Source organism: Gryllotalpicola koreensis (assembly GCF_039538185.1).
GTDB classification, from domain to species: Bacteria; Actinomycetota; Actinomycetes; order Actinomycetales; family Microbacteriaceae; genus Gryllotalpicola; species Gryllotalpicola koreensis.
In genome coordinates this window covers 1-114568 of the sequence record NZ_BAABBW010000003.1, presented here as the reverse complement: position 1 = coordinate 114568, position 114568 = coordinate 1, and the positions used below count along the sequence as shown (strand labels likewise).

Genomic DNA, 114568 nt, shown 5'->3' with positions numbered 1-114568 from the left:
CGGCGCGGCGGACACCGACTTCCCCGTGCCGCTCAACCAGCTGGTGCAGCGCCAGAAGCACGTCGTCGGATCGCTCTACGGCTCGAGCAACCCGCAGCTCGACCTGCCGCGGATCTTCGCACTGTACCTGGCGGGTCGCCTGCCCCTCGACCGCTTGTTGGGCGAACGGATGCCGCTCGCCGAGGTCGCCGCGGCCTACGGCCGCCTCCTCGCGGGCGCCCCGGGCCGCGGCATCCTCATCCCGTGATTCTCCCCGCGTGCGTCGCCGGTTTCGGGCCTATAACCGCCATTTTGGGCCCGAAAGCGGCGACGCGATGAAGATAGGACTACCGACAGAAAGGGCGCGACGATGCGCAGTCAGGACTGGTACGGCGGCACGGGGCGCGACCCCTTCATCCACCGGGCGTGGATGCGGCGCGGGGTGCCTGACCACGCCTTCGACGGCCGCCCGCAGATCGCGATCGCGAACACCGCGAGCGACCTCACGCCGTGCAACGCGCACCTGAACGAGGTCGCCGAGTTCGTGAAGCAGGGCGTATGGGAGGCGGGCGGCGTTCCCGTGAACCTGCCCGTGACCTCGCTCGGCGAGACGCTCGTGAAGCCCACCGCGATGCTCTGGCGCAACATGGCCGCGATGACCATCGAGGAGATGCTGCGCGCGAACCCGATCGACGCGGCCGTGCTGCTCGGGGGGTGCGACAAGACCATTCCGGCGCTGCTGATGGGTGCGGCATCCGTCGACATCCCCGCTCTCGTCGTGCCGGGCGGCCCCATGCTGAACGGCTACTTCCGCGGCGAGCGGAGCGGCTGCGGAACGGGTGTATGGGCGCTCTCCGAAGAGGTGCGCGCCGGCAACCTCTCCGAGCAGGAGTTCGAGCGCTTCGACAAGCAGATGGTGCGCTCGAAGGGCCACTGCAACACGATGGGCACCGCCTCGACGATGGGCATCATGGCCGAGGCGCTCGGCATGACCATTCCGGGCGTCGCCGGCACCCCGGCCCCCGACAGCCGCCTGCTCGAGGCGGCGCATGCCTCTGGACGCCTCGCCGTGGAGATGGCGCTCGAGGGCCGCACCATCTCGCAGGTCATCACGAAGGAGTCCTTCCACAACGCGATCGTCACCCTCGCCGCGATCGGCGGCTCGACCAACGCGGTCGTGCATCTTCTGGCGATCGCCGGGCGCTTGGGCATCGACCTGAGCCTCGACGACTTCGACCGCATCGGCGGGAAGGTGCCCCTGCTCGTCAACCTGCAGCCGTCGGGCTCGTACCTCATGGAGGACCTGTTCCGCGCGGGCGGCGTGCTCGCCGTGCTCGACCAGGTGCAGGACCTGCTCGACCCGGCCGCGCTCACCGTGCTCGGCACGCCGCTCACCTCGTTCCTCGGCGACCACCCCATCTGGGACCGCGAGGTGATCTCGCTGCGCGAGGACCCCCTGCAGGACGAGGCGGGCATCGCCGTGCTGCGCGGCAACCTCGCCCCCCGCGGCGCCGTCATCAAGCCGTCGGCGGCGACGCCCGAACTGCTCACCCACACGGGCCGCGCCGTGGTCTTCGACTCGATCGAGGACTTCCACGCCCGCATCGACGACCCGGAGCTCGACGTCGACGCCGACTCGGTGCTCGTGCTGCGCGGCTGCGGCCCGAAGGGCTACCCCGGCATGCCCGAGGTGGCGAACACTCCGCTGCCGCCCAAGCTGCTGCGCGCCGGCGTGCGCGACATGGTGCGTATCTCGGACGGACGCATGTCGGGAACGGCATACGGCACCGTCGTGCTGCACGTCTCGCCCGAGGCGGCCTCACCCGGCAGTGTGCTCGGCCTCGTGCAGGACGGCGACCTCATCTCGCTCGACGTGCCGAACCGGAAGATCGAGCTGCTGGTGCCGGCGGAAGAGCTTGAGGCACGCAAGCCCGCATATCGCGAGGTCTCGAGCTTCGCCAAAGCCGATCGTGGGTGGCAGAAGCTGTACATCGAGCATGTCCAGGGTGCCGACACCGGCGCCGACCTCGACTTCCTGGTGGGGTCGAGCGGATCGAAAGTGACGAGGGAGTCCCATTGATGACAGATCAGACGACGGATGCCGCACCCGCCCGACCCGAGCTGGCACTCGCTCGGGTCGAGCTCGACGGGGACATCTTTTGGGTGGTGCGATCTGGGGACGAATATGCGCCACTCGGCATGAGTTTGTCGGAGTTGCTGCGGCTGTCCTCTTCTGAAGCGCGCTCCGCGATCGAAGCTGCGGCCTCGCGGGCACAGCCCGCTCGGGAGCCAGCGCGCGAGAGCCCACTGGGCTCTCGCCCCCGAGCGCTGGCTCCGATCGACCCCCAACAGGAGGTCTGGGCTGCAGGGGTGACCTACCTGCGCAGCCGCGACGGCCGCATCGAGGAGGCGAGCGACGGCGGCCCGTACGACCGCGTGTACGTGGCCGAGCGCCCTGAGCTGTTCTTCAAGTCGACGGGCGTGCGGGTGGTCGGTGACGGCGAGCCGGTCGGCAAGCGCGCGGACTCGACGTGGGACGTGCCGGAGTCCGAGCTCGGCATCGTCGTCAACTCGGCCGGCGAGATCTTCGGCTACGTGCCGGGGAACGACTCGTCGAGCCGCTCGATCGAGGGTGAGAACCTGCTCTATCTGCCGCAGGCCAAGGTCTTCACGGCCGGGTGCGCGCTCGGCCCCGAGATCGTGCCCGCCTGGGCGGCGACGCCGCCGTTCGGCATCCGTCTGCTCATCGAGCGCGACGGCGCTGCCGTCTTCGACGAGCGGACCTCGACCGACCAGCTCGCCCGCCGGCTCGACGACCTCGCCGATTGGCTGTTCCGCGGCCTCGATTTCCCCGACGGCGTCGTCGTACTGACCGGCACCGGCGTGGTGCCGCCGGCCGAGTTCACCCTGCATGACGGCGACGAGGTCACGATCGAGATCGACGGCGTCGGTCGCCTCACGAACCCGGTGGTGACGGTCGGCCGCTGACCCGTCGCCTTCCCCACGCCCTCCCCACCGATGGTCGAGTAGCCGCGCGAAGCGCGGCGTATCGAGACGCCTCCCCGCGAAGAAGGGTCTCGATACGCGCCTACGGCGCTACTCGACCGCCGGGGGCGGAAGCGCGTCACCCGGCGAAGGCGGGCAGCGCGACGCCGCGCACGCCCGGCTGCACCGCGAACACCGCGCCGGCCGCAGGCTCGGCATCCTCGGCGAGGTGCTGGCGCGAGGTCGTGATGTAGAGCGTGTCGAGGGATGCCCCGCCGAAGGCCGCCGCGCTCGTGTTCGTGGCCCCCGGCACCGAGACCTCCGCGGTGACCTCGCCCGACACGGGGTCGAGGCGGCGCACTGCTCCCCCGCCCCAGAACGCGACCCACAGGCCGCCCTCGGCGTCGATCGTCATGCCGTCGGGCGCGCCCTCGAAGTCAGACACGTCGGCGAGCGTCCTCCGTTCCGAGAATGTTCCGTCAGCGACCGAATAATCGAACACGTCGACCCGGTGCGTCGGGGTGTCGATGTAGTACGCCCGTGTGCCGTCGAGACTCCACTGCAGCCCGTTCGAGATCGTCGCGCCCTCGACGGCGACCGACGCGGTTCCATCGGGCTCGACCCGGTACAACGCAGCAGCCCTCGGCGTCTCGTCGTACGCCATCGAGCCGCAGAAGAACCGCCCGGCCGGGTCGCAGCCGCCCTCATTCAGACGTATGCCGGGGTCGTCGAGCACCGCAGCCAGCTGCCGCGCCGGCCGGAAGCCCGCGTCGAACAGCGAGAAGCCGTGCTCGGTCGCGACGATGAAGCCCCCGCTCGCCCGAGGCCGCACCACGGCCGCCACGGGCGAGCCGACCGAATAGCGGGCGGGCGACGTCAGCGTCGACAGGTCGACGACGCTGCCGGCAAGCATGTCGACCACCAGCATCCGTTCACCCGCTGCGTCCCAGCAGGGGCCCTCGCCATGCCAGGTCACGGGCGCGGTGAGCTGCTCAGCCTTCACATCCAGCCTCCGTCCACGACCCAGCTCTGCGCCGTGCAGAGCCGGGAGTCGTCCGCGGCGAGCCACAGCATGAGGCGCGCCACGTCAGCAGGGTAGAGCAGCTCGGGCAGGCACTGCGCCGCCATGATCTTGGCCCGCTCGGCATCCCCCACCCAATTCTCGAGCTGCCGGGGCGTCATCACCCACCCCGGGATGATGCAGTTCACCCGCACGCCGTCCGGCCCGAACTCGCGCGCCAGGGTGCGCGTCAGGCCTTCGACCCCGGCCTTCGCCGTGATGTAGACCGGCAGCTCGACGAGGTCGATGTGCGCGCTGATCGACCCGAGGTTGATGATCGAGCCGCCGCCCGCCGCGCGCATCTGGGCCCGCACCGCCTGCGCCGCGAAGAACTGGTGGCGCACGTTGACCGCGATCCCTGCATCCCACGCGGCCACGTCGATCTCATCCACGGGCCGACGCGTGTCGTTCGCGGCGTTGTTGACCAGCACCCGGATGGGACCGAGGCGATCGGATGCCTGCCCGATGGCAGCCCGCAGCGCGCGCACGTCGGTGACATCGGCCGGAAGGAACAGGGCGCCCGTCTCGGCGGCGAGCGCCGCGCCGGCATCCGTGTCGACGTCGACGAACGCCACCCGCGCCCCCTGCGCCGCGAGCTGCGCGACGAACTCGCGGCCCAGCCCCGTCGCTCCGCCGCTCACGAAGGCCGTGCGGCCGACGAGCGAGGGGTAGCGCGCGAAGGCGGATGCCTGCTCCGTCATGTTTTCGGTCATCGTCATTGCTAACCTCATGTGCACAAAGTTTCTCTGCCGGAGAGAAAGCTATCGTCGAGAGTATCGTCATGAGCACACCCGCACACCCCAGGCGCGCAACCCTCTCAGAGGTCGCCGCACTCGCCAGCGTCTCGATCGCGACCGTCTCGAAGGTGCTCAACGGCCGCTCCGGCGTCTCCGACGAGACCCGCAGCCGCGTCGAGTCGCTGCTCGACGAACGCAACTACAACCGGCGCAACACCTCGCAGAGCGCGGCGCCGCTCGTCGACGTGCTGTGCTTCGAGATCGACAGCCCCTTCGGCGGCGCGGCGATCTCGGGCATCGAGCGCGTCGCCCGCGAGCAGGGCATCGGCATGGTCGTCACCGGCACCGAAGTCACGCACCAGCCGGGCGCGGCCTGGGTCGAGGGGGTGCTGCGCAGACAGCCGATCGGCATCATCCTCGTCGCCGCAGCGCTCAGCGAGAAGGTGAAAGCGCGGCTGCGCAGCCGGAACATCCCGGTCGTGATGATCGACCCCTACGGCGCACCGGCAACGGATGCCCCGTCGATCGGCTCCGCCGACTGGAACGGCGGCTATCTCGCGACCCGCCACCTGATCGAGCTCGGCCACACGAGGATCGCGATCGTCACCGGCCCCGATGACATGCTCGCCTCGACGGCGCGCCTCTCGGGCTACCGGGCGGCGCTCGACTCCGCCGGCATCCGGCCGCGTCGCGACTGGATCAGGCCCGGCAAGTTCCACCATGACGACGGGCTGAGCCAGGGCATCGAGCTGTTGCGGGCCGACCCCGACGAGCGGCCGACGGCGATCTTCGCCTCCAGCGATCTGCAGGCCCTCGGGGTGTACGACGCGGCGCGCTCGCTCGGCCTCGACGTGCCGGGCGATGTCTCGGTCGTGGGCTACGACGATCTCGCGATCGCGAAGTGGGCCGGCCCCGCGATGACGACCATCCGCGTGCCGCTCGCCGAGATGGCCGAGCAGGCGATGCGCCTCGTCACGCGCTTGCGCAGCGAGCCCGAGCTCGCCTTCCGCCGCGTCGACATGGCGACGACGCTCGTCGTGCGCGGCAGCACCGCCCCACCCCGCGCGTAGCACCGACCAGCACCGCCCCGCCTGGCACCGCCTCGCTTCGCCCGTGCGCTGCTCGGATCCGCAGTGCGCTGCCCGGATCCGAGGCGCGCACGGCGGATCGCAGCAGCGCACCCGCGCGCCCCGCCCGCCGCGCGCGACGGCGTCCGGCCGCGCCCGGTTGCGCACAGATAACGAAAGTTTCCTATTTCCTAGGAAATCTTGACGCAGATTTTCGTCCTCGTTACCTTCGTGCCGAGTGACAACGCAGTCACCCATGACCAATGAGGAAGAACATGCGATTCCCATTCCGATCGAAGAACGCCCTCCGATCGCTCGCCGTCGTCGCGGCAACCGGCCTCGCGGCCGTCGCACTCGCCGCGTGCAGCAGCGGCAGCGCAAGCCAGGGGTCGGCCGGCTCCGCCACGAAGGGCACGATCAACTGGTGGGGCTGGACCCCGACCAACACCGACGAGGCGAAGGGCTTCATCGCCGCGTTCAACAAGCAGTACCCGAACATCAAGGTCAACTTCAAACTGATCGGCATCAGCGACTACCAGGCCGCGATGCGCCCGGCACTGGCATCCAACAGCGGTCCTGATGTCTACGATCTGCAGCCCGGCGCCTACGTGCAGCAGTTCGGCAGCTACGCAGAGGACCTGACCCCGGTCGCCGAGAAGGCGCTCGGCAGCGACTGGAAGTCGAAGATCGCGAAAATCGCGGTCGACGGCCTCAGCGCGAAGGGCAAGCTCACCGCGCTGCCGATCGGCTCGACCTTCGCCGGCTCGCTCTGGTACAACGCGGACCTCTTCGCGAAGTACAAGCTCCAGCCGCCGAAGACGCTCGACGAGTGGAAGCAGGTCTGCGCGACGTTCAAGGCGAACGGGGTCGGATGCTTCGCCCAGGGCGCCTCGCAGGAGGGCTTCGACCAGGACACCCTGCAGGCCATCGCGAACTCGGTCGACCCCGGCTGGTGGACCAAGGCCTCGAAGGGCGACGCCAAGTGGGACTCCCCGCAGGGCGTCGAGACCCTCACCATCTGGAAGGAGCTCTTCACCGACGGGATCATGCAGGAGGGCGCGCTCGGCGCCCAGCAGTACCCCGACGTGAACAACGCGTTCCTCACCGGCAAGTACGCGATGGTGATGATGGGCAGCTGGTACACGCAGTACGCGACGGCGGATGCCATGACGCAGGCCATCTCCTCCGCAGGTGTCGCCGGCGCGAAGCCGTTCCCGATCCTGCCCATCACGTTCCCCGACGTGGCGGGCAAGGGCAACACGAGCGAGATGTTCGGCGATGCCGACTACGGCCTCGCCGTGGCGAGCAAGTCGAAGAACCGCGCGGCGGCCGAGACGTTCGTGAAGTGGATGGCCACCAGCAAGGAGGGCCAGCAGCAGATCGCGAACCGCCTCGACACCACCCCGGTGCTCTCCGGCATCGCGCCGGACTTCAACACCATCAAGTTCGTCGACCCGTCGCTGCAGAGCGGCCCCGTGAACGAGTACCTCAAGAACACGGCATCCATCGACGAGCCGCGCTTCGCCCTGCTGAACGCCGACATCGAGAATGCGTTCCTCGCGGCGGCCCAGTCGGTCGCGAGCGGCAGCGCCTCCCCGCAGAAGGCGGCGAGCACCCTGCAGCAGGCCGCCGTCGCGGCGAAGGCAGCCAACGGATGACGGTCTCGACCGAACGGTTGACCAGCAGCGGGGTCGGCTCGTCGAGCCGGCCTCGCGCCCGCCGACGCCTGCAGGCGCCCGGCCTGCCGTGGATCCTGCCGGCCCTCGTCCTCAGCGTCGGCCTGATCTACTACTGCATCGCCTACACCGGCTACATCTCGACGCTGAACTGGGACGGCGCGAGCCCCGAGAAGATCTCGGTCGGATTCCAGAACTACGCCAACATCGCCCGCGACCCCATCTTCTGGCGCGCGATCTGGCACACCGTCGCCTTCTTCGTCGTCACCTTCGTGGTGCAGACGGTGCTGGGCGTCGTGTTCGCGGTGATCATGCACTCGCGCATCCGTCTCGCCGTGATCTACAAGGTCATCGTGTTCGTGCCCGTCGTGCTCGCCCCGGCGATCATGGCGCCGGTCTTCCGCCAGATCTTCGCCGCGGACGGCCAGTTCAACTGGGTGCTCGAGCATGTGGGACTCGGATTCCTCCAGCAGCCGTGGATCGGCCAGGAATCCACCGCCCTCCCTGTCATCATGGTGATCACGATCTGGCAGTGGACCGGCCTCACCTTCGTGCTCTACTACGCCGCGATGAGCCAGATCGACCAGTCGCTGCTCGAGGCGGCGCGCATCGACGGCGCCGGCAACCTGCGCACCCTGGTCAGCATCATCTGGCCGAGCCTGCGCGGCACGACGGTCGCGCTCGCGATCCTCGGGGCGATCGGCGCACTCAAGACCTTCGACGTGCCGTGGCTCGTCACGATCGCCGGGCCCAACAACGCGACGCAGTTCCTCGGCACGTACATCTATCAGATGACGATCCAGCTGGCACACGTCGGCTATGGAGCCGCACTCTCGATCGTGCTGCTCGTGATCGCGCTCGTGATGGCGATCATCCTGCAGCTCGTCGGCCGGGAAGACACCCGCCCCGAGGGCCGGAACACGCGCAGCAAGGGAGCCCGCTGATGTTCGAGGTCCGCAGATGGTGGAGCAAGGGCATCCTGCAGCTCGTCGCCACCCTGCTCGTGCTGCCGTACCTCTTCCCGCTCATCGCGATGGTGCAGGGGTCCTTCCAGGGCGACGGCTGGGGCAACTACCGCGACGTGCTGCAGGTGCCCGGGTTCTTCCGCTTCTTCGTGAACAGCGCCGTGATCGCGGCCGGCGTGATCGTGATCGTCTACGTCGTGACGATGCTCGCGTCGTACGGATTCGCCAAGCTGCACATCCGCGCCCGCGAGGTGTACTTCTGGCTGCTGCTCGCGTGCCTCACCCTGCCCGAGGTCGTGCTGCTGACCCCGCTGTTCACCACGACACAGGCGGTCGGCCTGTTCAACACCTACTGGGCGGTCATCCTGCCGCTCGCCGCGCTGCAGGTGCCGTTCGCCGTGCTGCTCACCCGCAACTTCATCAACGGCCTGCCCGACGAGATGTTCGAGGCGGCGCGCGTCGACGGGGCGAACTCGCTGCGCGGCTTCGTGTACCTGGTGATCCCGCTCACCCGACCGATCGCCGCCGCTGTGCTGATCTTCACGCTCATCGGGGCGTGGAACGACTACCTCATGCCGCTGGTCTTCCTGCAGTCGCAGGACATGCAGACCATCACCCTCGTCCCGCAGTTCTTCGTCGGGGAGTTCAGCAACGACCAGACGAAGATCCTGGCGTCGGCCGTGCTGACCGCTATTCCGGAGATCGTGGCCTACCTGTGCCTGCAGGGCCTCTTCGAGCGCGGTCTCTCGGCCGGCGCCATCAAGTAACGCAACTGAACAAGGAGTACGAATGCCCCTCATCCAAGTCGACCTCGACGCCGAGCTGTACGCGAGCACGGGCGATGCCATCGGCGAGGCGGTGCACCAGGCGCAGATCGAGGCGCTGGGCGTCCCCGCCGACGACCGCTTCCAGGTGTTCCGCCCGCACGCCGCGGGCGAGCTGAAGTTCGACCCGGGGTACAACGGCGTCGACCGGCGGAACATGGTGCTGATCCAGGTGACGGCCGTGCACATGTACCCGGTCGCGGTGAAGCGGCGGTTCTTCGAGGCGGTCGTCGCGAAGCTCGCGCCGCTCGGCATCCGCAGTGCGGACGTGCACATCGCGCTGAGCGAGAACGGCTTCGAAGACTGGTACGCGGGCAAGTGAGCCCAGAATTTTCAGGAGAGATACGGATGCTTGATCACGACCGTGCCGCACTGACGGTGCTCTTCCTCGGCGGCACAGGGACCATCAGCGCCTCGTGCGTGCGACTCGCGGTGGCCCAGGGGTTCCGCGTGAGTGTGCTCAACCGGGGTGCGAACCGCAGCGGCCGCGAGCTGCCCGCCGACGTCGAATGGCTGACGGGGGACGTGACGGATGACGCCTCCCTCGTCGCGGCGATCGGCGATCGCTCCTTCGACGCGGTCGTCAACTTCCTCTCGTATGACGAGGACGACGTCGGCCGCATGGTGGCGCTGTTCAGCGGCCGCACACGGCAGTACGTGCACATCAGCTCGGGTTCGATCTACGCGAAGCCCGTGCTGATCACCCCGATCACCGAGTCGACTCCGACGGCGCCCAACCCCCCGCTGCCGTACGCGACCGCGAAGTGGCGCGCCGAGCAGGCGCTCGCCCGCGCCCACCGCGAGCAGTGCTTCCCGGTCACCGTGATCCGGCCGTCGCACACCTACGACGACGCGAACCCGCCGCTGCCCGGCGGCTGGTCGGTCGTCGACCGCATCGCCCGCGGCGAAGAGGTCGCGGTGCACGGCGACGGCACCTCGCTGTGGACTCTCACCCATGCCGAGGACTTCGCCCAGGGCCTCGTCGGCCTGCTCGGCAGCGAGCGCGCGATCGGCGAGACGTTCCACATCACGGGCGACGACGTGCTCACCTGGGACCAGATCCACACCCTGTTCGCCCGCGCGCTCGGCGTCGAGCCGCGGATCGTGCACGTGCCGAGCGAGTTCTACCCGGTGGTGGCACCCGAGTGGTTCTGGTCGGGCGAGTTCGTCGGCGACCTCGGCCACTCGGCGGTCTTCGACAACGCGAAGATCCGCCGCTTCGTGCCCGGCTTCGCGCCGAAGCTCACCTTCGAGCGCGCGGTGCTGCGGATGCTGGACTGGCGCGCCGCGCACCCCGAGCTCGCCCGCGGCGACGCCGCGACCGCAGAGGTCCTCGAGCGGGTCGTCGACGCCTATCACGCGGCGCGGCAGGCCTTCGCCGACCGGGCGCCGGGCGCGACCTCGCCGGCTCCCGCCGCCGCGGTAGCTTCGTGAGCATGACGACGATCCCCCGGCATCCGCTCGGCTCCACCGGTCTCGAGGTGACGGCGCTCTGCGTCGGCACCAGCCCGCTCGCGAGCATGAAGCGGCTGTACGGCTACGACGTCTCTGATGAGCGCGCGATCGCGACGGTCGAGGCGGTGTTCGACAGCCCGATCCGGTTCATCGACACCTCGAACGGCTATGGCGACGACGGCTCCTCCGAGCGCCGCATCGGCGCCGCGATCGCCGCGCGCGGCGGTCTTCCCGCCGACGTGGTGCTGGCCACCAAGACCGACCCCGATCCCGAGACGGGGTCGTTCGACGGTGCCCGCATCCGCGCGTCGTTCGAGGAGAGCCTCACGCGCCTCGGCGTCGACCGCGTGCCGCTGCTGTACCTGCACGACCCCGAGCGCATCTCCTTCGCCGACGGCGTCGCCCCCGGCGGCCCGGTCGAGGCGATGGTCGCGCTCAAGGAGGCGGGCGCCGTCGATTTCATCGGCGTCGCCGGCGGCCCGGTCGACCTGCTCGAGCAGTACCTCGACACGGGCGCCTTCGATGTCGTGCTGAGCCACAACCGCTACACGCTGCTCGACCGCTCGGCGCAGCACCTCTTCGAGGGCGCGCGCGAGCGCGGCATCGGCGTGGTGAACGCGGCGCCGTACGGCGGCGGCATGCTCGCGAAGGGCCCGGACACCCAGGCGAAGTACGGCTATGGCGAGCGCGACGGCAGGATCGCGGATGCCGCGCGCGCCATGCAGGCGGCATGTGAGCGCTACGGGGTGCCGCTTCCCGCCGCCGCCCTGCAGTTCTCGCTGCGCGCGCCCTTCGTCGACTCGACCGTCGTCGGCGTCTCATCGCCCGAGCGCGTCGCCGAGACGGTGCGCTTCGCCACCCTCCAGATCCCCGAGGCCCTCTGGCCCGAGCTGGAATCCCTGGTCCCACCCGCCGACCTCTGGCTCAACTGACCCTGCTCGTGACCCTGCTCGCGCTACAGCTGCGGAACCGCGCTGCTGCCCTCCGAGGCGCGCTGTTCCGCAGCTGTAGCGCGCCGCGGACTTATGCGCGCGGCACCGCCGTCGAGCCCCGCACCACGAGCTGCGTCGCGAGATCGATGCGCAGGTGGTCGTGCGTGGCCGCGCCGCGCAGCCGCAGCGCGAGCCGCGTCGCCTGCTCGGCCATGTCGGCGGTCGGCTGGCGCACGGTCGTGAGCGGCGGCCCGACCCAAGCGGCGACGGGCAGATCGTCGAATCCGACCACGGACAGCTCGTCGGGGATCACGACCCCCTTCGCCCGCGCAGCCTCGTAGACGCCGAGCGCCTGCAGGTCGCTCTCGGCGAAGATCGCCGTCGGCGGCTCGGGCAGCGACAGCAGCGCGAGCCCCTCGGCGAGGCCGCTCGCGAGGTCGAAGTCGCCCGAGCGCAGGTATTCGGGCGGCACGGCGACTCCCCCGGCATCCAGCGCCGAACGGAACCCCGAGAGCCGCGCCCGCGACATCAGCATGTCGTCGGGGCCGGCGATCACGGCGACGCGGGTGTGCCCGAGCTCGAGCAGGTGCCGGGCCGCCAGGGTGCCGCCCGACCAGTTCGCGGCGCCGATGGCGGGAACGTCCGGCGGCGGGTCGCCCGCCGGGTCGATGATCACGAAGGGGATGTTGCGCACGCGCAGCTGTCGGCGGGATTCCTCGGGCAGGCCCGACAGCACGAGCACGACGCCGACGGGCCTGCGCTCGAGGGCGCCCTCGATCCAGTCGGCGGCGGGCGCGTGCCGGTCGCCGCTCTCGGTGACGACGACCGACAGCCCGTTCTCCTTCGCGACGCGCTCGACGCCGCGGATGATCTCGAGCGTCCACTCGGTGCCGAGCTGCCCGAACACCACTTCGATCAGCGATGAGGACTGTGCGGTTCCCCGCCGGTTGTAGCCGTGCTCGTGCAGCAGCGCCTCGACGCGCGCCCGGGTCGCCTCGCCGACGCCGGAGCGCCCGTTCAGCACCTTCGACACGGTCGACAGCGACACCTCGGCGTCGTCGGCGATGCGCGACAGCGTCGCGCGCTCGCCCGAATCCGTCATGCTCGCGATCCTAGAGGGGTCCATTCACCCGTCCCATCTGCACGCGCTGCTCGGATCCTCATTGCGCTGCTCGGATCCGTGCCGCGCAGAGCGGATCCGAGCAGCGCACGCCCGCGGCGCATCAGCTCACGGGGTGTCGGCGAGCGGCACGAGCGCCGGGCGGTCGACGGTGCTCGTGAGCTCGACGACCCGCGACTCGGCCGACGCGGTCAGGATCGACTCCATGATGTCGAGCACGTGGAAGGCGAGCTCGCCCGACGCGCGGTGCGGCGTCCCCGCGGCGATCGCGGCGGCCATGTCGGCGAGGCCGTAGCCGCGCCCGGCATCCCGGTATCCCGCCGACTCCGGCATCGGCGCCCACTCGCCCGACGCCGCCGTGAACACCTCGACGGGGTCCGAGAACCGGTTCGGGTCGGGCACCGCGAGGGTGCCCTGCGAGCCGTAGACCTCGAACAGCGGCGAGCGCGTCGCCCACACCTCGAAACTCACGGTCACGCTCGACGCGACCCCCGAGGCGTGCTCGAGCAGCGCCGTGATGTGCGTGTCAACATCCACCGGCAGCACGGTGCCGGCGTTCGGGCCGGTCGCGATCGTGCGCTCCCGCGCCGAGCGCCGAGCGACACCCGAGACGCGCACGACGGGGCCGAGCAGGTGCACGAGGCTCGTCAGATAGTACGGCCCCATGTCGTAGAGCGGGCCACCGCCCGGCTGGTAGTAGAAGGCGGGAGCCGGATGCCAGCGCTCGTGCCCGGGCGCAGACCAGTGCACCGACGCGCCGAGCACCTCGCCGATCACGCCGTCGTCGACGACCTTGCGCGCGGTCTGGATGCCGGTGCCGAGCACCGTGTCGGGCGCGCTGCCGACGCGCAGCCCGTCCTTCTGCGCGTCGATCAACGGCCGGGCCTCGGCGGTCATGAGCCCGAGGGGCTTCTCGGCGAAGACGTGCTTGCCCGCGGCGAGCGCGCGCAGCCCCACCTCGACGTGCGCCGCCGGGATCGTCAGGTTGATGACGGCGTCGATGTCATCGGAGGCGAGCAACTCGTCGACGCTGCGCACGGCGACGCCCTGACCTGCGGCGACCTCGGCGGCGCGCGCCTCGTTGAGGTCGGCGACCGCCACGAGCTTCAGGTTCGGCAGCTTCGGCAGGCTCTCGAAGTACTGCTTCGAGATCACGCCGACGCCGATCACGCCGACGCGCAGCACCTCGCGCGAGGCATCCGTGCCCCCGCTCATGCCGCCACCTCGGAGCCGCGCGCCGCCCACAGCAAGCCGCGCTCGATGATGGTGCGCACGTTCGGGTCGTTCACGACCTCGAGCTTGTGGCCGGGAGCCGAGACGAAGATGCGGCCCTTGCCCCACTGGCGGGTCCAGATCGCGGGCGCGGTGACCGGTCGGTTCCAGGCATCCCACGGCCTGACGCTCTGCGTCGTCGTCGCCAGCACATCGTTGTATGCGTCGGAGAGTACCCAGTACTGCTCGGTGTGCAGCTCGAAGTCGGCGATGCCCTGCGTGATCGGGTGCGACTTTCCGAGTTCGGTGATGTTGACCGTGTAGTCGAGGTAGTTGTCCGACTGCTCGCCCGTGCGCAGCGAGGGCTCGATGCCCGCGTGGTGAGCGAACTGGCCGCCGATCATGTGCAGGTAGTCCGCGTTGTCGCGGTACGAGTCGGCGATGCCGCCGTGCCAGCCGGCGAGCCCCGTGCCGTTCAGCACCGCGCGGCGCAGCCCCGCGAACTCTCCCCGCTCGATGGTGTTCATCGTGTTGATCTGCACGATCAGGTCGACGGTGTCGAGGTAGTCGAGGTCCGTGTAGACCCCGGTTCCCTCCGACACGCGGATGCGGAATCCGTGCTCCTCGAGGAACGGGATGAACGAGTCGGTGGTCTCGACGGGCTCATGGCCGTCCCAGCCGCCGCGGACGAGGAGCGCGTTGCGCTGCGTCATGCTTGCTTCTCTCTTATATATACGTAGGCGTAGCTAGTTCTTGGTGCTGAACGCGGCATCGAAGGCGGTGGCGGATGCCTCGATCGCATGCTCGCGCACGAAAGCCAGCGCTTCGGGCGCGCCTTTCAGGCGGTCCATTCCGGCGTCCTCCCACTCGACCGAGAGCGGACCCTCGTAGCCGATGGCGTTGAGCATGCGGAACGCGTCCTCCCACGGCACGTCGCCGTGGCCGGTGTTGATGAAGTCCCAGCCGCGGCGCGGGTCGGCCCAGGCGAGGTGCGACGACAGCCGGCCGTTGCGCCCGTTGAGCCGCTTCTTCGTGTCCTTGCAGTGCACGTGGTAGATGCGGTCCTGGAAATCCCAGAGGAACCCGACGGGGTCGAGGTCCTGCCACACCATGTGCGACGGGTCCCAGTTCAGGCCGAAGGACTCGCGGTGCCCGATCGCCTCGAGCGTCGCCTTCGTCGTCCAGTAGTCGTAGGCGATCTCGCTCGGGTGCGGCTCGAGCGCGAACTTCACGCCGACCTCGTCGAACACGTCGATGATCGGGTTCCACCGGTCGGCGAAGTCCTGATAGCCGGCGTCCACCATCGCCTGCGAGGCGGGTGGGAACATCGCGACGTACTTCCAGATCGACGAGCCGGTGAACCCGGTGACGACCTTCGCGCCGAGCCGGCCCGCAGCCCGCGCCGTGTTCTTCACCTCTTCGGCGGCGCGCTGCCGCACGCCCTCCGGGTCGCCGTCGCCCCACACGGAGTCGGGCAGGATGTCGCGGTGGCGCTGATCGATCGGGTCGTCGCACACCGCCTGGCCCTTGAGGTGGTTCGACACCGCGTAGACCTTGAGGCCGTTCTTCTCGAGGATCGCCAGCCGGTCGGCGACGTAGTCGTCGTCGACGGCCGCGCGGTTCGGGTCGAGGTGGTCGCCCCACGAGGCGATCTCGAGGCCGTCGTAGCCCCACTCGCCCGCGAGCCGCGCCACCTCCTCGAACGGCAGATCGGCCCATTGGCCGGTGAACAGGGTGACGGGTCGTGCCATGGCTTCTCTCCTTCGATGCCGTGAAAACGGATGCTTCAGGAAACGGGGGTCCAGACGGCGTTCGCCGCAGCGGACCGCTCGACGGCGTCCAGCACCTGCTGCACCTGCAGCCCGTCATCGAACGACGGCGAGGGCGCGCGCCCTTCCGCGATGTCGAAGACCAGGTCGCGCAGCTGGTGCGAGAACGGATGCTCGTAGCCGAGGCCGTGCCCCGTCGGCCACCACACGGCGTACGGGTGCTCCGGCTCGGTGACGAAGATGCGGCGGAAGCCCTGCTCGCCCGCGGCATCCGTGCCGTCGTAGAACTCGAGCTCGTTCATCCTCTCGAGGTCGAAGACGATCGCGCCGCGCGAGCCGAAGATCTCGATCTTGAGGCCGTTCTTGCGGCCCGTGGCGTAGCGCGTCGCCTCGAAGCTCGCCACCGCCCCGCCCGAGAGCTGCCCCGTGAACCAGGCGGCGTCGTCGACCGTGACGATGCCGCGCTCGTCAGAGGCGGTGCCGGACAGCCCGACGCCCTCGCCCAGCAGCGGACGCTCGGTGACGAAGGTGCGCAGGTGGCCCGAGACCTGCTCGACCGTCTGCCCGGTGATGAACTGCACGGAGTCGACCGCGTGCGCACCGATGTCGCCCAGCGAGCCCGAGCCGGCGAGCTTCTTGTCGAGCCGCCAGGTCATGGGGCCGTTCTCGTCGACGAGCCAGTCCTGCAGGTACGCGGCCCGCGCCTGGCGCACCTCTCCGATGCGGCCGGCCTGCACGAGATCGCGCGCGAGGGTGAGGGCGGGCACGCGGCGGTAGGAGAACCCGACCATCGAGCGGATGCCTCGGGCGGCGGCCGCCCGTGCAGCATCCGCCATCGCCCGGGCTTCTTCCACGGTGTTCGCGAGCGGCTTCTCGCACAGCACGTGCTTCCCCGCCTCGAGCGCGGCGATCGCGATCTCGGCGTGGCTGTCGCCCGGGGAGCAGATGTCGACCAGGTCGATGTCGTCCCGCGCGATCACCGCGCGCCAGTCGGTCGAGGCCTCTGCCCAGCCGAGCTTCTCGGCGGCGGCCTGCGTCTTGGCGGCGTCCCGGCCGACGATCACCGTCATCTCGGGCGCGAGCGGCAGGTCGAAGAACCGCGGCGCGACGCGGAACGCCTGGCTGTGGGCGGCGCCCATGAAGCCGGTTCCGATCATGGCGACGCGCAGGGTGGAGGTTGATGTCACGTGGGACTCCTTCGTCTCAGAGAAAGCTATCGCATTCTCGCGCGGAAGTTTCTCTATGCCTTGGCCGGCGGCGCCGTGCTGTCGCGCACCACGAGGCTCGTCGCGAGGTCGACGCGTGCCGCGCGCAGCGTGCCGCGGTGCGCGTCGAGGGCGAGCAGCGCCGCCTGCTCCCCCATCTCGGCGAGCGGCTGGCGCACGGTCGTGAGCGGCGGCCCCGACCAGCGCGCGATCTCGAGATCGTCATAGCCGACGACCGACAGCTCGCGCGGCACCGACAACCCCAGCATCCGCGCCGCCTCGAGCACGCCGAGCGCCATCAGGTCGTTGCCCGCGAAGATCGCGGTCGGGCGGTCGGGAAGCTGCAGCAGCTCGCGGCCGAGAGCGAGGCCGTCTTCGCGCAGGAAGTCGCCCCAGCGCAGAGCGTCGGCGCGGAACGGAACGCCGGCCTCGTCGAGCGCCGCGCGGAAACCGGAGACGCGAGCGCGCGAGCACATCATGTCGTGCGGGCCGCCGATGACCCCGATCGAACGGTGCCCGAGCTCGAGCAGGTGCCGGGCGGCCTGCACGCCTCCCGACCAGTTGGCGCTGCCCACGGAGGGCACATCGGGTGCCGGGTCGCCGGCCGGGTCGAGGATGACGAACGGGATGCCGCGCAGCGCGAGCCGCTCCTTCGACGCCTTCGGCAGATCGCTGAACACCAGCACGACGCCGGACGGCCGGCGCTGCAGCACCTGATCGAGCCACTCCGGCCCCGGGGTGTGCCGGTCGCCGCTCTCGGTCAGCACCACGCTCATGCCCCGCGATACCGCGGCACGCTGCACCCCGCGGATGATCTCGATCGCGAACGCCGACTCGACCCGCTCGAAGACCAGCTCGACGAAGGGCTGGCGATGCCGCTCGGCGGGCGGGCTGTAGCCGTGGGTGCGCAGCGCGCGCTCCACCCGCTCGCGCGTCTCGGCCGAGACGCCCGAACGCCCGTTGAGCACCTTCGACACCGTCGAGGGCGAGACCTCGGCGGTACGCGCGATGTGGGTGAGAGTGGCGGCCGACTTGCTCATGCCGGCCATTCCTCGACGAGGTGCGTCGCGACGCGGAAGGCGTTCGCGACGATCGTGAGCGTCGGGTTCACGCTGCCGTTGGTCGGGTGCAGCGACGAGTCGCACACCACGACGCGCCGAGCGCCCCAGAGCCGCCCGAAGCGGTCGGTCGCGCCCGTGGCGGGGTCGTCGCTCATGCGCGCGGTCCCGCAGCTGTGCTCGCCGGCGGCCGAGGCCGTCGCCGTGCCGAGCAGCCGCCGCACCTCGCGCGCACCCGCCGCCTCGAGCCACGCCGCGCTCTCGCGCGCGAGCCCGGCCTCGACCTCGTGCGAGGCGGCGTGCACGTCCTTGCGGAGGCGCGCGCCCGGCTTCCCCCAGCGATCGAGCACGCCGGCCGCGAGCGACACGCGCGACGACGGCAGCGGGATCTCCTGCCCCATCGCGAACACCCCGAAGGAGTAGGCGCGCCCCTCGCGCATCCACTCCTTGTGCCTCGCTCCCCACGCGGGCACCCCGGGACCGGGCTGCAGCGCGCTGGTCAGCGGCAGCAGGCTCATCAGGTCGACGAGCACCCCGCCGCCCCACGGCACGGAGGGGCCGTGCACGTGGTCGAGCGTCGCGATCGAGTGCCCGGGCCCGATGAAGTTCTTGACCTTCTGCTCCACCGTGCCGAGCACGGTCGAGGTGCGGTGGTCGTGGATGTGCCGGCCGAGCTCGTCGTTGCCGAGTCCGCTCGCGAGCAGCAGCCGCGGTGTCTCGACGGCGCCGGCCGACACGACGACGACATCGGCGCGCACCGTCAGCTCGGTGGGGTGCGCGTTCACGTTCGCCATGATGACGACGGATGCCCCGCCTGCGGCATCCGTCACCTCGATCGCCTCCGCGTCGTAGAGCACCCGGCAGTTGCCGGTCGAGACCGCCCGCGGGATGAAGGTGTTGTGCGCGCCGTTCTTCGCGTTCACCGGGCAGGCGTGGCCCACGCACTGCGCGCAACGCACGCAGGCCGGCCGCCCCTCGTGCGGGACGCTGTTGAGCGCGAGCGGGATCGGCCCCCAGCCCCAGCCGAGCCGGTCCGCGGCCGCGGCGAGCAGCTCGCGCGCGGGCTCGGTGCCGAACGGCGGCATGGGGTAGCCCCTGGTGCGCGGCGTCCGCCGGGTCAGCGCGCCCTCCTCGCCGGCGACGCCGAGCTCCCACTCGGCGCGTGTGTAGAACGGCTCGAGCTCGTCGTACGAGATCGGCCAGTCGGCGAGGCTCGCGCCCTCTGGATTGCCGTAGACCTCGCGCATCCGGAAGTCCTCGGGCATGAACCGCCATGCCATGCCCTGCCAGATGCGGGTGCCGCCGCCGAACGCGTCGGCGTTCAGCCCATAGCGATTGGCATCCCCGGTGCCATCGATGATTTCATCGCCGGCATCGGACTCGTGCACGCGCGGATGCCCCGCACCGGGCCCCACGCGCACGCCGTACACCGCGTTGCGCTTGTCGTGCAGGTGGTCGTTCCGCAGCAGCCGATTCGGCACGGCGGGCATCCGCTCGACGAGCAGCACCGACTTGCCGGCCTGCGCGAGCACCTGCGCGGCGACGCCGCCGCCCGGCCCGCTTCCGATCACGATCGCGTCGTAGTGATCGGCGACGGATGCTGCGTCGAGGCCGTCCGGCAACTCCGGCTCCACGATCTGGGCGCCCTCGGGCACGTGCCGGAAGCCGATCATGCCGAGGCCGACGGGGTCGCCGCGCCGCGCGTCCGCGGCGTAGAAGCCCTCGTAGGCGATGCGCCGGAGCGCCGCGAAGTCCTCGCTGCCCGCGCCGCCCTCGATCTCGTGCAGGATCGCGTCCTGTTCTGCTGGCAAGAGATCACCGAAGCCGGACCCCGGCCGTGCGGCGGCCGCGCTGTCGTCGAGCCGGGCGCTGAGGGATGCGAGGCCGGGAGCCGCCTCCAGCGGCTCCCGCCCCGCGACCCTCAGGTACTCGGCTACTCCCCCGTCCCAGCCGGCAGGCCAGGAATCCGCGGGGATGATGCGGTCGACCGCGGCACGCAGTGCCCGGTCTTCGACGATCCCCTCCCGATCGTCGCTTCCCACGTGATCAACGTCCTGCGAGCGACCCACCGATGCCGCCGACGCTGAAGTACCTGTTCAGCACCGAGAACACGATGATCGGGGGCGCCATCATCACGACCGCGACGGCCATGACGAGACCCCAGTTGGTCTGGTTCTGCTGGAAGAACGTCTGCAGACCGACCGGGAGCGTGAAGTTGATGTCGCTGCGCAGGAAGACGACGGAGATCAGGTAGTCGTTCCAGGCGAGCAGGAAGGTGAAGATCGCCGTCGACAGCACGCCGGGCAGCGAGTTGCGCAGCACCACCCGCACGAATCCGCCCGCGACGGAGCAGCCGTCCATCCAGGCGGCCTCCTCCAGCGAGATCGGGATCGAGTCGTAGTACGCAGCCATCATCCAGATCGCCACCGACATCGACTGGCCGACGAAGATGATCACGACGCCGAGCAGGTTGTCCACCAAGTGCAACTGCGCGAACAGCATGTACAGCGGGATGACAGCGGAGACCACCGGCAGCGATTGCACGACGAACAGCACCAGCGAGTAACTGGACACCAGCCGGTTGCGGCCGCGCGAGAGCACGTAGCCCGCGGGCGCCGCTGCCAGCAGTGAGACGATGACCGTCAGCAGTGCGACGAAGAGGCTGTTCTCGAGCCAGTACACGACGTTCGTCGATTCGAAGACCGTCGCGAAGTTCTGGAACGTCCACCCGGTCTCGTTGCTGCCGAGCGCCGGCTGCAGCGACAAGTAGAGGACGCCCAGCACGGGCAGCAGCAGGATCGCGGTGACGATGAGGATGAGGGTGAAGCGCCACCACTGGCCGCGCGTGCCCTCTGTGTCGATGCGGCCCTTGCCGCCGCTGCGGTGCAGCACCATCGCCCGCGTGCTGTCGGGTTCGACTGCGACGCTCATTCGATGTTGACCTTTCTGATCTGGCGGTAGAGCACGACCGAGACGACGACCAGCACAGCGGTCATCAGGAAGGCGATCGCGGTACCCGAGCCGGTGTCGAAGTTCTGGAAGACGGTGCGGTACGCGGTGACGATCAGCGTCGAGGTCGCGTTGGCCGGCCCGCCGCCGGTCAGCAGGAAGATGGTCGGGAAGTCGTTGACGCACCAGATGGTCATGAGGATCCAGCTGATGAAGGTCGAACGCGAGATGAGCGGCATCGTGATGCTGCGGAAGGTCTGCCACGCCGAGGCGCCGTCCACCTTGGCCGCCTCATAGACGTTGGTGTCGACCGACGCGAGCGCCGAGCCCATCATCATCATCATGAAGGGGAAGCTGATCCACACCTTGAACAGGCAGACGGTGATCTTCGCCAGGGTGGGGTCTGCGAGGAAGTACACGTAGTGCCCGGTCATGGCGAAGATCAGGATCTGCACCGGGCTCTGCGGCGTCGCCATCAGCCAGTTCCAGGCGGTCGCGGACACGACCGTCGGGACGACCCACGGCAGCAGCAGGAGGACCTTGAACGCCGGGCCTGCCGGGATCTTCGTGCGCAGCAGCAGCGCGAACAGCAGGCCGATGACCCAGCTGCCGAACACGCCGACCACCGTGAAGATCAGGGTGAACAGCGCACCGTCCCAGAACCAGCCCGCCGTGAGGACGTTGACGTAGTTCTGGAAGCCGATCCACGGGCCCAGCGCCAGCAGGTTGCCCTGCCGCAGCGACTGCATGCCCGCGTACAGCAGCGGATAGAGGTTGATCAGAAGAAGAAGGATCAGCGACGGCAGCGCGAAGTAGACGAGGGTCGCCGCTCCGCGAGACGGGCCGCGGCGCTTCGCGCCCGGCCCACCCGAGCGGGGGCCGGCGCCTGCGACGCCGACCCCCTTTCGTGCCTGCTCGATCCCGGTTGCGACGGATGTCGACATTCAGGGCTCCTCGTGCAGGTGGTGACTGGTATTCGGGTTGCTTGCGCGGCTCAGCTCTTGAGCTTCGCCAGGCTGTCCTTGATGCCGTTCTGCAGCGTGGTGAGCGCGCTCTTGGCATCCGTCTTGCCACCGTAGATCGACTGGGCGAAGGTGTCCATGATCGGGGTGCCGTCCACCGTGGTGACGCCGAGGAACAGGGAGTCGGAGCCGGGGGCCGCCCAGGTGTGCGAGATCGGCTGGTACTCCTTGATGATCTTGACCTGGTTCGGGTCCGACTGGAACTCGGGGGTCTCGGTGATCGACTTGAGCGGGGGAAGGCCGATGCCCGTCTTCTGGGTCCACAGCGTCTTCATGTTCTGGTAGTAGAACGTGAGGAAGTCGTTGGACGCCTTCTGGCTCGGGGTGTTCGTGTACATCATGATGTTGTTCGGGAAGTAGAGCATGCCCTGCTTGCCCGAGTCGCTCTTCAGCGGCGAGACGATCTTCATCGCGGCGCCGACGTCGCCGCCGATGGCCGCGGCGTTGCCCGCGCCCTCCCAGCCCATGGCGAACTTCTTGTTCTTCCACTGGGTCTGGCCGTTGTCGGAGGTGTACTGCACCGAGCCTGGGTCGACGTAGCCCTTCGAGACCGCCTCGAGCACGAACTCGATCGCCTCGGTGTTCTCGGGCGTGACCACGTTCGGCTCGTGGTTCTCATCGAACAGGCCGCCGCCGTTGTTGATCATCAGGCCGACGAGGATGTGGCCGCCGGTGTAGGCGCCCGCACCGGCCGCGACGCCGAAGCCGTAGTAGCCGGCCTTCTTCAGCACCGCGCAGGTGTTGAGGTAGGACTGCCAGTCGGTGGGCACCTCGGCGCCCGCCTGCTGGAACAGCTGCTCGTTGTACCAGAGCACGCGCATGTCGAGGTTGTAGGGGACCGCCGCGTAGCCCTTGTCCACCTTCATGGTGTCGAGCAGGCCGGGCAGGAAGTCGTCCTTCAGGCCGTTGCTCTCCCACGAGGCGATCGCGTCGTCGGCGTAGGCGATCTTGCCCTGCGACTCGAACAGGAAGGCCTGGGTGCCGCCGCCCGAGCTCACCGCGGGGCCGGTGTTCGAGGCGACCGCCGATGAGAACGTCTGGGTGAAGTTCGCCCAGGGGACGTTCTGGTACGTGACGCTGGTGACGCCGTCCGCGCCCTTCCAGCCCGTCGCGATCTTCTTGTCGGTGGGCGCGAAGGTCGTGCCGCCCCACGGCATGTTCCAGAACTTCAGGGACTTGCCGCCGCCCCCGCCACCACCGCCGGTGGTGCCGCCGCGGCTGCAGGCTGCGAGAAGGGTGCTAGCAGCGACCCCGCCCGCGACTCCGATGAACGTGCGACGCGTGAACGCGGCGCCCGACTGCTGTGCCATCAGTCGTTCCTTCCGTCCCGTCTAAAGCGCGGGACATTTGCTCTTCGTTGAACAAAACATTTCCGAGCAGGCCTCGGCGTCAAGAGTGACGTGGCTATTCCTACCGTGCCCCTGAGGGGATGTCAATCGACGCGCCCGGCACGTCGGAAGCCTCCCCCACGGACGCGTTTCGGACCCGTTCAGCAGCAAATTTGCTGGTCACAGCCAAATTCACGGAAAAACTGGCTAACCGGTTCAGTAATCGCGTTCTGAAATGCCCCCCGGACGGGGGTGCTGACCGTTTCCGGCTCACAGCAAATCGTGACCCAAGCGAAGCTTTCCAGCACGATTCGCGAAAACTATCGCGACGCCTTCGCCGCTCAAGAAACCACACGAGCCGGGCCCGACCCCGTCGGAACCCGGCTCGTGCTGAAGCAGACCGCTCAGGCGATCGTCACGCCCACCAGACGCACATCGGCCACCGTGACGGGGTACGCCTCGCCCGTGATCGCGACGACCGCGCGCGGCGTCGAGGCGCCCCCGAGATCGCGCAGCACGGCCTTCTTCTCACTCGTGATGCCGCCGCCCGTCGCATCGCCTACCGCGTCGTCCGCCGCCGGCGCGATGCCGGCGTGCGCGGCGATCCACAACTCGATGTCGCCCGGCTCGACGATCCTGGTCAGACTGCGATCCGTGAACGCGAATCGCGTCGTGGGAACGGTGAAGGTCACCCGCTTCGACTCCCCCGGCTCGAGCAAGACCCGGGCGTAGCCGACGAGCTGTTCCACGGGCCGCACCACGGTGCCGATGACGTCGTGGCCGTACAGCTGCACGACGTCGGCACCTGGCCGGGTTCCGGTGTTGGTGACGGTGACGGATGCCTCGAGCGTGCCGCCTGCGACGACCGACTCCTGCACCTCGAGCCCGCCGTAGGCGAAGCTCGTGTAGCCGAGCCCGAAGCCGAACGGCCGCAGCGGCGTCGAGTCGGTCGACGTGACGTCGGAGGACCCGCCGAGGATCGGATGCCGGTAGGTGTAGGGCTGAGCGCCCGTCGAACGCGGCAGCGACACGGGCAGCCGGCCGGAGGGGCTGGCGGCGCCCGTGAGCACGTCGGCGATCGCGAGACCGCCGCCCTCGCCGGGGAAGAACGCCTGCAGCACCGCCGCGGGGGCAGTCTCGCCGTCGAAGGCCCACGCGATCGCGTACGGCCGGCCGGTGAGCAGCACGAGCACCGTCGGCGTGCCTGTCGCGACGACGGCCTCGACGAGCTCGCGCTGGACACCCGGCAGGTCGAGCGACTCGGTGTCGTTCCCTTCGCCGACCGTGCCACGGCCGAACAGGCCGGCCTGGTCGCCGACGACCACGATGGCGAGGTCGGCGCCCGCGGCGGCATCCGTCGCCTCGGCGAAGCCGGACGTGTCGTCGCTCTCGTTGTCGCAGCCGACCGCGAACACGAGCTCGGGCACCGCGAGGCCGGCGCCCTCGAAGGCCTGCGGAAGCGCCTCGAAGACCGTCGGGATCTCGAAGCCGAGCGGGAACTCGGGGTGGTGCGCGAGCACATGGTTCGCGAAGGAGTAGCACCCCTGCAGCGCCTCGGCGCGGTGAGCGTTCGGGCCGATCACCGCGACCGTGGCGCGCGGCGCTCCGCTGTTGAGCGGCAGCGTGCCGTCGTTCGACAGGAGCACGACGGATTCCTCGGCGAGCTTGCGCGCGAGGCGCCGGTGCTCGGGCGAGTCGAGGTCGATCTCGGTCGGCGGCTCGTCCTCGTAGGCGTCGGGCTCGAGCAGGCCGAGCTCCTCCTTCTGGCGCAGGACGCGCAGCACCGAGCGGTCGACGTAGGCCTCGTCGAACTCCCCCGCGCGGATGCGCGCGGCGAGCGGCTCGAGGTAGGCGTCGCCGGTGGGCAACTCGACGTCGATGCCCGCCTCGAGGGCGAGCGCCGCGGCCTCGCCGCGATCCTTCGCGACCGCGTGCATGACCTGCAGGAACGCGACCGCGAAGTAGTCCGCGACCACGACGCCGTCGAAGCCGAGGCGGTCGTGCAGCACGTCGGTCAGCAGCGGGGTATTCGCCGCCATCGGAATCCCGTCGACGTCCACGTAGGCGTTCATGACGGACTTGGCGCCGCCGTCGGCGATCGCCATCTCGAACGGCGGCAGGTAGGTGTCCGCGATCTCACGCGGGCCGGCATAGACCGGCGCGTGGTTGCGCCCGGCGCGCGAGTCCGAGTAGCCGACGAAGTGCTTGAGGGTGGCATGGATGCCTGCCGCCTGCAGCCCCTTCACGTATGCCGTGCCGACCGTGCCGACCAGGTACGGGTCCTCGCCGATGCACTCGTCGACGCGGCCCCAGCGGGGGTCGGCGATGACGTCGAGCACGGGGGCGAGGCCCTGGTGCACGCCGAGCTGCTTCATCGAGTCGCCGATGACGCGACCGACCTGCTCGACTAGCTCCGGGTCGAACGACGCGCCCCATGCGAGCGGGGTCGGGAAGGTCGCGGCCTGCCAGGCGGCGAGGCCGGTGAGGCACTCCTCGTGGACGAGCGCCGGGATGCCGAGGCGCGTCTCGCGCTTGAGTCGGCGCTGCTCGTTCCAGAGCCAGGCGGCGCGCTCGGCCGGCTCGACGGGGCGGGTTCCGTACACGCGGGTGTACTGCCCGAGCCCGTTCTTGGTGATCTCGGAGAGCTGCTCGCCGCCCTTCTGGCCGGCCGACATCTCGCTCTGCATGGGGGCGACGACGCCGTTCTGATCGAGCCAGTACCCGACGAGCTGGGCCAGCTTCTCTTCGAGCGTCATCTGCGCGTGCAGTGCGCGCACCCGCTCGGAGACGCGCGGCATCGCGGCGGGAGCTCCGCCTTCTGTGGTGGTCATGCTCTAGCCCTTTACTGCGCCCGTCAGACCCCCGACGATGCGGCGCTGGAAGATCGAGAAGAAGATCAGCGCAGGAAGCATCGAGAGCGACGTGAACGCGAGCACCTTTGCCGTGTCCTGAGAGTACTGCGACGAGAACGCCTGTACACCGAGGGGCAGCGTGAAGTTCGACTGCGAGTTGAGGATGTACAGCGGCAGCACGTAGTTGTTCCATGCGCCGATGAAGGCGAGGATCGCGACCGTCACGACGCCGGGCAGCGACAGCGGGATGACCATGCGGAAGAAGAAGCCGAGGCGGCTGGCGCCGTCGATCGACGCCGCCTCTTCGATCTCCTTCGGGATGGCGCGCAAGAACGGCACCAGGATGATCACGGTCGTCGGCAGGCCGAAGGCGATCTGCGGGATGGCGACGCCCATGAGGTTGTCGACGAGTCCGAGGTCCTTGATGATGATGTACAGCGGCGTGATCGCGATGACCAGGGGGAACATGAGGCCCGCGGCGAACAGCGAGTACATCGCGCCCTTGAACTTGAACTCGTAGCGGGCGAGCACGAAGCTCACCATGACGCCGAGCACGACGACGCCGGCGGTCGTCACGACCGCGACGATCATCGAGTTCCCGAACTCGCCCCAGAAGGTCGTCGAGGTCAGCACGTTGACGTAGTTGCTGAACACCCAGGGGTGCGGCAGCCCGGCGGGGCTCGTGGTGATCTGCGAGTTCGTGCGGAAACCGCCCAGCACGATGTACAGCACCGGCGCGATGCACACCGCGATGAGCAGCAACGCGATGAAGTACGTACCGGGGTTGCCCCACTTGCGAGGCGTGTCGCGGTCGACGGGACCGCTCGCCCTCTTGCTCGCCCTGGCGGGCGCTGCAGCGGTGGCGCTCATCAGTTTGCCCCCTCGGTGACGGCGCCCTGGAGATCGCGGCGCAGGATGAAGCGCTGGTAGAGCAGCGCGATGATCAGCGAGATCAGGAACATCACCACGGCGACGGCGCTGCCGTAGCCGTAGTTGCCCGCCATACGGCCCTGGGCGACCATATACGTCGCCATGGTCGAGGTGCCGGCGGTCGAGGCGATGTACTGGCCCCAGATGATGTAGACCAGGTCGAACAGCTGCAGCGAGCCGATGATCGACAGGAACGCCCAGATGCGGATGGTCGGTCCGAGCAGCGGCAGCGTGATGCGGCGCTGGATCTGCCAGTAGCTCGCACCGTCGATCTGTGCGGCCTCGAACAGCTCCTCAGGGATGGACTGGAGGCCCGCGAGCATCAGGATCACGGCGAAGCCGATGTACTTCCACGAGATGATGCCCATCAGCGACCAGATCGCGATGTTCGGATCGGAGAGCCAGTCCGCCTTCAGGAATCCGAGCCCCACGGCCTGCAGCAGGCCGTTCAGCGCGCCGCTCGACTGCAGCATGAGGCTGAAGCCGGTGCCCACGATGACCTCGGAGATCACGTACGGCACGAAGATCAGCACGCGGATCAGCGCGCGCCCGCGGATCTTCTGGTTCAGCAGCAGCGCCAGCACGATCGCGAGCGGCCCCTGGATCACCAGGGACAGCACCACGATGATCAGGTTGTGCCAGAGGACCTGCTGGAAGGCAGGGTCCGTGAGGATCAGCTTGTAGTTGTTCAGGCCGATGAAGTCGGTGGCGGGCCCGTAGCCGTGCCACCGGAAGAAGCCGTAGTAGGCGGCCAGCGCGACCGGGAAGATCACGAAGCCCACGAAGACGATGACCGCGGGGCCCGACAGGACCGCGATCTCGAGTCGCATACGGCCCCTTCCGGAGCGGCGCTTGGCCGCTCGCGGCGGGGTGGGGGACGCGGCCTGCGCGCCCCCCACCCCTGAGGTGCCCTGCGACTGCCGGCCGATGACGGCCTCAGTGCCCAGGGTGTTGCTCATGTGTTGCTACTCAGCCCTTCGCCGCTGCCGCGTTGGTGTCCTTGACGATGTCCGCCGCGCTGCCCTTGCCCGCGAGCAGATTGACGACCGCGGTGTTCATCGCGTTGCCGACGTTCTGGCCGTAGAGGGTGTCGAGGTACTGCGAGGCGTAGGCCGCCTTGTTGAAGGCCTGCAGAGCCGACACGTTGTACGAGTCGGTCACGACCTCCTGCGCCTCCTTGTTGACGGGGATCGACTGGAACGCCTTGGCGTAGGCCTCCTGCTGGTCCTTCGTCACGAGGAACTCGAGGAACTCGGTCGCCTCCTTGGGGGCGTTCTTCGAGACGGAGTAGCCGTCGATGCCGCCGAGGAGCGCGCTCGGGTCGCCCTTGCCGCCCTCGACCGAGGGGAACGGGAACCAGCCGAGGTCGGGGAGCGGCTTCTGGTCAGGCGTCAGCGACGCGATCACACCCGGGTCCCAACCGCCCATGAGCTCCATGGCCGCCTTGTGGTTGGCGAGCAGACCGGCCGACGAGCCGGCGCCCTGCTGGGCGGCGGTGGTCAGGAAGCCGTCGTTGAACGGGTCGGTCTTGAGGAACGACGCGAGGTCCTGGCCGGCGGTGGTCCAGCACTTGTCGTCGAACTTGAGGTCCTTGGCGGTCTTGTTCAGCACGTCCTGGCTGCACTCGCGGATGGCGAAGTTGTAGTACCAGTGGGCGGCGGGCCAGGCGTCCTTGGCGCCGACGGCGATCGGCGCGACGCCGATGCCCTTCAGCTTGGCGACATCGGCCTCGAGCTCGGCGATCGTGGTCGGGGTCGAGGTGATGCCGGCCTGCTTGAACAGGTCCTTGCTGTAGTAGATACCCTCGGGCAGGAAGTCGAGCGGCACGGCGTAGACCTTGCCGTCGATCGACTCGCCGGCGAGCGCCGCGGCGCCCGCGTTCTTCTTGGCGGCGTCGGAGAGGTCGAGCGCCTGCAGCTGCCCAGCGTCGACCTCCGCCTGCATCTTGCCGCCACCGCGCTGCAGGAAGATGTCGGGCGCCGAGTTGGCGTTGAGCGCGGTCTGGAGCTTGCCGTCCAGGTCCTCGTTCTGGATCGACTGGACCTTGACGGTCACGTTCGGGTGCGCCGCGTGGAACGCCTTTGCCGCGTCCTCGAAGTACTGCGCACCGGGGCCGGTCGTCGAGTTGTCCCAGACGGTCAGGGTGACCTTGCCGCCGTTGGAAGACGAACCGTTGTTCGACGAGCCGCCTGCGCAGCCCGTGGCAGCCAGGGCCACGCCCAGGCCGAGCGCGACGACCGCCGCGCCCGTTGCTTTCCTCATCATCGAAGGAAACTCCTTTGTGTTGTCGTCATTGACGCTGTGGTGATTGAGCGGAATTTGTTGCGACCGCGGCTAAAAGCATCCGTGATCGTGACGCCGTTTGTCAAACGTTGTCGATAACGTTTTATACATCTACTCGCTGTGGCTGGGAGTGACCTTCGGCCTGGAGTACGGTTCTTGTCATGAGCGTGGATGCCGGCGTCCCCCCCGTCCTGGGACGGGTGACGATCACCGACGTCGCGCGCGCCGCAGGCGTCTCCGTCGCCACGGTGTCGAAGGTCATGAACGGCCGCTACGGCGTCGCCCCCGCGACCTACGAGCGCGTGATGGCGGTCGTCACCGAGCTCGGCTACGAGACCTCCCTCATCGCCGCGAGCCTGCGGCGCAGCAAGACCAATGTCATCGGCGTGCTGATCACCGAATTCGAGCCGTACTCGGCCGAGCTGCTCAAGGGCATCGGCTCCGCCGCGCACGGAACGGGCTACGAGCTGCTCGCCTACGCCGGCTGGGCGGAGGACTCGCCGCGCGACGGCTGGGAGCGCCGCTCCCTGTCGCGCCTCGCCGGCACGCTGATCGACGGGGCGATCCTCGTGACGCCGACCGTGCTCATGCCAGAGACCTCCGTTCCGGTGGTCGCGATCGACCCGCACACCGGCCGCGGCGGCCCGGCGACGGTGGACTCCGACAACATCGGCGGCGCCCGCGCCGTCACCGACCACCTGCTCTCGCTCGGGCACACCCGCATCGCCCACCTGCGCGGCCGCACCGACCTCGAGTCGTCCCATCTGCGCGAGCAGGGCTACCGCGCGTCGCTCGAGGCGGCGGGCATCGACTTCGACCCCGACCTCGTGCTCGACGGCGAGTACCGGCGCAAGGAGGGGCGCGAGCGCACGCTCGACCTGCTCGACCGGACAGAGCCCCCGACGGCGATCTTCGCCGCCAACGACCTCTCGGCCCTCGGCGCGATCGCCGCCGCCCAGGAACTCGGGCTGCGCGTGCCCGAGGATGTGTCAATCATCGGCTTCGACGACATCCCCGAAGCCGGCCGCTCGGAGCCGCAGCTCACCACCTTCGCCCAACCGCTGCACGCCATGGGCGCCGAGGCATTCCGGATGCTGATGGAGCAGCTCACCGGCGGTGAGAACGGCCGCCGCCACGAGCACCTGCTCGGCTCTCTCGTCGTGCGCGAGAGCACGGCGCCGCCACTCACGAGGTAACACACATGCAGTTCGCGTCCAACCCTGCCGGCGGGCCCGCCCACCGCGTCGGGGAAGCGGTCGTGACCCTGAGCGACCAGAGCGGGAACCCGCTCGCCGACACCGAGGTCGTCGTCGCACAGACCCGGCATGCGTTCGGGTTCGGGAACATCGGCTTCGACGTTATCCGGGTTGCGAACGGCGAAGGCGTCCCAGGGGATGCCGAGCTCGCCGACCTCTACGCAGAGCTCTTCAACTGGGCGACGCTGCCGTTCTACTGGGGCCGCTTCGAGCCGCGCGAGGGCGAGCCCGACACCGCGCGGCTGCGCGCCGCCGCCGGGTACCTGCGCGCTCGCGGCGTGGCGCTCAAGGGGCATCCGCTCGTCTGGCACACCGTGCAGCCCGACTGGCTGCTCGGCCGCCCGCTCGACGAGGTGGAGCGGCTGCAGCGCGCCCGCATCCGCCGCGAGGTGAGCGACTTCGCCGGCCTGATCGACACGTGGGACGCGATCAACGAGGTCGTCATCATGCCCGTCTTCGACAACGGCGACAACGCGATCACGCCGCTCGCCCGCGCGAAGGGCCGCATCGCGATGATCCGCATGGCATTCGAGGAGGCGCGGGCGGCGAACCCGCATGCGACGCTGCTGCTCAACGACTTCGATCTGTCCAGCGCGTACGAGTGCCTCATCGAAGGGGTGCTCGAGGCAGGCATCCGTATCGATGCCATCGGCCTTCAGACCCACATGCACCAGGGCTACTGGGGCGAGGAGACGATGCTCGCCATGGTCGACCGCTTCGCGCGCTACGGGCTGCCGCTGCACCTCACCGAGACCTCGCTGGTCTCCGGCCACCTGATGCCGCCGGAGATCCGCGACCTCAACGACTATCAGATCCCCTCGTGGCCCTCGACGGAGGAGGGCGAGGCCCGCCAGGCGGACGAGCTCGTGCGGCATTACCGCTCGCTCGTCGGGCATCCCCAGGTCGAGGCGATCACCTATTGGGGCATGACGGATGCCGGGGCCTGGCTCGGCGCGCCCATCGGGCTCCTGCGCGCGGACGGCTCGAAGAAGCCGGGGTACGACGCGCTGCACGCGCTCATCAAGGGCGAGTGGTGGCTGCCCGAGACGACGGTGCGCACCGACGCCGACGGACGTCTCGGCCTGCGCGGATTCGCAGGGGACTACGAGCTGAGCCCCGGTGGAAGTTCGGCTCGATCCGCGATATGTTTATCGCAACAACAAAATCAAACTGTCCACCTCACCATGGAAGTTGAAGGGCACGCATCATGACTCTCACCCCTACCCGCGAGGACAAGTTCTCGTTCGGCCTGTGGACCGTGAACTACAACGGCACCGACCCGTTCGGCGGCCCGACGCGCGGCCACCTGGAGATCGAGCACGTGGTCGAGAAACTCGCCGAGCTCGGCGCCTACGGCCTCACGTTCCACGACGACGACCTCTTCCCGTTCGGCTCGAGCGACGCTGAGCGCGACTCCTACATCGAGCGCCTCAAGAAGGTGCTCGCCGACACCGGCCTCATCGTGCCGATGGTCACGACCAACACCTTCTCGGCCCCCGTGTTCAAGGACGGCGGAGTCACCTCGAACGACCGCGCCGTGCGCCGCTACACGATCCGCAAGATCCTGCGCCAGCTCGAGCTCGGCGTCGAGCTCGGCGCGAAGACCTTCGTCATGTGGGGCGGCCGCGAGGGCGCGGAGTACGACGGCGCCAAGAACATCCAGGCCGCGCTCGCGCGCTACAAGGAGGCCGTGGACTTCCTCGGCGACTACGTGCTCTCGCAGGGCTGGGACATCAAGTTCGCGATCGAGCCGAAGCCGAACGAGCCCCGCGGCGACATCCTGCTGCCGACGCTCGGCCACGCGATCGCGTTCATCGACTCGCTCGAGCACCCCGAGCTCGTCGGCCTCAACCCCGAGGTCGGCCACGAGACCATGGCCGGCCTGAACTTCACCTCGGGAGTCGCCCAGGCGCTGTACCACGGCAAGCTCTTCCACATCGATCTGAACGGCCAGCGCTCGATCAAGTACGACCAGGACCTGGCCTTCGGCCACGGCGACCTGCACAACGCGTTCGCGCTGGTCGACCTGCTCGAGAACGGCGGCGTGGGCGGCGGCCAGGCCTACACCGGCCCCCGCCACTTCGACTACAAGCCGAGCCGCACCGAGGACGAGACCGGCGTGTGGGACTCGGCCAAGGCCAACATGCAGACCTACCTGCTGCTCAAGGAGCGCGCCGCGGCCTTCCGCGCCGACCCCGAGGTGCAGGAGGCGCTCGAGGCCGCCAAGGTCTTCGAGCTCGAGAAGAACACCCTCAACGAGGGCGAGACCATCGAGTCGCTCAAGGCCGACCGCACCGCGTGGGAGGACTTCGACACCGACGCCTACCTCGGCGGCAAGGGCTTCGGCTTCGTCCGCATCCAGCAGCTGGCCACCGAGCACCTGCTCGGCGCGCGCTAAGCACCTCACACCCACGCCGGTCGAGTAGCGCCGCAGGCGCGTATCGAGACCCTTCCCACTGCGAGAAGGCTCTCGATACGCCCGGCGCCGCCGGGCTGCTCGACCAGCGGTGAAGTTCTGAAAGGCTTCCCCCATGACCCTCGTCGCCGGCGTCGACTCGTCGACGCAGTCCTGCAAGGTCGTGATCCGCGACCTCGAGACCGGTGCGCTCGTGCGCAGCGGTCGCGCCGCGCACCCCGACGGCACCGAGGTCGATCCGGCCGCGTGGTGGTCCGCGCTGAACGAGGCGATCGCGGCCGCGGGCGGACTCGGCGACGTCGCCTCGATCTCGATCGCGGGGCAGCAGCACGGCATGGTCGTGCTCGACGCCGACGGCCGCGTCATCCGCGACGCCCTGCTGTGGAACGACACCCGCTCGGCCGGTGCAGCCGCCGCGCTGACCGAGGAGATCGGGGCGGATGCCTACGCCGCGCGCGCCGGCCTCGTGCCGGTCGCCTCGTTCACCGCGACCAAGCTGCGCTGGCTGGCCGACAACGAGCCCGAGAACGCAGCCCGCGTCGCCGCCGTCGCACTGCCGCACGACTGGCTGACCTGGCGCCTGCTCGGCTACGGCCCAGAGAGCGAGTCCGAGCTCGGGCCGCAACTGGACAAGCTCGTGACCGACCGCTCCGACGCCTCAGGCACCGCGTACTGGTCGCCGTTCACCGACGACTACGACCTCGAGCTGCTCGAGCGGGCGCTCGGCCGCCGCGATGTGGTGCTGCCGCGCGTGCTCGGCCCGGGCGAGGCCGCGGGGAAGACTCCGGCGGGCGTGCTCGTGGGCCCCGGCGCCGGCGACAATGCGGGGGCCGCCCTGGGCCTCGGCGCGGCCTCAGGTGACGTCGTCGTCTCGCTCGGCACCTCAGGAACCGTGTTCGCGGTCGCCGACCAGCCGAGCGCCGACCCGAGCGGCACGGTCGCCGGCTTCGCCGACGCCTCCGGGCACTTCCTGCCCATCGTCGTGACCCTGAACGCCGCGCGCGTGCTCGTCTCGACCTCGAAGCTGCTCGGGGTCGACTTCGACGAGCTCGCCGCGCTGGCGCTGGCCGCCGAGCCTGGCAGCGGCGGCGTCGTGCTCGTGCCGTACTTCGAGGGCGAGCGCACCCCCAACCTGCCCGAGGCGAAGGCCTCGCTGCATGGGCTGTCGATCGCGTCGACGACGCGCGAGAACCTCGCGCGCGCCTCGATCGAGGGCATGCTCTCGGGCCTCGGCGCCGGGCTCGACGCGGTGCGCGGCGTCGGTGTCGAGGTCGGTCGCGTGCTGCTCATCGGCGGCGCCGCGCAGAACCCGGCGGTGCAGACGGTCGCGGCGCAGGTGTTCGACGCTCCGGTCGTCATCCCCGAGCCGGGCGAGTACGTCGCCGACGGCGGCGCGGTGCAGGCCGCCTGGGCACTCACCGGCGAGCGCCCCTCGTGGGCGGTCTCGATGGCGGCATCCCCCGCCCCCGATTTCCGGCCGGAGATCGCCGCGCAGTACCACCGCTACGCGGACGAGCTGCTGAAGTAACGGTTTCGTAAACGAGATATCCTCAGGTGTTCCACACCTGGGGATATCTTGCATTAAGCACCCGAACGGGGGTCAGCGGGCGCCGGCGAGCGCTGCGCCCGCGGCGCGCGCCCAGCGGGCGGGCTCGGCGAGCGCGGCATCCGTCGATCCCGCCAGGTCCGTGAGGGAGGCGGAGGCGGAGAACGCGTCGACGGATGCCTGGATCGCGCCCGCCACGAGCGCCGTCGGCACCCCTGCGGCGCGCGCGAGCGCGGCGACCTGCGTCGGGGCCTTGCCCGCCTCGGACTGCCCGTCGAAGCGGCCCTCCCCCGTGATGACGAGGTCGGCGCCGGCGATCGTGTCGGCGAGCTGCAGCGCCTCGGCGACGGCGGGCGCCCCCGGCGACAGGGTCGCGCCCCAGGCGAGCAGGCCGAAGGCGACGCCGCCCGCGGCGCCCGCCCCCGGTGTCTCCGCAAGCCGCGCGCCGTCGGGGACCACGGCGGCGAGCGATGCGAGGTTCCCCTCGAGCGCGCGCACCGCGGCATCCGATGATGCGCCCTTCTGCGGTCCGAACACGGCGGCCGCCCCGCGTGGCCCGAGCAGCGGGTTGTCGACATCGGTGAGCACGACGGCGCCGGCGGCCGGCAGCGGCACGGCCCCGTCGAAGGAGACGCGGGCGACCTTCCCCGCGCCGAGATTGCCGTACGGCACCGGGGCGCCTGCGGCATCCGTCAGCCGCGCCCCCATCGCGGTCAGCGCGCCGACCCCGCCGTCTGTCGACGCACTGCCGCCGACCGCGATCAGCAGCCGCGAGACGCCGAGCGTGAGCGCGGCCCTGATCGCCTGGCCGAGTCCGAAGGTGTGCGCGTCGAAGGGGCGCAGCCCCGAGCGCATCAGGGTGAGCCCGCTCGTCGCGGCGAGCTCGACGACGCCGGTGCCGCCGGGCAGGCCCGGCGTCGGCGGCAGGCGCAGCCAGCGGGCGAGCACGGGCTGATCATCGGGGCCGACGGCCATCACCGGCTCGCGGCGGGCGCCGGGAACGGCGGCCTCGAAGGCGTCGAGGCTGCCCTCGCCGCCGTCGGCCATGGGGGCGAGCGCGATGTCGTCGCCGGGCCGCACCGAGAGCCAGCCGTCGCGGATCGCCTCCGCAGCCTCGCGGGCGGTCAGGGAGCCCTTGAACGAGTCGGGGGCAATGACAAGACGCACGCAACCAGTCTGCCGCGCCCCGGGGCTCAGCCGGACTCAGGTCCGAGCTGAACACACCCGAGGGGTGCGTCGGGGTCGCCTGCGCCGCGAGTGCGCAGCCCGAACGCACCCCTCGGGGGCGCTGCGCGGGCGGCTACCGGAACGTGCCCGCCGCGACCGACCCCTCGAGCGTGCGCTGGAAGATGACGTATACGACGAGCACCGGCACGACCGTCATGACCACCCCGGCGAACAGCGCGCCGAAGTCCACGGCGTAGCCCGCCTGCGAGGCGAACGACGCCATGCCCTGGGTGAGCACGTACCTGCTCTGGTCGGTGTTCAGCGCGACCGGCAGCAGGAACTGGTTCCACAGGCCGAGGAAGTTGAAGATCGCGACGGATGCCAGCCCGGGGCGCGCCATCGGCAGCATCACCTGGAAGAAGGCGCGCCAGTCCCCCGCCCCGTCGATGAGCGCCGCCTCGTAGATGTCGTCGGGCAGCTGCTTGAAGAAGGAGTACAGGAAGAACACCGTGAACGGCAGCGCGAACGCCACATAGGTGAGGATCAGGCCGGGCAGCGTGTTGAGCAGCCCGGAGTTCCGCAGGATGAAGAACAGCGGCACGATCGCGAGGAACACCGGGAAGGTGAGGCCCGCGAGCATCGCGTAGTAGATGACGCGGTTGCCGGGGAACGAGAACCGCGCCAGCACATAGGCGCACATCGCGCCGAGCAGCATCACGATGATGAGGGCGAAGCCGACGACGATGACCGTGTTGAGGAAGAAGCGGCCGATGCCGGCGCTCGTCCAGGCGTTCACGTAGTTCTGGAACTGCCAGTGGGAGGGCAGCGAGAACGGCGACGCCAAGATCTCCTTCGTCGTCTTGAATGACGAGAGGAACACCCACAGGAACGGCACGACGACGATGATCGCCCACACCACGAGCAGGACGTGGGAGACGGATGCCACCGCCGCGTCGCCCCGGTTCGCACGGCGAGTGCTGAGGCGCAGTCGCGTCGTGACGGCGCCTTCGGTGGAGGTGGCGGCGGTCATACTCGTGCTCCGGGGATCGGGCCGCCTGCGGCGGCGGAGGGCGCAGCGGGCGCGGGGGTGGTCCTCGTCGCGCGGCGGGAGTCGTCGCCTCCCCCCGTGAGCCGGTTCACCGTGAACACGAGCGCCGCGAACAGCAGGGTGACGGCGGCGAGCACGACCCCCATCGCGGTCGCGTAACCGAACTGCCCCTTGCGGAAGGCGACGGTGAACAGCTCCTGGCTCATGGTGAGCGTCGAGTTGTTCGGCCCGCCGCCGGAGTTCAGGGCCTGCATGTAGACGAAGGCGTCGAGCGCCGCGATGCCGAGGTAGATATACGCCGTCTGCACGTTGTCGCGGATCATCGGGATGGTGATCGAGATCGCCGTGCGGAAGCGGCCGGCGCCGTCGATGCGGGCGGCCTCGAGCAGCTCGGCGGGCACGCCCTTGATCGCGGCGACGAACAGCACGGTGTAGAAGCCGATGAAGCTCCAGATGATGACCCACATCGAGGCGGGCATCGCCGTCGCGACCTCGCCGAGCCACGCGAAGTTCTCGAACCCGCTCAGGCCGATTCCGGTGAGGAATCCGTTCAGCAATCCGGCGGCGGGGTCGTAGACCTGCGCCCAGATGAGGCCGATCACGATCGCGGGCACGCAGTAGGGGAAGAACGAGATCACGCGGTAGAAGCCGGCGCCGCGGATGCCGCGGATCGTGCCCCTGCTCGGACCGCCGACCGTGACGACGATCGCGATGGCGAGCGCGAGCACGATCGTGACGAAGGGCACGACAAGGGCGAGCAGGGCGTTGTTGCGCAGCGCTTTGAGGAACGTCGTGTCCTGGAACAGCTTCACGAAGTTCGCGAAGCCGACGAAGTTCATGTTGGGCGAGAAGCCGGTCCAGTCGGTCATCGAGTAGTACAGCGCCTGCACGAACGGCGAGACCACGAAGATCACGAAGATCGCCAGAGGCAGGATGAGGAAGACCAGCATGAAGCTGATCCGATTCCAGCTCGGCCGAGGCCGGCGACGTCGGGCGGCCGCGGGTGCGCCGCCCGACGTCGTCGAGGTGCTCGTCATGCTCAGCTCGTCACCTTGAGCTTGGTGACCGAGGAGTCGGCGGCGACCTTGTCGCTGATGTCCTGCATGCCCTTGGTGAGGCCTGCGGTATCGGTCTGGCCGGACAGGAAGGAGTTCCAGACCACGAGCTGGTCCTGGTTCATGCCGTAGTAGTCGAGGAACTGGTAGTTGAAGACGTTGTCGCCTGCCGCATCCAGCATCTTGGTCTGCGACACGAGCGCGGTCGAGCCGAAGCCGTCGTCGGGCACGAGGCCCTTCACGATCGTCGGCGCGAGCCGGGTCTTCGAGAAGTTGGTCGCGGCCTCCTTCGAGAGCATCGCACGCAACAGCTCCTTGCCGCCGGCCGGGCTCTTGCCCTCCTTCGGCACGATGTACGGCTCGCCTGCTGCCGAGCGCAGCGCCTCATAGGGCAGCTTCGAGCTCGACGTGACGGTCGGCGTGGGCGCGCCGGTCATCTTGAAGCCGTCCTTGGTGGCCTTCTTCATCTCGTTCTCGATCCAGCCGCCCGAGGGGTAGAGGATCGCCTGCTCGTCGTTGCTCCACTTGGCCTGCGCCGCCGTGAACTGCGTGCCCGCGCCGCCCGGCACGAAGTAGCCGTTCTTCACCGCAGTCTCGAGCGCCTTGAAGACGCTCTGGATCTCGGGAGCCGACCACGCCTTGGGCTTCAGGTTCTCGAGGTCGAGGCGCACCTGGTCGCCGCCTTCCTTGATCGCCGAGTCGAGCGCCATGGTGAGGTAGTAGGTGGCGGCCTCCTTGCCCCAGACGAACAGGTACTTGCCGGCGGCCTTCGCCTTGGCGCCGAGGTCGAGCGCCTCGTCCCACGTCTTCGGCGGGGTCCAGCCGTTCTCCTCGTAGAGCGACGCCGAGTACCACATGCCGTAGACGGTCATGACGTAGTTGATCGCGACGAACTTGCCCGAGAAGGTGCCGGGCACTTTGACGGCCGGGTAGAGCGTGTCGGCGATCTTCGTGCCCTCGTAGTTGTCCGCCTCGAAGACGTCGTCGAGGGTCGAGAGCTGATCGAGGATCGTGTTGAAGCCGATGTTGCCCGCACCGGAGTTGTCGATCAGGTCCGGCGGGTTGCCGCCGACGAAGCGCGGCTGCAGCTGCTGCGCGATCTGCGTCGACGGGCTCACCTTGAACGTCGCCTTCGGGAACTGCTTCTTGGCCTGCTGCGCGGCGAACGACACGTAGTCGTAGCCGTAGCCGCCGTTGAAGATCACGGCCTCGACCGTGGCCGTGTCGGCGAGGCCGAACGGATTCTTCGCGCTCTTGCTTCCGGACTTGCTGCTGTTGTCACCGCCGCCGCTCGGTGCGGCGCAGGACGCAAGCGCGCCTGCCAGCGGCAGGAACACCGTGGTGGCCAGTGCGCCGCGGACGAAGGTGCGGCGGTTCAGACGGCCTGGTTCTTCAGACATCATTGCCTGCCTTTCACTCGTGATCAGGGGTTGATGGGTGTGCGTGGGTGGTGCGTTGCGTGGTGCGATCTGAGGTCATGCGAGGTGGCCGATCCGGTCGCCGTAGCGGTCCTGCAGGGCGCGGTTGTGCACGTCGCCCTCCGGGATGTTGGCCGAGATGAACAGGGGCGGCACCTCGCCGGCCGCCTGGACGCGCTCGGCGGCGCCGATGGTGAGCAGTTGCGCAATGAACGCAGCGGTGATCGACGACACGGCTCCGACGCCGAGCCCGCCGGGCAGCTCGAGGGTGGTGTCGCCGTAGGGGGCCAGGTTGTCGATGACGACGTCGGCGACCTCGGAGAGACGCTTGCCGCTCGGATGCTTCGGCGTCACGGCGTTCGTGTGCGCGAGGCTTGTCACGGCGATCACGGCGTGCCCCTCGGCCTTCGCCTTGAGCGCGAGCCCCACGATGGAGCCGTTCACCCCAGAGTTCGAGGCGATCAGGAAGACGTCGGCCGGCTGGAAGTCGTAGAGCGACCACAGGTCGTCGACCACGCTGTCGTCGCGCTCCAGCAGCCCGCCGTGCAGCACCTCCAGCGGTCGCTTCCCGAGCAGCACGAGGTCGCGCAGGGCCAGCGAGTGCGTCGGGATCAGGCCGCCCGCGCGCCCTGCGATCTCCATCGCGAAGGCCTGCGAGTGCCCGGTGCCGAAGGCCTGCAGCACTCCCCCGTTCTGCAGTGAGCCGGCGAGCAGCTCGATCGCCGCGTCGAGCGCTCCGGCGCGCGCGGACTCGGTGAGCGCGTCGATGCGCGAGGTCGCCTGCCGCTGGAAGTCGGCGAAGAGGTCGGTGGCGAGATCGGTCATGAAGCAGTGCGTCCTTTCGCTGCGGTGCGTCCGCTGCCGCGCAGCGAGCGCCGGTGAGGTGCCACGGCCGCGGCGGATGCCGCGAGCTTCGCGGTCGTCCGCGAGAAATCCTGCTGGGCGACCAGCAGGTAGAGCAGGTCGATCGCGAGCAGCTGCGCGTGCTTGGCGGACAGGTCGTCCGGCTGCAGGTAGGCGTCGGCGGCGAAGGCGGTCAGGTGATAGTCGGCGACGGATGCCAGGGGCGAATCCGGGTTGCCCGTGATCGCCACCGCGAGAGCCCCGGTCGAGCGGGCGAGCGAGAGCATCTCGAGCGTTTCGCCGGTGCGGCCCGTGTTCGAGATGCCGATCGCCACGGTGCCTGGGCCCTGGATGGCGGCGCTCGTGAGACCCTCGTGCACCTCGCTCCACATGTGGGCGTTGAGCCCGATGCGGTAGAGCCGCGCCTGCAGCTCGGCGGCGAGCACCGCGCTGCCGCCGATGCCGTAGATGTCGACGTGGTCGCTGCGCGCGATGGCGGCCGCCGCCCGCTCGGCGGCCTCGCGGTCGAGCCGCGCCGCGGTCGTCTGGAGCGCCGAGGTGTGCGAGCTGACGAGGGCGTTCAGCACCTCGACCACGCTGTCGGCGGGGTCGAAGGCGCGGCCGATGTCGGACTGCCAGGTCTCGGCGCTGGAGCGCCCCAGGTCGGCGGCCGCGCCGACGCGCAGCGGCGGGTAGCCCGCGTAGCCGATCAGCCGGCAGAAGCGGGTGACGGTGGCGGGCGAGGTGCCGGCCTGCTGGGCGAGCTCGGTGATCGAGAGCTCGAGCGGGGCGGCGGGGTTCTCGAGCAGCAGGGCGCCGATCTTCGCCATGGCGGCAGACATCTCCGGCAGCGCGGCTTGGATTCGGCTGCTCACGCCGAATCCGTCCGTGCTGTGCTTCGATGGTGCCGCGGTCTCGGTCACCGGAGAGTTCCTGTCATTGAAAATCCATGTCAGCTTCGGGATATTGGCATGAAAACTATTCGCAGACGTGTTACGGCGGCAATCACGAAAATGTCACGAGTGGGTAACAGATGACGATCCACCTCGCCGTCGACGCGGGCGGCACGAGCACGCGCTGCGTCGTCGTCGACGAGTCGGGCGGATGCCTCGGCTACGGCCGCGCCGCGAGCGGCAACCCCATCTCGGCCGGCGCCGCGCTGGCCGCCCGCTCGGTGGCCGAGGCAGCCGAGACCGCGCTGCGACAGGCCCACGCGGCGGCGGGGTCGACCGCCGCCGACGTCGGAAGCGTGCTGCTCGCGATGGCGGGCGCCAGCGCGCTGTCGGGCACCGAACTGTTCGCGGCCGGGCTCGCGCCGCTCGGCGTGCGGGCACGGTTCGCGTTCGCGCCCGACCTGCTCGCGACCTTCTGCTCGGGCACCTGGCGGCCCGACGGCTATGCCCTCGTCGCCGGCACCGGCGCGACCGCCGTGCGCGTGGAAGGCGGCGAGGTCGCCCGTACCGCGGATGGGCTCGGCTGGCTGCTCGGCGACGACGGCTCGGGGTTCTGGGTCGGCCATCGCGTCGCGCGGGCCGTCGCGGCCGATCTCGACCGGCGTGGCCCGCGCACCGCGCTGACCGCCGCGCTGCTCGCCGAGCTCGGCCTGCGCGACGACGGCGCCCTGCACCAGGGTCGGCCGGCGGTGCTGCAGAGGCTGATCGAGCTGCTCTACGCCGGGCGCCCCGTCGAGCTGTCCCGCTTCGCGCAGCTCGCGTTCGCCGCCGCGGGCGATGCCGTCGCCGACGGCATCGTGCGGGATGCTGCCGACGCCCTCCTGCACGCCCTCGAGGCCGTCGCCGACCCCGCGGTCATGGGTCCTGTCGTGCTCGGCGGCGGCACACTGGTTCGACACGAGGCTCTTGTGGCGCGCATCGCGGCGCCCGAGGTGCACCGGGTCGAGGACGGGGCGGTCGGCGCCGCGGTGATCGCGCTGCAGCAGGCATCCGTCACCGTCGACGAGTCGGTCTTCGCCCGCATCGTGCGCACGCTCAGCGCCCTGCGCTGACCGGCCACCGGTGGTCGAGTAACCGCGCAGCGGCGTATCGAGACCCTTCCTCGCCGCAAAGGGGTCTCGATACGGCGACTTCGTCGCCTACTCGACCACCGGGGGCGGGGCGGTCAGGGAAGAGACGGCGCCACCGTCGCCTCGAACGCGGCAGCGGCGCGGGCCGCGACCTCGGCGTACGGGGCGTCCCAGATCTCCTGCCGGAAGATCTCGACCTCGATGTCACCGTCGTAGCCGGCATCCGTCACCATCCGCGTGATCGCGGCGAAGTCGATGTGCCCGTCACCCATGTACCCGCGCGACAGCAAGGAGTCGGCTGACAGCGGCGTCATCCAGTCGCACACCTGAAAGCTCGCGATGCGGCCGGATGCCCCGGCCCGCGCGAGCTGCGCGGGCAGCTGCGGGTCCCACCAGACGTGATAGGTGTCGACGACGACGCCGATCTCGGGGCCGACGAGCTCGGCGAGGTCGAGGGCCTGCCCCAGCGTCGAGACGACGCCGCGGTCGGCGGCGAAGATGGGGTGCATCGGCTCGATCGCGAGGGTCACCCCCGCCGCGCGGGCGACGGGCGCGAGCTCGGCGATCGCCTCCGCCGCGCGCGAGCGCGCCCCGACGAGGTCGCGATCGCCCTCCGGCAGGCCGCCGGCGACGAGCACAAGCACCGCGCGCGATCCGGGCGCCCCGGCCGCGGCGAGCGCGGCCGTCTCGTCGATCGCGCGGCGGTTGTCGTCGAGCACGGCCTGGCGCGCGGCTCCGGGCGGCGCCGTGAAGAATCCCGCGCGGCAGAGCGAGGAGAGGCGCAGCCCGGATGCCGTGACGAGCTCCACCGCCCGCGCGAGCCCGACCTCGGCGACGGGCTCCCGCCAGGCGCCGAACGAGGCGTAGCCGGCGGCCCGGGCGACGTCGAGCGCCTCGGCGAGCGAGGCGTACTTGATGGTCGCCTGGTTCAGGCTGAGCCTCTGGTGAGGGGGCCGCGGGTGCGCGCTCACAGCAGCACGACCCTCGGCACCTCGACGCCCGAGACCGAAAGGAACGCGTTCCACCGCGCGGCCGCGAGCTCGGGGTCCTCGAGCGCGCCAGCCGCGTTCGCGAGCCGCACGATCTCGGAGAGGTGCGGCAGCGAGCGCGCCGCGTGCAGGCCGCCGACGAGCTGGAAGCCGGGCTGGTGGCCGTTCAGCCAGGACATGAAGGCGACGCCGGTCTTGTAGTAGAACGTGGGCGCGGCGAACACCTGCCGCGACAGTTCCTCGCTCGGCCCGAGCACCGCGAAGTAGCCGTCGCGGTCGCCCGCGTCGAGCCGCTGGATGGCGGCGGACGCGAGCGGCGCGAGCGGCGCGAAGGCGCCGAGCAGGGCGTCGGAGTACTGCCCCGGCTGCTCGGATCCGTCGCCGCCGATGAGCCCGACGTAGTTGAAGTCGTCGCCCGTGAACATGCGCGCCGTCTTCGGCAGCCGCGCGCGCACCGCGATCTCCGCGCCGGCATCGAGCAGGCTCATCTTGACGCCGGCGACCTTCTCGGGGTTCGCCGCGATGACATCGATGAGAACGGATGCCGCAGCCGAGGCATCCGTGCTCTGCCCACTCCGTCCGGCGAAATACCCCCTCAGCACCGGGTCGAACGCCTCGCCCAGCCAGTGCAGCACGACGGGCGCCTGCGCCCGCTCGAGCACGCGATCATAGACGCGGCGGTAGTCGTCGGCTCTCTGGGCGGCTCGTGCGAGGTGTCGGGAGGCCATCAGCACGACCCCGGCGCCCTGCTCTTCGGCGAACGCGAGCTGCTCGAGGTAGGCGGCCGTGACCTCCTCGAGCGAGATGTGCTCGGCCTCGACGTGGTCGGTGTTGACTCCGACGACGAGCGCGCCGCCCACCGAGCGCGACTCGGCAGCGCTGCGCGCGATCAGCTCGCGCGTCGCGGCGGGGTCGAGGCCCATGTTGCGCTGCGCGGTGTCCATCGCATCGGCGACGCCGAGTCCCCACGACCAGACGTGATGGCGGAAGGCGAGGGTCGCGTCCCAGTCGAGGTCGGCGGGCCGGCCCGGCGTGTTGTCGGCGTGGATCTTGGGCACCACGTGGGCCGCCGCGTAGGCGATGCGGGAGCGCAGCGGCACGGCCGGCTTCGTGAGCGCAGGCGCCGCGCGCAGCTCCTGACGGGTGACGGCGCCATCGGGCGCCAACAGGATCAGATCGCTCATACCGTCACCTCGGGCAGGTCGACGCGGGCGCCCGTGGCCGCGGACTCGAGCCCCTTCTCGGCGAGCAGCACGCCTCGGGCGCCTGCGAGGAAGTCGTAGGGGTTCGGGGCGTCCTCGGCGACGTGGCGCAGGAACTCCTCCCACTGCACCTTGAAGCCGTTCTCGAACTCCTGCGTGATCGGGACTTCGTGCCAGTCGGCGGCATAGTCGTGCTGGTCGGGGACGTCGGGGTTCCAGGTCGGGCGGGGCGTCGCCGAGCGGTGTTGCACCTTGCAGCCGAACAGCCCGGCGACCGCCGATCCTTCGGTGCCGTCGACCTGCAACTCGAGCAGCTCGTCGCGGTTGACCCTCACGTCCCACGAGGAGTTGAACTCGGCGACCACTCCGCCCGCCAGGCCGAAGATCGCGTAGGCCGCGTCGTCGGCGGTGGCGGCATACGGCCGGCCGCGCTCGTCCCAGCGGGTGGGAACGTGCGTCGCGGTCTGGGCGTAGACGGATTCCACGCGGCCGAACAGGTTCTCGAGCACGTAGTTCCAGTGCGGGAACATGTCCAGCACGATGCCGCCGCCGTCCTCGGCGCGGTAGTTCCACGAGGGGCGCTGGGCGGGCACGCCGTCGCCCGGGAACACCCAGTACCCGAACTCGCCGCGCACCGAGAGGATGCGCCCGAAGAATCCGTCGTCGATCAGGCGCTTCAGCTTGCGCAGACCCGGCAGGTAGAGCTTGTCGTGCACGACGCCGTTCTTGACGCCGGCCGCCTTCGCGAGCCGGGCGAGCTCGAGCGCTTCCTCGAAAGTCGCGGCGGTGGGCTTCTCGGTGTAGACCGCCTTGCCCGCGGCGATGGCCTTCGTGATCGCGGGCACGCGAGCCTCGGTGACGAGGAAGTCGGCGTACACGTCCCACCGCGGGTCGGCGAGTGCCTCGTCGAGGTCGGTCGTCCAGTCCGCGATGCCGTGCCGCGCGGCGATGTCGCGCAGCTTGTCCTCATGGCGGCCGACGAGGATCGGCACGAGCTGCACCCGGCGCCCGTCGGAGAGCGTGACGCCGCCCTGCTCCCGGATCGCGAGGATCGACCGCACCAGATGCTGCCGGTACCCCATGCGCCCCGAGACGCCGTTCATGATGATGCCGATCGTCGACTCAGCCGACATGAGATGACCTCCTGGGAAAGCGTTTACCAAAACGCTAGCACCGACTATAGGCTGGCCGTCATGACTGAGTCGACGCCGCCCGTGGTGCTCGCGGCGATGAGCCGCGCAACCTTCGAGAACCAGTACGGCGGGCCGCGCCTCGCCCGGCTGCGCACCCTCGCGTTCCTCGACGATCCGGTCGTCGTCGACGACCTCGACGACCCGGCGCTGACCGAGCGGCTCGCCCGGGTCGAGGTGCTGCTCACCGGCTGGGGCGCGCCCCTTCTGACCGCGGAGCGGCTCGAGCGGATGCCGCGGCTGCGAGCCCTGATCCACAGCGCCGGCAGCATCCGCCCCTTCGTGACGGAGGAGTTCTGGCGCCGCGGCATCCTCGCCTCCACCGTCGCGGACGCCAACGCGATCCCCGTCGCCGAGTTCACCCTCGCGGCCGTCATCATGGCGGGCAAGCGCGCCCCGTTCCTCGCCGCCCAGCTGCGCGCTGATCCCGAGAGCTGGGGCGCCTCAACCCGCTTCGGCGAGCTCGGCAACCGGGGGCGCACGATCGGGGTCGTGGGGTTCTCGCGGATCGGCCGCCGCGTCGTGACAGCGCTGCAGCAGCTCGAGGAGACGACGGTGCTCGTCGCGGACCCCTACGCAGACCCCGCCGAGGTGCAGGCGGCCGGGGGCCGGCTCGTGACCCTCGACGAGCTGCTGCCCGCCGTCGACGTGCTCTCGCTGCACGCGCCGGCGCTGCCGGAGACGGCGAAGATGATCGGCGCCGCGCAGCTCGCCGCCCTGCCGGATCACACGACGGTGATCAACACGGCGCGCGGCAGCCTCGTGGACACGGCGGCGCTCGAGCGCGAGTGCGCGTCGGGGCGGCTGAACGCGATCCTCGACGTCACCGAGCCGGAGCCGCTGCCCGCGGCATCCGTTCTCCACACCCTGCCCAACGTGTTCCTCACCCCGCATGTCGCGGGCTCGCTCGGCAACGAGCTGAGCCGCATGGCCGACGCCGCCCTCGACGAGCTCGAGCGGTACGCGCAGGGCTCGCCGCTCGCCTTCACGGTCTCGAGCGAGGCGTTCGAGGTCAGCGCGTGAGCGGTCGGCTCTGCGCGGCTCAGCGCAGCGCGGGCGTGCTCGCGCGCACGACGACCTCGGCCGGCAGCCGCACGAGCGACGGCGCAGCGGCGCGCCGCACGAGCAGCTCGACGGCGGTCGTACCGCCCTGCTCGAGCGGCAGCCGCACCGTCGTGAGCCCCGGTGACACGTCGCGCAGGGTCTCGATGTCGTCGAAACCCGCGACCGCGACGTCGCGGCCCGGCTCGAGACCGGCGTCGCGCAGCCGCGCCATCGCACCGACCGCCATCACGTCGTTGACGGCGAAGACGAGGTCCGGCCGCTCGCCGTCCTGATCGAGCAGCCGACCCATCGCCTCGTAGCCCCCGTCGCGAGTGAACGCGCTGTGCACGGCCTCGAGGGAGGGCGACGGATGCCCCGCCGCGGCGTATCCCTCGATGAATCCCTGGGTCCGTTCGCGGGAGGTCAGCAGCTCCTCGGGCCCGGCGAGCACGACGGCCCGGCGATAGCCCGCGTCGGCGAGGCGCCGCGCGAGCGCGCCCGCGCCCTCGATGTTGTCGAACGCGATCGTGTCGAAGGGCAGCCCGGCCTGCGAGACCAGCACGACATGTCCGCCCTCTGCCTCGAAGTCGCGCAGCTGGGAGGTGAGCCGCGACGTCAGCTCGGCATCCGCCACCCGGCTGCCGACGAGCACGATGCCGCTCGGCCGCTGCGCCCGCAGCGCGCTGACCAGCCTCACCTCGCGCTCGGGGTCGCGGCCGGACACGCCGATGGTGGCGACCAGGCCCTCGGCATCCGTCGCCGTGATGATGCCACCCGCGATCTGCGAGAAGTAGGGGTCCGTGATGTCGGCCACGATGATGCCGACCGTTGTGGTGCGCCCGCGGGCGACGGCCTGCGCCTGCAGGTTCGGGACGTAGCCCAAAGCTTCGGCCGCGGTGAGCACGCGCGCGCGGTACTCGTCGTTGACCTTGCGCGTGCTGCCGTTCAGCGTGCGGGATGCGGTCGCAAGCGAGACGCCGGCCTCGCGCGCGACGTCATGCAGGGTCGCGGGCGGCCGCCGGGTGTCCTCGCGAGCCATCCTGTCTCCCCTTCCCGCTCTGCAAGAAAGATATCGTCGCGCTGCTGCGCCCTCTGGTAAGCGCTTCCCTGCATCTTCTCGTCCATGACCAGCACTCCCGGCTCACTCGCGGGCGGCATCGCCCGCACCCGGAGCGGGTAGAACACCCCGTTTGTCACCCGTTCGCGGGGGTGCCGGCCGGGCCTTCTCGGTGGCACGATCTCGCACCGAGGGGAAGGGAATCCGGAAGGCTCCCTGCAATGTCGAACACCACCGTGGCGGAACGCGCAGACGCGGCATCCGTCGCCATCAATGTCGCCAACACGCAACTGCTGCTGCGCGCCCTGGGCGAGTCCCAGGCGGGCCTGCTTCAGCTGCTGCTTGCGAAAGGACTGATCAGTGCAACCGACCTGGTGCGGTTCGGGCTGTCGTGACGGTCAGCTGATCTTGGCGCGCTTGGCGATGCCCTGCACGAACGACGCCTGGCCTGCGTGCTGCCAGTCGTCGCCGATGATCGAGACGAGCCGCACGCCGAGGGTCACGGGCGGGTCCCACGACGTGTCGACGACCCGGTCGAGGTCCTCACCGCTCAGCGTCGCGAGGTAGGCGACGGTGGCATCGTGCACCGCGTCGTGATAGCCGAGCAGCAGCTCGGGCGCGGCCACGACCGCCGCGACCTCGGTCGAGGTGTGGCCGTAGCCGGTCGAGTTCCGCGGCAGCGGCAGGTCGAAGCGATCGGCCCATTCGCTGAGCCACAGCTCCTCGGCGCCGGCGACGTCGGCCACCTGCGCGTCCTGCCCGCGGGTGAGGTGCCAGACCAGCCAGGCGATCGTGTTCGCCTCGGGGTCGATGCGGTAGCCGAGCAGCTCGGCGCTCGCCCCTTCCACCACCCGATGGACGATCTGCTGGATCCGGTCGAAGGCATCGATCAACAGCTCGCGTTGCTCCATGCCTCGACGCTACGCGCGCAGGATTCCTCAGGCCAGGGTCTTCGCGAAGAAGTCGGTGACCTTCTGCCACGAGTCGGTCGCGGCCGCCTCGTTGTAGGCGTGCGCGTTGGTGTCGTTGAAGAACGCATGGCCGGTGCCCGGGTAGACGGTCGCCTCGAAGTCGACGCCCGCCTCAGACATCCGCTGCTCCACCTCGGGCAGTCCGGTGATGAGCCGCTCGTCCTGCTCGCCATAGAAGGCGCGCACGGGGCAGGCGAAGCCGTCGTACTCCGTGCCCTGCGGCGGCGCGCCGTAGAACGGCGCCGCGGCGCGCACGCGGTCGTCTGCCGCGGCGAGCGCGAACGAGTAGGTGCCGCCGAAGCAGAAGCCCGTGACCACGACACGACCGGAGACCCCTTGCTGCGCCTCGAGCCAGTCGACGACCTGCTTGAGCGCGCTGACCGCCCACGAGCCGTACTCGGGCTCGTTGACGGGCGCCATCTTCTCGCGCATGAGCGGCTGCATGCGGGTGCGCTCTGCCTCGTCGGGGCTCTCGCGCAGACGCAGCAGCTCATTGCCGACCTCGGGGGTGATGCCCGCATGGCTGAGGATGTCGGGGGCGACCGTGACGTATCCCTGCGCGGCGAAGCGATCGGCGATGTCCTTGATGTGGTCGACGAGGCCCCAGATCTCCTCGATGACGATCACCCCGCCGCGCACCTCGCCGGTCGGCCGCGAGACATAGCCGGTGAATCCGTCGAACTCGATCGCGTTGCCCTTGAGCATGTGCCCTCTTCCCAGTCGCTGACAGGGCTCGAGCCACATCGGCGGCGCCCATGAGGTCACGATACCTGCGCAGATCCCGCGGCCATTGCCCGCGAAGCGCGCCTCAGGGCGAGCTCATAACCGGCCGTCTGTGAGCTCATAGACGATGGCCGACCAGTGGTCCTCGATCTGGTCCCAGGCCCCGACGCCCTGGTACGCCAAGCTGTATCTCTCGTGCAAGAGCGGCCCGAGGACGTCCAGAACGTCGGGGACGAACGGTGTCTCCGGCGGGAATCCGAGCCCGAAGCTGTCGATGATCGAGTCGTCGGCGGCGCGCAGCCACACACCCCACCCGCGCTCGATCGGCATGGCGACGACGCGGAAGACGTGCGCGGGTTCATAACCGTCAGGAAGCAGCTCGTGGTCGCTCATCCCGCCACGGTAGAACAGCTCGTCGAGTCTGAGCAGCCTCGGCTACCCCAGCCGGCCGAGCGCCTCGAGGACGTCCGCGACGAGGTCGTCGACGCTCTCGATGCCGACCGACAGCCGCACGATGTTCTCCGGCACCGCGAGCGGCGTGCCCTTCACCGAGGCGTGGGTCATCTCGCTCGGATAGCCGATGAGCGACTCGACCCCGCCGAGCGACTCGGCGAGCTGGAAGACGCGGGTCGATTCTGCGAAGCGGCGGGCGGATGCCTCACCGCCGGCGAGCGCCACCGAGAGCATCCCGCCGAAGCCCGACATCTGCCGCGCCGCGAGCTCGTGCCCCGGGTGCGAGGCGAGCCCCGGGTAGTACACCCGCTCGACGCGGGCGTGCCCGTCGAGCGCTTCGGCGACGGCCTGCGCGTTGGCGGAGTGCTGTCGCATGCGCAGCTCGAGCGTCTTGATGCCACGGCTCGTGAGGAACGCGTCGAGCGGCGACGAGACCGCCCCGACCGCGAACTGCTGGAAGGCGATCGCCTCGCCCACCTCGTCCTGTCCGGGTGCTACGACGACCGCCCCGCCGATCACATCCGAGTGGCCGCCGAGGTACTTCGTCGTCGAGTGCACCACGATGTCGGCCCCGAGCGCGATCGGCTGCTGCAGCGCGGGGGACGCGAAGGTGTTGTCCACCACGGCGAGCGCGCCGGCCTCGTGTGCGAGCTGGGCGAGCGCCGCGATGTCGCTGATCTTCATGAGCGGGTTGCTCGGCGTCTCGACCCAGAGCAGGCGGGTGTTCTCGGTGGCGAGCGCCTCGCGGGCGGCATCCGTGTCGCTCAGGTCGACGGTCGTGAGCCGCACTCCCCAGGCGCCGAACACGCGGCTGATCAGCCGATGCGTGCCGCCGTACGCGTCATTGCCGAGCACGACGTGGTCGCCGGGCTTCAGCGTCGCGCGCAGCACGGCGTCCTCGGCGGCGAGGCCAGAGGCGAACGACAGCGCCCCCGCGCCGCCCTCGAGCGCGGCGAGCTGCGTCTGCAGCGCATCCCGTGTCGGGTTGCCGCCACGGCCGTACTCGTAGCCGTTCCGCAGGCCGCCGATGCCGTCCTGCACGAACGTCGAGGTGAGGTACACGGGCGGGATGATCGCGCCCGTGGTCGGATCGAACTCCTGCCCCGCGTGAATGGCCCTGGTGGCGAATCCGTCAGTCATCTGTCTCTCTTTCACTTGCTCAGGAACGTCAGCAGATCGGCGCGTGTCAGCACCGTCACCGGAGCCCCGCCATCGGTGATGAGCAGGGCGGATGCCTCGGCCAGCCGCTCTCGGGCCGCCGCCACCGACTCGCTGATGCCGATGAGCGGCAGGGGCGCCGCGACGACCTTCGCGACCTCGTCGCCGAGCGCCGCCGCCCCGGTGAACACCTGCTCGAGCAGGGTGGCCTCGTCGAGCGCCCCGGCGACCTCGCCGATCACGACGGGCGGCTCGGCCGAGAGCACGGGCAGCTGCGAGACGCCGTACTTCTCCATGATCTCGATCGCGTCGTGCACGGTGTCCTGCGGGTGCGCGTGCACGAGCGCGGGCAGCTCCCCCGACTTGCTCGCGATGATGTCGCGGACGGTGTGCTCCGCCGCCGGATCGCTGAAGCCGTATGACCGCAGCCAGCGGTCGTTGAAGATCTTGCCGAGGTAGCCGCGGCCGCCGTCGGGCAGCAGCACCACGACGGTGTCGTCAGGCCCGAGGGTCGCGGCGACCCGCAGCGCGGCCACGACGGCCATGCCGCTCGAGCCGCCGACGAGCAGCGCCTCCTCGCGGGCGAGGCGGCGGGTCATCTCGAACGCCTCGCGGTCGCTGACGGCGATGACCTCGTCGGGAATGCTCGGGTCGTAAGCGGGCGGCCAGATGTCCTCGCCGACACCCTCGACGAGGTACGGCCGGCCGGTGCCGCCGGAGTACACCGACCCGACGGGGTCGGCGCCGACGATGCGCACGCGCCCTTCCGAGACATCCTTGAGGTACCGCCCGGTGCCCGTGATCGTGCCACCCGTGCCCACTCCTGCGACGAAGTGGGTGACGGTTCCGTCGGTGTCGCGCCAGATCTCGGGGCCGGTCGATTCGTAGTGGCTCCTCGGCCCGTTCGGGTTCGCGTACTGATTCGGCTTGAACGCCCCGGGGATCTCGGCGGCGAGCCGGTCGCTGACCGAGTAGTACGAGTCGGGGTCGTCGGCCGCGACCGAGGTCGGGGTCACCACGACCTCGGCGCCATAGGCGGTGAGCACCGCCCGCTTGTCCTCCCCGACCTTGTCGGGCACGACGAACACGCAGCGGTAGCCGCGCTGCTGCGCGACGAGCGCCAACCCGACGCCGGTGTTGCCGCTGGTCGGCTCGACGATAGTGCCGCCGGGCTTCAGGAGCCCATCGCGCTCGGCGGCGTCGATGATCCGCTCCGCGATACGGTCCTTGGCTGAGCCACCCGGATTGAAGTACTCGACCTTGGCGAGCACGGTGGCGGGGATTCCTGCGGTCACCTTTGTGAGGCGGACGAGCGGCGTGTCCCCGATGAGGTCGACGATGTGATTCGCGATACGCACGACCGGCCAGCCTAGGCGGGGTGCCTGGGCGCGGCAATCGGTGTTACGACGCGGCGGTTACACGCTCCCGCCGATTGCCCGCCGCAGCCCCGCGAATCCACCACGGAAGTCCCGCTGATTCACCATCGGGAGACGGCTAATCCACCATCAGAAGTCGGCTAATCCACCACGGCGACGATCTCAGCACGCGCCTCCCTAGACTGACCGCATGCCGCTGTCCGAGCTCTCGAGCACCGCGCAGGATTACCTCAAGGTGATCTGGACGGCCACAGAATGGGCGCCCGGCCCCGTCACCGTGACGCTCCTCGCGGGCCGCATGGGTGTCAGCAAGGCGACCGCGAGCGACACGGTGCGCCGGCTCGTCGAGGCGGGCATGCTCGTGCACGAGCCCTACCGTGGGGTCGAGCTGAGCGAGCTCGGCCGCGAGCACGCCGTCGGCATGGTGCGCCGCCACCGCATCCTCGAGACCTTCCTCGTTGAATCCCTCGGCTACGGCTGGGACGAGGTGCACGACGAGGCCGAGTCCCTCGAGCACGCCGTCTCCGACACGCTCATCGACCGCATCGACGCCATGCTCGGCCACCCGGCCCGCGACCCGCACGGCGACCCGATCCCGACGAGGGACGGCCTGCCGCACCTGCCTCATGCGATTTTGCTGACGGATGCCCCGGCCGGCGTCCCCCTCACGGTCGAGCGCATCTCCGATGCCGACCCGGAGGTGCTCCGCGCGCTCGCGTCGCGCGGCATCCGCCCCGGCACGACGCTCACCCTCCCCCTCGACCTCGCTCCGGAAGAATCCGCCGCCATCCGCGTCTCGGTCACATCGCCCAGCCTCGGAAGTCAATAGGGCCAGTATCTCGGCCGATTCAATCGTCGTCTCACTGGTCTACGTCATCGTCCGTGACACATCGACCGTGGCGACCCAGGTCAGCTTTGACCAGATTCATACTCCAACAAGCCTGCCGCCTCGAGTTCATCGAGAAGTTCAACAATCCATTCGGCAACCTTCTTTCGACTCCGCGTCAACAGCGACCAGACCCGGAGACGAACGCTCCACGAGACCACCACGACGAAGCAATTCAGGGACCACATCATCACGCATTGAAGGCTCCTGGACCGCGGCAACGCGATATACCAATCGCCCGGAACACCGAAGCACGCGATTTATATTGAAGGCCGCGTCCGCCTCTACGACGTCACCAAGCGCTAGATCGCACTTATAGAGAAGCTCATGCGCGAGGTCATCGACACGCTCAGCGCCGGCGTTCCCGCCCAACTGCCCGAGATCCGCACCGTCGGACGCACCCTGAAACAGCGCGCCGCGGACATCCTCGCGTTCTTCGACCGGCCCGGCACATCCAACGGCCCGACAGAGGCGATCAACGGCCGCCTCGAACACCTGCGCGGCTCCGCCCTCGGCTTCCGCAACCTCACCCACTACATCGCCCGATCCCTGCTCGAAACCGGCGGATTCAGACCCCACCTACACGCTCAATTCCGATGAGCCGGTAATGCGCTGCGATCTCTGCGGCTGAACCATCGCGAGTGCTCATGGCAATGGGGTTCTGTTTTGAAAATGGCTCAAGATGGCATTCCCGAATTCGTGTTGCACTGAGTAGCCCTGCCCCGAGAGCCAGCCTGTCACCGTTCCCGAAGCAGAGAAGGGGAAGCCGGGAACTAGTGCTACGCCCTCGCTCAGTGGCAGCTAGATGAGACGACTAACAGCTGGCGGCGTCGGATTCACAAACTCTTGCAGTTCGCCAGCTATATGTTCGAGCGAAAAAACTACCTCGTCCTCGTCACTATCTTGAACGCGATAGACCTGTCCCTCACTATCCGCTATCGCCGCTAGAAGAACTGCCGCCGTTGAGCGGTCTAGAATTAGCTGGATCGCTTTCCGTGGACTAAATGTGGATACGCCAAAGCTAACTCCATGCTCGTTCAGGAGGGCAACAACTTCGTCGGCCTTACTTCGCGATAGCCCGGGAACGGCGACAATCCAAGAAGGATCAGACCAATACGATGGGAGCCCAGCGCCTTGTTCACTACTCATGGCCCTATCCAATTCAATTTGTCATCATACGTGCCCAAACGCTCCGCTTTGCCAAAGCCATCCGGGCTACTAGCCATCTTCCATACGCCACCAGAGTGGCTGTCGACATCGGGCGATATGAAGTTCTTGCCATTTGAGTATATTGGTTGCCCGTGCGAAGTTCCGCGAACCTTTGCATAGCCAAGTTCCTTTGCCGCCGCAGTTGCCTGAGGCGTTGTCATTCGCTGTGGATCGACAGGGCAGTTGTGCACGAGAATCGCTGCAGAGCCAGCGCCGGCCAAGACTTCCGGCGTTAGTTGCACGTAGAAGTCGTGGTCGCCTTGGACGGTGAGGTCCCACATGTCGGCGGTGCCGGGGACGGCGTGGGTGCTTGCAACGGTCGCCGTGGTTCCGTCGTCGGTGCGCAGCCGGTCTCCCGGGGCGAGGTGGTTCGCGAGCGTCCACGCCTTCTTCGTCTGATCCCAGAACAGATGTTTCGCGGTGGCATGGACGGTCGACGCATGCCCCTGCGCGTCTTTGACGTTGACGTCCATGAGGTCGTCGTCGTGGTTGACCCAGATCTTCTGCACGGTTCGCGCGCTGGTTTTCCCGGTCTGCGGATCCGTCGCCTCGACCTTCATCCCCGGAGTGACCTGATCAATCGCGACCACGGCGCCGGAGGCCAGCACCACCTGCGTGTCAGGCGTGAACGACTCCCCGCCACACGCGGCGGCCGCTTCCTCCTCTTCGGCGGCATCCGCCTCGTCCTGGGTCAACGTCTCCTCGGCGGCAGCGAATTCACTGCCCTCCTCGGCGGCTTGCTCCCCCTCAGCTTCAGCGAAATCCGTGCACGTCTCGCTTGTATCTGGGAACATCGCGCATGCGGTGAGAGCCGCGTCCCAGGCCGTCAAACCCGTGGCCGCAAGCCCTGCGGCATAGGCCGCCGCCTGGTCGGCGCGGAGCTTCTGGATCTCCGCAGAACTAAGCGGATGCGGCGGAAGCTCCGGCGTCGGCGTGGGATGAGCCCCGTAGCCACTCGCCGCGGACTTCTTCGTCGGCGCTGGCCCGTCCCAGGACTCGTATCCGTTCGCCTTGACCTGCGCGCTGGCCTGCTTGTAGGTCGCGCTGGGCGCGGTTGCGGAGCCGTGGCTGGTGCCGCAGTTGGTGAGATGGGTGAGAACGCCGCCAGGCTCGAGGCATTCGCCGGAGGGGTCGGTGTCGGTGACGGGGTTGTTGCCGGCGTACGCGTACGCGTTGCGGGACGCGAAGCTGTCCACACTCAGGAGTGGGTCGGCGGTGGTGAACGATCCGGTGGTCGGGTCATACAGGCGGGCGCCGATCTGGGTGAGGCCGGTGAGGGTGGAGGCGGAGTCGTCGAGGTATCCGCGATCCGAGGACCACGCCGCGGTGGTGCCGCGGGGGTTTCCGAACGGGTCCGTGTACCGGTTCGTGACGGCGCCGGTGGCCGCGTTCACTTCCAGGTCCGGCGTGCCGTCCACATCGGATCCGACCCAGTACAGGGTCGACCCGGTCACGCCGGCTGCGGTGTCCCGCTCAGCCAGGACCACCGAGCCCGCCGAATACGTCCGCGACCCCGTCACCGTCGAAGAACCCGGCGCCACATGCAGCTCCGTGTCCCCGAGGAACACCGTCGTGCCCGCTGTCGGGTCGGACTCCAAAAGCAGGGCGCCATCCGCGTCGTAGACCCGGTCCTGCGTCGAGGCGCCCGCCGTCAGGCTGGAGGTCTGCCCCTGCGCGTCATACGCCGCCGTCACACCCCCGAACTGGGTCGCATTCCCCGCCTGGTCATAGGCGAACCACTCCGTCGTCGTCGCCCCAGCCTGAGCGGTCGAGACCTGCGAAACCGCATCAGCATCACAAGATCATCAAGGAGCAGATGGGGCAACGGATGCCTGACGATCAAGGCACCCGCTGCCGCGCACCGCAGTCCCGAACTACATCCTCAGCCCACTCCCCGGGCGCGAATCGGGACGTGCCCCAGGCCAGCGGCCACTCACGCTTGTTCGCTGATTCCGAGCCAGGTCCGGGCCTCATCAAGGTCGAATACCAACCGCCCCGCATCCGGCGGGAACTTCGCCGGAGAATGCTCGACTAGGTAAGCCTCGCCCGAATAAAAAGACTCATCGAAGACACGCAGCCCAAGCGCACGACAATACTCATCAAGCATCTCGGTGGTGAAACGTTCACGCACGCGCCGACTGCCATATGCGGCCGGATCCTCGAAGGGCTGCTGCTCACCCGACAGCGTGAAATGCCAACAGGCACCATCCTGCACGAGCCCGATCCCGCGAATGTTATTCAACAGGTTCCCCGCCTCGGGTCCGAACAACTGGAACTGCGTGGCCGCCCACATCCCTGACGCTCCAAGACCCGTGCCATGCGACTCATTCGGAATACTCGTGATCGCCACGGTGCGAGTTCTCAAGGAGTCCGAGAGGTAGCCGAGCGGTGACACCTGGTCGCTGCCCCTCACCGAGCACCCAAACCGTGCCGTCCAAGCCGGGTCGGCCGTCCCAGCAAAGAGCTCCCTAGGCTGGACTCTCAAGGTGAGAGGGAGCAACGCTCTCAGACGATCAGGCAAGCCATCACCGAGCCGAGACACCTTCACAGGAGGGTTCAGCGAACTACGCCGCTCCCTGACGAATTGCACTACTTCCCGGACCGGCCGGTTTATGAACCCAGTGGTCCAAGTAATCGGGTCGAAAGCCCCATCAAGCAGCTGCAACGGCACGCGAACGATCATTTCATGGTGTGCAGACCCACCAGCCCGCTGGGGTCGTTGGCCAGGATCCGCGGCCGGTAGAGGAGTTCCGCGCCCCCGATGAAGCAAGAAACGGCCTACTCGAAGACGCCGACCACCGCTCGGCGCACCTCTTCAATATGGCCCGTTGCAGCCTGGGCTTCGCAGACAGACTCCAACGCGGCTTGAAGCGCGTCCGAGCCCAGAGCAAATCCGACAGTTGCAGCTGCTCTCGCGCGGCGAAATGCCTCAAGATAGTCGGCTTCGCTCAACTGTCCCACTTCAACGCCCGCCTGACACTCCCAAGCCTTTTCATCCAGCGCCGCGGTCAACCTGTTCACACCCTCATAGACCGACGAATCAACCGGAGTCCCCTCACGCAGGCATTGAAGAGTTGATGGATTCTTTCACTTAGCACCGAAGTACTTTGCCACGTCGTAATTAGCGATCATATTTGCAACGTCACGTGGGGACTTGCCGTAATGATTCTGGTGCTGAGGATCCGCGCCGAGTTCCAACAGAACTTCGACGGCCGAACCGGGTACTCCGCGATATTCCATTACGGCCACAAAAAGAGGTGAATTGCCAAACTTGTTTTCCGCCTCGATATTTGCTCCAGCCGCAACTAGAGCCCTCACAACGGCCGGACTCGTAGATTGAGCTGCAAAGTGTAGTGGGGTAAAACCAAACGAGTCCGCATCGGCGACGCTAAGCCCGGATCGGATTAATTCGCGTACTCGTTGCACATCACCGGATGCCGCCGCGTAATGCAGCGCGCTTCTCCCGCTCCTATCACTCATCGTGCTCACCTTGGTAGTTCGTAGATATGACTTCTGTTACTTGAAGGATTCTCGATCTGGTAATGATCCGGATTGTTTTCATACTCGATCACGTCCCGCCGGGACCAACCCGAGCCCCGAGCGATCTGCTGTGTCCTCCACCATTCGTAGCCTGGGACGTGGCCATAATCGAAAGGCCCTTCTTTGGGAACTGGCTCGCCCGTGTTGGGGTCGATGTAGTCGCCGGATGCCGTCTTCGGTGCGTTGCCTTGAATGGCCAATTTGGTGCTGTTTCTGAGCTTAACGCGGGTCGCAGCAGGGTCAGAAAGATCCTCATCGACCGTGAGATCTTCTTCTAGTTTCTGGGCGTCGTCGAAGAACTCATCTCCGGCATCGTCGTCGGCCCCATCGGATTCGATGGCGGTGGAGACGTCAATGGCGCCGCCGAGCGCGAACAGCCCTGCCACGCCGAGCTGCTTGCCGAACTCGACGGATTGCTTCTCCTCAGTCTCCGCCCGCGCTTGCTGGCTACCGGCGTACATGCAAGCGAAGTCGCAGGCATGCTTCTTCGGCGCCGCGAAACTACGGATGTATTTCTGTCCGGCCGATGTCGCCTTCTCGTACGCCGCCTGCTGAGCATGGGCGATCACCGTGCCGCTAAGCGCAGTGATGCCATGCCCGCCAGCACAATTCGTTCGGAAGCTGAGCGCATCCCCAACCTCCAGGCACTCCCCGGATGGGTCCGTGTTCGTCACCGGGGAGTTGCCCGCGTACGCATACGCGTTCCGCGACGCGAAACTGTCCGCCGTCAACAGCGGATCCGCAGTCGTGAACGACCCGGTCTGCGGGTTGTAGAGGCGAGCGCCCACTTGGGTGAGCCCAGTCAGGGCAGAGGCGGAGTCGTTCAGGAATCCACGATCCGAGGACCACGTCGGCGCGGTGCCGCGGGGGTTTCCGAAGGGATCCGTGTACCGGTTCGTGACGGCGCCTGTGGCCGCGTTCACTTCCAGATCCGGGGTACCGTCCACGTCCGAGCCGACCCAGTACAGGCTCGACCCTGACACCCCAGCTACCGTGTCCCGCTCGGCCAGAACCACCGAGCCCGCCGTGTAGGTGCGCGAGCCCGTGGCCGCCGTGGATCCAGGAGCGACATTCAGCTCCGTATCCCCGAGGAAGACCGTGGTACCGGCCGTTGGGTCGGACTCCAACAGGAGGGCGCCATCCGCGTCGTAGACACGATCCTGCGTCGAGGCGCCCACCGTGAGACTCGCCGTCTGCCCCTGCGCGTTATACGCCGCCGTCACGCTCCCGAGCCGGGTCGCGTCCCCCGCCTGGTCATAGGCGAACGACTCCGTCGTCGTCGCACCCGCCTGAGTGGTCGAGACTTGCGAAACCGCATGCGGCTGCGCCGCTCCGGCGGCGGGGTAGCTGTACGTCGAGACCGCGTCGGTCCCACCTGCGTTGGTGGTGTGCTGGGTGGCAGTCAGCCGGTTCCCGGTCGCCTGGTCATATGTGAACGACTCCCAATACGGGGCGGGGCCGCCCAGCGCCGCCGAGGACGGCGCGGTCGCACAGTTCCCACTGGAGGGGGTCCACGCGGCGGTGAGTTCCTCAAGCGGGTCGTAGCTGTAGCACTGCGCATCCGTCGAGGACGGCGTCGTATTCGTCGCACTGAGCACCTGCCCGGCGTTGTCCCGCCCATACACCCGAGACGACACCTGCGCGGGAGTGGTGCTGCCCGCGGTGCGGTCGCCGATCCCGAGGATCAGCCCCGTGCCCTGGTCGTAGGAAATCGCGGTGCGCAGGTAGGTGGTCCCGGAGTCGCGGTCATAACCCACCGGCTGCCCGATCCCCGAACGATCGATGACGGAGTACAGCTGGGACCCGGTGACACTGGCCAGCTGCCCTTCGGTGTCGTACGCGTTCCGGATCGTCTCGGCCGGCAAGCCCCCCTCAGCCGGATCCGCCTGGCCGGCCGAGGTGCCGTCGACGTTGTACCCGTACACGGTCGTGTAGCTGGTGCCGCCGAGCGCCGGGGCACCGGTCGGGATCGCGATCGTGTTGGACAGGGGGGTGTAGAAGGTGCTGTACGAGCCGATCGTGTCGGTGTAGGCGATGCCCGGGGTTCCTGCGGTGGAGCCGACGTAGCTGGCGGAGGAGGTCAACTGCCCCTTCTTCAGCGTGTCATAGGTCCAGGAATCCAGCTCGATGCCACCGCTGCCGGTGGTCGTGCCCTGGTATTCGGCGGTCTTGCGCTGATCGGCGTCGTAGGTGTATGAGACCGTCTGGCCGCGTCCGTCCGTGCTGGACAGCAGGTCGCCTGCATCGTCATAGCTGCTCGTCGTCGTGCCCGTGTCCGGATCAGTCGCACTCGTCTGGTGGCCCAGCAGGTCGTAGGTCCAGCTCCAAGCGTTGCCGGCCGCGTCGACCATGTGTGCCATCTGTCCGGCAGGGTCGTAGCTGTAGCTGGTGGTCTCGTGCGCGGCAGCGCCGCCTGGGGTGGCGGCGAGCCAGTCGGTGAGGCTGGTCTGCTCGCCGAGCGAGTTAGTGTAGCTGCTAGTGGGGGTGCCTCCGGCCGGCGGAGTCGTGTCAGTTCGGTCCGCGCCGATGTAGCTGTAGTCGGTCTCGTAACGCTTCGTCCCGTTGGAGTCGAGCTCAGTAGCGGCGGTGCGGCCCGCGCCGTCGTAATGGGTGAGCGTCTCGGAGGAGATCTGCTCCTCGCTCGACGGTACGAACAGCTTGGTCGACGGTGCCGCCTGAGTGGTCGGGTAGGCGTTGTTGACCATGTTGACGCGCCCGGCGGCGTCGTAGCCGGTGTCCGTCATGATCGCGCCGCCGTAGCCGCTGGATTGGGTTTGCACGACTCGGCCGAGTCCGTCGAAGAGCTGGGCGTTCACGTCCAGCCCGGACGCCGTGAGCGTCTGAGTCGTGATCGTCGAGGGCCCGGTCTGCGATTCGGTGTACGCGTAGCTGGCGTTCGCGGTCTTGCCGCCGAACTGGGACTCGTTGGGGAGCCACACCGCAGTACGGCGTCCGAGAGCGTCGTAGGTGGCGGTCGTGAGCTGCCCGTTGAGGTCGGTGACGGAGGTTTCCACACCCCATGCCGGGTTGTAGGCGGTGGTGGTGGCCCAGCCGAGCGCGTTCGTGACCTTCTCGCTGGTGACCGGGCCACGCGCAGAAGGCGTGTAGGCGGTCGTCGTCGTGTGGCCGAGCACATCGGTTGTGGCGGTCGGGCGGCCGAGGGCGTCGTAGCTGGTCGTACTGTTGGTGACCCAGTGGGCGGTGGCCGCGGTGGTGCCGCTGTAGCTGTCGACTTCCTGCGTAGCGGTCAGATGCCCCTTGCTGGGGGCCGCCGCGGCCGTGGTCGCGGGCGTTGCCGGAACCGTCGCACCGTCGTAGTAGTCGACGGTGTCGGAGATCGCGTCTGCCGGGTAGATCGCGGTCGCAGCGCTTGCGCAGGGCACGGCGAGTTCGGTGACGCGCTGGGTGGCGCCGATGATCCAGGCCGTCGTGTTGGGCTGCGTGTAGCCGGTGGTGGTGCAGGTGGTGCCGGCGTCGCTGGTGGCCTTCTGGCTGCTGGTGACGAGCCCATAGGTGTCGTCGTAGCTGTTCGTGACGGTGGTCGTACGGCTGCCGCCGGTGGACACGGGCTCGGTGGTGACGTCTGTTCCGTCTGCGACGAAGCGCGCGGTATTGGTGCCGTCGTTCGCTTTCACGGTGGATACCCACGGGGTCGAGATGGTGTCACTCAACGTTGCGCCGCCGGAGCCGTTCAGCATCTTCTCCTCGCGCAGCTGGCCAGTGAGCCACAAGGAGTCGGGAATGGTGGCGGAGCCGGTGACATCGACGGACTTCGTACCGCCACTGGTGCCGGCACGGTCGCCGTCCATGCCTTGGTAGAAGGTGTAGTCGGTGGTCTGTTGCAAGGTGGGAGCATTGTGGTCCCCGACGCGAACTTGAACAGTGTTGTAGCCGGCGTAGACGTTCCAGGTGCGCTGGTCGGCCGGGATCAGCGGGGATGTGCTGTACCGCCACGCGGGCGAGCCCGTGTAGTCGTAGTTCGTCTCGATCGGCTGGTCATAGCCCCCGCCAGTCCGCGGGTCATCGACGGTGGAAGCGACGACGTACTTGAAGAACAGGTCGAGTTTCGGGGTCGTGTATGGGAGCACGCCTGGTGACCAGTATTCGGGATAGCACAGCAGGGTATTGGTCGCCGCGTTGGCTTCGATGTTGGCGGCATTAGCGGGAGTACAGCCCGAGGACGTGGTGTAGTTGACGCTCAGGATCTCGCCAAGGTTGGTCTGGAGAGAGGTAATCCGGTATTTCTCCAGAGGTGCCAGACCGTCGAGAGCCCAGACTCGGTTCTGCATCGGAGCACCAGCGAACACGGTGGCCGGCTCTGCGAGCGTGCTCGAGCCGCTGTAGCCCGTGTGCACGACCTTCGCCAGCCACAGCGCCGCGTTGGTGCCGTCGCCGGGGCTGGGGAAGGTGTGGGCCAACGCCCACGAATCGACGTTCGCGTAGCTGCTGCCGCCGAAGACCTGGGTGGTGACGGTCGACAGCATCGAAGTGGAGAAGAACGTCGGGGATTTCAGCCCCGTGCACGCTCCAGAGGCACAGTTCTGATCGAACGGCACGTCCGGGTAGTTCGCCGGCGTGGCCGGAGTCGCGATCTGCCCAGAGGCGCCCTCGGCCGTGCAGCCGCTGCTGGCGACGCAGCGGCCGTTGGCGCCATAGCTGAAGACGACCCTGTCGCTGGCCGCGTTGGTGGCGTACGGGGCGTTGCCGGTGATGCCGTAGTCGATATGGTCGAGCTCCCCACCGCGCGTGTACGAGACGGCGGCCGTGCCATTCTGCGAGTAGTGGTTGGTCTGCGCGTCGTAATACAGCGCCTCCGCGTTGCCGTCGGGGTCGACGACGTAATCGAGGTTCCACCGCCATGCCTGGACGCAGGAGGAGGCAGCGAATGTGGAGGCGTGGCATGGCTCCCCCGCGTCGTTGCCGTAGACCGGAACCGTCCACGCGGAGTTCGTAGCCGCCTTGCCGGACGCCCAGCCGGGAAGCTCGTTCATCCCGAAGAAGTACTGGGTGCCATCGGTGGTCGTCACCTTCCAGCAGTCATCGTCATAGGTGCCGTTGGCAGCGCCGCACCCGGCGGACGCGCCGACGAGGTGCTGGATGCGCGAGCCGTCGTCAGATTGCAGCACCCAGGCGCCGGTCGCCGCATCCTTCACCAGCTGGCCGGAGTGGCCACCGAAGGAGATCGTGGCATTGTCGGACTGCCAGCACAGGTCGCCCGAGGTGGTCACGGGGCCGCCAGCACCGTGATCGTCTGAGCACGGTGTGTAGCTGCGCTCGATGAACCCGCCGCCGGACAGGGTCCACCCTTCCCCTACCGAGTCCGGCTGGTTGTTGGTGGAACCGCTCTCCCCATCCACGGCCTGCGAGTCGTAATTCAGGGCGAGCTGCGGGGACGGGCCGGCCGCTGCCGGCGGGGTGCGCAGCGGATAGGACCAGGAGAAGTCGCCGGTCTGCGTCGAGACGTTCCAACTGTCGGAGGGCTTCAGCGGCGTGGCGGTGAAATTGCCCGTGCCAGTGGACGATATGGGTGCTGCGACAGCAGCCACCAGCATCGGGGTGGCTGAGATCGTCGCGGTCAATGTGGTCGCGTTCGCCGACGTCCGCTGGCCGACCGGCTGCGCGGAAGTCGTTGCGGCAGGTGAAGACGCCTGTGAAGTGGAGTCGCCGGCTGGGATCTCCACCCATTTCGTGCGCGCGGCATAGTCCGCGCCGTAGAGACCCTCAAGGGTTGCGGCCGGAACGGACACGGCCACCTCGGCTGACGCAGCGGACATGTCCGCACGCTGCAACTCGAGAACCAGCCCCTGGAGCCCGTGCTTCTTGGCCTCGGCGGAGCTGAGCACGGTGGTCTTGATTGCCGCAACGCTGGTCGCAGTCGAGCTCGCCGAAGCGACGGGGGCCAGCTTGATGCCGCCCGTCTTCAGCTCCTCCCATTTCCCGGTCAATACGCCCGGGTGGCCGTTCGGGAGAGTGACCTTCTGCGTGCTGGTGCTGCGGGGCACCCGCACGGTTTGCTCGACCGATGAGCGCAGCTGCATTGCAGCGACGTGCTGCCCGGCCGACGTCCCGCGTCCTGTGGACGAGGTGATCGGGCCGGCGAGCTTGCCCGTCACTCGATGCTCGTTGTTGTGGATCGTGTTGGCCGCCGCCGGGGCCGCTGTCGCGGGGAGAGCGGTGAATCCGGCTCCGAGAAGCGCCGCAACGGCCACGCTGAACAGCCCTGTACGGGCAATCTTGGATGTGATCAAGCTCATAATCGGGTCCTTGACGGCGCTGCGTGAGGGTCTAGGAGATCGGACCGAGGTTGTACAGCTGGGTCAGCTGCGCGCTGTCGATGACGCCCGGGAAGACGACCGGGTTCATGATCAGCCCGTCCCACTGGTTGACAGCGGCGCTGGCGCTGATTGCACTGCCGATCAGGATCGGCCCGTTGCCGGAAACGTCACCCGAAGGGACTGTGTAGGCGGCCACTCCCGCACCGTTCAAACTGGCGCCGGCGTGGATTGAGAGCTGGTGGTTCGCCGCATCCCAAATGCCGACGGCGAGTGTCCATGTGTGGAGGGGAAGGTTCGAGCCATACGTTGCGCAGGTCGTTGCAGCGGTGCCGCTCTGCGTGCGCAGGCATATGCGAAGCGGGCCGCCGGTGCCGGTGCTTGCGCTGCCGCCGGCTGCTTCCTGGAAGTAGAAGGCGGAGTTCACCGGGCCCGATTCCGACATGATCGTGTGGTAGATCGTCCCGCCGCTGTTCTGCTCGGGATACACCCATGCCGCGACGGTGAAGCTCTTCGTCGTGTCCACGGCTTGGGCTGCCGTAGCGTCCACTCCCGCGGCGGAGACGTAGCCGAGTGTGCTCTCCGCGCTTTGGCCCTCGCAGGTGGAGGAAGTTGAGTCGAAGTGCTCCCCGCCGCTCGCCATCCGGCAGCGGTGCAGAGCCACCGCGGTATCGCCGGCAGGAACATTAGCGGCTGCCGTCCAGAGGTACCCAAGCGCGACCTCGCTGTAGCCGCTTTGTCCCTCGCAGGTCGCCGACAGGGTGGTCATATGGTCGGAGTTGGACAGATCGCACTCATAGAGCTCCTGCGTGCCGGCGGGTGGCGCCTGGTCAAGAGCGCCGATCTCTCCGAGATCAAGCTCATGGTGATAGCCGGACGGGGCCGCCCCTTCAACTGCGCTCTCATGGTCGGTCCCGTTGTTGATGCGCTCGAGAACGGAGTAACCGGGGAGGTTGAGTGCGGTGACTTGTGTGGCCAGAGGGTCGTCGGGGTCGGCGCCGGGCGCGGGGACAGTGGTCAGCCCGAGCCCGGATTCAAGGGCGAGGTCCTGCTCATCGCTGGTGTTCGTATCCGGCACGGTCGTAGTCGAGGACACCCCGCCGCTGGTAATCCATTGATGCCCGCTCGTCGCGCTCACACCAGGGTCCGGGTTGATCTGTTTGTCACCGGGTATCTGCCAGTACCCAGTGGTGGTCTTGGTCCCAGCGATCGAGACGTTTCCCGCCTGGTCGATGGCCGCCACCCACAGCACTGCGTCGGTGTCCGTCGGCGCCGTGTCCAACGTGATGGAGGTGCCCGATGCGCATGCGAACCCGTATTTCCCCTGGAACGACGGACACGTAGGCAACGCTCCAGTGGCATACGAAGCCGCCGCAGGCACCGGCGTTGTCACGGGATCTGAGACCGGGCCACCCCACCAATACTCAAGCTCTTTGACGTGATCGCCGGAGACGAAGGACGCGGTGAACGCCGTGGCCGTGCCGACTTGGAACGCTGTCGCGGTGGTCGTCACCACCGGCCAGGCCGGTGCGTTGTTGTCTACTCCGAAGTAGCAGGTCCCTGACGCAACGCTGCTGTCAATGCTGTCGTTGGCGACGACGTGCCAGCTGTACACAGTGCCGTTAGTCAGGGTCCCTTGGGGCACCGTTGCCCTGCTCAGTCCGGCCGTAGAAGAGGCAGCTGTGGGGGCACCCTTCGCTAACGAGCCCGGATACGTCTTACCGCCCACAGTGAAGGTGGCGCTGAGGTTGGAGCTACTGTCCGGGTCGCTCAAAGACGCCTCCAGCGTCAGCGATTGCGCACTGTTGTTCACCCACACCGGCGCCGTCGAAGTCCCGCAACCTCGCACCGGTGCCGTCATCTTCAGATAGGCGGGCGCGTTCGGCTTCGTGTCGTACGTCACCGACAAGGACGCGTTCAATGCCCAGTGCTTGCGGTCCGACAGATTCGACTCGTCCGTGGCCTTGAGCGCGAACTCGGTATTGGCCTGCGAGTTGTTCGCGACCCACGCCATGGAGGTAGTCACGTCCTGCGTGTTGCTTCCCGAGACCGGCGTGAACGTCGTGTGCAGATGCGCCCACACGTTCGCCGTCGCATTCTCCTGGTTCCAGGTCGCCCCGGGAGTCAGCACGGGGCTCTGGATCTGGTAGAGGCCGACCGTGTCGGTCGTGCTCCAGGTCTCAGTCTCCGTTTCCGTCAGATGCGCTCCCGTTACGGTCTTTCCGGCCAGCGCGCTCGTTGGGAACTGCCAAAACGCCCGGGATAGATACGAGATCCCGCTCTGCACTGCGGCGCCGGTCCCCAGCCAGCTGGCATTCTGGTTCCCATTCAGGTACGACTGATTCGGATACGCCTTGTCGTCGTACCAGTGGTTGTTGTCTCCCGACGACCATGCCGGGTCAACGAACACTGGGTAATCGACACTCGCATCAGCGCCGATCGCGGAGACATCCAGCGTTTCCCGCGTCGCGGACACCGTGTGAGCGACCGGCTCAGGTTCGCCGGCGCCCGGGCCCGCCGGCCCCGCACCTTCAGCCGAAGAATCCCACCACAACGGCTCCTGAGCCTCGATCTGCGACCCGGAGGCCATTGTCGCAACCGTCGAATTCACACTGTCCTGACTCAGCGTCGCATCCTGGACACCAAGCTCGAGCGCTTGCAACCGCGGATCTGCCGCAGCCTGTGCCGAGTGCACCTCGAAGACCTCCGACATGCCCGACGGAGTCGCGCCAAGAATCAGATCGACCCCCGGGAACACCGACGCGTACGTCGCCGTCGAACCCGACACGCTCGGCACCGGCAACACCCCGTCCGGCCACGTCTGCGCCGCCCAGGAACCATCCGGCGCCTGGATCCGCGCCATCACGTCCGAGCCTCCTGCCGCGAGCTCCACCCCAGACGGCACTGCAGACGGCGTCCACAGCCCATCCGCCGCAATCACGAGCGAGGTATCCACCGGTCGCCAGGCACCATTCACAAGCACACGCTGCGGAACGGAATCCGAGACCAGCTGCATCTGCCCATCCGGTAGCGCCAGCACCTCCGTCGTCGGCGAGGACTCGCCAACGACGCCGACTGGGTGGCCGAATGCGGCCGCCACGGCCGACGCGTCTGCTTCGGAGGCGGCCCAATCCGCGTCCGCGACAGCAGCGGGCTCCGAGGCGGAGGCCACCGAGGCGGCCAACGCCTTGGACATCGGGCTCGCAGCGGCGCTTCCCGCCGCCAACAGGGCAAAGACGGCCACGCAAGCCACTACATATCGACGACGCATCTCGCACCCCATGTCCGTGCTACGGCCAAGACATACAAGACGCTATGGGCCAACCTAGACGAGCGACATAGGAGCGGGGTCCCATCTTTTCCGGGCAACACGGCCCCCAAGCGAGGGCATTGCTGGTTACCCCGTCGCGCTCATAGCATCCGCTCAAGCATTCATGAGGGGAACTGCAAGCAGAATGACCGACGGCCCGCTCCCAGTCACCCCTGCGCACAACGATGATGCAGCCCGGTCACTCGCACAGGCGTACACAGCTCGGCTCGCCTCCGTCACAAAAGCGGGTCGCACGTCGGCTGCCCGGCGCCTTGCGCGCCGACTCGCGTTGCTCACCCTCGCCGTGGCGGTGGCGTTGCTGGACGGTTCCGCCGCACCCGCGATCGACGTCGATGACTTCGCCGACGCCTTCGCAGCGGGCGGCGGCACAGCCGAAGAGGTCGTGCAGGCGGCATCGATTCTTTTCGGTCTCGCAGTCGCGCACATCGGTCTCACACGCGCGAACGCCGACAAGGCGATCGCCTCTGCCGTCAACCGTGCGATCCTCACCTGGCTGACCCCGACAATGGTCGCGTTCGGCCGCCGACGACCTGCGATCACCCCTTCGGCCGCATCGAGCGATGAAGCGCCCCCACCTCGCTTGACGCGACGCGAGAGAGAGGTGCTGACGGTCCTATCCAAGTCTCCGAATTCCGCTGCCGCCTGCGCAGAACTGACGATCTCGGCTCATACGCTCCGGCACCATATCAGCCACCTGTGCGAGAAGCTCAAGGCGCGGAACCGCTTCGAGCTGCTTCTGATAGCCCAGCGGCACGGGCTCGTCTGAAATCGGCATTCCGAATCACTGGAACGCCGCGATCCCCGTGATCTTCTCCCCCAGCACCAGAGTGTGCACCTCGTCGGTGCCCTCGTAGGTCCGCACCGACTCGAGGTTGGCGGCGTGCCGCAGCGGCGAGTAGTCGAGAGTGATCCCGTTACCGCCGAGCACGCTCCGCGCCGCCCGCGCGATGTCGATCGCGATGCGCGCGTTGTTGAGCTTGGCGAGTGAGATCATCTGCGGCTCCAGCTTCCCGGCATCCTTCAGCCGCCCCAGTCGCAGCGCGACGAGCTGCGCCTTCTGGATCTCGAGCACCATCTCGACGAGCTTCTGCTGCGTGAGCTGGAATCCGGCGATCGGACGCCCGAACTGCTCGCGCCCGAGCGCGTAGCCGAGGGCCGCCTCGAAGCTGTCGCGCGCCGCGCCGACCGCGCCCCACGCGATGCCGTAGCGCGCCTCGTTCAGGCACGAGAACGGCCCGCGCAGCCCCCGCGCGTCGGGCAGCACCGCGTCCGCCGGCAGCCGCACGTCGTCGAGCGCGATATCGCATTGAACGGATGCCCGCATCGACAACTTCTGCGTGATCGGGGTCGCGACGAATCCCGGGGTCGGGGTCGGCACGAGGAATCCGCGCACGCCCTCGTCGGTCCGGGCCCAGATCACGGCGACGTCCGCGATCGACGCCAGCCCGATCCAGCGCTTCGCACCGTTCAGCACCCACTCGCCGCCCTCGAGGCCGGCGGTCGTGCGCATGCTCGCGGGGTCGGAGCCGGCCGTCGGCTCGGTCAGGCCGAAGCATCCGATCGCCTCGCCCTTCGCCATGCGCGGCAGCCAGTGCTGCTTCTGCTCGTCGGATCCGAACTTCGAGATCGCCGACATCGCGAGCGAGCCCTGCACCGACACGAAGGTGCGGATGCCCGAGTCGCCCGCCTCCAGCTCCTGCATCGCCAGACCGTAGTCGACGGCCGAGCGCCCCGCGCAACCGTATCCCTCGAGGTGCATGCCGAGCAGCCCGAGCTCGGCGAGCTCCGGCACGAGCTCTACCGGGAACCGCGCCGCGTCGAACCACTCCGCGATGTTCGGCCGGACGCGCCGATCGACGAACTCGCGCACCACAGCGCGCAGCTCGCGCTCGCTCTCGCTGAGCTCGTCGTCGAGCTTGAGGATGTCTGCGGCGGCGGCGAGCGCGGCGGGCAGGGTGGTCATCACGGGCACTCCTTCGTGTCGTTCGCCTTCGAGTCTGCCCGCTCGTTGAGGAACCGCGCAGCGGTGTCTCGAAACGAGCAGTCAGCCCGCGAAGGCGAGCACCACCAGCACGACGTTCAGCACGACGATGGCCGCCGCGACGAACATGGCGACGATGCGGGTCTGCACGGCATCCGCCTCGTCCCCCATCACCGCGCGCGAGCCGGTCAGCCTGATCAGCGGGATGATCGCGAACGGGATGCCGATCGACAGCACCACCTGGCTGATGACGAGCGCCCAGGTGGGGTCGACGCCGATCGCGAGCACGACGATCGCCGGGATCAGTGTCACTGCGCGGCGCAGCAGCAGGGGAATGCGCACCTTGAGCAGCGCCCCCATCACGACGGCGCCCGCGTAGGAGCCGACCGACGACGAGGCGAAGCCCGAGGCGAGCAGCCCGATCGCGAACACGACGCCGATCGCGGGTCCGAGCGCCTGCACGATCGCCGCGTGCGCCCCGGGAATCGTGTCGGTGCCCGGCACCCCGCGCAGCGCGTCCGCGGCGAGCACGAGCATCGCGATGTTGACGACGCCCGCGATGACGAGCGCCGAGACCACATCGACCCGGTTGGCCGCGAGCAGCGCGCGCCGGTGCTTCTGCGACTTGTCGGTGCGGTGCCGGTCGCGCGAGAGCGCCGAGTGGAGATATACCGCGTGCGGCATGACCGTCGCGCCGAGCATGGATGCCGCAAGCAGCACCGTGTCGCTGCCCTCGAAGCGCGGCACGAGTCCGCCCGCGAAGCCCGGCCAGTCGATCGGCGAGACCACGGCGCCGGCGACGAATCCGACCGCGATGACCGCGAGCAGCGCCATCACGGCGAACTCGAAGCGGCGCTGGCTGCGCGTCTGCACGGCAAGCAAGGCGATCGATGCGACGCCCACGATGACCCCGCCGACGACGAGCGGCACGCCGAACAGCAGGTTGAGGGCGATCGCGCCGCCGAGCACCTCGGCGAGGTCGGTGGCCGCCGAGACGATCTCGGCCTGCGCCCAGAATGCGAGCCGCGCGGGCCGGCCGAGGCGCTCGGCGAGCAGCTCGGGCAGGCTCTTCCCGGTGACGATGCCGAGCTTCGACGAGAGGTACTGAACGAGCATCGCCGAGGCGTTCGCGAGCACGAGCACCCACAGCAGCAGGAATCCGTAGCGCGCCCCCGCCGTCAGGTTCGCGGCGACGTTGCCGGGGTCGACGTACGCGATCGACGCGACGAACGCCGGGCCGAGCAGGGCGAGGCGGCGCACCCATGGCGGGCGTGAGCGAGCGGCAGGGCGAACGGATGCCTCGCGTTGGCCCTCCGCGTCGATCGCCACCGTCGCCTCCCCAAAAAGTTAGGACAGTCTAACTCTGGGGAAGCGTCAGCTCGTTCTGCTGGGTGTAGAGCCACGTGTAGATCCCGCGAACTGCCCCCTTCCCGCAGGCGCCGCAGCGCTGCGGCTCAGAGCGCGATCTGCAGGCTGAGGGGATCCGTTCGAACCTCGTCGAGGGCGCGCTGCACGGCGCCGAGCACGACGACGTCGCCGCCGAGCTCGGATGCCGCGACGATGGGCAGCGGGGGGTAGAAGTTCTCGGCGAGGTTGCGCTGCGCCGAGGCGATGATCGGTCCTGCCGCCGCCGCGATCGCCCCGGCGACGACGACGCGCTCGACATCGAGCAGGCTCACGAGGATCTCGGCGATCTGCGCGAGGCGCTCGCCGAGGCGCTCGACGATGCGGGTCGCCACCGGGTCATTCTCGGATGCCGCCGACAGGACGTCCTCGGCGGTGAGCTGCTCAGGCGCAGTGGCCGCGAGCGGGCTCTTCGGCTTCACCTTCCCGCTTCGGGCCGCCTCGCGGCCCCACTCCCGCGCGAGCTGCCCCAGTCCGTCGGCGCTGCCGACCGCGTCGACAAGGTTGAGCAGGCGCAGCTCGCCCGCGCCGCCGTGACGGCCGCGCAGCAGGTGCCCGTCGACCATGATCCCGGCGCCGAACCGCTCGCCAGAGAGCAGCACGGCGAAGGACTCCGCCTCGCCGCCCAGCCGGGACTGCTCGGCAAGCACGGCGAGGTTCGCGTCGTTCTCGACGACGATGCGTCCATAGCCGTCGAGGCGCTTCGCGAGCTGCGGGTTCATGAGCCGCCAGAAGCCGTCGCCGTCGGGCGATGCGCCGCTCGCGTCGACCGGGGCGGGGATGCCGACCACCGTCACGATCGGCAGGCCGCCGTCGGCATCCGCGATCGCGGCGTCGAGCGTCTTGCGGATGACCGCGAGCCGACGCCCCGCCGTCTGCGCTCCGAATCGCCCCTCCGCGCGCCCGCGCACCGCACCGCTGAGGTCTGTGACGAGCGCGACCACGTGGTGCTCGCCCGCGTCGAGTGCGGCGACGAGCGCGGCGTCGACGCGCAGGCGATAGCGGCGCGCCGGCCGGCCCTTGCTGTAGGTGCCTGCGGCACGGGCATCCTCGACCTCCACGAGCCAGCCTCGTGTTGTGAGCTCTGCGCACACTCCGAGCGCGGTGGACCGGGTCAGCCCCGTCGCTGCGATGACCTCGCTCGCGTCGAAGACCTCGTGCCCGAACGCGAAGTCGAGCACGGATTCCACGTTGATCCGCCGCAGCAGCTGGGGCGACGTCGCAGCTCGCTCCGAGGGCGAGGTTGACGGCGCGGGGGTCATGGCCACAGAATACTCACGGCATTAGATTTAGATTGTAAATCTAATGCGTGGATCTTCTCGCGACGACGCGGGACCTCGAAGGAGACAACGACGTGCATCCCCCCACGCCCCGCAACGGCCTGAGCAGGCGAGCCTTTCTCGCCGGCGTCGGCGCCGCGGGCACCACCCTCGCCCTCGCCGGCTGCGGCGCAGTCGGTCGCTCGACGCGGCCGACGACGATCAGCTTCTACGTGTCGAAGCCCGAGGTCATCGGCTACTTCCAGAGGCTCGCGAACCGCTACAACCGCAGCCAGTCGAAGGTGCGCGTCGTGCTCGACTCGACCTCGAACATGTCGGCGGACTTCGTGCGGAACCAGCCGCCGGACCTCGGTTGCTGGAACTACAACTTCTCCATGGTCGAGTTCGTCGAGCACGGCGCGCTGACCGACCTGAGCGATACGGCCGAGGCGAAGTCGATCAACCCGAAGCTGTGGACGCTGCTCGACCAGACCGCGAAGTACCCGGGTCGCATCAGCGCCGTCCCGTACTCCGTCATGGCGGCATCCGTCATCTACAACACGGCGATCTTCGCCCAGCACGGCATCCAGGTTCCGACGACGTGGACCGAGCTCACGGCGGCGTGCGAGAAGCTGCTGGCCGCGGGCGTCACGCCCTTCTACAACACCTACCGCGACACCTGGACAATCGCTCAGGGCATGTTCGACTACACGATCGGCGGCATGGTCGACGTGAAGTCGTTCTTCGCCGAGCTGAGCCGCGAGGGCACCCGCGTGGGGAAATCGTCGAGGGCGTCGTTCGAGAAGGACTTCGCGGCGCCGATGCAGCGCATGGCGCAGCTGGCCGAGTACTCGAACAAGGATGCCGCGAGCCGCGGCTACGGCGACGGCAACCTCGCCTTCGCCAAGGGCAAGGCGGCGATGTACCTGCAGGGCCCGTGGGCGCTAGGCGAGATCGCCAAGTCGAACGCGCACCTCGACCTCGGCACTTTCCCCCTGCCCGTCACCGACGACCCGAACGACCTCAAGGTGCGCGTGAACGTCGACCTCGCCCTGTGGATCCCCGAGGCGTCGAAGAAGCAGGACGCGGCGCGCGACTTCATGTCGTGGCTCATGACACCCGCCGTCATCGACACGTACAACGCCGACAACAACGGCTTCGGCGTGCGCGCCGACGCGCCGCCGATGAAGAACCCCGCGCTCGCCGGAATGCAGAAGTACTACGACGACGGCGCGTTCTACCTCGGTGCATCCCAGCTCATCCCCGCCTCCATCCCCGTCGCCAACTACGCCCAGGCGATGGCACTCGGCGCGAGCCCCGCCTCCCAGTTGCGCACGCTCGACGCCGACTGGGCCCGACTGGCGCTGCGTTCCGCCTGACCCACGTCGATTCGAAGAAGAAAGACGACACATGGCCATCACCTCCCTGCACACGCCAGGCGAGTCCCGCTCCGCGCACCATCGCCGACTGGATCCGGTCTTCCATCTGTTCCTCTGGCCGACGGTCGCGCTCTTCACGCTCGCGATCACCGTTCCGGCCGTCATGGGCATCGTGCTGAGCTTCACGAACTCGGTCGGCTTCGGCGAGTTCCGGTTCACGGGGCTGACGAACTACATCGCCGTGTTCTCGGATCCGGCGATCCTGCACGCCTATGGCTTCACGCTCTGGTTCTCGCTCGTCACCGTCGTGCTGGTGAATCTCATCGCCTTCCTGCTCGCGATCGCACTGACCGCGAAGATCCGGGCGCGGGTCCCCCTGCGGGCGATCTTCGTGATCCCGATGGTGATCTCGGGCATCGTCATCGCCTACGTGTTCAGCTACCTGTTCGCCAACAGCCTGCCGGCGGCGGCGAGCGCGCTCGGCTTCGCACCGCTCGAGCAGAGCATCCTCGCGAACCCGAGCCTCGCCTGGCTCGCCATCGTGGTCGTCACCGCGTGGCAGTCGATCCCCTCGGCGCTGCTCATCTACATCGCCGGCGTGCTGTCGATCCCCTCGGATGTCTACGAGGCGGCGGCGCTCGACGGCGCGAGCCCCTGGCGTCAGCTGCGCTCCATCACCGTGCCGCTGACCGCGGGCTACATCGTGATCAACGTGATCATCGGGTTCAAGAACTTCATGAACACCTACGACATCATCCTGGGCCTCACGAACGGCGGCCCGGGCACGGCGACCACCAGCGTCGCGATGTCGATCTTCAGCGGATTCACCAACGGCGACTACTCGTACCAGATGGCCAACGCCACCATCTTCTTCATCATCGCGGTCGTGATCGCTCTGCTGCAGCTGCGCGCGACCCGAGGAAGGACCGCGTTCTGATGACCACTCAGCTGACCGTCCGGCAGCCGGAATCCGTCGTCGCGGCGGGCGCACCCCGCACCGCCGGCCGCACCGGCGCGGCGCGCCGGCGCACGAACTGGCCCCTCACGATCGTCCTCGCCGTGTGCTCGCTCACGGTGCTGATACCGCTCTATGTCACGCTCAGCATGGCGTTCAAGACCACGGCGCAGTCGGTCGACGGGAACGCCTTCTCGCTGCCGCACCCGTTCAGCGTCTCGGGCTTCGTGCAGGCCTGGCAGCTCACCGACTTCCCGCGCAGCTTCGCGATCTCGGTGTTCATCGCCGCGGTCGCCGTCGCGGGGACCATCCTGCTGAGCTCCTTCGCCGCCTACGCGATCTCGCACAACTGGCAGCGCCGCGCCTTCCGCTGGGCGTTCTTCTACCTGCTGGCGGCGATGTTCCTGCCCTTCCCGGTCGTCGCGCTCTCGCAGGTGAAGCTCACCGGCATGGTGCACCTCGACAACCCGATCGGCGTCGCGATCCTGCACGTGATGTTCCAGCTCGCCTTCAGCGTCATGCTGTTCACCGCGTTCCTGCGCTCGATCCCGGCCGAGCTGGAGGAGAGCGCGCGCATCGACGGCGCGAGCACCACCCAGGTGTTCTGGCGGCTGATCTTCCCGCTGCTCGCGCCGATGAGCGCGACGGTCGGCATCTTCGCCTTCCTCGCCTCGTGGAACGACTACGTGATGCCGTCGCTCATCACCTCGAACCCTGCGCTGCAGACCCTGCCGGTGCTGCAGCAGATGTTCCAGACGCAGTTCAGCAACAACTACAACGTGTCCTTCGCCTCGTACCTGATGGCGATGGCCCCGTCGATCCTCGTCTATCTGTTCACGCAGCGGTGGGTCATGTCGGGCCTCACCCAGGGCGCCATCAAGTAGACCGATCACCCCTTCGACAAGGAGAGTCACCCGCACATGACCGACGTCCTCGAGACCGCCCAGACCGCAGACCAGAGCAGCGCAGAGAGCTGGTGGCGGCAGGCCGCCGTCTACCAGATCTACCCGCGCTCGTTCGCTGACACGAACGGCGACGGCATCGGCGATCTGGCCGGCATCACCTCTCGCCTGCCGTATCTGAAGCGGCTGGGGGTGGACGCCGTGTGGCTCAGCCCCTTCTACCCCTCCGAGCTCGCCGACGGCGGCTATGACGTCGCCGACTACCGGAACGTCGACCCGCGCCTGGGCACGCTCGAGGACTTCGATCGGATGTCTGAGGCGCTGCACCGCGCAGGCATCCGTCTCATCGTCGACATCGTGCCCAATCACACCTCTGATCAGCACGTGTGGTTCCAGGAGGCGCTGGCGTCGCCGAAGGGCTCGGCCGCGCGGGCGCGCTACATCTTCCGCGACGGGAAGGGCGAGAACGGCGAGCTGCCCCCCTCGGACTGGACCTCGGCCTTCGGCGGCCCGGCCTGGCAGCCCGTCGGCGACGGCCAGTGGTACTTCCACTTCTTCGCCACCGAGCAGCCCGATCTCAACTGGGACAACCCCGAGGTCCGCGAGGACTTCCTCACGACCCTGCGGTTCTGGTCCGATCGCGGCGTCGACGGCTTCCGCATCGACGTCGCCCACGGCCTCGCCAAGAAGCTGCCTGCCGAGCTGCCGAGCCAGGCCGAGCTCGACGCGCTGCCGAAGGACGGCCAGCACCCGCTGTGGGACCGCGACGACGTGCATGACATCTACGCCGAGTGGCGCCGTGTGTTCAACGAGTACACGCCGGCCCGCACCGCGGTCGCCGAGGCGTGGGTGGCCGCCGATCGCCGGGCGCGGTACGCGAGCCCCGATGGGCTCGGCCAGGCGTTCAACTTCGACCTGCTTGAGGCCGACTTCGACGCCGCCCAGTTCAGGCGCATCATCGCCTTCAACCTCGAGCTGGCCCGCGAGTCGGGATCGTCGACGACCTGGGTGCTCTCGAACCACGACGTGGTGCGGCACGCCACCCGCTACGGCCTCCCGCCGCGCGGCGCGTCGACCGTCAAGCAGGGCGCGGAGTGGCTGCTCTCGGGCGGCACCGCGCCGCAGGTGGACGCTGAGCTCGGGCTGCGCCGCGCCCGCGCGGCCACCCTGCTCGAGCTCGCGCTGCCCGGCTCCGCCTACCTCTACCAGGGCGAGGAGCTCGGGCTGCCCGAGGTCGCCGACATTCCCGCGGCCGAGCGGCAGGACCCCGCCTTCTTCCGCAACCCGGGCGTTGACATCGGCCGTGACGGATGCCGCGTGCCGCTGCCCTGGGCCACCGGCGGCGATTCCTTCGGCTTCGGCGCAGGCGGCGCACACCTGCCGCAGCCCGCATGGTTCGCCGACTTCTCGGTCGAGGCCGAGGAGCGCGATACGGATTCCACGCTGAATCTCTACCGACGCGCGCTCGAGTTGCGCAGCGAACTCGAGACAGAGGAGAGGCTGGAGTGGATCGAGACCGGTCGGGGTGACGTGCTCGCGTTCCGCCGGCCGAACGGCTGGATCAGCATCACCAATTTCGGCGACGAGGCCGCCTCGCTCCCGGAAGGGGAGGTGCTGCTGTCCAGCACGTCGCTCGACGACGGACTGCTGCCTCCGGCCGTGACGGCCTGGCTGCGCGCGTGACACGAGGAGAAGCTATGAGCATCAAGATCATCCACGTCGGACTCGGCGGCTGGGGCGGGAACTGGGCGGTCAACGCCATTCCCGCCGTCGCCGAGGTCGAGGTGGCGGCCATCGCCGACCCGAATCCGGCGACCCTCACGTCCGTTCGAACGAAGCTCGGCCTGCCCGCAGCGCAGGCGTTCCCGAGTCTGACCGCGGCACTCGAGGCGGTCGAGGCCGAGGCCGTCGTCATCACCGCGCCCGCCGTGACGCACGTGCCGCTCGCGCTCGAGGCGCTCGAGGCGGGCAAGCACGTGCTCGTCGAGAAGCCGTTCGCGAACACGGCGGAAGAGGCGGCGACCGCAGCGCGCAGGGCCGAGGAGCTCGGGCTCGTGCTGCAGGTGAGCCAGAACTACCGCAACTATCCCGCCCCGCGGGCGGTGCAGCGGATGCTTCAGGAGCACGCGATCGGCGAGCTGGCTGCCATCAGCATCGACTTCCGGAAATGGGACAACGACCTCGCCTTCGAGGAACACCCGCACTACAGGTTCCCGCACCCGATGATCAACGACATGGCGATCCACCACTTCGATCTGCTGCGTAAGATCACGGGCGAGGAAGCCGTGCGGGTCTACACGAAGGTGAAGGACCCCTCTTTCAGCAAGTACCTCGAGGAGGCATCCGCCGTCATCACCATCGAACTGCAGAGCGGACTCGTCGTCAGCTATCGCGGCAGCTGGGTGAGCCGCGGCGCGCCGACCGCGTGGGCGGGTGACTGGCACATCGCGGGCGAGGACGGCGAGATCTCCTTCACGAGCCGCGGCGGCCCCGACGACGACCCCGGCGCCGCCGACGTCGTCACGCTGCGCCGCCCCGGCGGCGAGGCCGAGCCCGTCGAGCTCGCGACGCAGGACCTGTTCGGTCGCGCGGCCGGCCTGCGGCTGTTCGCCGACGCGATCGCGAACGGCACCACGCCCGAGACGGTCGGCACGGCCAACCTCGGCAGCCTGGCGCTCATGGAGGCGGCGGCGCGTTCGGCGGCATCCGGTCGCGTCGAAGACGTGCGCCTGCCCTGACCGCCGCAGATCTGCGAAAGGACCACTTCAGAATGAGCGAATCCCCCATCCGTGTTCTCGTCTGGAACGAGAACCTGCACGAGACCTCGGGCGACGCCGCGGTGCTCGGGCACTACCCCGCCGGCATCCACGCGGTCATCGCCGACAGCCTTCGCGCCCACCTGGGCGACGCCGCGATCGTGCGCACCGCGACGCTGCAGGAGCCCGAGCACGGGCTCACCGACGAGGTGCTCGCCGAGACCGACGTGCTGCTGTGGTGGGGCCACATGGGCCACGAGCAGGTCGCTGACGAGATCGTCGAGCGGGTGCACCGCAGGGTGCTCGCCGGCATGGGCATCCTCGTGCTGCACTCCGGCCATTACTCGAAGATCTTCAAGCTACTCATGGGCACCACCTGCTCGCTCAAGTGGCGTAGCGACGGCGAGCGCGAGCTGGTCTGGACCATCGCTCCCGAGCACGAGATCGCCGAGGGCGTGCCGAGCCCGATCGTGATTCCGGAGCACGAGATGTACGGCGAGTACTTCGACATCCCGGCCCCCGACGAGACGATCTTCCTTTCGACGTTTGCGGGCGGCGAGGTGTTCCGGTCGGGGGTGACCTACCGGCGCGGGCTCGGGCGCGTGTTCTACTTCTCGCCCGGCGACCAGGCGTTCCCGATCTACCACCACCCCGACATCCAGCGCGTGCTCGCGAACGGCACGCGCTGGGCGCGGCCGCGGCACGAGCCGCGCGAGCTCACCGCCGACTATCACGCGACGGGCTGGTTCGAGTAGCCCGCGCAGCCGCGCCGCCCCCGTTGGTCGAGTAGCCCGCGCAGCGGGCGTATCGAGACCCCCGGTCATGCAAGCGCTTGCAGCCCTACCGCACTTCGATTAGTTTCCTTTATCAGCCCCCTAGGCGGGGGCTCTGCAATCAGAGCTCAATGAGGAGTGTCATGAAAGCATCACGCAAGCCCCTGCTCGTCGCAGGGCTCGCCGTCGCATCGGCCGCAGCGCTCGCGCTGTCCGGCTGCTCGGGCGGTGGAAGCAACAACGGCAGCTCGGGCGGTAACGACCGCGGCCCGATCACCTACGTGCAGGGCAAGGACAACAACAACCTGATCCGCCCGATCATCGCCGAGTGGAACGCGGCGCACCCGAAAGAGAAAGTCAACTTCAAAGAGCAGTCCGATCAGGCTGATCAGCAGCACGACGACCTCGTGCAGCACTTCCAGGCCAAGAGCACGGACTACGACGTGGTGTCCGTCGATGTGATCTGGACGGCGGAGTTCGCAGCCAAGGGCTGGCTCCAGCCACTGAAGGGCGCCTACAAGATCGACACCTCGAAGATGCTGCCGGCCACGGTGAAGGCGGGCACCTATGGGGGCACGCTCTACACCGCGCCGTGGGTCACCGACGGCGGCCTGCTCTACTACCGCAGCGACCTCGTGAAGACGCCGCCCACAACGTGGGACGAGATGATGCAGGACTGCAGCATCGCGAAGCAGCACAACATCGGATGCTACGCAGGGCAATACGCCGACTACGAAGGCCTCACGGTGAACGTCGCCGAGGCCATCAACTCGGCGGGCGGCACGATCGTCGGCAAGGACGGCAAGACGCCAACCCTCGACACCCCCGAGGCGAAGAAGGGCCTGCAGTCGCTGGTCGACGCCTTCAAGGACGGCAACATTCCGCAGGAGGCGCTGACCTACCAGGAGGAGCAGGGCCGTCAGGCCTTCGAGGCCGGCAAGCTGCTCTTCCTGCGCAACTGGCCCTACGTCTACTCGCTTGCCAAGACGGACGGCAGCTCGACGGTGAAGAACACCTTCGCAGTCGCCCCGCTTCCCGGCATCGACGGCCCCGGCGCCTCGAGCCTCGGCGGCCACAACATCGCGGTGAGCGCGTACTCGAAGCACAAGGCGACGGCCGTGGACTTCATCAAGTTCATGGAGAGCGAGAAGATCCAGCGTGAGGCCGTGACCAAGGCCTCCAACGCCCCGGCGCTCGCGTCGCTGTACAGCGACGCGACGCTGAATCAGCAGCTGCCCTACCTGAGCACGCTGAAGAAATCGCTCGACACAGCCGTCCCGCGCCCGGTCAGCCCGTTCTACCCGGCGATCACCAAGGCGATCGAGGACGACTCGTTCGCAGCGCTCAAGGGCCAGACGTCGGTCGATCAGGCGCTGAGCGACATGCAGAAGGCCATCAAGACGGCCGGCTCAGGCAGCTAGCGAGCCATGTCCGCCACCGTCTCGGGGGCGACGCGCGGTTCAAGCGCGTCGCCCCGCCGCCCGAGGCAGGAACGCGGCGGCCTGCAGCGCGTCCAGCGCGCACGCACCCGCGTCGCCCTGCTTCTCATCCTTCCGACGCTGGTGTTGCTCGCGATCGTGATCGGGTACCCGATCGTGAGCGCGATCATCACCTCGTTCCAGAAGGATGCGGGGCTCGACCCCGCGACCGGATTCTTCGTCCAAGGCGGCTTCGCCGGCCTCAGCAACTTCACGCACTGGCTCTTCCAGCGCTGTCCGACCGGCGACGGCGGCACGACCTCGTGCCCGCCCGGAAACCTGGGGGCGCAGTTCTGGACGGCGACGTTCACGACGTTCCTGTTCACCATCACCACGGTGGTGCTCGAGACCGTGATCGGGTTCTGGATGGCGATCATCATGAACCGCGCCTTCGCCGGCCGCTCGCTGGTGCGCACCGCGATCCTCGTGCCGTGGGCGATCCCGACCGCGGTGACCGCGAAGCTGTGGTTCTTCATCTTCTCGGTCGCCGGCGTGGTGAACGCGATCTTCGCGACGAAGATCCTGTGGACGAGCGACGACTGGCCGGCCCGTATCGCGATCATCATCATCGACGTCTGGAAGACCACACCGTTCATGGCGCTGCTGATCCTCGCGGGCCTGCAGCTCATCCCCGGTGAGATCTACGAGGCGGCCCGCGTCGACGGCGCCTCCACGTGGAAGACGTTCTGGACGGTCACACTGCCGCTCGTGCGACCGGCGCTCCTCGTCGCCGTGCTGTTCCGCATCCTCGACGCGCTGCGCATGTACGACCTGCCCGCGATCTTCGGTGGCGGGAACGCCACGGCGACCTGGTCGGTGCTGGTCGTGCAGCAGATGAGGCAAGGGCCCAATGCGGCATCCGCCCTCTCCACGATCGTGTTCGTGTTCATCTTCCTGATCGCATTCATCTTCGTCAGGTTCCTCGGCGCCAACGTCGTGCAGACGACGCAGGCGCAGCAGAAGGGAGAGCTGAAGTGACCACCACTGCCGCTGCGGCTCGCGTCAGCGCACGCGGACGCGCCGCCGAAGACGTCGAGGTCAACCGCGCCGCCACGTCGCGGCGACGCTGGTCGGGCATCCGCACCTGGATCCAGGCCGCCGTCATCGTCGTCTGGTGCCTGCTGCCGTTCTATTGGATGGTCGTGACGTCGTTCCGCGACGTCGGCTACACCTTTGACACGACCTTCTGGCCGACGCACGTCACCTTCGACAACTACGTGACGGCGCTCTCGACGCACTGGGGCAACCACCTCGGGCGCGCGCTGCTGAACAGCCTGATCATCGGGGCATCCGTCACGATCATCGCGCTGCTCGTCGGCACCTTCGCCGCCTACGCGCTCAGCCGCATCGAGTTCCGCTTCAAGGGCGTCGTGCTCGGCGTCATCATGGGCGCCTCGATGTTCCCCGGTGTGGCGCTGCTGACGCCGCTGTTCCAGCTGTTCACCAACATCGGCTGGATGGGCACCTACCAGGCGCTCATCATCCCGGAGATCTCGTTCGTGCTGCCGCTGACGGTCTACACGCTCACCTCCTTCCTCAGGGAGATGCCGTGGGATCTCGAAGAGGCCGCCCGTATCGACGGGTGCACCTCGGCGCAGGCGTTCCGCAAGGTGATCCTGCCGCTGGCCGCGCCCGCGGTGTTCACCACGGCGATCCTCGCGTTCATCTCGTCCTGGAACGAGTACCTGATCTCCAGTCAGCTCTCCAGCGACGCGACGCAGCCGGTCACGGTCGCGATCGCGTCGTTCACGGGCAGCCTCCCCCACCAGGAGCCGTACACCGCCATCATGGCGGCCGGCACCATCGTGACGGTCCCGCTCGTGGTCCTGGTGCTGATCTTCCAGCGCCGCATCGTCGCGGGCCTCACGGCCGGCGGCGTGAAGGGGTGACGGCGATGTCGAAGGAGCCGCGGTCGAAAGAGCTGCCGAGCCTCTCTCTCTTCAACTGGAAACCGATTGAGCTGGTCGACATCGGGATCGGGATCTTCGGATTCTTCGCCGCCGCGTTCCTCGTCATCACGGGCATCAGCGAGCTCATCGGCACGCCCGCGCTCGGCTCGGCGCTCGCGCTGCTCGGGTTCGTGGTGGTGCTGGCGCTCTTGATCGCACTGAGACGACGGATGCTCCAAGCCGAGGCCCGAGGCGGCGCGCCCGTGTCGACCGCCTGGGGCGGCTCCCTTGACGAGTATCGACGACGTCGCCAGGGCTAGCGGGGTCTCGACCGCCACGGTCTCGCGCGCGCTGAGGGGGCTGCCCAACGTCTCCGCCGCGACGCGCGAGGCCGTGCTGGCCACCGCGGACGCCCTCGGCTACGTCGTCTCGTCGAGCGCCTCCGGCCTCGCGACCGGCCGCACACTCGCCATGGGCGTCGTCGTGCCGAACGTGAGCCGCTGGTTCTATGCGACCGTGCTCGAGGGCATCGACGCCGAGCTGCGCCGCGTCGGCTACGACACGATCCTGTTCAACCTGGGCCTCAAGGGCGAGGACCGCGAGCGCGTCTTCCACCGCTCGATCCTGCGCAAGCGCACGGATGCCGTGATCGCACTATGCCTCGACTTCACCCCGTCCGAGCGGGAGCAGCTCGCCTCGCTCGGCCACCCCACGATCGTCGTCGGCGGACCGGTGAACGGGCTGCGGCACCTCGGCATCGACGAGCTCGCCGTCGCCCGCGCCGCGACGGATCACCTGATCGGCCTCGGGCATCGCGCGATCGGGCATCTCGCCGGCCACCCGGAGCACGGGCTCAACAAGCGCGTCCCTCGGCGCCGCCGCCGCGGCTACGAGCTGGCGATGGCCGCTGCCGGGCTGCCTGTGCGTCCCGAGTGGATCGAGCCGAGCGACTTCGACATCGCGGGCGGCCGCGAGGCCGCGCTCCGCATGCTGGGGCGCAGCTCTCGCCCGACGGCGCTCTTCGCGGCGTCGGATGAGATGGCGATCGGCGCGATCCTCGCGGCGCGCGAGCTCGGCATCGAGGTGCCCGGCGAGCTGTCGGTCGTCGGCATCGACAACCACGCGCTCGCCGAGACCTTCGGCCTCACCACGATCGCCCAGGACCCCTTCGGTCAGGGTCGCCTCGCCGCCGAGCTCATGCTCGCCGAGCTCGCCGGCGAGCCGCCGCGCACGGACTTGATCGACGTGCCGACGGCCCTCATCGAGCGCGCCTCGACCGCTCCGCCCCCGGCAGCGACGTCGCGCCTCTAGCGGAAGGGATTCGGGCGACACGCCGCGGGTTCCACCCCGACACACGCACCGCCGCCCCGAATCCCTTCCGCAAGGCAGGCGCGGATGGCGTCAGTCCGCGTCCCCCACGCCGATCGCCTCGGCGACCTCGTCGCGGTGCTCCTCGGCGCCGTCCGCGCGCCCGAGCCACCGGCGCCCGAAGATCACAATCAGCGTGGCGACGACGAGCACGATGACGCCGTACCAGAACGGCGCGGCCGTCGTGCCGAAGTGCCCGGCCAGCGTCGAGGCGAGCGGTGGGGCGATCGCGCCGCCGACGAAGCGCACGCCGGAATAGGCGCTCGACGCGACCGGCCGTGGCAGGTCGGTGGCCTCCATCGAGCACTCGGTGAGGACCGTGTTCAGGATGCCGAGGAAGAGACCGCCGATGATCACGAGCACGACCAGCGCCACGACACTCGTGTGGAACAGCGCGGCGAGCAGGAGCACCACGGCGAGCAACGGGATGATGACGATCAGCACCGTCGTGCGGCGCATCCGTGCGGTCAGCATCGGCGCGACGAACACCGAGGTGACTGCGACGGCGACGCCCCAGCCGAAGAAGATGTAGCCGAGCTGCATGGCGCTCGCCACGCCGATGGCTTGCAGGGCGAACGGCGTCCAGGCGAGCAGCACGAAGAAGCCCATGTTGTAGAACAGCGCGGTCGCGGCCATGATCGCGAGCCCCGGCCGACCCAGGCCCTTGAACGGCGCGGACAACGGCGTCGGGGTCGGCTTCACCTGCGGCCCGCGCAGCATCGTGATGATCGCGATGAAGCCGATCGCCATGAGGGCCGCGGTGCCGAAGAACGGCCCCCGCCACGAGATCTCACCGAGCAGGCCGCCCACGAGCGGGCCCACGGCGAGGCCGAGACCGAGCGCCGCCTCGTAGAGGATGATCGCGTTCGCCGCGCCGCCCGCGGCCGCGCCGACGATCGAGGCGAGCGCCGTCGAGATGAACAGCGCGTTGCCGAGGCCCCAGCCGGCCCGGAGTCCGATGATCTGCCCCACCGTCCCGCTCGCGCCGGCGAGCGCCGCGAACACGATGATGAGCGCGAGGCCGATCAGCAGCGTCTTCTTCGCGCCGATGCGGCTCGACAGCCAGCTCGTGAAGAACATCATCACGCCGGTGATCAGCAGGTACGTCGTGAACAGCATCTCGGTCTGGGTGGCTGTCGCGTGCGTCGCCTCCGCGATCGCGGGCAGGATCGGGTCGACGAGCCCGATGCCCATGAAGGACACCACGCATGCGAACGCGATCGCCCAGACGGCGATCGGCTGTTTGAGGATGGATCCGGATGCTTTCTCGTGCGCCATCTAGTGCGACAACTCCTTCGTGCGAGTGCTCTTGTCAGTGGTGGCCGGGTCATTCAGCTCGACGCGCTCCTGCAGCAGCGCCACGGTGCGGCGCAGCGCGTCCAGCTCGTCGACGGTCAGATCGGCGAAATACGGATGCAGGGCGGAGGTCAGCTCCTCGACCCATCCGTCGACGGCGGTGGCCCCGGCCGGGGTCACGACGATCTGGGCGGCGCGGGCATCGTCCGGGTCGGCGATGCGCTCGACCCAGCCGCGGTCGGCGAGCCCGGCGACGATCTTCGTCATGGTGGGCTGGGCGACCCGGCTGAGCGCCGCGAGCTCGCCGACCCGCAACGGGCCGCTCTGCTGCAGAACGCGCAGAGTGCGCCACGTCGCCGACGACTCGGTGCTGCCGGTGGCCTGTGCGGCGATGCGCACGAGGCGCGAGTTCGCCTGGACGAGGTCGCCGAGCAGCGTGTGCAGGTCGGTCGAGCGGGTCATGCGTGATAGTTTACATAGCCGAACTATCTAAATCAAGCAAAGAAAAGGGCGCCGCACCGAAATGCGACGCCCTCTTCGAAAAGAGCCGACCGGGCAATGCCCGGCACGAACTACTTGAGCGTGACCGTGGCGCCGACCTCTTCGAGGGCAGCCTTCGCCTTGTCAGCGGTCTCCTTGTTGGCGCCCTCGAGGACGGCCTTCGGAGCACCGTCGACGACGGCCTTCGCCTCACCGAGGCCGAGCGAGGTGAGCTCGCGGACGACCTTGATGACCTGGATCTTCTTGTCGCCGGCACCCTCGAGGATGACGTCGAAGGAGTCCTTCTCCTCAACCTCTTCAGCAGCAGCGGCACCACCGGCAGCGCCGGCAGCGGCGACCGCGACGGGGGCGGCGGCGGTGACCTCGAAGGTCTCCTCGAAAGCCTTGACGAAGTCGTTCAGCTCGATGAGCGTGAGCTCCTTGAACGCGTCAAGCAGTTCCTCAGTGGAAAGCTTTGCCATTGTTTCTTCTCCTTGTTGAATGTGTACTCACCGCAGCGCACGCTTTCGCGTCTTACGCAGCGGACTCCTGCTTCTCACGCAGCGCGTCGACGGTGCGAACAGCCTTCGACAGCGGGGCGTTGAACAGATAGGCGGCTCCGAACAGCGAGGCCTTGAAGGCGCCTGCCAGCTTGGCCAGCAGAACCTCACGGCTCTCGAGGTCGGCGAGCTTGCCAACCTCTTCCGCGGACAGCGGGTGGCCATCGAAATAGCCGCCCTTGACCACGAGGAGAGGGTTTGCCTTGGCAAAGTCGCGCAGACCCTTCGCAACGGCGACGGGGTCACCGTGAACGAACGCGATCGCAGACGGGCCGGCGAGCTCGTCGTCGAACGCCGAGATGCCGGCGTTGTTCGCTGCGATCTTGGACAGCGTGTTCTTCACCACGGCGTACGACGCGTCGGTGCTGATGGAGCGGCGCAGTTCGCGCAGCTTCGCAACAGACAGACCGCGGTACTCGGTCAGCAGAACGGCAGTCGAGCTCTGGAACAACTCCGTGAGCTCGGCAACCGCGGCTTCCTTGTTCGCCATGGCCACTCCTTATGAATGATTCGCTTGAGACGGATGCCTCAAGCCGCCGCAGCCCGCAAGGAGAAGTACAAAGAAAAAAGCTCCGGCGCAGGGCACGGAGCTTGGCGATCACTGCATCTCATCAACACAGCATCTTCAAAATCGTGAACCTGCGCGGGTCGCCTCTTTCGAGGACCTTGGTCCGCCGCTCCCTTTCGGGCACGCCGGAAACCTGCGGTCTTTGGCTTTCCTCAATCCTAACAGACGTTTCCGCTGCCGATGGTCGAGTAGCCCGCGCAGCGGGCTTATCGAGACCCCTCTCGCTACACGTGCTCTCGCCACGTGTGCTTCGGGTCATACCCCAGCAGCCGCCTGGCCTTCTCGATCGACAGCAACGTGTCGTTCACCCCGAGCTCCCCGCGCACCTCGACGCCGGGGAACGCCTCGGCGACGAGTTCGGCGTTCGGCCGAGTCATCACGGTGTCGGGCGATGCGATCACGAAGCGCTCGAACCCTGGGGTCGAGTACTCGAGCGCCTTGAGCACGGCCTGCGCACCGTCGCGCGCATCGATGTATCCCCACAGGTTCCACTTTCGCACGTTCGCATCCGCGTCGAACGACGGGAACTCGGCGTAGTCCTCGACGTTCATGACGTTCGAGAATCGCAAGCCGATGATCTTGAGGTCGGGGTACCAGCGTGCGAGCTGCTCGGCCTGCTTCTCCTCCAGCAGCTTGTTGAGGGAGTAGACGGATTCCGGCAGCTCGACCCCCTCGTCGAGCGGGATGTACGGCGGCGGGGTGACGAACGGCAGCCCGAGGATCGTCTCGCTCGACGCGAAGACGATGTTGCGAATCCCGAGCCGGGTCGCCGCGTGGAAGACGTTGAACGTGACGAGCGCGTTGTTGTGGAAGGTCTCGGCGTCGCTCACGATGCCGGGCGCGGGAACAGCCGCGAGGTTCACGACGGCGTCGTATGGCGTCGCGCCGTCAGGGTACGAGCCGTCGCGCACCCCGGAGAGCGCCGAGACGACGGCGCCGTAGTCGGTCAGGTCGACGCGCAGGAAACCGGGTCCGCGCTGTCCGGCGACGTCGAGGTTCGTGACCTCGTGACCCGCCTCGCGCAGATACGTGAGGACGTTCGTCCCGAGCTTCCCCGAACCACCGGTGAGGGCGATCTTCATTGACGGCTCCTGCCTGATCGAATCGATACGAGCCTACCGTCCTGCCCGCTGGTCGAGTAGCCCGCGCAGCGGGCGTATCGAGACCTTGCCTACTCAGCCACAAGCGGCAGCCGCACCGTGAACACCGTCCGCCCCGGCACGCTCTCGACGCCGATCGTCCCGCCCTGGGCATCCACCACGGCCTTCACGATGGCGAGTCCGAGACCCGTCGACCCAGTGTTGCGTGAGCGCGAGGTGTCGCCGCGCGCGAAGCGCTCGAACAGCACCGGCTGCAGCTCGGCAGGCACTCCGGGGCCGTCGTCGGTGACGGTGATCTCGGCGAATCCGTCGACCGCCCGCAGTCCGAGTGTGACGGTTGTCCCGGCGGGGGTGTGCACGCGCGCGTTGGTGAGCAGGTTGGCGAACACCTGGTGCAGCCGGGTCTGGTCGCCGATCACCTCGACGGGCTCGCCCGGAACGTCGAGCCGCCAGGTGTGGTCGGGGCCGGCCGCGTGCGCGTCCGACAGCAGATTGATGAGCAGCATCGACAAGTCGACGGGCTCCCGGTCGAGCTCGCGCCCCTCGTCGAGGCGGGCGAGCAGCAGCAGGTCCTCGACCATCGCCGTCATCCGCTTCGCCTCCGACTCGATGCGGCCGATGGAATGCTGCACATCAGGCGAGATCTCCTCGCCCGAGCGCCGGATCAGCTCCGAGTACCCCCGCACCGACGCGAGCGGGGTGCGCAGCTCGTGCGAGGCATCCGAGATGAACTGGCGCACCTTGCGCTCGCTCGCTTCCCGGGCGGAGAGAGCGGATGCCACATGCCCGAGCATCGCGTTGAAGGCGCTGCCCACGCGTCCCACCTCGGTGCGAGGGTCGGTGTCCTCCTCGGCGACCCGCACGCGCAGCGCGACCTCGCCGCGGTCGAGCGGAAGCGTCGACACGGTCGTCGCCGCGCCGGCGACACGGTCCAGCGGCCGCAGGGAGAGGCGGACGATCAGCAGCCCGACCGTCGCGGCGGCGGCACAGGCCGCGATGGTCGCGATCAGCATGATGATCGCGAGCCGCACGGTGGTCGCCTGAGCCTCGGCAAGCGGCAGACCGAGCACCAGGTGGCCGCCGTCGGGCAGGCTCGCGGCCGCGACGCGGTACTCGCCGAGCGTTCCACCCAGATCCACCGTCTCGGGAATCCCGTTGGGCGGCAACGAAGTCATCTTGGTTGCGAAGTCGGAATCGGCGACCGGCCGGCGCGGGTCTCCGGCGCTGCCGGTCGGGAGGTATGCCGTGTCCTGTACCTTGCCATCCCCGATCAACGCCGCGAAGGTGCCGCCCGGCTGTCCGGTGGAGGTGACGATGTCCTGAGCGGTCGCCGAGCGCCCATGCACGTAGTCCTGCACGGCGAGCGTGAGCCCGCGCTGACTCGCGAACTGGAGCTGGTAGTCGACGCGCCCGATCAGATAGTCGTTCAACAGCACGACGCCGGTGGTTCCAATGGCGACGCCAAGCACCGCCACGAGCGCGACCACGGCGGCGACCAGCTTGCGCCGCAGCGTCCAGGATCGAAACGGGTGCCGTGCCCAGACGCGGACCCTGGCCAGGAATCCCCGGATCTCGAACGTCCGGCTCGCCGCCCCGGTGCTCATCGGCACCGAGGCTACCGGCCCCGATGCCGACTGTGTCATCGCACGACCCGGGTCACTCCGCGGCCTTCACCATGTATCCGGCACCGCGCACGGTGTGGATCATCGGCTTTCGGCCTGCGTCGATCTTCTTGCGGAGATAGGAGATGTAGAGCTCGACGACGCTCGAGGTTCCGCCGAAGTCGTACGACCACACCCGGTCGAGGATCTGCGCCTTGGAGAGCACGCGGCGCGGGTTGCGCATCAGGTAGCGCAGCAGCTCGAACTCGGTCGCCGTCAGGCTGATCTGCTCGCCTGCGCGGGTGACCTCATAGCTGTCCTCATCGAGCACGAGGTCGCCGACGACGATGCGCGGGTCGCTCGTGTCCGCGATGAGCGCGCGGGAACGGCGCAGCAGGCTGCGCAGGCGGGCGACCAGCTCTTCGAGGCTGAACGGCTTGGTGACGTAGTCGTCGCCGCCGGCCGTGAGCCCGGCGATGCGGTCGTCGAGGGAGTCCTTCGCCGTGAGGAAGAGCACCGGCGTCTCGCTGCCGCTCTCGCGGATGCGGCGCATGACCTGCAGACCGTCGAAGTCAGGCAGCATGATGTCGAGCACGACGGCGTCCGGCTTGAAGTCGCGGGCGACGGTGACGGCCTGATGGCCGGTCGCCGCGCTCTTCACCTCCCAGCCCTCGTAGCGAAGGGCCATCTGCAGCAGGTCGGTCAGGGTGTTCTCGTCATCGACGACGAGAACGCGGATCGGCGAGCCGTCCGCGTGATGGAGGTGTGCCTGCGCGGTGCGCGAATCGGACAGGTCGATGCTCATTCTGCTGATTATGCGCCCGTGCTTTCGAGACCTCTATGCCGAACTTATGGCTTAGCTGTGAACGCTACAATTGCCCGATCTCCTCGAGCACGGCCCTGATCGCCTCTCCGCTGCGATGGAAGGCGTCGTGCTCGCTCTGGTCCATCGGCACCCGCAGTACACGCTGCACTCCGCCGGCGCCGATCACACACGGCACCGACAGCGCGATCCCGTCGACACCTTCGTAATCGCGCAGCACGGTGCTGACCGGGGTGACCATGTGCTCGTCCCGCAGGATCGCCTCGACGAGCCGCACGCAGGCCAGCCCGATCGCATAGTTCGTGGCGCCCTTGCCCGCGATGATCGAGTACGCCGACAACACGGCCTGGCTGGCGAGATCGGCGAGCGTCGCGTCGTCGAAGATCTTGTTGCCGGCCTCGTCGGCCCAGTTGCTGATCGGCGAGCCGCCGATCGTCGCGTTCGACCACAGCGGGAAGGCGCTGTCGCCGTGCTCCCCCAGGATCATCGCGTGCACGTCGCGCGGCGCGACCCCCGCGGTCTCGGCGACAAGCCAGCGCAGCCGAGACGAGTCGAGCGTGGTGCCCGAGCCGATCACCTGCCCGCGGCGCAGCCCGGCGACATCCGCCGCGACCTCGGTGAGCACGTCGACCGGGTTGGTGACGATGAGGTACACCGCGTCGGGCGCCCGCTTGACGAGCTGCGGCATCAGTTCGCGGATGATCTCGGCGTTCGTGCTGACGAGATCGAGCCTGCTCTGCCCTGGCTGCTGAGCGGCGCCCGCCGTGACGACGATGACGTCGGATGCCGCCAGAAGGTCGAGGTCTCCACCCCCGCTCACCTTGGCCCGGTGCGCGAACGGTGTGCCGTGCGCGAGGTCGAGCGCCTGCGCTTCCGCGCGCGCCGAGTTGAGGTCGTAGACGGTCACGATGTCCGCCGCACCGCGGATGAGCGCTGCGTAGGCGACGGAGGTGCCGACCGCCCCCGCGCCGATGATGCCGAGCTTGGTCGTCCGAAGATTCGCCATGAGGTCATCCTTCCGCCGCACCGGCCCCGAAGTCCATGCCTCTCGCAGTCATCTGTCACCTGCGCGAAAAACGCGCACGTTACGCTTTTAGCTCGGTCAGGGGCGACTGGGGGGAAGGCGGAGCATGACGGCGGAACACGTGGTCGACACCGCGGAACGGGACGCGGCGCTGCACGGCGGCATGCCGGTACCCAGCGAGATCGCGCCGGGCGTCTGGACCCTTCCTACCGAATTCCCGAGCAAGGGCCAGCCCCTGCGCTACACGTTGAGCTATGTGCTGACGGATGCCGCGGGCGGCGTCCACCTCATCGACCCGGGTGTCGACACGGATGCCAATTGGCAGCGCCTCGAAGAACACCTCGCCGCGCTCGGGCGCACCGTCGCCGACATCCGCACGGTGCTCGTCACCCACCTGCACTTCGACCATGTGGGCATGGGCGCACGTGTGCGCGCGGCATCCGGTGCCGAGGTGGTGCTGCACCGTCTCGAGCAGGCGGCGATCGACGGGGAATTCGGGGGTGCCGACCCCGAGCGCTTCGACCGCTGGGGCGTTCCGGCCTCGCGGCGCGACGAGCTCGCCCGCGTCACCGAGGAGCGCTTCGCCAAGGCGCAGATCACCGCGGATCGCCTCGTCGAGGGCGGCACCCGGCTCGAGCTGGGCGGCATCCGCCTCGAGGTGATCTGGACGCCGGGGCACACCTACGGCAGCATCTGCCTGCGCGAACCGGAGCGGAAGCTGATCTTCACCGGCGATCACGTGCTGCCGCTGCTCAACCCGGGCCTCGGCCTGGGCGGTCCGACGCCGAGCAATCCGATCAGCGATTACCTCGATGCGCTGGGTCGCGTCGCCGGCTTCGACGACCACCAGGTCTGCCCGGGTCACGGCTATCGCTTCTTCGGCCTGCGGGCGCGCTGCGACAAGCTCGGCGCACACCATGCCCGCCGCACCGCCGAGATCGCCGAGGTGCTCGACCGGCTCGACCGGCCGTCCGTGTGGCAGGTCGCCTCGCAGCTGTACTGGAGCCTGGGATGGGAGAACCTGTCGCACTACCTGCTCGACTCGGCGCTCGCGCAGGTCGAGATGCACATCGACCGGCTGGGCCGCACGGCCGAGACTGAGCGCGCGGCGTAACGGCACAAGGGGCAAGGCGTATCGTTCAATCCGTGACCTCGACTGAGCAGAGCAACCGCACCGCCCTCGAGCAGCGCCGCGTGGCCCGTGAGGCGACGCGCGTCGGCGGCGAGAACGCCCGGTCGTGGCAGCTCGTCTCCGCGCTGCAGACCAGCCGTTTCGATGCGGCGCAGCTCGGCCGCGCCGACCAGATCGTGCTCGATCTCGAGGACGCGATCGACGGCTCGCTCAAGCAGCAGGCCCGCGAGAACGTCGTGACATGGCTGGAGGGCGGCGGCTCCGCCTGGGTGCGCATCAACGACTGGACGACGGTCGACTGGTCCGATGACATCGCGGCGCTCGCCGGCGTTCCTGGGCTCGCGGGTGTGATGCTCGCCAAGACCGAGGCCGCCGAGCAGGTCACCGACACCTTCCAGCGGCTCGGCGGCGCGACTCCCGTGGTCACACTGATCGAGTCCGCCCTCGGCATCGAGGACGCCGCAGACATCGCCCGCGCACGCGGCACCTACCGGCTCGCGTTCGGCTCGGGCGACTACCGCCGCGACACCGGCGCATCGAATACGCCGCTCGCGATGGCCTACCCGCGCACGCGCCTCGTCCTCGCGAGCCGCATCGGCGACCTTCCCGGCCCGATCGACGGGCCGACGGTGGCGAGCACCCACCCGGTCCTGCGCGAGCAGGCCGCCGACGCCGTCGCCCTCGGCATGACCGGCAAGCTCTGCCTCGATAGCGAGCAGCCGGCCGTGATCAACGAGTCGATGAGCCCGTCCCCCGCCGATGTCGCGTGGGCGCTCGACTTCCTCGCCGAGTTCGAGGCGGACGGCCGCGTCATCCGCGACGGCTCCGACAAGCCGCGCCTCGCCCGGGCCGAGACCATCAAGCGCCGCGCCGACCTCTTCCGCATCGAGCCGGCGCGCTAGGGGCTATTCGGCCCCGTCTTCGGGCAACTCGCGCAACGCGGTCTTGGCCGCGTTCTGAATGTGCAGGATGGACAGTCGCGAGGCCTCGTCCGCGTCGCGGCGCTCGACCGCGCTCATGATGGCGCGGATCTCGCGGGCGGCCTCGTCGGCCCGGCCCTCCGCGCCGAGCGAGGTCGCTCGCAGGATGCGCACGCGGGCCTGCAGCGAGACGAGGACCTGCCGCAGCACCGCGCTCCCCGCACCCGTGATCAGCGCCTCATAGAAATGGTCCTTGGCCTCGAGCAGCTTCTGCGTGTCCGCGGGGTCCCGGCGCGTCTGCTCGCTCAGCTCATCGACCGCCTGCTGCAGCCGGTCGACCTCCTCGTCGGTGGCCCGTGCGACGAAGCGCTGCACGGCGAGCGACTCGAGATGGGCGCGGATGTCGTAGAGATCGGCGGCCTCGTCGTGGGACGGCATGCTCACGATCGCGCCCTTCTGCGGGATGACCGTGATCAGTCCCTCAGCGGCCAGATCGCGGATCGCCTCGCGGACCGTGGTGCGAGAGACCCCGAAGCGCTCGATGAGCTCGCGTTCGATGAGACGCTGACCCGGGCGCAGCTGGAAGCCGAGAATCGCCGAGCGCATCATTTCGATGACCTGCTCGCGCAGCGGTGCGGCGACTCTGCCGATGGACGCATCGCCCCAGGCATCCGTCTCGGGAACTGTCATCCGTCTCCCCCTCGTGATTGTCTGGCGATTATACGATCAGCGGATTTCCGATGGGTGATTCGGACTCTCGTTGCCAGTTTTGTATGACGATCATATGATTTTGTGTGATCGGCAACGCGGCCGAGGTGAGGAGCGGCGGAATGCTGAGCGAGCGCCAGCAGGAGATCAAGGATGCCTTCGTGGAGGCGCGCGGCTGGTGGGGCGAGCCGTGGGAGACGGTTCTGCAGGTCGACCCGGAGTTCGTCTCGGCCTACCAGCAGCTGTACGAGGTGCCGTGGAAGAAGTCGCACCTCACACCGAAGTTCCGCGAGCTCTGCTACATCTCCGTGAACGCCGCGGCGACGCATCTCTACGTTCCCGGCATCCTGCCGCACATCAAGGCCGCGCTCGATCTGGGCGCCACGCCCGCCGAGATCATCGAAGTGCTCGAGCTGGCCGCGACGCTGGGCATCCACGCCATGAACATCGGGGTGCCGCTGCTCGTCGAGGTGATGGAGGAGCGCGGGCGCACGGGTCCATCACCGCTCACCGAGTACCAGGAGAGGCTGAAGGCGGAGTTCACGCAGGTGCGGGGCTACTGGCACGACTTCTTCAACGACATGCTCGAGCTGGATCCCGAGATGTTCGAGGCATACACCCGCTTCTCGACGGTACCGTGGCGCACGGGCACGCTGACCCCTGCCGAGAAGGAACTGATCTACATCAGCTTCGACATCGCCTCAACGCATCTGTACGTACCTGGCACGAAGCTCCACATCCGGAACGCGCTCGGGCACGGCGCGACGCCGGAGCAGGTGCTCGAGGTGATGGAGATCTCCTCGATCATCGGCATCCATGCCGTCACTACGGCGGTTCCCATCCTGGCCGCCGAACTGAGTGAGCGCGCCGCCTCTACGTCGTAGGGATCGCTTCGAGGCCGGCGGCGGCGGTCTCCTCGAGCACGATCGGCGCGCCCATCGCCACCGAATGGATGCCGATCACGCTCGCGATCTCCATCACCTCGAGGATCTCGCCGACCGTCGCCCCGTAACCGAGGGCGTTCTCGATGTGCAGCTTCAGCCCCACGCGGTAGAGATGCGTCGCCGAGGTGTCGAAGGCCATGTAGATGAACTCGCGCACCTTCGGCTCGAGCGTCCCCTTCTTCCACGGGTGCGACGAGAACTCGGTGTAGGCGTCGAACAGCTCGGGATCCAGCTCGAGCATCTCGTCCCACGTCGGGTTCCAGTAGCCGCGGTTGCGGGTGAAGTCGGCTTTGAGTCGTTCCTGGTACTCGGTGAGCTCGGCAGGTGCGGTGCGGATCCCCCGTTCGGCGAGGATCTCCGTGAGCACAGGCACGCCGACGTTCATCGCATGGATGCTGAGGGTGGCGGTGCACTCGAGCACCTCCATGATCTCCTGCGGGGTGGCGCCCGCGGCGAGCGCGGCTCTGACGTGCTGGCGCACCCCCGGCGCGTACATATGCGTGGCTGCCGCGTCGACGACGATGTACATGAACTCCTTCGTCTTGGCGTCGAGATGGTTCTTCCGCCACGGCACCGCAGAGAAGTCGAGGTAGGCGAGCAGGAACTCCGGGTCGAGCTTCAGCATCGCCTCCCAGCTCTCGCCCCAGGTGCCGCGCACGCGGATGAACTCGTCCTTGATCTCCTGCTGGCGCGTCGTCAGCGTCATCGCTTTCTCCTTCTCTCTGTCTGTCACAGTTCGGATGCCGGCATCGGGTCTTCGGCGTCCTGCAGCGCGCCGAGCGCGGTGATCGCGGCTTTGTGGATGTGGTCGGCGCAGAGACGAGAAGCCAGCGCAGCATCGCGTCGCGCTACAGCGGCCGCGATTCCACGCAGCTCCGCGACCACCGCCTCCGGCCGCCCGGGCTCCGACAGTGAAGTGGCCCGCAGCACCTGGACCCGCGCCTTGAGCCCTTCAAGCAACTGCTGCAGCGCGGGGCTCTGGGCACCTGCGATGAGCACGCCGTAGAAGCGGTCCTTGGCGGCCAGTACGAGCCTCACCTCGGCACCGCGCGCTACCAGCGCCGCCAGATCTTCGACCGTTCGGTCGAGCTCCTCGAACAGCGCAGGAGCCGCGCGCTCGACGAAATGGCGCACGACCAGCGACTCGAGCACAGCACGGATCTCGTACAGGTCGCTCGCCTCATCGAGGGACGGTGCCGCGACGATCGCGCCGCGTTGCGGCACGACGGTGACGAGCCCCTCTGAGGCGAGATCACGCAACGCCTCTCGAATGGTCGTGCGCGACACCCCCAGTCGCTCGATCAGCTCACGTTCGACGAGTCGCTGCCCTGGCCTCAAGTCGAGGTCGAGGATCGCCCTGCGCAGCGCGGCGATCACCTGTTCTCTCAGGGGCGCGGCTATCCGGCCGACCGGGGGGACCAGCCAGGAGTCGTCCAGCGAGTTCGTCGGCATCACGGCATCCCCGGCTCAGTGCGACACGACGTCGCGCGCTTCGATCCAACGAGCGATCTCGGTGTGGTCGGCAGCGGGGTCGAGCCCGTCCGCGGCCTCGCCCCAGAGCTCCACCGCCGCCTCACCGAGCCTGCTCGGCGCGCCCGCCGCTGCGGCGAGACCGACCGCGATGCGCATGTCCTTGAGCATCAGCCGCAGACCGAAGCCCGAGGCGTAGCTGCCGCTCAGCACGAAGTTCGGCCACTTGTTCTCCGTCGAGCCGCTGCGGCCACTCGATCCGTTGAAGATCGAGATCATCACCTCGGGGTCGAGCCCGAAGCGCTCGCCCGCGGCGATCGCCTCGCCCGTAATCCACAGATGCGTCGCCGAGAGCAGATTGTTCAGCGCCTTCACGGCATGCCCCGCACCGATGCCGCCGGCGCGCACCGAGCGCCCGAACACGCCGAGCACCGGCTCGACCCGGGCCACCGGGCCGTCGTCGCCGCCGACCATGACGGTGAGGCTGCCGCCGACCGCACCCTTGACCCCACCCGAGACCGGTGCGTCGACAAGGGGATGCCCGATCGCGCCGAGCCGCCCGGCGAGCGCCCGGGTGCGCAACGGCTCCGAGGAGCTCATGTCGACGATGACCGCGCCCGGTGCAAGCGCGGCGGTGAAGTCCGACGCGTCCGCCACCGACTCCACGATGTCCGAGTTCGGCAGCATCAGGATCACGGCGTCGGCGCCGACCGCAGCTCCTGCGAGCGAGTCGGCCGCGGCCGCGCCGTGCGAGGCCGCCCGGGCACGGGCATCCGACGACACATCGAATGCCTGCACGTGGAACCCCGCCTCGACGAGCCGCGCGACCATGGGCGTGCCCATGTTGCCGAGCCCAACGAAGCCGATCGTCGAGATCGCGTCGGACTCAGGCATTCTTCTCGTACTCCTTCAGCGCCCGCTCGGCCACGCGGAAGGACTCCAGCGCCGCGGGCGCGCCGACGTAGACAGCGGCCTGCAGCAGCACCTCCTGGATTTCCTCGACCGTCACGCCGTTGTTGAGAGCGCCGCGCACGTGCACGCCGAGCTCGTGACTGCGGTTCAGCGCCGTGAGCATCGCGAGGTTGACCAGGCTGCGCGTCTTGCGCGACAGGCCGTCCCGTCCCCACACGCCTCCCCAGACGTACTCCGTCACGAGCTCTTGAATCGGCCGCGCGAATTCGCTCGCCTGCGCAAGGGAGCGGTCGACATGCTCCGCACCGAGTACCTCCCGTCGCACACGCAGCCCCTGGTCGAAGGTTTCCTGGTGGGTTTCATTGCTGACGGTCATGCGTTGGTCCCTGCTTCCGGGTCGAGGTAGTCGGCATCGGGCACGGGCTGCGCCCATGACGTCGCGCCGAGAGAGATTGCGGTGTGCACCATGAAGGAATCGGGCGCCGCACCATGCCAGTGCGTCTCCCCCGGTGGAATCCACACGGTGTCGCCGGCGCGCAGCACCTCGACCGGCCCGCCTGCGCTCTGGATGAGTCCGCGGCCGGCGAGAACCTGCAGGATCTGCCCGTTCTCGTGGTGATGCCAGTGCGTGCGCGCGCCGGGGGTGAAGTCGACCGTGTTGATCGTGACGCCGTCCGTGGCGGCCATAGTGACGTATGGATATGCCGTTCCGGTGAACTGCGAGCCGGGCTTGCCTGCGGTCCCCGCCTGCGTGGTCGGATGCGTGATGATCATGGTCATTCCACCTCGCCGTCGTGCAGACGGATGCCGCCCGAGACGTCGCCGATCGCATCGACGACCTTGTTGCTGATCTCGTCGGCGTACCCCAGCGCGCGAGCCAGGCCGAAGGAGGCCACCGGGCCGGCCGAGTTGAGGCTTGCGACGCCGAGCCGCGCGAGCAGATCGACGTACAGCGTGACGTCTTTCAGCATGAGCGTGTTGGTCAGGCCGCCCTTGAGATAGTCGCCGTGGATGATCTTCGGGAACCGGTTGATGGTCGCGAAGTTCACGCCGGAGCTCTTGTTGAAGACCTCGAGCACGGTCTCGAGGTCGAGCTCGGCCTTCTTGGCCGCGACCATGACCTCAGCCGTCGCCGAGAGCGCCACCGCGTTCAGGAAATTGTTGAGCAGCTTCGTGACATGCCCTGTGCCTGTCGGGCCGATGCGATAGACGTTGCTGGCGAAATGACCGAGCACGTCACGCACGGAGTCGAGCGCCGCAGCGGAACCGCCGACCATCAGCGTGAGCTGGCCTTTCTCGGCCGCGGCGGCTCCCCCCGAGATGCCGGCGTCGAGATACTCGACGCCCTTCGCCGCGAAGTCGCCGTGGATCTGCCGCGTCGAGTCAGGCGCAGACGTGCTCAGATCGACGACGACCTGGCCTTCGCGTGAGTGTGCGATGAGGCCGTCCCGCCCGTATACGACGGCCTCGACCACGCGGCTGTCCGGCAACGACAGCAGGACGACATCGGAATTCTCGATGGTGTCTGCTCCGGATGCCGCAGCGGTCGCGCCTGCCGCGCGGATGTTCTCCGCCTTCGCGTCGTAGCCCAGCACAGGCACGCCGGCTCGGACGATGCATCCCGTCATCCGGCCGCCCATGTTGCCGAGTCCGATGAACCCGATCCTCTTCTCCGTCATCGCTCGACGGCTCCTTTCCATTCCGGTCCGTACATCGCGTCATCGACCGCAGCGGTATCCCACGCGCCCGCCCCGCCGGCGGGGCGGACCGTGTTGACGACCGTGGCCCCGCCGTCGGCCGAGACGATCTGCCCTGTCACGTACGCCGCGTCATCGCTCAGCAGGAATGCCGCGACCGCGGCGATCTCCTCCGCCGTTCCTGCGCGCCGCAACGGCGTGGTGGACGCACGCCGCTCCATGTCGTTCTTGCCCCCGGTCGTGCTGGCCGCGGCGGCGAACAGCTCGGTCGGCACGATTCCGGGCGCGACCGCATTGACACGGATGCCGAGCGGGCCGCCATAGACGGCGGCGCCGTGCACCAGCCCGTGAACGGCGTGCTTGGAGGTCTGGTACGCCAGCAGATCGGCGCTGCCGGTGAGGCCCGCGATAGACCCCGTCACGACGATCGACCCGCTGCCGCCCTGGGCTCGGAACTGCCGGAATGCGGCGCGCAGGCCTAGGAACTGGCCCCGAACGTTCACCGCCATCACCCGCTCGAAGTCCGCGAGCGGAAGGTCGGGCAGCGCGGCGAACGACCCGAAGATGCCCGCGTTCAGGTGGTAGTGGTCGATCCGGCCGTAGGCATCGACGGCAGCAGCCATGTACTCGTCGACGGCGGCCTCGTCGGAGATGTCCGCCGCGACCGCGATCGACGGCGTCGGAAGCTCACGCACGACGCGCTCTGCTGCGGCTCCGTCGATATCGACGACGATGACGTGCGCGCCCGCGGCGGCGAGATGGCGAGCGGATGCCCGCCCGAGTCCGCTGCCGGCGCCGGTCACGACGACGACCTTGTCCGCGAATCGGCCGGCCATCAGGCGAGCACCCCTCGCAGCTGCGGATCGCCGATGGTGGCGGCGATGCCCGCGAGGTCGCCTTGGGCGGCCTCGAAGCGGGAGAGCGTTGCCGGGTCGTGACCGGAGACGACGTGCTGCACCGCTCCTGAGGCCACGAGCTGGCGAATGCGGTCGAAGCCCGCGTACATGTCGACGATGCTGGCAACGGAGGTGAACGGCATGTCCGCCTCGAGCTCCTCGTAGTAGTGCACGGCGTCGCTGGCCAGGAGCACGGTGCCCGCCGCGGTCTCGACCGTCAGAACGCTCTGACCGGGCGTATGGCCGCCGAGCTCGATCAGCTCGATACCGGGTGCGATCGCACGCGTGCCATCGAACAGCTCTACGCGCCCGCCGGCGACGGCGTCGTGCAGTGCGCTGAGCTCATCGTCCTCGACCGAGTGGTGGAAGAGAGGGCGACGGGCGTGCTCGCCCATCCAGAACTCGTATTCGCGGCGCGAGATGACGACCCGCGAGGACGGGAACAGTCCCAGATTGCCGACGTGGTCGTAGTGCGCATGGGTGAGGACGACCGTCGGCGCGGAATCCGGATCGACGCCGAGGAGGCGATACAGCTCGCGCACCTCGATCAGCGTCTCGCGCCCGCGTGCGTCGCCCGCCGGCCGGGAGAAACCGGTGTCGACGACGACGGTCCGGCTCTCGTTGCGCACGATCCAGATGAAATAGTCCATTCCGATCGGCGCATCCGGCTGCTTGTACAGCTGATAGTTGAGGAACACGTCGCTGCGCACCGTCTGGCGCGTGCCGTAGCGGGCGATGGTGACGAGATATTCGTCGTCGCGCGGCGCGAGGGTCATGCCAGCACCGTGGCGATCTCGCCGGCGTCTCCGGCCGCGGCCGGAAAACGGTCGCGTACCCGCGCGTCATGGCCGGGGATGACCGTGGCGCCGGTGGACGCGGCCAGCTCGTTGATGAAGCTGAGGCCGCGTCGCATCTCATCCAGGCTGGTGAAGGCGAAGAACGGCCACTCGTTCTCAATCTGCTCGTAGAAGTGCGCGGCGTCGACCGCCATGATCAAGCCTCCACCTGCGGTGCGGACGTGAGTCAGCAGCTCACCGGGGCAGTGGCCGCCGATCGGGTAGACGGTGATGCCGGGGAAGACCTCAGTCTCACCCCTGACGAGCGTCAGCCGGCCCTCTCTCTCCGCCTGGAGCACGGGGGCGAGGTCGTCGGCTGTCGAGAACTCGCCGTCGAGCTGGCCGGCGTTCAGCTTGCCGATCCAGTAGTCGTACTCCTTCTGGGCCGAGACGATCTGAGCGTTGTGGAACAGACCGAGGTAACCGATGTGGTCGTAGTGATAGTGGCTCGTGATGACCATGTCGACGTCATCCGGGTCGATGCCGATGATCTCGAGACCGCGCGGCGTCGGCGTCACGCTGATCTCGCCCAGCCAGTCGCGCTTGGGGATGTCGTAACCGGTGTCGAGCAAGATGATCTTGCCCAGCGAGCGAATGACCCAGAAGTTGTAGTCCATGTCGAGATCGCCGTCCGGCAGCCCGTAGGCGGCGTAGTCGTGGAACACGTCGCTCTTGTGCACCACCCGCTCACCGTATTTGACCGACCAAACCGAGACCTCGTCATTCGATTCGGTTGAAGCGGACATCGCGTAACTCCTTCGTTCGCACAATTCCTGCGGCCGTGCACGGCCGTCCCACACCGCCATGGTGCTCTCGCCTGACTATATGATTGTCTGACAAAATTGCGCAACTAGAGACTTATCGCGGCCGAATTGCCCGAACTCGTTGACAAATTGTCCGACAACGTCCATACAATGAGCACGATTGTCGGACAGTCATACCGTAGTAACTTCAGCGCAGAAGTGCTGGCCTGCGATGGTCAGACTGCCGCCGACAGTCGCGTCAACCCGGCGCGAACACCTGTTTCACCCTGCACTCAAAGAAGAGGTCATCGCAATGAAGCGAATTCCCGCGCTGGCGCTGGTGGCTGCGGCCGTGGCGCTCACAGCCTGCTCAGGAGGCTCCGGCTCGACCGGAAGCTCGGGCGGAACGATCCTCATCGGCGGCATCGCCGGAACCACCGGCGCGTACGGCACCACCGGCCAGGCCGCCTTCAACGGCATTCAGCTGGCGGTCGATGAGATCAATTCCGCCGGCGGCGTCAGCGGCAAGAAGCTGAAGTTCAGCGGCTCGGACGACGGCGCCTCGGCGACCACGGCGTCTCAGCTGTTCACCAAGCTGATCAGCCAGCACGCCGTCGCCGTGTTCGGTTCCCCCGACCAGGGCCCGACCATCGCGGCGTTGGCCGACCAGAAGAAGTTCCCGGTGCTCGGCCCGGTCGATGACGGCGGTCTCTCGATCTACCCGAAGGGCCCCGACAGCGATCCGTACGCGTACGCGTTCAGCACGAGCCTGAACACCTTCGCCTGGGGTGAGGTCCTCGGCGATTACGCGCTGAAGAACTGCTCGGGACTCGCCGTGCTGCACGATCCGAGCGGCTACGGCGAGGGCGGCCTCGACGGCATCCAGATCGCCTATAAGGAGGCGGGGAAGAAGCTGGCCCTCGAGGAATCCATCACCGAGAACTGGTCGACGGGCGCCACCGTCGGCCTCAAATCCGAGATCGCCAAGATCAAGGCATCCGGCGCCGACTGCGTCGACGTCTGGCTGACCCCTCAGGATCAGGCATCCTTCCTGCAGGAAGCGAAGACCGAGGGAAGCGACTTCACGTTCCTCGGCAACGATGAGACCTGCTCGGACACCACGTTCTCGGATCTCGCGAAGCAGCAGGGTGACGGCATGCTGTGCGCGCTGATCACGAGCGACATGAATCCGGATGCCCGTCTGACGAAGTTCCGCGAGGACTACAAGGCCAAATTCAACGTGGATGCGACCGCATTCGCCGAGTTGAGCTACGACGCGGTCTACATCCTGAAGAAGGCGATCGAGGCCGGCGGCGGGAAGACGGACCCCGAGACGATCAAGAACCAGCTCAACAAGATCTCGGATTACGACGGCCTCACTGGAAGCCTGACCTTCACGGAGAAGCAGCACACGACGCTCACCGCAGATCAGCTCACCGTCGTGAAGTACGACAGTGCGTCAGGCAAGTGGGTCCCCGCGCAGTGACCGTCCGCCGGTTGTCCGCCGCCGCACCCGTAGCGGTGGCGGGCAACCGCGATCTGCCGGCCGCGGCGCCGGCTCCCGACTTCCAAGGGTGAGGAATGCTTCAAGTACTGCTCAGCGGTTTGGCCCAAGGGGCCATCTACGGACTCGTCGCGATGGCCTTCGCGGTGGTCTTCTACGTCACCAGGGTGATCAACTTCGCGACGGGTCAGCTTCTGATGGTCTCCATCATGACCGTCTCCGGTCTCGCCGCAATCGGTCTGCCGACCTGGCTCGCGATCATCGCCGGCATCGTGCTGTCCACGGGCATCGGCGTGCTGATCTACTTCGGCGCGGTGCGGCCGGTTCTGCGCTTCGACCGGTTCAGCTTCGCATGGCTGGTGTCGACGCTCGGCGTCGCCATCGTGCTCGCGACGATCGCCGCGATCATCTTCGGCCCGACGTCGCGCGGGTTCCCGTCGCTTCTGCACGAAGCGAGCATCCGCTTCGGCGGGGCATCGACGACGTGGCAGGAGCTGCTCGCAATCATCGTCGCCGCGGTCGCCTTCGTCGCCTTCGAGCTCTTCCGCACGCGCACACTTTTCGGCAAGGTCGGCATGGCGATCTCGAGCGACCCCGAGATGGCGTCTGCGATCGGAGCCAATGCGACGGCATACGCCGTGCTGGCTTTCGCCATCGGCGGTCTTCTCGCGGGCACTGCCGGCGTACTGGTCGGGCCGATCACCTTCGCGAATCCCTACCTCGGCGACACGTACGGGATCGCCGGATTCATCGCGCTGATGATCGGGGGAATCGAGAAGCCGGCAGCGGCGATGGGCGGTGGGCTGCTGCTCGGCGTGCTCTCGGTCGCCGCGAACACATACATCAACTCGCAGGCATCCGACTGGTTCCCGTTCGCCGTGGTGGTCGTGGTTCTGCTGATCGCCCCGAACGGGCTGTTCGCATCCGGCAACCTCTTCACGAGGTGGTTCGGGCGTCGGAGGCCTACATCCGCCCCGACGATGACGGGAGCGCTGTCATGACAGGAGCCGCTGTGACCTCACCTGCCACCGCGTTAAACCGGTCGCGCTGGAGCCGCCTCACCTCCTACGGTCTTCTGGCGCTCGTCGTCGCGTACCTCGCCGGAACCGCGGGGGTCGCCCACGGTTCCGGATACACGCAGAGTCTGATCCTGCAGGCGGCGATCTTCGGAATGCTCGCGGTGAGCCTCGATCTCGTCGCGGGGATGACCGGGCTGTACTCGCTCGGCCATGCCGGTCTGTTCGCGTTGGGCGCTTATGCGACGACTCTGCTGAATCAGGCGGGCTGGAACATGTTCCTGCTGCTGCCGGTGTCGATCGTCGGCGTCGGCGTCATCGGCGCAATCCTCGGCATGCTGTCGCTCAGAGTCAGCGGGCTCTACTTCGCGATCATGACCTTCATCTTCACTCTCGTCGTGAATGTTCTGCTGAGCGATCTGAAGTTCACCGGCGGGCTCAACGGCATCGCCGGCCCGATCTTCCCGGACCTTCCCGCAGGCTTGCAGTTCTTCGGCTCGGGGCTGGTCTGGGTCGTCGCGCTGCTCCTGCTGATCACGCTCGTCGTGGTGTGGGGCATGCGTTCGTCCGCGATGTATCCGGTCCTGCTTGCGATTCGCGACGCGGAGCCCTTCGCTGCGGCCAACGGGGTGCGCACCGCAGCGACCAAGGTCGGCCTCTTCGCCCTTTCCGCGGGAATCGCCGGCATGGCGGGTTGGGCGTTCTCGTTCCTGGGGTACATCTCGCCCGGCCAGTTCACGTGGACGTTCTCGGTGAACATCCTCGTCATGGTCATCTTCGGCGGCATCAACACTCGCCTCGGGCCGCTGATCGGAGCCGCCTTCGTCAGTGCGTTCCCCGTGGTCATCCAGATCGATCCGCTCGTGCAGGAGCTGATCTTCGGCCTGATCTTCCTGCTCGTCATCGTCTTCTTCCCCGGTGGCGTCGTCGGGCTCGTCTCCCGCGCGTGGCGCCGGTTCACGACGAGCCCGCATCACCCGCCCGCGCCGGCAGGCGCCTCCGCAGCGGAGCCGGTCGGACTCGGCGAATTGCCGACCGATGGGGCCGTCGCACGCACTTCGACGTCTCGACCCGACGACTACGTCCTCGAGTGCTCCGCGATCACGTTCGGCTATGTGAGAGGAACGAAGGCCCTGGAGGATGTCGAGCTGCGGGTCCGCCGTGGCACCGTGCACGGCCTCATCGGCCCGAACGGCTCGGGCAAGAGCACTCTCGTGAATCTCATCTCGGGCGCACTCAAGCCCGATTCCGGCACCATCACCGTGCGCGGGGACCACATCGAGCGGCTCGGCGCAGCGGCGCGGCCGGCGCGCGGGATCATGCGGACCTTCCAGACCGCGGTCCTCGTCAAGGAGCTGCCCGTACGCGAGAACGTGACGATCGGGCTCTATCACCGCACGCGGAACATCGCCGCCCGTTCGTTGATCTGGCCGCTCCTGCCGGGCTCGCTTCGCGAACATCGGGAGATGCGTGCGGCATCCGATGCCGCCCTGCGCGACGCCGGCCTGCCTGCGGGCTGGGGCGGCGCGCGCGTCGCGGACGTGCCGCACGGTGTCGAGCAGCTGACTCAGCTTGCGGCGGCACGCGTCGGCCGACCAGACATCCTGATCCTCGATGAGCCGCTCGCCGGGCTCTCGGTGGGTGAAGTCGAGCAGGTCGCAGACATCGTGAACGAGCTGCGCGACCAGGGTGTCACGGTGATCATCGTCGAGCATCAGACCCACTTCATTTTCAGCGTGTGCGACGACGTCACGGTGATCGCGGCCGGCCAGCTCGTGACCAGCGGGGCCGCCACGGAGGTACGAGAGAACGAACGAGTCCGAGAGGTCTACCTGGGGCAATGATCACCACCACACCCGACGCACTCGGCGTCTCCGGCCTGACCGCGGGCTACGGGCGATTCGACGTGATCCACGACATCTCCCTGCGGGTCGCCCGCGGTGAGGCCGTCGCCCTCCTAGGCCCCAACGGTGCCGGCAAGACGACGATTCTGCGAGCGATCATGGGGATGCTGCGCCACAAGCACGGCACCATCAGAATCGACGCGAACGACATCTCCGGCCTGCCCGCGCACAAGATCGCACGCGGCCACGTCGCCCTCGTCCCCGAGGGCCGGCGCCTGTTCCTCAACCAGACCGTGGAGGACAATCTGCGCCTCGGCGGTCTGCATCTGCGCGGCGACCGAGCGGCGACCGAGCGGCTGCTGTCCTCCGTCTTCGAGCTGTTCCCCGTCGTCGAGCGCTACCGGACGCGCCCGGCGACGGCGCTCAGCGGCGGCGAACAGCAGATGGTCGCGATCGGACGGATGATGATGAGCGACCCGAAGCTGATGCTGCTCGACGAGCCCTCGCTCGGTCTGGCGCCGCTCGCGATCCAGGACATGGCGCGGGCTCTGATCACGCTACGTGAGCGGGGCCAGTCGATCTTGCTCGTCGAGCAGCGCGTCGACCTGGCGCTGCAGGTCTGCGACCGGGTCTACGTCGTCAACGGCGGCCGCATCGTGCGCGAGAGCGCCGCGTCCGAGATCGACGCCGCCGGCCGCGAGCTCATCGACGCCTACCTCGGCTGATTCACACCTCCGAGTACGAGACGTAAGCGAACGCCGACGAGTTCGGCGCCCAACTGCCGACGTTCATCGCCCCCTGCCCGCCGAACACGGTGACCAGCTCGCGCCCGGTCCCGCCGGCCGGCGTCGTCAGCCTGATCCGCACGTCAGCGATGTTCTCCGGGTGCCCCTCCGTTCCCGGCGGGTAGCTCACGTAGACGACATGCGCACCGTCGGGCGAGGGGTGCGGGAACCAGTTGACGCGCTCGTCGTGGGTCAGTTGGGTGACGGATGCCCCGTCTGGCCGCATCCGGAACAGCTGGGCGTGCCCCGCCACGCCTCCGGCGCGCTCGGAGTTGAAGTACACCCACTCCGCCCCGTCTGGCCCCGGCCCGAACTCGGCGCCGTCGTCTTGGAATCCGTCGTCCGTCAGCTGGATCTCGCTGCCGCCCAGCGGCAGCAAGTACACATTGGTGACCCGTTGCTCGCCCTCCCACGACAGCCCGATGTACGCGAGGGTCGAGCCGTCGCGCGAGACGCCGTGCAGGTAGTGGCGGAAGTCGCCGTGGTCGCGCGAGACCTGCCGGGGTCCGCTGCCGTCGAGCGGGATCGCGTAGAGATGCCCATCCTGGGCGGAGACGTACACGGTCGAACCGTCAGGAGCGAGCACGTGGTCGTTGTTGATCTCGGGGATCCCGCCGAGATCGATCTCGGTCAGCTCGGCGTCGCCTGGTGTCGCCCCGGTCGGCGCCCAGAACAGCCGCCCGCCGCCGTTCACCACCAGCGCCGATCCGTCCGACATCCAGTTCGGAGCCTCGAAGAGCAGCGTGCTCGACGTGAGCACCTCGCGCGCAGCATCCGTTGCGAGGTCATAGACCCACAGGGTCGCCGTCTGCCCCGGCGCGAAGTCGCGTGCCATCAGACCACCCGCCATTCTCCCCTGTCCGCGGCGTCCAGCACGGCCTCGGTGACGCGCACGGCCCGCAGGCCGTCCTCGAAACGGGGCAATCCCTCGGGCGTCGCACCGCCGATCGCTGCGTAGCTGTCGGCGACGAAGGCGTTGAACGCGTCCTGATACCCCTGTGGATGCCCGGCGGGCGTCGTCACGAGCCGAGCCGCGTCGGCCGCGAGCTGCTCCGCATCGCGCGGCACGAGCAGCGAGCCGGATCGCCGCCCGACCCACAGCGTCTCCGGCTGCTCCTGGTCGAACACGACGGATTCCTCGGCGCCCGCGATCTCGAGGTGCAGCCGATTCTTCCGCCCGGGCGCCAGCTGCGACACGAGCAGGGTGCCGATCGCTCCTCCCGTGGTCTCGAACGCGACCGAGGCCGCGTCCTCCGTCTCGATCCGCACGTGCTCTGCGCGATCGGCGAGGAACGTCCGCGTCGACGCCGCCACTCGCGCGAGGCGATCCCCCGTGACGAATTCGATCAGGTCGACGAGGTGCGAGCCGATGTCGGCGAAGGTCCTCGAGCGGCCGCCGGCCGCGGCATCCACCCGCCAGTTGTCGTCGCCTGCCGAGAGCAGCCAGTCCTGCAGATACGAGCCCTGCACGGTCAACACCCGTCCCGTCTCGCCGGCCGTGACGCGTGCCCTGGCTTCGCGCACGAGCGGATGGAAACGGTAGACGAAGGGCACGGTTGCAATACGGTCAACGGATGCGTGGACCAGACGCTCCGCGTCGGCGACGGTCGTCGCGAGCGGCTTCTCGCACACGACGTGCTTGCCCGCGGCGAGCGCGGCGAGCGTCTGCTCGGCATGCAGGCTGTTGGGCGTCGTGACGTGCACGACGTCGATTGCGGGGTCCGCGAGCAATGCGTCGAGCGAGTCGTATGCCCGCTCGATCCCGAGCTCGGCGGCGACGGCCGCTCCACGGTCGGGCGAGGAGCCGACGACGCCGACGAGTCGCGCTCGCGCAGCGCGCGCCGCCCGGGAGTGCACGGTCGCCATGAACCCGCCGCCGACGATCCCGACGCCGAGGCTCATCAGAGAGTGGCCTCGCTCGGGCTCTGCCCCAGAGTCGCCTCGCTCGGCGACCAATCCTCCGGCAGCGCGGGCGTCGGCACGAAGCTGCTCTCGACCTCTACCCACTCACCGCGCTCAGCCGCCTCGATCGTCGAGACCATCACGTCGAGGGCGTGGAACGCCTGCTCGCCCGAGGCGCGCTCAGGCACCCCGGCGCGAATCGCCCGCGCCAGCTCGACGACGCCGGTTCCCCGCGCCGCCTTCTCACCCGTGGTCTCGATCGTCTCCTCGGTGCCGTCTGCCCTGTGCAGCACGAGGTCGCCGACGAACATGTTCGGATCGGCCAGCTCGAGCGCCCCGTCCACGCCGGTGACTTCGAAGAGCGTGCGGCGGATCTGGGAGTCGAAGCTGAAGATGCTCTGCGAGGTCTGACCGCTCTCGAACTCGAACACGGCGGTCACATGCGTGGGCACCGTCACCTCGAAGCTCTCGCCCGCGCGCGGGCCCGACCCGATCGTCCGCCGTTCCTTCGACTTCGAAGCGACGGCCGCGACCCGCTTCACCGGCCCGAACAGCTGGATCAACGTGGTGACGTAGTAGGGCCCGACGTCGAACAGCGGCCCCGCTCCCTCCTGGAACAGGAAATCGGGGTTCGGGTGCCACGACTCCGGCCCCGGCTGCTGCATCAGCGTCAGCGCGGACTTCGCCTCGCCGATCGGGCCCGACTCGATGAGCCGACGCGCGGTCTGGATGGCGGCCCCGAGGAATGTGTCAGGTGCCGTCGCCACCCGCAGCCCCGCATTCTGCGCGGCGGCGAGCAACGCGCGTCCGCTCTCGCGGTCGAGCGCGATGGGCTTCTCGGTCCACACGTGCTTCCCCGCAGCGAGCACCTGTTGCGCGACCTCCGCGTGGACCTTCGGGATCGTCAGGTTCACGACGATCTCGATCTCCGGGTCGTCGAGCAGCTGCTCGACCGTTCCAGATCCCGGCACCCCGAACGCCTGCGCCTGGAATTCGGCCCGGTCGAGGTCGATGTCCGCGATGAAGCGCACCTCGACGTCGGGGAACGAGGTCAGGTTGGTGAGGTACTGCGTGCTGATGTTCCCGGCGCCGATGACTCCGACGCCGACGCGCCCGGTTCCACTCACGCGAGCCCCTCGGCCTTCAGGAAGGCGACGCTGTCCGCGACCGCCTGGAAGCGGTCGCCGCGCGAGTCGTCGAGCTCGATGACGCGCAGCGCGCCGGGCGCCGCCTCGATGATCGAGCGGATCGGCAGCGAGCCGGACCCGACCGCCACCTGATCCTTGTTCTCGTGCGTCGCCGGCCCGTCCTTCACGTGCAGCGCGATCACCTTCGAGCCGAGCTCGCCCAGCAGCGCGACCGGGTCGCTGCCGCCGACGGCCGCCCAATAGGTGTCCAGCTCGAGCGACACACTGTCCGGCAGCTGCGCCGCGAACAGCTCGTAGGCCGGCCGCCCGTCGATCTTCGTCTCGAACTCGAATGCATGGTTGTGATACCCGATCGTGAGTCCGAAGCCCTTCGCCGTCTCCGCCGCCGCGGCCAGATCGTCGACGATCGCCTTCACGCCGTCCCCGGACTGCCACCGCTCCTCGGCGATGTGCGGATCGATCAGGGTACGGATGCCGAGGCCGGCCGCCCTCTCGAAGATCGGCTCCTGCTCCTCACCCACGAAGCGCTGGTGGGCGGTAGGAGTCGTGAGCCCGGCCGCGGCGAGCCCGTCGCCCAACCCCTCGAGACCCACGATGTTGAACGCCTCGACCTGGGTGAACCCCAGCTCGGCCAGGCGCGCGAGCGTTCCGGGCAGGTCCTCCTGCAACGCCTCGCGCACGGTATACAGCTGTACGGAGAGCAGAGACTCGGTCACGTAAACGGTCCTCTTCCACATTGAAGTCAGTTGGATTCGCACTCATTCAAGCAGACTTCTGCCGATGATCAAGCAAAAGTGAGACATCAGCCGTCATCTTTCGCCCCTATGCTTCAATGGCCTCATGTCCGACGACGCGCGCGCTGAGCTCGTGGCTCCCGATGCGCGCGGACTGCTCCGGATGCTCCGCGCGGGCTCGCCCAAGACGAGGGCTCAACTCGCCGAGCTCACCGGCCTCGCTCGTTCGACGGTCTCCGCCCGGCTCGACGCCCTCACCGCCTCCGGTTTGGTCGTCCCGGCCGGAGACCAGCTCTCGTCCGGCGGCCGGCCGCCGGCCCTGCTCGCCTTCAACGCCGCGGCCCGCATCGTGCTCGCAATGGATCTCGGTGCGACCCACGGTGTCGTCGCCGTCACCGATCTCGCCGGCAACATCCTGCGCACAGAGTCCCGCGAGCTCGCGATCGCCGACGGCCCCGAGCCTGTGCTCGACTGGGCGATCGCCGCGGCGAAGCGGGTGCTCAAGGCGAGCGGGCGCGCCCGCAGTGAACTCGTCGGCATCGGCGTCGGTCTTCCCGGGCCGGTCGAGCACGCGAGCGGCCTGCCGACGAATCCGCCCATCATGCCGGGCTGGAACCGCTTCGACGTGCCCGCCTACCTGCGCCGGCACTTCGAGGTGCCCGTGCTCGTCGACAACGACGTCAACATCCTCGCCCTCGGCGAGCACGCGGTCACCTGGCCCGACGTGACGGACATGGTGTTTGTGAAGGTCTCGACGGGCATCGGCGCCGGAATCATCTCGGGGGGCCGATTACAGCGCGGCGCTCAGGGGTCAGCCGGCGACCTCGGTCACGTCCGTGTCCCGTTCACGCGGCGCACGCCGCCGCACGGCGCGGAGGACGCCGATCTCGAAGCCCTCGCGAGCGGTCCTGCGATCGCAGCCTGGATGTCCGAGCGCGGCACTCCGGCGGGCACCAACCAGGACGTGCTCGAGGCGGGGCTGCGCGGCGATCCCCACGCGATCCAGGGCCTGCGGCAGGCCGGTCGCGACCTCGGCGAGGTGCTCGCGACGGTCGTCAACCTGCTGAACCCCTCGGTCATCGTGCTCGGCGGCAGCGTGGCCCGCGCAGGCGAGCACCTGCTCGCCGGGGTGCGCGAGGTGGTCTACGGCCAGTCGACCCCGCTCGCGACCCAGCATCTGAGCATCGTGCATTCGCGTGCGGGAGCGACCGGCGGCGTGCTCGGCGCCGCGATCATGGTCATCCAGCGCGTGCTCGACGAAGCATCCGATTGAATCCTCCGCTTGCGACAGTAAGGACACCGATGTCTCTCCCCGCTCCCCGCTTCCCCGACCCGTCGGACGCCCCCGCGCTACGCTGGGGCGTCCTCGCGCCCGGCGGCATCGCCCGCAGCTTCGCCGGGGCCCTCCGCGCCCACACGAGCCAGCAGCTGGTCGCTGCGGCGTCGCGCTCGCTCGAGCGCGCACAGGCCTTCGCTGCCGAGTTCGACATTCCGCGCGCCTACGGCAGCTACGCCGAGCTCGTCGCCGACCCCGAGGTCGAGGCGGTCTACGTCGCGTCGACCCACAACGCCCACCTCGAGCTCGCCCTGCTCGCGATCGAGGCCGGCAAGCACGTCCTGGTCGAGAAGCCCGCCGGCTTCTCCGCCGGCGAGGCGCAGCGCATGCTCGACGCGGCGCGCGACGCGGGCGTCTTCCTGATGGAGGCGATGTGGACGCGGTATCTGCCGCACACCGATGTCGCCCGCCAGCTGATCGCGTCCGGCGCCCTCGGCGAGGTGCGCCTCGTCACGGCCGATTTCGGCGTGAACGTCCCCTTCGACCCGGAGAGCCGCATGTACGACCCCGCCAAGGCGGGCGGCTCGCTGCTCGACCTCGGCGTCTACCCGATCTCCTTCGCCCAGTTCGCCTTGCCGGCCCTGAACAACGACCCGCGCATCCACCTCGCGGGTTCCCTGTCGCCGACCGGCTCCGACGCGCAGGTCTCGCTGATCCTCGAAGCGGATGCCTCATCGCACGCCCTCGTCCACGTCGGTGTCGAGGCCCGCACCCCGTGGACGGCCACGATCTCCGGCACGTCGGGCCGCATCGAGATCGACTCGCCCTTCTGGTCGCCTTCCGCCCTCACCTTCTATCCGAACGAGGGCGAGGCCGAGCGCTACCCCGGCCACCCCTCCATCAGCGGCAGCGGCGGCATGGCGTTCGAGGCGGCGGCGTTCGCCCGCTACGTGCGGGACGGCCTCGACGACTCGCCGCTGCATCCGTTCAGCGAGGCGGTCGCGACGCTGCGGATCATCGACGAGGCGCGTCGCCGTCTCGGCTACACGACCGGTCTGGAAGACTAGCGTCTCGTGACCGACCTCCTGCTCCCCGGCTTCGACGCGGAGCAGCCGACGACCCGTCCCGCCCATCTCGACCGCGTCGTCGCAGATTCCAGCGACCGCATCGCGTGGCTCCGCGCCCGCAGTCGCGGCATTACCGCGACCGACGTCGCGAAGCTGTCGACACCTCGCTCGGTCGAAGCCGCCGCCCGCGAGAAGTGGTTCGGCAGCCGCTTCAGCGGCAACGCGTACACCGAGCACGGCCGAGACCGCGAGCCGGCGATCGCGGAGTGGGTGCTCGACCACCACGGCATCGCCCCTTCGTCGCTCCTCTTCCATGCGGAGCGGGATAAGCGCCACTTGGCGACGCCTGACGGATTGGCGGTGACGGATGCCGGTGCCGTCGTCCTCGCCGAGATCAAGACGACCAACAAGCCGTGGCGCAGCATCCCGCGCCACTACCTCCGGCAGATCTGGTGGCAGCAGTACGTGCTCGGCGCCGAGCGCACGCTGTTCGTGTGGGAGCAGCACGAGGACTTCGTTCCCACGGGCGAGCCGCAGTTCCGCTGGGTCGACCGCGACGAGGACGCGATTGCCGCGCTCCTCGGACTCGCCACCGAGCTGGTCGCCACCATCGAGAGGCTCGCCAGCCGACACACGGGCGCAATCGGCGCGTAATGGCCCGCCGTTAGGCTCGATCGCACCGAGGCCTGGAGTGGAGGTTCACGCCGTGACCGATCTGATGACCGCGGCTGTGCTGGAGCGCTTCGGGGGACCCGGCGAGTTCAAGCTCACGCGGATTCCCCGACCGACCCGCATCAACGATGAGCTGCTCATCGAGATCCACGCAGCCGGCGTGAACCCGCTCGACGCGAAGACGCGCGTCGGCCAGGGGGTATCCGCGGCGGTGGACAGTCTCCCGACCGTGCTCGGGCACGACTTCAGCGGCGTCGTCGTCGAGTCGCCCTACGACGCCCACCCGCTACAGCCCGGCGATGCCGTGTACGGCTTCATCCCGGTACCTCGGTACTCAGGAAGCTACGCGGGGTATGCCTCGGTGCCGAGCCTCTGCGTCGCCCCCAAGCCGGTCGGCCTCTCACACACCGAGGCGGCCGCCGTTCCTGTGGCCGCGCTCACCGCGTGGGGCGTGGTGACCACCGTGGCGAAAGCCCATGAGCGGCAGCGGATCCTCATCCACGCCGCAGCAGGCGGCGTCGGTCATTTCGCCGTCCAGTTCGCGGCGTATTTCGGTGCGCACGTCATCGCCACAGCATCGACCCGGAACCTCGAATGGGTCCGCTCTCTCGGTGCGCGCGAGACCATCGACCACACGACCCACCATTTCGAAGACGAGCTCGAGGACGTCGACGTCGTCATCGACCTGGTCGGGAACCTCACGCATCAGGTCGCCACGAAGTCGCTCAAAGTGCTGCGCAAGAACGGCCTGATCGTGAGTGTGCCCTCCGGCAGCTGGCCGACCATGCATGAGGAGGCTGCGGCAGCGGGCGTTCGAGCCACCGGCTATCGGGTCACGCCCGACGCCGCCACGCTGGCGGTCATCTCGCGCCTTCTCGAGCAGGGCTCCGTCAGGCCCCACATCGACGAGATCTTCCCGCTCAGAGATGTCTCGGCCGCCCACGAGCGCATCGAGACCGGCCACGTGCGCGGAAAGCTCGTCCTCGACACCACCGTCTTGCCATAACCGCGCGGGTTAAATGCGTAAGGCCCCATCCGACATGGATGGGGCCTTACGGCTAATGGGTGTTCGGCGGTGTCCTACTCTCCCACAGGGTCGCCCCTGCAGTACCATCGGCGCTGGGAGTCTTAGCTTCCGGGTTCGGAATGTGTCCGGGCGTTTCCCTCCCGCTATGGCCGCCGAAA

At 68.6% G+C, this 114568-nt stretch carries 103 protein-coding genes, 1 rRNA gene and 2 pseudogenes (1 of these 106 cut by a window edge); 42 read left to right on the top strand and 64 right to left on the bottom strand.

Annotated elements, in window-relative coordinates; translation table 11 throughout:
- The 3 genes and pseudogenes from ABD708_RS09120 to ABD708_RS09110 all read left to right on the top strand — a co-directional run.
- Positions 1–247 carry the 3' end of a zinc-binding dehydrogenase gene (locus ABD708_RS09120; protein WP_344753594.1) on the top strand. Its footprint begins 857 nt before the window's first position, so the window shows 247 of its 1104 coding nt (coding positions 858–1104); its start codon lies off the left edge, out of view; its stop codon occupies positions 245–247.
- A gap of 96 nt (positions 248–343) precedes the next feature.
- Positions 344–2059, top strand: a pseudogene (locus ABD708_RS09115) (IlvD/Edd family dehydratase); the annotation flags it as partial.
- A gap of 290 nt (positions 2060–2349) precedes the next feature.
- Positions 2350–2967 (top strand): fumarylacetoacetate hydrolase family protein, encoded by a 618-nt coding sequence (locus ABD708_RS09110; RefSeq protein ID WP_344753592.1) that lies wholly within the window; start codon positions 2350–2352, stop codon positions 2965–2967.
- 136 nt (positions 2968–3103) lie between these two features.
- Here the strand turns inward: ABD708_RS09110 and ABD708_RS09105 are convergent, their stop codons facing one another.
- Complete coding sequence (locus ABD708_RS09105; RefSeq protein ID WP_344753590.1) at positions 3104–3967, bottom strand: SMP-30/gluconolactonase/LRE family protein; 864 nt, start codon at positions 3965–3967, stop codon at positions 3104–3106.
- Positions 3964–4743, bottom strand: coding sequence for an SDR family NAD(P)-dependent oxidoreductase (locus tag ABD708_RS09100; protein WP_344753588.1), 780 nt, complete (start codon positions 4741–4743; stop codon positions 3964–3966). Before ABD708_RS09100 ends, ABD708_RS09105 begins: the two co-directional genes overlap by 4 nt.
- A gap of 62 nt (positions 4744–4805) precedes the next feature.
- Between ABD708_RS09100 and ABD708_RS09095 the strand changes: the two genes are divergently transcribed.
- The 7 genes from ABD708_RS09095 to ABD708_RS09065 all read left to right on the top strand — a co-directional run bounded on the left by ABD708_RS09095 (position 4806) and on the right by ABD708_RS09065 (position 11680).
- Positions 4806–5831 carry a LacI family DNA-binding transcriptional regulator gene (locus tag ABD708_RS09095; protein WP_344753586.1) on the top strand — a complete coding sequence of 342 codons (1026 nt, stop codon included), beginning with the start codon at positions 4806–4808 and terminating at the stop codon, positions 5829–5831.
- Between the two features lie 272 nt (positions 5832–6103).
- Positions 6104–7486, top strand: a complete 1383-nt coding sequence (locus tag ABD708_RS09090) for an ABC transporter substrate-binding protein (protein ID WP_344753584.1) — start codon at positions 6104–6106, stop codon at positions 7484–7486.
- A complete protein-coding gene (locus ABD708_RS09085; RefSeq protein WP_344753582.1) occupies positions 7483–8448 on the top strand; it encodes a carbohydrate ABC transporter permease in 966 nt (321 codons plus the stop codon). The genes ABD708_RS09090 and ABD708_RS09085 overlap by 4 nt, the downstream gene beginning before the upstream one ends.
- Positions 8448–9236: a carbohydrate ABC transporter permease gene (locus ABD708_RS09080; protein WP_344753580.1), complete on the top strand. Its 789-nt coding sequence runs from the start codon at positions 8448–8450 to the stop codon at positions 9234–9236. The genes ABD708_RS09085 and ABD708_RS09080 overlap by 1 nt, the downstream gene beginning before the upstream one ends.
- A gap of 22 nt (positions 9237–9258) precedes the next feature.
- Positions 9259–9615 carry a tautomerase family protein gene (locus ABD708_RS09075; protein WP_344753578.1) on the top strand — a complete coding sequence of 119 codons (357 nt, stop codon included), beginning with the start codon at positions 9259–9261 and terminating at the stop codon, positions 9613–9615.
- Positions 9616–9641: 26 nt separating this feature from the next.
- The gene (locus ABD708_RS09070) at positions 9642–10727 is read left to right on the top strand and encodes an NAD-dependent epimerase/dehydratase family protein (RefSeq protein WP_344753576.1); all 1086 of its coding nucleotides are present in this window, start codon (positions 9642–9644) and stop codon (positions 10725–10727) included.
- A 2-nt stretch (positions 10728–10729) separates the two neighbouring features.
- On the top strand, positions 10730–11680 hold the full coding sequence (locus tag ABD708_RS09065) for an aldo/keto reductase (protein WP_344753574.1): 951 nt from the start codon (positions 10730–10732) through the stop codon (positions 11678–11680).
- 91 nt (positions 11681–11771) lie between these two features.
- Here ABD708_RS09065 and ABD708_RS09060 read toward each other — a convergent pair whose 3' ends face one another.
- From ABD708_RS09060 to ABD708_RS08995, 14 genes are all read right to left on the bottom strand, one after another.
- Positions 11772–12782, bottom strand: coding sequence for a LacI family DNA-binding transcriptional regulator (locus tag ABD708_RS09060; protein ID WP_344753572.1), 1011 nt, complete (start codon positions 12780–12782; stop codon positions 11772–11774).
- Between the two features lie 126 nt (positions 12783–12908).
- Positions 12909–14015 (bottom strand): Gfo/Idh/MocA family protein, encoded by a 1107-nt coding sequence (locus tag ABD708_RS09055; protein WP_344753570.1) that lies wholly within the window; start codon positions 14013–14015, stop codon positions 12909–12911.
- Entirely contained in the window at positions 14012–14725 is a 714-nt protein-coding gene (locus tag ABD708_RS09050) for a ThuA domain-containing protein (protein WP_344753568.1), read from the bottom strand. Before ABD708_RS09050 ends, ABD708_RS09055 begins: the two co-directional genes overlap by 4 nt.
- 33 nt (positions 14726–14758) lie before the next feature.
- Positions 14759–15763, bottom strand: coding sequence for a sugar phosphate isomerase/epimerase family protein (locus tag ABD708_RS09045; protein WP_344753566.1), 1005 nt, complete (start codon positions 15761–15763; stop codon positions 14759–14761).
- A 35-nt stretch (positions 15764–15798) separates the two neighbouring features.
- On the bottom strand, positions 15799–16938 hold the full coding sequence (locus ABD708_RS09040; RefSeq protein ID WP_344754510.1) for a Gfo/Idh/MocA family protein: 1140 nt from the start codon (positions 16936–16938) through the stop codon (positions 15799–15801).
- Positions 16939–17021: 83 nt separating this feature from the next.
- On the bottom strand, positions 17022–18026 hold the full coding sequence (locus tag ABD708_RS09035) for a LacI family DNA-binding transcriptional regulator (RefSeq protein ID WP_344753564.1): 1005 nt from the start codon (positions 18024–18026) through the stop codon (positions 17022–17024).
- Entirely contained in the window at positions 18023–20086 is a 2064-nt protein-coding gene (locus ABD708_RS09030; protein ID WP_344753562.1) for a GMC family oxidoreductase N-terminal domain-containing protein, read from the bottom strand. Before ABD708_RS09030 ends, ABD708_RS09035 begins: the two co-directional genes overlap by 4 nt.
- 4 nt (positions 20087–20090) lie before the next feature.
- Positions 20091–20975, bottom strand: coding sequence for a carbohydrate ABC transporter permease (locus tag ABD708_RS09025; RefSeq protein ID WP_344753560.1), 885 nt, complete (start codon positions 20973–20975; stop codon positions 20091–20093).
- A complete protein-coding gene (locus ABD708_RS09020) occupies positions 20972–21937 on the bottom strand; it encodes a carbohydrate ABC transporter permease (RefSeq protein ID WP_344753558.1) in 966 nt (321 codons plus the stop codon). Before ABD708_RS09020 ends, ABD708_RS09025 begins: the two co-directional genes overlap by 4 nt.
- A gap of 50 nt (positions 21938–21987) precedes the next feature.
- A complete protein-coding gene (locus tag ABD708_RS09015) occupies positions 21988–23325 on the bottom strand; it encodes an ABC transporter substrate-binding protein (protein ID WP_344753556.1) in 1338 nt (445 codons plus the stop codon).
- A 422-nt stretch (positions 23326–23747) separates the two neighbouring features.
- Positions 23748–26174 (bottom strand): beta-xylosidase/alpha-l-arabinosidase, encoded by a 2427-nt coding sequence (locus ABD708_RS09010; protein WP_344753554.1) that lies wholly within the window; start codon positions 26172–26174, stop codon positions 23748–23750.
- A 3-nt stretch (positions 26175–26177) separates the two neighbouring features.
- The gene (locus tag ABD708_RS09005) at positions 26178–27065 is read right to left on the bottom strand and encodes a carbohydrate ABC transporter permease (protein ID WP_344753552.1); all 888 of its coding nucleotides are present in this window, start codon (positions 27063–27065) and stop codon (positions 26178–26180) included.
- Positions 27065–28084: a carbohydrate ABC transporter permease gene (locus ABD708_RS09000; protein WP_425553269.1), complete on the bottom strand. Its 1020-nt coding sequence runs from the start codon at positions 28082–28084 to the stop codon at positions 27065–27067. Before ABD708_RS09000 ends, ABD708_RS09005 begins: the two co-directional genes overlap by 1 nt.
- A gap of 10 nt (positions 28085–28094) precedes the next feature.
- Positions 28095–29390: an ABC transporter substrate-binding protein gene (locus tag ABD708_RS08995; protein WP_344753551.1), complete on the bottom strand. Its 1296-nt coding sequence runs from the start codon at positions 29388–29390 to the stop codon at positions 28095–28097.
- A gap of 179 nt (positions 29391–29569) precedes the next feature.
- Between ABD708_RS08995 and ABD708_RS08990 the strand changes: the two genes are divergently transcribed.
- The 4 genes from ABD708_RS08990 to xylB all read left to right on the top strand — a co-directional run bounded on the left by ABD708_RS08990 (position 29570) and on the right by xylB (position 34608).
- Positions 29570–30604 carry a LacI family DNA-binding transcriptional regulator gene (locus ABD708_RS08990; RefSeq protein ID WP_344753550.1) on the top strand — a complete coding sequence of 345 codons (1035 nt, stop codon included), beginning with the start codon at positions 29570–29572 and terminating at the stop codon, positions 30602–30604.
- Between the two features lie 5 nt (positions 30605–30609).
- Positions 30610–31875 (top strand): endo-1,4-beta-xylanase, encoded by a 1266-nt coding sequence (locus ABD708_RS08985; RefSeq protein WP_344753549.1) that lies wholly within the window; start codon positions 30610–30612, stop codon positions 31873–31875.
- Positions 31872–33062 carry a xylose isomerase gene (gene xylA, locus ABD708_RS08980; RefSeq protein ID WP_344753548.1) on the top strand — a complete coding sequence of 397 codons (1191 nt, stop codon included), beginning with the start codon at positions 31872–31874 and terminating at the stop codon, positions 33060–33062. The genes ABD708_RS08985 and xylA overlap by 4 nt, the downstream gene beginning before the upstream one ends.
- Before the next feature lie 133 nt (positions 33063–33195).
- Positions 33196–34608, top strand: a complete 1413-nt coding sequence (gene xylB, locus ABD708_RS08975) for a xylulokinase (RefSeq protein WP_344753547.1) — start codon at positions 33196–33198, stop codon at positions 34606–34608.
- A gap of 72 nt (positions 34609–34680) precedes the next feature.
- On the opposite strand, the gene ABD708_RS08970 is transcribed toward xylB, so the two are convergent.
- The 6 genes from ABD708_RS08970 to ABD708_RS08945 all read right to left on the bottom strand — a co-directional run bounded on the left by ABD708_RS08970 (position 34681) and on the right by ABD708_RS08945 (position 41080).
- Positions 34681–35793, bottom strand: a complete 1113-nt coding sequence (locus ABD708_RS08970; RefSeq protein WP_344753546.1) for a glycerate kinase — start codon at positions 35791–35793, stop codon at positions 34681–34683.
- Positions 35794–35926: 133 nt separating this feature from the next.
- Positions 35927–36823: a carbohydrate ABC transporter permease gene (locus ABD708_RS08965; protein WP_344753545.1), complete on the bottom strand. Its 897-nt coding sequence runs from the start codon at positions 36821–36823 to the stop codon at positions 35927–35929.
- A complete protein-coding gene (locus ABD708_RS08960; RefSeq protein WP_344753544.1) occupies positions 36820–37878 on the bottom strand; it encodes a carbohydrate ABC transporter permease in 1059 nt (352 codons plus the stop codon). The genes ABD708_RS08965 and ABD708_RS08960 overlap by 4 nt, the downstream gene beginning before the upstream one ends.
- A 2-nt stretch (positions 37879–37880) precedes the next feature.
- Positions 37881–39296: an N-acetylglucosamine/diacetylchitobiose ABC transporter substrate-binding protein gene (gene ngcE / locus ABD708_RS08955; protein WP_344753543.1), complete on the bottom strand. Its 1416-nt coding sequence runs from the start codon at positions 39294–39296 to the stop codon at positions 37881–37883.
- A gap of 75 nt (positions 39297–39371) precedes the next feature.
- Positions 39372–40139, bottom strand: a complete 768-nt coding sequence (locus ABD708_RS08950; RefSeq protein WP_344753542.1) for a sugar isomerase domain-containing protein — start codon at positions 40137–40139, stop codon at positions 39372–39374.
- Entirely contained in the window at positions 40136–41080 is a 945-nt protein-coding gene (locus tag ABD708_RS08945) for a MurR/RpiR family transcriptional regulator (protein WP_344753540.1), read from the bottom strand. Before ABD708_RS08945 ends, ABD708_RS08950 begins: the two co-directional genes overlap by 4 nt.
- 110 nt (positions 41081–41190) lie before the next feature.
- On the opposite strand from ABD708_RS08945, the gene ABD708_RS08940 reads away from it, so the two are divergent.
- Complete coding sequence (locus tag ABD708_RS08940; protein ID WP_344753538.1) at positions 41191–42162, top strand: N-acetylglucosamine kinase; 972 nt, start codon at positions 41191–41193, stop codon at positions 42160–42162.
- Positions 42163–42275: 113 nt separating this feature from the next.
- Here the strand turns inward: ABD708_RS08940 and ABD708_RS08935 are convergent, their stop codons facing one another.
- The 3 genes from ABD708_RS08935 to ABD708_RS08925 are packed head-to-tail and all read right to left on the bottom strand — an operon-like array spanning position 42276 to position 45504.
- Positions 42276–43151, bottom strand: coding sequence for a sugar phosphate isomerase/epimerase family protein (locus tag ABD708_RS08935; RefSeq protein ID WP_344753536.1), 876 nt, complete (start codon positions 43149–43151; stop codon positions 42276–42278).
- Positions 43148–44353 carry a dihydrodipicolinate synthase family protein gene (locus tag ABD708_RS08930; protein WP_344753534.1) on the bottom strand — a complete coding sequence of 402 codons (1206 nt, stop codon included), beginning with the start codon at positions 44351–44353 and terminating at the stop codon, positions 43148–43150. Before ABD708_RS08930 ends, ABD708_RS08935 begins: the two co-directional genes overlap by 4 nt.
- A complete protein-coding gene (locus tag ABD708_RS08925; RefSeq protein ID WP_344753532.1) occupies positions 44350–45504 on the bottom strand; it encodes a Gfo/Idh/MocA family protein in 1155 nt (384 codons plus the stop codon). Before ABD708_RS08925 ends, ABD708_RS08930 begins: the two co-directional genes overlap by 4 nt.
- Before the next feature lie 60 nt (positions 45505–45564).
- Between ABD708_RS08925 and ABD708_RS08920 the strand changes: the two genes are divergently transcribed.
- On the top strand, positions 45565–46584 hold the full coding sequence (locus ABD708_RS08920; RefSeq protein WP_344753530.1) for a hydroxyacid dehydrogenase: 1020 nt from the start codon (positions 45565–45567) through the stop codon (positions 46582–46584).
- Between the two features lie 19 nt (positions 46585–46603).
- On the opposite strand, the gene ABD708_RS08915 is transcribed toward ABD708_RS08920, so the two are convergent.
- Positions 46604–47644 carry a LacI family DNA-binding transcriptional regulator gene (locus ABD708_RS08915; protein WP_344753528.1) on the bottom strand — a complete coding sequence of 347 codons (1041 nt, stop codon included), beginning with the start codon at positions 47642–47644 and terminating at the stop codon, positions 46604–46606.
- Between the two features lie 239 nt (positions 47645–47883).
- Here ABD708_RS08915 and ABD708_RS08910 point away from each other — a divergent pair, with 239 nt between their 5' ends.
- On the top strand, positions 47884–48057 hold the full coding sequence (locus tag ABD708_RS08910; RefSeq protein ID WP_344753526.1) for a hypothetical protein: 174 nt from the start codon (positions 47884–47886) through the stop codon (positions 48055–48057).
- 3 nt (positions 48058–48060) lie between these two features.
- Here the strand turns inward: ABD708_RS08910 and ABD708_RS08905 are convergent, their stop codons facing one another.
- The 5 genes from ABD708_RS08905 to ABD708_RS08885 all read right to left on the bottom strand — a co-directional run bounded on the left by ABD708_RS08905 (position 48061) and on the right by ABD708_RS08885 (position 52325).
- A complete protein-coding gene (locus ABD708_RS08905; protein ID WP_344753524.1) occupies positions 48061–48573 on the bottom strand; it encodes a mycothiol transferase in 513 nt (170 codons plus the stop codon).
- 27 nt (positions 48574–48600) lie between these two features.
- Positions 48601–49338, bottom strand: coding sequence for a dienelactone hydrolase family protein (locus ABD708_RS08900; protein ID WP_344753522.1), 738 nt, complete (start codon positions 49336–49338; stop codon positions 48601–48603).
- 114 nt (positions 49339–49452) lie between these two features.
- On the bottom strand, positions 49453–49749 hold the full coding sequence (locus ABD708_RS08895) for a hypothetical protein (RefSeq protein ID WP_344753520.1): 297 nt from the start codon (positions 49747–49749) through the stop codon (positions 49453–49455).
- 42 nt (positions 49750–49791) lie between these two features.
- Positions 49792–50949 (bottom strand): cystathionine gamma-synthase, encoded by a 1158-nt coding sequence (locus tag ABD708_RS08890; protein ID WP_344753518.1) that lies wholly within the window; start codon positions 50947–50949, stop codon positions 49792–49794.
- Between the two features lie 11 nt (positions 50950–50960).
- Positions 50961–52325: a cystathionine beta-synthase gene (locus tag ABD708_RS08885; protein WP_344753516.1), complete on the bottom strand. Its 1365-nt coding sequence runs from the start codon at positions 52323–52325 to the stop codon at positions 50961–50963.
- A 208-nt stretch (positions 52326–52533) separates the two neighbouring features.
- Here ABD708_RS08885 and ABD708_RS08880 point away from each other — a divergent pair, with 208 nt between their 5' ends.
- A complete protein-coding gene (locus ABD708_RS08880) occupies positions 52534–53172 on the top strand; it encodes a metal-dependent transcriptional regulator (RefSeq protein ID WP_344753514.1) in 639 nt (212 codons plus the stop codon).
- A gap of 138 nt (positions 53173–53310) precedes the next feature.
- Here ABD708_RS08880 and ABD708_RS19460 read toward each other — a convergent pair whose 3' ends face one another.
- Positions 53311–53601, bottom strand: a complete 291-nt coding sequence (locus ABD708_RS19460) for a DUF4265 domain-containing protein (protein WP_425553268.1) — start codon at positions 53599–53601, stop codon at positions 53311–53313.
- Between ABD708_RS19460 and ABD708_RS08875 the strand changes: the two are divergent.
- A pseudogene (locus tag ABD708_RS08875) lies at positions 53557–53829 on the top strand (transposase); the annotation flags it as partial. The gene ABD708_RS19460 and the pseudogene ABD708_RS08875 sit on opposite strands and share 45 nt — an antisense overlap.
- Before the next feature lie 545 nt (positions 53830–54374).
- On the opposite strand, the gene ABD708_RS08870 reads toward ABD708_RS08875, so the two are convergent.
- The 6 genes from ABD708_RS08870 to ABD708_RS08845 form a co-directional block, all read right to left on the bottom strand.
- A complete protein-coding gene (locus tag ABD708_RS08870; protein ID WP_344753512.1) occupies positions 54375–56132 on the bottom strand; it encodes a toxin C-terminal domain-containing protein in 1758 nt (585 codons plus the stop codon).
- Positions 56133–56371: 239 nt separating this feature from the next.
- Positions 56372–56788 carry a hypothetical protein gene (locus tag ABD708_RS08865; protein WP_344753510.1) on the bottom strand — a complete coding sequence of 139 codons (417 nt, stop codon included), beginning with the start codon at positions 56786–56788 and terminating at the stop codon, positions 56372–56374.
- A gap of 428 nt (positions 56789–57216) precedes the next feature.
- Positions 57217–57450, bottom strand: coding sequence for a hypothetical protein (locus ABD708_RS08860; RefSeq protein WP_344753508.1), 234 nt, complete (start codon positions 57448–57450; stop codon positions 57217–57219).
- 75 nt (positions 57451–57525) lie between these two features.
- The gene (locus tag ABD708_RS08855) at positions 57526–57918 is read right to left on the bottom strand and encodes an ankyrin repeat domain-containing protein (protein WP_344753506.1); all 393 of its coding nucleotides are present in this window, start codon (positions 57916–57918) and stop codon (positions 57526–57528) included.
- A 5-nt stretch (positions 57919–57923) separates the two neighbouring features.
- On the bottom strand, positions 57924–64232 hold the full coding sequence (locus tag ABD708_RS08850) for a GH-E family nuclease (RefSeq protein WP_344753504.1): 6309 nt from the start codon (positions 64230–64232) through the stop codon (positions 57924–57926).
- Positions 64233–64263: 31 nt separating this feature from the next.
- Positions 64264–67494 carry a LamG-like jellyroll fold domain-containing protein gene (locus ABD708_RS08845; RefSeq protein WP_344753502.1) on the bottom strand — a complete coding sequence of 1077 codons (3231 nt, stop codon included), beginning with the start codon at positions 67492–67494 and terminating at the stop codon, positions 64264–64266.
- Positions 67495–67849: 355 nt separating this feature from the next.
- Here ABD708_RS08845 and ABD708_RS08840 point away from each other — a divergent pair, with 355 nt between their 5' ends.
- Positions 67850–68347, top strand: a complete 498-nt coding sequence (locus tag ABD708_RS08840; RefSeq protein WP_344753500.1) for a helix-turn-helix transcriptional regulator — start codon at positions 67850–67852, stop codon at positions 68345–68347.
- Positions 68348–68362: 15 nt separating this feature from the next.
- Here the strand turns inward: ABD708_RS08840 and ABD708_RS08835 are convergent, their stop codons facing one another.
- From ABD708_RS08835 to ABD708_RS08825, 3 genes are all read right to left on the bottom strand, one after another.
- On the bottom strand, positions 68363–69544 hold the full coding sequence (locus ABD708_RS08835) for an acyl-CoA dehydrogenase family protein (RefSeq protein ID WP_344753498.1): 1182 nt from the start codon (positions 69542–69544) through the stop codon (positions 68363–68365).
- Positions 69545–69625: 81 nt separating this feature from the next.
- Positions 69626–70891, bottom strand: a complete 1266-nt coding sequence (locus ABD708_RS08830; RefSeq protein WP_344753496.1) for an Nramp family divalent metal transporter — start codon at positions 70889–70891, stop codon at positions 69626–69628.
- 125 nt (positions 70892–71016) lie between these two features.
- Positions 71017–72228 carry an ROK family protein gene (locus tag ABD708_RS08825; RefSeq protein ID WP_344753494.1) on the bottom strand — a complete coding sequence of 404 codons (1212 nt, stop codon included), beginning with the start codon at positions 72226–72228 and terminating at the stop codon, positions 71017–71019.
- A 47-nt stretch (positions 72229–72275) separates the two neighbouring features.
- On the opposite strand from ABD708_RS08825, the gene ABD708_RS08820 reads away from it, so the two are divergent.
- From ABD708_RS08820 to ABD708_RS08770, 11 genes are all read left to right on the top strand, one after another.
- The gene (locus tag ABD708_RS08820; protein WP_344753492.1) at positions 72276–73604 is read left to right on the top strand and encodes an ABC transporter substrate-binding protein; all 1329 of its coding nucleotides are present in this window, start codon (positions 72276–72278) and stop codon (positions 73602–73604) included.
- A gap of 31 nt (positions 73605–73635) precedes the next feature.
- The gene (locus ABD708_RS08815; RefSeq protein ID WP_344753490.1) at positions 73636–74541 is read left to right on the top strand and encodes a carbohydrate ABC transporter permease; all 906 of its coding nucleotides are present in this window, start codon (positions 73636–73638) and stop codon (positions 74539–74541) included.
- Positions 74541–75443, top strand: coding sequence for a carbohydrate ABC transporter permease (locus ABD708_RS08810; protein WP_344753488.1), 903 nt, complete (start codon positions 74541–74543; stop codon positions 75441–75443). The genes ABD708_RS08815 and ABD708_RS08810 overlap by 1 nt, the downstream gene beginning before the upstream one ends.
- A 36-nt stretch (positions 75444–75479) precedes the next feature.
- The gene (locus ABD708_RS08805) at positions 75480–77144 is read left to right on the top strand and encodes a glycoside hydrolase family 13 protein (RefSeq protein WP_344753486.1); all 1665 of its coding nucleotides are present in this window, start codon (positions 75480–75482) and stop codon (positions 77142–77144) included.
- A gap of 14 nt (positions 77145–77158) precedes the next feature.
- Entirely contained in the window at positions 77159–78199 is a 1041-nt protein-coding gene (locus tag ABD708_RS08800; protein WP_344753484.1) for a Gfo/Idh/MocA family protein, read from the top strand.
- A 32-nt stretch (positions 78200–78231) separates the two neighbouring features.
- A complete protein-coding gene (locus ABD708_RS08795) occupies positions 78232–78972 on the top strand; it encodes a ThuA domain-containing protein (RefSeq protein ID WP_344753482.1) in 741 nt (246 codons plus the stop codon).
- A gap of 161 nt (positions 78973–79133) precedes the next feature.
- The gene (locus ABD708_RS08790) at positions 79134–80411 is read left to right on the top strand and encodes an ABC transporter substrate-binding protein (protein WP_344753480.1); all 1278 of its coding nucleotides are present in this window, start codon (positions 79134–79136) and stop codon (positions 80409–80411) included.
- A 6-nt stretch (positions 80412–80417) separates the two neighbouring features.
- Positions 80418–81446 carry a carbohydrate ABC transporter permease gene (locus ABD708_RS08785; protein ID WP_344753477.1) on the top strand — a complete coding sequence of 343 codons (1029 nt, stop codon included), beginning with the start codon at positions 80418–80420 and terminating at the stop codon, positions 81444–81446.
- Entirely contained in the window at positions 81443–82357 is a 915-nt protein-coding gene (locus tag ABD708_RS08780; RefSeq protein WP_425553267.1) for a carbohydrate ABC transporter permease, read from the top strand. Before ABD708_RS08785 ends, ABD708_RS08780 begins: the two co-directional genes overlap by 4 nt.
- A gap of 5 nt (positions 82358–82362) precedes the next feature.
- On the top strand, positions 82363–82677 hold the full coding sequence (locus tag ABD708_RS08775) for a hypothetical protein (protein ID WP_344753475.1): 315 nt from the start codon (positions 82363–82365) through the stop codon (positions 82675–82677).
- On the top strand, positions 82646–83668 hold the full coding sequence (locus ABD708_RS08770; RefSeq protein WP_344753473.1) for a LacI family DNA-binding transcriptional regulator: 1023 nt from the start codon (positions 82646–82648) through the stop codon (positions 83666–83668). Before ABD708_RS08775 ends, ABD708_RS08770 begins: the two co-directional genes overlap by 32 nt.
- A gap of 90 nt (positions 83669–83758) precedes the next feature.
- Here the strand turns inward: ABD708_RS08770 and ABD708_RS08765 are convergent, their stop codons facing one another.
- From ABD708_RS08765 to ABD708_RS08730, 8 genes are all read right to left on the bottom strand, one after another.
- Positions 83759–85003, bottom strand: coding sequence for an MFS transporter (locus tag ABD708_RS08765; RefSeq protein WP_344753471.1), 1245 nt, complete (start codon positions 85001–85003; stop codon positions 83759–83761).
- A complete protein-coding gene (locus tag ABD708_RS08760) occupies positions 85004–85483 on the bottom strand; it encodes a MarR family winged helix-turn-helix transcriptional regulator (protein ID WP_344753469.1) in 480 nt (159 codons plus the stop codon). It lies immediately after the preceding gene.
- A gap of 110 nt (positions 85484–85593) precedes the next feature.
- Positions 85594–85983: a 50S ribosomal protein L7/L12 gene (rplL, locus tag ABD708_RS08755; protein ID WP_344753468.1), complete on the bottom strand. Its 390-nt coding sequence runs from the start codon at positions 85981–85983 to the stop codon at positions 85594–85596.
- Between the two features lie 52 nt (positions 85984–86035).
- The gene (gene rplJ / locus ABD708_RS08750) at positions 86036–86551 is read right to left on the bottom strand and encodes a 50S ribosomal protein L10 (RefSeq protein ID WP_344754504.1); all 516 of its coding nucleotides are present in this window, start codon (positions 86549–86551) and stop codon (positions 86036–86038) included.
- Positions 86552–86853: 302 nt separating this feature from the next.
- Positions 86854–87711 (bottom strand): NAD-dependent epimerase/dehydratase family protein, encoded by an 858-nt coding sequence (locus tag ABD708_RS08745; protein ID WP_344753466.1) that lies wholly within the window; start codon positions 87709–87711, stop codon positions 86854–86856.
- Positions 87712–87800: 89 nt separating this feature from the next.
- A complete protein-coding gene (locus tag ABD708_RS08740) occupies positions 87801–89333 on the bottom strand; it encodes a sensor histidine kinase (protein WP_344753464.1) in 1533 nt (510 codons plus the stop codon).
- Between the two features lie 52 nt (positions 89334–89385).
- Positions 89386–90135: a response regulator transcription factor gene (locus ABD708_RS08735; RefSeq protein ID WP_344753462.1), complete on the bottom strand. Its 750-nt coding sequence runs from the start codon at positions 90133–90135 to the stop codon at positions 89386–89388.
- Between the two features lie 64 nt (positions 90136–90199).
- Positions 90200–91159, bottom strand: coding sequence for an L-lactate dehydrogenase (locus ABD708_RS08730; RefSeq protein ID WP_344753460.1), 960 nt, complete (start codon positions 91157–91159; stop codon positions 90200–90202).
- Positions 91160–91283: 124 nt separating this feature from the next.
- Here ABD708_RS08730 and ABD708_RS08725 point away from each other — a divergent pair, with 124 nt between their 5' ends.
- Both ABD708_RS08725 and ABD708_RS08720 read left to right on the top strand, forming a co-directional pair.
- The gene (locus ABD708_RS08725; protein ID WP_344753458.1) at positions 91284–92291 is read left to right on the top strand and encodes an MBL fold metallo-hydrolase; all 1008 of its coding nucleotides are present in this window, start codon (positions 91284–91286) and stop codon (positions 92289–92291) included.
- Positions 92292–92323: 32 nt separating this feature from the next.
- The gene (locus ABD708_RS08720; RefSeq protein ID WP_425553266.1) at positions 92324–93211 is read left to right on the top strand and encodes an HpcH/HpaI aldolase/citrate lyase family protein; all 888 of its coding nucleotides are present in this window, start codon (positions 92324–92326) and stop codon (positions 93209–93211) included.
- Positions 93212–93214: 3 nt separating this feature from the next.
- Here ABD708_RS08720 and ABD708_RS08715 read toward each other — a convergent pair whose 3' ends face one another.
- Positions 93215–93919, bottom strand: coding sequence for a GntR family transcriptional regulator (locus tag ABD708_RS08715; RefSeq protein ID WP_344753456.1), 705 nt, complete (start codon positions 93917–93919; stop codon positions 93215–93217).
- Positions 93920–94059: 140 nt separating this feature from the next.
- On the opposite strand from ABD708_RS08715, the gene ABD708_RS08710 reads away from it, so the two are divergent.
- Complete coding sequence (locus ABD708_RS08710; RefSeq protein ID WP_344753454.1) at positions 94060–94821, top strand: carboxymuconolactone decarboxylase family protein; 762 nt, start codon at positions 94060–94062, stop codon at positions 94819–94821.
- Here ABD708_RS08710 and ABD708_RS08705 read toward each other — a convergent pair.
- Genes ABD708_RS08705 through ABD708_RS08665 form a run of 9 tightly spaced genes read right to left on the bottom strand, consistent with a single transcriptional unit; the run spans position 94811 to position 101438 of the window.
- Positions 94811–95587 carry a carboxymuconolactone decarboxylase family protein gene (locus ABD708_RS08705; protein WP_344753452.1) on the bottom strand — a complete coding sequence of 259 codons (777 nt, stop codon included), beginning with the start codon at positions 95585–95587 and terminating at the stop codon, positions 94811–94813. The two genes, ABD708_RS08710 and ABD708_RS08705, sit on opposite strands and share 11 nt — an antisense overlap.
- 23 nt (positions 95588–95610) lie before the next feature.
- Entirely contained in the window at positions 95611–96333 is a 723-nt protein-coding gene (locus ABD708_RS08700) for a GntR family transcriptional regulator (RefSeq protein WP_344753450.1), read from the bottom strand.
- Between the two features lie 15 nt (positions 96334–96348).
- Positions 96349–97245 (bottom strand): NAD(P)-dependent oxidoreductase, encoded by an 897-nt coding sequence (locus ABD708_RS08695; protein ID WP_344753448.1) that lies wholly within the window; start codon positions 97243–97245, stop codon positions 96349–96351.
- The gene (pcaC, locus tag ABD708_RS08690) at positions 97238–97639 is read right to left on the bottom strand and encodes a 4-carboxymuconolactone decarboxylase (RefSeq protein ID WP_344753446.1); all 402 of its coding nucleotides are present in this window, start codon (positions 97637–97639) and stop codon (positions 97238–97240) included. The genes ABD708_RS08695 and pcaC overlap by 8 nt, the downstream gene beginning before the upstream one ends.
- Complete coding sequence (locus ABD708_RS08685; protein WP_344753444.1) at positions 97636–98043, bottom strand: cupin domain-containing protein; 408 nt, start codon at positions 98041–98043, stop codon at positions 97636–97638. The genes pcaC and ABD708_RS08685 overlap by 4 nt, the downstream gene beginning before the upstream one ends.
- Positions 98040–98942, bottom strand: a complete 903-nt coding sequence (locus ABD708_RS08680) for an NAD(P)-dependent oxidoreductase (RefSeq protein WP_344753442.1) — start codon at positions 98940–98942, stop codon at positions 98040–98042. The genes ABD708_RS08685 and ABD708_RS08680 overlap by 4 nt, the downstream gene beginning before the upstream one ends.
- On the bottom strand, positions 98939–99796 hold the full coding sequence (locus ABD708_RS08675) for an SDR family NAD(P)-dependent oxidoreductase (RefSeq protein WP_344753440.1): 858 nt from the start codon (positions 99794–99796) through the stop codon (positions 98939–98941). Before ABD708_RS08675 ends, ABD708_RS08680 begins: the two co-directional genes overlap by 4 nt.
- Positions 99796–100632 (bottom strand): N-acyl homoserine lactonase family protein, encoded by an 837-nt coding sequence (locus ABD708_RS08670; protein WP_344753438.1) that lies wholly within the window; start codon positions 100630–100632, stop codon positions 99796–99798. Before ABD708_RS08670 ends, ABD708_RS08675 begins: the two co-directional genes overlap by 1 nt.
- Positions 100629–101438, bottom strand: coding sequence for an N-acyl homoserine lactonase family protein (locus tag ABD708_RS08665; protein ID WP_344753436.1), 810 nt, complete (start codon positions 101436–101438; stop codon positions 100629–100631). The genes ABD708_RS08670 and ABD708_RS08665 overlap by 4 nt, the downstream gene beginning before the upstream one ends.
- 310 nt (positions 101439–101748) lie before the next feature.
- On the opposite strand from ABD708_RS08665, the gene ABD708_RS08660 reads away from it, so the two are divergent.
- The 4 genes from ABD708_RS08660 (at position 101749) to ABD708_RS08645 (ending at position 106524) form a co-directional block, all read left to right on the top strand.
- Positions 101749–102921: an ABC transporter substrate-binding protein gene (locus ABD708_RS08660; RefSeq protein ID WP_344753434.1), complete on the top strand. Its 1173-nt coding sequence runs from the start codon at positions 101749–101751 to the stop codon at positions 102919–102921.
- 95 nt (positions 102922–103016) lie between these two features.
- Positions 103017–103940, top strand: coding sequence for a branched-chain amino acid ABC transporter permease (locus ABD708_RS08655; RefSeq protein ID WP_344753432.1), 924 nt, complete (start codon positions 103017–103019; stop codon positions 103938–103940).
- Between the two features lie 11 nt (positions 103941–103951).
- The gene (locus ABD708_RS08650; RefSeq protein WP_344753430.1) at positions 103952–105799 is read left to right on the top strand and encodes a branched-chain amino acid ABC transporter ATP-binding protein/permease; all 1848 of its coding nucleotides are present in this window, start codon (positions 103952–103954) and stop codon (positions 105797–105799) included.
- Complete coding sequence (locus tag ABD708_RS08645; protein ID WP_344753428.1) at positions 105796–106524, top strand: ABC transporter ATP-binding protein; 729 nt, start codon at positions 105796–105798, stop codon at positions 106522–106524. The genes ABD708_RS08650 and ABD708_RS08645 overlap by 4 nt, the downstream gene beginning before the upstream one ends.
- A 1-nt stretch (position 106525) precedes the next feature.
- Here ABD708_RS08645 and ABD708_RS08640 read toward each other — a convergent pair whose 3' ends face one another.
- From ABD708_RS08640 to ABD708_RS08625, 4 genes are read right to left on the bottom strand one after another with little or no spacing between them, the layout of a single operon-like run.
- Positions 106526–107419: a TolB family protein gene (locus ABD708_RS08640; RefSeq protein WP_344753426.1), complete on the bottom strand. Its 894-nt coding sequence runs from the start codon at positions 107417–107419 to the stop codon at positions 106526–106528.
- Positions 107419–108486, bottom strand: coding sequence for a Gfo/Idh/MocA family protein (locus ABD708_RS08635; protein WP_344753424.1), 1068 nt, complete (start codon positions 108484–108486; stop codon positions 107419–107421). The genes ABD708_RS08640 and ABD708_RS08635 overlap by 1 nt, the downstream gene beginning before the upstream one ends.
- Complete coding sequence (locus ABD708_RS08630) at positions 108486–109613, bottom strand: Gfo/Idh/MocA family protein (RefSeq protein WP_344753422.1); 1128 nt, start codon at positions 109611–109613, stop codon at positions 108486–108488. Before ABD708_RS08630 ends, ABD708_RS08635 begins: the two co-directional genes overlap by 1 nt.
- Positions 109610–110350: a sugar phosphate isomerase/epimerase family protein gene (locus ABD708_RS08625; RefSeq protein ID WP_344753420.1), complete on the bottom strand. Its 741-nt coding sequence runs from the start codon at positions 110348–110350 to the stop codon at positions 109610–109612. Before ABD708_RS08625 ends, ABD708_RS08630 begins: the two co-directional genes overlap by 4 nt.
- Before the next feature lie 124 nt (positions 110351–110474).
- Between ABD708_RS08625 and ABD708_RS08620 the strand changes: the two genes are divergently transcribed.
- The 4 genes from ABD708_RS08620 to ABD708_RS08605 are packed head-to-tail and all read left to right on the top strand — an operon-like array spanning position 110475 to position 114389.
- On the top strand, positions 110475–111641 hold the full coding sequence (locus tag ABD708_RS08620) for an ROK family transcriptional regulator (RefSeq protein ID WP_344753418.1): 1167 nt from the start codon (positions 110475–110477) through the stop codon (positions 111639–111641).
- Between the two features lie 29 nt (positions 111642–111670).
- Positions 111671–112711 (top strand): Gfo/Idh/MocA family protein, encoded by a 1041-nt coding sequence (locus ABD708_RS08615; RefSeq protein WP_344753416.1) that lies wholly within the window; start codon positions 111671–111673, stop codon positions 112709–112711.
- A gap of 6 nt (positions 112712–112717) precedes the next feature.
- The gene (locus tag ABD708_RS08610; protein ID WP_344753414.1) at positions 112718–113365 is read left to right on the top strand and encodes a YqaJ viral recombinase family protein; all 648 of its coding nucleotides are present in this window, start codon (positions 112718–112720) and stop codon (positions 113363–113365) included.
- A 52-nt stretch (positions 113366–113417) separates the two neighbouring features.
- Positions 113418–114389 carry an NADP-dependent oxidoreductase gene (locus ABD708_RS08605; RefSeq protein WP_344753411.1) on the top strand — a complete coding sequence of 324 codons (972 nt, stop codon included), beginning with the start codon at positions 113418–113420 and terminating at the stop codon, positions 114387–114389.
- A 61-nt stretch (positions 114390–114450) separates the two neighbouring features.
- Here ABD708_RS08605 and rrf read toward each other — a convergent pair.
- Positions 114451–114567 (bottom strand): 5S ribosomal RNA (rrf, locus tag ABD708_RS08600).
- Position 114568 lies beyond the last annotated feature (1 nt).

Coding starts and splice junctions, on each gene's coding strand:
- ABD708_RS09100 (WP_344753588.1), bottom strand. CDS start 4,743: ATGACGATGACCGAAAACATGACGGAGCAGGCATCCGCCTTCGCGCGC.
- ABD708_RS09095 (WP_344753586.1), top strand. CDS start 4,806: ATGAGCACACCCGCACACCCCAGGCGCGCAACCCTCTCAGAGGTCGCC.
- ABD708_RS09090 (WP_344753584.1), top strand. CDS start 6,104: ATGCGATTCCCATTCCGATCGAAGAACGCCCTCCGATCGCTCGCCGTC.
- ABD708_RS09085 (WP_344753582.1), top strand. CDS start 7,483: ATGACGGTCTCGACCGAACGGTTGACCAGCAGCGGGGTCGGCTCGTCG.
- ABD708_RS09080 (WP_344753580.1), top strand. CDS start 8,448: ATGTTCGAGGTCCGCAGATGGTGGAGCAAGGGCATCCTGCAGCTCGTC.
- ABD708_RS09075 (WP_344753578.1), top strand. CDS start 9,259: ATGCCCCTCATCCAAGTCGACCTCGACGCCGAGCTGTACGCGAGCACG.
- ABD708_RS09070 (WP_344753576.1), top strand. CDS start 9,642: ATGCTTGATCACGACCGTGCCGCACTGACGGTGCTCTTCCTCGGCGGC.
- ABD708_RS09065 (WP_344753574.1), top strand. CDS start 10,730: ATGACGACGATCCCCCGGCATCCGCTCGGCTCCACCGGTCTCGAGGTG.
- ABD708_RS09060 (WP_344753572.1), bottom strand. CDS start 12,782: ATGACGGATTCGGGCGAGCGCGCGACGCTGTCGCGCATCGCCGACGAC.
- ABD708_RS09055 (WP_344753570.1), bottom strand. CDS start 14,015: ATGAGCGGGGGCACGGATGCCTCGCGCGAGGTGCTGCGCGTCGGCGTG.
- ABD708_RS09050 (WP_344753568.1), bottom strand. CDS start 14,725: ATGACGCAGCGCAACGCGCTCCTCGTCCGCGGCGGCTGGGACGGCCAT.
- ABD708_RS09045 (WP_344753566.1), bottom strand. CDS start 15,763: ATGGCACGACCCGTCACCCTGTTCACCGGCCAATGGGCCGATCTGCCG.
- ABD708_RS09040 (WP_344754510.1), bottom strand. CDS start 16,938: ATGATCGGAACCGGCTTCATGGGCGCCGCCCACAGCCAGGCGTTCCGC.
- ABD708_RS09035 (WP_344753564.1), bottom strand. CDS start 18,026: ATGAGCAAGTCGGCCGCCACTCTCACCCACATCGCGCGTACCGCCGAG.
- ABD708_RS09025 (WP_344753560.1), bottom strand. CDS start 20,975: ATGAGCGTCGCAGTCGAACCCGACAGCACGCGGGCGATGGTGCTGCAC.
- ABD708_RS09020 (WP_344753558.1), bottom strand. CDS start 21,937: ATGTCGACATCCGTCGCAACCGGGATCGAGCAGGCACGAAAGGGGGTC.
- ABD708_RS09015 (WP_344753556.1), bottom strand. CDS start 23,325: ATGGCACAGCAGTCGGGCGCCGCGTTCACGCGTCGCACGTTCATCGGA.
- ABD708_RS09010 (WP_344753554.1), bottom strand. CDS start 26,174: ATGACCACCACAGAAGGCGGAGCTCCCGCCGCGATGCCGCGCGTCTCC.
- ABD708_RS09005 (WP_344753552.1), bottom strand. CDS start 27,065: ATGAGCGCCACCGCTGCAGCGCCCGCCAGGGCGAGCAAGAGGGCGAGC.
- ABD708_RS09000 (WP_425553269.1), bottom strand. CDS start 28,084: ATGAGCAACACCCTGGGCACTGAGGCCGTCATCGGCCGGCAGTCGCAG.
- ABD708_RS08995 (WP_344753551.1), bottom strand. CDS start 29,390: ATGATGAGGAAAGCAACGGGCGCGGCGGTCGTCGCGCTCGGCCTGGGC.
- ABD708_RS08990 (WP_344753550.1), top strand. CDS start 29,570: ATGAGCGTGGATGCCGGCGTCCCCCCCGTCCTGGGACGGGTGACGATC.
- ABD708_RS08985 (WP_344753549.1), top strand. CDS start 30,610: ATGCAGTTCGCGTCCAACCCTGCCGGCGGGCCCGCCCACCGCGTCGGG.
- xylA (WP_344753548.1), top strand. CDS start 31,872: ATGACTCTCACCCCTACCCGCGAGGACAAGTTCTCGTTCGGCCTGTGG.
- xylB (WP_344753547.1), top strand. CDS start 33,196: ATGACCCTCGTCGCCGGCGTCGACTCGTCGACGCAGTCCTGCAAGGTC.
- ABD708_RS08965 (WP_344753545.1), bottom strand. CDS start 36,823: ATGACCGCCGCCACCTCCACCGAAGGCGCCGTCACGACGCGACTGCGC.
- ABD708_RS08960 (WP_344753544.1), bottom strand. CDS start 37,878: ATGACGAGCACCTCGACGACGTCGGGCGGCGCACCCGCGGCCGCCCGA.
- ngcE (WP_344753543.1), bottom strand. CDS start 39,296: ATGTCTGAAGAACCAGGCCGTCTGAACCGCCGCACCTTCGTCCGCGGC.
- ABD708_RS08950 (WP_344753542.1), bottom strand. CDS start 40,139: ATGACCGATCTCGCCACCGACCTCTTCGCCGACTTCCAGCGGCAGGCG.
- ABD708_RS08940 (WP_344753538.1), top strand. CDS start 41,191: ATGACGATCCACCTCGCCGTCGACGCGGGCGGCACGAGCACGCGCTGC.
- ABD708_RS08930 (WP_344753534.1), bottom strand. CDS start 44,353: ATGAGCGATCTGATCCTGTTGGCGCCCGATGGCGCCGTCACCCGTCAG.
- ABD708_RS08925 (WP_344753532.1), bottom strand. CDS start 45,504: ATGTCGGCTGAGTCGACGATCGGCATCATCATGAACGGCGTCTCGGGG.
- ABD708_RS08920 (WP_344753530.1), top strand. CDS start 45,565: ATGACTGAGTCGACGCCGCCCGTGGTGCTCGCGGCGATGAGCCGCGCA.
- ABD708_RS08915 (WP_344753528.1), bottom strand. CDS start 47,644: ATGGCTCGCGAGGACACCCGGCGGCCGCCCGCGACCCTGCATGACGTC.
- ABD708_RS08910 (WP_344753526.1), top strand. CDS start 47,884: ATGTCGAACACCACCGTGGCGGAACGCGCAGACGCGGCATCCGTCGCC.
- ABD708_RS08905 (WP_344753524.1), bottom strand. CDS start 48,573: ATGGAGCAACGCGAGCTGTTGATCGATGCCTTCGACCGGATCCAGCAG.
- ABD708_RS08900 (WP_344753522.1), bottom strand. CDS start 49,338: ATGCTCAAGGGCAACGCGATCGAGTTCGACGGATTCACCGGCTATGTC.
- ABD708_RS08895 (WP_344753520.1), bottom strand. CDS start 49,749: ATGAGCGACCACGAGCTGCTTCCTGACGGTTATGAACCCGCGCACGTC.
- ABD708_RS08890 (WP_344753518.1), bottom strand. CDS start 50,949: ATGACTGACGGATTCGCCACCAGGGCCATTCACGCGGGGCAGGAGTTC.
- ABD708_RS08880 (WP_344753514.1), top strand. CDS start 52,534: ATGCCGCTGTCCGAGCTCTCGAGCACCGCGCAGGATTACCTCAAGGTG.
- ABD708_RS08855 (WP_344753506.1), bottom strand. CDS start 57,918: ATGAGTGATAGGAGCGGGAGAAGCGCGCTGCATTACGCGGCGGCATCC.
- ABD708_RS08850 (WP_344753504.1), bottom strand. CDS start 64,232: ATGAGCTTGATCACATCCAAGATTGCCCGTACAGGGCTGTTCAGCGTG.
- ABD708_RS08835 (WP_344753498.1), bottom strand. CDS start 69,544: ATGACCACCCTGCCCGCCGCGCTCGCCGCCGCCGCAGACATCCTCAAG.
- ABD708_RS08825 (WP_344753494.1), bottom strand. CDS start 72,228: ATGACCCCCGCGCCGTCAACCTCGCCCTCGGAGCGAGCTGCGACGTCG.
- ABD708_RS08815 (WP_344753490.1), top strand. CDS start 73,636: ATGGCCATCACCTCCCTGCACACGCCAGGCGAGTCCCGCTCCGCGCAC.
- ABD708_RS08810 (WP_344753488.1), top strand. CDS start 74,541: ATGACCACTCAGCTGACCGTCCGGCAGCCGGAATCCGTCGTCGCGGCG.
- ABD708_RS08805 (WP_344753486.1), top strand. CDS start 75,480: ATGACCGACGTCCTCGAGACCGCCCAGACCGCAGACCAGAGCAGCGCA.
- ABD708_RS08800 (WP_344753484.1), top strand. CDS start 77,159: ATGAGCATCAAGATCATCCACGTCGGACTCGGCGGCTGGGGCGGGAAC.
- ABD708_RS08795 (WP_344753482.1), top strand. CDS start 78,232: ATGAGCGAATCCCCCATCCGTGTTCTCGTCTGGAACGAGAACCTGCAC.
- ABD708_RS08790 (WP_344753480.1), top strand. CDS start 79,134: ATGAAAGCATCACGCAAGCCCCTGCTCGTCGCAGGGCTCGCCGTCGCA.
- ABD708_RS08785 (WP_344753477.1), top strand. CDS start 80,418: ATGTCCGCCACCGTCTCGGGGGCGACGCGCGGTTCAAGCGCGTCGCCC.
- ABD708_RS08775 (WP_344753475.1), top strand. CDS start 82,363: ATGTCGAAGGAGCCGCGGTCGAAAGAGCTGCCGAGCCTCTCTCTCTTC.
- ABD708_RS08765 (WP_344753471.1), bottom strand. CDS start 85,003: ATGGCGCACGAGAAAGCATCCGGATCCATCCTCAAACAGCCGATCGCC.
- ABD708_RS08760 (WP_344753469.1), bottom strand. CDS start 85,483: ATGACCCGCTCGACCGACCTGCACACGCTGCTCGGCGACCTCGTCCAG.
- rplL (WP_344753468.1), bottom strand. CDS start 85,983: ATGGCAAAGCTTTCCACTGAGGAACTGCTTGACGCGTTCAAGGAGCTC.
- rplJ (WP_344754504.1), bottom strand. CDS start 86,551: ATGGCGAACAAGGAAGCCGCGGTTGCCGAGCTCACGGAGTTGTTCCAG.
- ABD708_RS08745 (WP_344753466.1), bottom strand. CDS start 87,711: ATGAAGATCGCCCTCACCGGTGGTTCGGGGAAGCTCGGGACGAACGTC.
- ABD708_RS08740 (WP_344753464.1), bottom strand. CDS start 89,333: ATGAGCACCGGGGCGGCGAGCCGGACGTTCGAGATCCGGGGATTCCTG.
- ABD708_RS08735 (WP_344753462.1), bottom strand. CDS start 90,135: ATGAGCATCGACCTGTCCGATTCGCGCACCGCGCAGGCACACCTCCAT.
- ABD708_RS08730 (WP_344753460.1), bottom strand. CDS start 91,159: ATGGCGAATCTTCGGACGACCAAGCTCGGCATCATCGGCGCGGGGGCG.
- ABD708_RS08725 (WP_344753458.1), top strand. CDS start 91,284: ATGACGGCGGAACACGTGGTCGACACCGCGGAACGGGACGCGGCGCTG.
- ABD708_RS08715 (WP_344753456.1), bottom strand. CDS start 93,919: ATGACAGTTCCCGAGACGGATGCCTGGGGCGATGCGTCCATCGGCAGA.
- ABD708_RS08710 (WP_344753454.1), top strand. CDS start 94,060: ATGCTGAGCGAGCGCCAGCAGGAGATCAAGGATGCCTTCGTGGAGGCG.
- ABD708_RS08705 (WP_344753452.1), bottom strand. CDS start 95,587: ATGACGCTGACGACGCGCCAGCAGGAGATCAAGGACGAGTTCATCCGC.
- ABD708_RS08700 (WP_344753450.1), bottom strand. CDS start 96,333: ATGCCGACGAACTCGCTGGACGACTCCTGGCTGGTCCCCCCGGTCGGC.
- ABD708_RS08695 (WP_344753448.1), bottom strand. CDS start 97,245: ATGCCTGAGTCCGACGCGATCTCGACGATCGGCTTCGTTGGGCTCGGC.
- pcaC (WP_344753446.1), bottom strand. CDS start 97,639: ATGACCGTCAGCAATGAAACCCACCAGGAAACCTTCGACCAGGGGCTG.
- ABD708_RS08685 (WP_344753444.1), bottom strand. CDS start 98,043: ATGACCATGATCATCACGCATCCGACCACGCAGGCGGGGACCGCAGGC.
- ABD708_RS08680 (WP_344753442.1), bottom strand. CDS start 98,942: ATGACGGAGAAGAGGATCGGGTTCATCGGACTCGGCAACATGGGCGGC.
- ABD708_RS08675 (WP_344753440.1), bottom strand. CDS start 99,796: ATGGCCGGCCGATTCGCGGACAAGGTCGTCGTCGTGACCGGCGCCGGC.
- ABD708_RS08670 (WP_344753438.1), bottom strand. CDS start 100,632: ATGACCCTCGCGCCGCGCGACGACGAATATCTCGTCACCATCGCCCGC.
- ABD708_RS08665 (WP_344753436.1), bottom strand. CDS start 101,438: ATGTCCGCTTCAACCGAATCGAATGACGAGGTCTCGGTTTGGTCGGTC.
- ABD708_RS08660 (WP_344753434.1), top strand. CDS start 101,749: ATGAAGCGAATTCCCGCGCTGGCGCTGGTGGCTGCGGCCGTGGCGCTC.
- ABD708_RS08655 (WP_344753432.1), top strand. CDS start 103,017: ATGCTTCAAGTACTGCTCAGCGGTTTGGCCCAAGGGGCCATCTACGGA.
- ABD708_RS08645 (WP_344753428.1), top strand. CDS start 105,796: ATGATCACCACCACACCCGACGCACTCGGCGTCTCCGGCCTGACCGCG.
- ABD708_RS08640 (WP_344753426.1), bottom strand. CDS start 107,419: ATGGCACGCGACTTCGCGCCGGGGCAGACGGCGACCCTGTGGGTCTAT.
- ABD708_RS08635 (WP_344753424.1), bottom strand. CDS start 108,486: ATGAGCCTCGGCGTCGGGATCGTCGGCGGCGGGTTCATGGCGACCGTG.
- ABD708_RS08620 (WP_344753418.1), top strand. CDS start 110,475: ATGTCCGACGACGCGCGCGCTGAGCTCGTGGCTCCCGATGCGCGCGGA.
- ABD708_RS08615 (WP_344753416.1), top strand. CDS start 111,671: ATGTCTCTCCCCGCTCCCCGCTTCCCCGACCCGTCGGACGCCCCCGCG.